The sequence below is a fragment of the Actinoplanes sp. NPDC051475 genome (assembly GCF_040689425.1).
In the GTDB taxonomy this organism is placed as follows: domain Bacteria; phylum Actinomycetota; class Actinomycetes; order Mycobacteriales; family Micromonosporaceae; genus Actinoplanes.
The window spans coordinates 1-115,343 of record NZ_JBFAZZ010000003.1; the positions used below are offsets into that span (position 1 = coordinate 1).

At 71.5% G+C, this 115,343-nt stretch carries 94 protein-coding genes and 3 pseudogenes (1 of these 97 running past the window's edge); 39 read left to right on the plus strand and 58 right to left on the minus strand.

Features of this window, described 5'->3' with window-relative positions:
* The 5 genes from AB0368_RS07340 to AB0368_RS07360 form a co-directional block, all read right to left on the minus strand.
* On the minus strand, window positions 1–480 hold a 480-nt coding region (locus AB0368_RS07340; protein WP_366152933.1), incomplete at its 3' end, for a serine/threonine-protein kinase.
* A gap of 2 nt (window positions 481–482) precedes the next feature.
* Window positions 483–1,340 (minus strand): cytochrome c biogenesis protein CcdA, encoded by an 858-nt coding sequence (locus tag AB0368_RS07345; RefSeq protein WP_366152934.1) that lies wholly within the window; start codon window positions 1,338–1,340, stop codon window positions 483–485.
* A gap of 3 nt (window positions 1,341–1,343) precedes the next feature.
* Entirely contained in the window at window positions 1,344–1,841 is a 498-nt protein-coding gene (locus tag AB0368_RS07350; RefSeq protein ID WP_366152935.1) for a redoxin domain-containing protein, read from the minus strand.
* Window positions 1,838–3,310 carry an NADH-ubiquinone oxidoreductase-F iron-sulfur binding region domain-containing protein gene (locus tag AB0368_RS07355; protein ID WP_366152936.1) on the minus strand — a complete coding sequence of 491 codons (1,473 nt, stop codon included), beginning with the start codon at window positions 3,308–3,310 and terminating at the stop codon, window positions 1,838–1,840. The genes AB0368_RS07350 and AB0368_RS07355 overlap by 4 nt, the downstream gene beginning before the upstream one ends.
* Window positions 3,311–3,383: 73 nt before the next feature.
* Window positions 3,384–5,156 carry a translation initiation factor III gene (locus AB0368_RS07360; RefSeq protein WP_366152937.1) on the minus strand — a complete coding sequence of 591 codons (1,773 nt, stop codon included), beginning with the start codon at window positions 5,154–5,156 and terminating at the stop codon, window positions 3,384–3,386.
* Window positions 5,157–5,598: 442 nt separating this feature from the next.
* Between AB0368_RS07360 and AB0368_RS07365 the strand changes: the two genes are divergently transcribed.
* Both AB0368_RS07365 and AB0368_RS07370 read left to right on the plus strand, forming a co-directional pair.
* Window positions 5,599–6,393, plus strand: coding sequence for a hypothetical protein (locus AB0368_RS07365; RefSeq protein WP_366152938.1), 795 nt, complete (start codon window positions 5,599–5,601; stop codon window positions 6,391–6,393).
* A gap of 42 nt (window positions 6,394–6,435) precedes the next feature.
* The gene (locus AB0368_RS07370) at window positions 6,436–6,996 is read left to right on the plus strand and encodes a DUF305 domain-containing protein (RefSeq protein WP_366152939.1); all 561 of its coding nucleotides are present in this window, start codon (window positions 6,436–6,438) and stop codon (window positions 6,994–6,996) included.
* Window positions 6,997–7,141: 145 nt separating this feature from the next.
* Here the strand turns inward: AB0368_RS07370 and AB0368_RS07375 are convergent, their stop codons facing one another.
* The 4 genes from AB0368_RS07375 to AB0368_RS07390 all read right to left on the minus strand — a co-directional run bounded on the left by AB0368_RS07375 (window position 7,142) and on the right by AB0368_RS07390 (window position 10,024).
* The gene (locus tag AB0368_RS07375; RefSeq protein WP_366152940.1) at window positions 7,142–7,942 is read right to left on the minus strand and encodes an LLM class flavin-dependent oxidoreductase; all 801 of its coding nucleotides are present in this window, start codon (window positions 7,940–7,942) and stop codon (window positions 7,142–7,144) included.
* A 119-nt stretch (window positions 7,943–8,061) separates the two neighbouring features.
* On the minus strand, window positions 8,062–8,802 hold the full coding sequence (locus tag AB0368_RS07380) for an arginase family protein (RefSeq protein ID WP_366152941.1): 741 nt from the start codon (window positions 8,800–8,802) through the stop codon (window positions 8,062–8,064).
* 9 nt (window positions 8,803–8,811) lie between these two features.
* Window positions 8,812–9,297 (minus strand): GNAT family N-acetyltransferase, encoded by a 486-nt coding sequence (locus AB0368_RS07385; protein WP_366152942.1) that lies wholly within the window; start codon window positions 9,295–9,297, stop codon window positions 8,812–8,814.
* Window positions 9,290–10,024 carry a protein phosphatase 2C domain-containing protein gene (locus AB0368_RS07390; protein WP_366152943.1) on the minus strand — a complete coding sequence of 245 codons (735 nt, stop codon included), beginning with the start codon at window positions 10,022–10,024 and terminating at the stop codon, window positions 9,290–9,292. Before AB0368_RS07390 ends, AB0368_RS07385 begins: the two co-directional genes overlap by 8 nt.
* A 272-nt stretch (window positions 10,025–10,296) precedes the next feature.
* On the opposite strand from AB0368_RS07390, the gene AB0368_RS07395 reads away from it, so the two are divergent.
* Window positions 10,297–12,036: a glycoside hydrolase family 6 protein gene (locus AB0368_RS07395; protein WP_366152944.1), complete on the plus strand. Its 1,740-nt coding sequence runs from the start codon at window positions 10,297–10,299 to the stop codon at window positions 12,034–12,036.
* A 150-nt stretch (window positions 12,037–12,186) separates the two neighbouring features.
* Here AB0368_RS07395 and AB0368_RS07400 read toward each other — a convergent pair whose 3' ends face one another.
* Both AB0368_RS07400 and AB0368_RS07405 read right to left on the minus strand, forming a co-directional pair.
* Window positions 12,187–13,575, minus strand: a complete 1,389-nt coding sequence (locus AB0368_RS07400) for an OFA family MFS transporter (protein WP_366152945.1) — start codon at window positions 13,573–13,575, stop codon at window positions 12,187–12,189.
* Window positions 13,576–13,657: 82 nt separating this feature from the next.
* Window positions 13,658–16,162 carry a LamG-like jellyroll fold domain-containing protein gene (locus AB0368_RS07405; RefSeq protein WP_366152946.1) on the minus strand — a complete coding sequence of 835 codons (2,505 nt, stop codon included), beginning with the start codon at window positions 16,160–16,162 and terminating at the stop codon, window positions 13,658–13,660.
* Between the two features lie 236 nt (window positions 16,163–16,398).
* On the opposite strand from AB0368_RS07405, the gene AB0368_RS07410 reads away from it, so the two are divergent.
* Complete coding sequence (locus tag AB0368_RS07410; RefSeq protein ID WP_366152947.1) at window positions 16,399–17,067, plus strand: copper homeostasis protein CutC; 669 nt, start codon at window positions 16,399–16,401, stop codon at window positions 17,065–17,067.
* Here the strand turns inward: AB0368_RS07410 and AB0368_RS07415 are convergent.
* Together AB0368_RS07415 and AB0368_RS07420 are read right to left on the minus strand one after the other, a co-directional pair.
* Entirely contained in the window at window positions 17,059–18,132 is a 1,074-nt protein-coding gene (locus AB0368_RS07415; RefSeq protein WP_366152948.1) for a hypothetical protein, read from the minus strand. The two genes, AB0368_RS07410 and AB0368_RS07415, sit on opposite strands and share 9 nt — an antisense overlap.
* A 43-nt stretch (window positions 18,133–18,175) precedes the next feature.
* Complete coding sequence (locus AB0368_RS07420; protein ID WP_366152949.1) at window positions 18,176–19,543, minus strand: UDP-glucose/GDP-mannose dehydrogenase family protein; 1,368 nt, start codon at window positions 19,541–19,543, stop codon at window positions 18,176–18,178.
* A gap of 127 nt (window positions 19,544–19,670) precedes the next feature.
* Between AB0368_RS07420 and AB0368_RS07425 the strand changes: the two genes are divergently transcribed.
* Both AB0368_RS07425 and AB0368_RS07430 read left to right on the plus strand, forming a co-directional pair.
* Entirely contained in the window at window positions 19,671–21,188 is a 1,518-nt protein-coding gene (locus AB0368_RS07425; protein WP_366152950.1) for a sensor domain-containing diguanylate cyclase, read from the plus strand.
* A gap of 184 nt (window positions 21,189–21,372) precedes the next feature.
* Window positions 21,373–21,810: a lytic transglycosylase domain-containing protein gene (locus tag AB0368_RS07430; RefSeq protein WP_366152951.1), complete on the plus strand. Its 438-nt coding sequence runs from the start codon at window positions 21,373–21,375 to the stop codon at window positions 21,808–21,810.
* 22 nt (window positions 21,811–21,832) lie between these two features.
* On the opposite strand, the gene AB0368_RS07435 is transcribed toward AB0368_RS07430, so the two are convergent.
* Window positions 21,833–22,942: a glycerophosphodiester phosphodiesterase gene (locus AB0368_RS07435; RefSeq protein ID WP_366152952.1), complete on the minus strand. Its 1,110-nt coding sequence runs from the start codon at window positions 22,940–22,942 to the stop codon at window positions 21,833–21,835.
* A gap of 264 nt (window positions 22,943–23,206) precedes the next feature.
* Here AB0368_RS07435 and AB0368_RS07440 point away from each other — a divergent pair, with 264 nt between their 5' ends.
* Window positions 23,207–23,821 carry a hypothetical protein gene (locus AB0368_RS07440; RefSeq protein ID WP_366152953.1) on the plus strand — a complete coding sequence of 205 codons (615 nt, stop codon included), beginning with the start codon at window positions 23,207–23,209 and terminating at the stop codon, window positions 23,819–23,821.
* Here the strand turns inward: AB0368_RS07440 and AB0368_RS07445 are convergent.
* The 4 genes from AB0368_RS07445 to AB0368_RS07460 form a co-directional block, all read right to left on the minus strand.
* Window positions 23,806–24,450 (minus strand): response regulator transcription factor, encoded by a 645-nt coding sequence (locus AB0368_RS07445; protein ID WP_366153346.1) that lies wholly within the window; start codon window positions 24,448–24,450, stop codon window positions 23,806–23,808. The genes AB0368_RS07440 and AB0368_RS07445 overlap by 16 nt on opposite strands.
* A gap of 19 nt (window positions 24,451–24,469) precedes the next feature.
* Window positions 24,470–25,726: a sensor domain-containing protein gene (locus AB0368_RS07450; RefSeq protein WP_366152954.1), complete on the minus strand. Its 1,257-nt coding sequence runs from the start codon at window positions 25,724–25,726 to the stop codon at window positions 24,470–24,472.
* Window positions 25,723–26,616 carry a type II CAAX endopeptidase family protein gene (locus AB0368_RS07455; protein ID WP_366152955.1) on the minus strand — a complete coding sequence of 298 codons (894 nt, stop codon included), beginning with the start codon at window positions 26,614–26,616 and terminating at the stop codon, window positions 25,723–25,725. The genes AB0368_RS07450 and AB0368_RS07455 overlap by 4 nt, the downstream gene beginning before the upstream one ends.
* Before the next feature lie 70 nt (window positions 26,617–26,686).
* Window positions 26,687–26,896, minus strand: coding sequence for a hypothetical protein (locus AB0368_RS07460; RefSeq protein ID WP_366152956.1), 210 nt, complete (start codon window positions 26,894–26,896; stop codon window positions 26,687–26,689).
* Window positions 26,897–27,325: 429 nt separating this feature from the next.
* On the opposite strand from AB0368_RS07460, the gene AB0368_RS07465 reads away from it, so the two are divergent.
* From AB0368_RS07465 to AB0368_RS07475, 3 genes and pseudogenes are all read left to right on the plus strand, one after another.
* Complete coding sequence (locus AB0368_RS07465) at window positions 27,326–28,444, plus strand: helix-turn-helix transcriptional regulator (RefSeq protein WP_366152957.1); 1,119 nt, start codon at window positions 27,326–27,328, stop codon at window positions 28,442–28,444.
* 11 nt (window positions 28,445–28,455) lie between these two features.
* Entirely contained in the window at window positions 28,456–29,016 is a 561-nt protein-coding gene (locus tag AB0368_RS07470; protein ID WP_366152958.1) for an HD domain-containing protein, read from the plus strand.
* Between the two features lie 98 nt (window positions 29,017–29,114).
* A pseudogene (locus tag AB0368_RS07475) lies at window positions 29,115–29,470 on the plus strand (hypothetical protein).
* On the opposite strand, the gene AB0368_RS07480 reads toward AB0368_RS07475, so the two are convergent.
* Window positions 29,467–32,430 carry a glycine--tRNA ligase gene (locus AB0368_RS07480; protein WP_366152959.1) on the minus strand — a complete coding sequence of 988 codons (2,964 nt, stop codon included), beginning with the start codon at window positions 32,428–32,430 and terminating at the stop codon, window positions 29,467–29,469. The pseudogene AB0368_RS07475 and the gene AB0368_RS07480 sit on opposite strands and share 4 nt — an antisense overlap.
* A gap of 17 nt (window positions 32,431–32,447) precedes the next feature.
* Here AB0368_RS07480 and AB0368_RS07485 point away from each other — a divergent pair, with 17 nt between their 5' ends.
* Window positions 32,448–33,599: an acyl-CoA dehydrogenase family protein gene (locus tag AB0368_RS07485; RefSeq protein ID WP_366152960.1), complete on the plus strand. Its 1,152-nt coding sequence runs from the start codon at window positions 32,448–32,450 to the stop codon at window positions 33,597–33,599.
* Here the strand turns inward: AB0368_RS07485 and AB0368_RS07490 are convergent.
* Complete coding sequence (locus AB0368_RS07490) at window positions 33,596–34,204, minus strand: hypothetical protein (RefSeq protein WP_366152961.1); 609 nt, start codon at window positions 34,202–34,204, stop codon at window positions 33,596–33,598. The genes AB0368_RS07485 and AB0368_RS07490 overlap by 4 nt on opposite strands.
* A 228-nt stretch (window positions 34,205–34,432) precedes the next feature.
* Here AB0368_RS07490 and AB0368_RS07495 point away from each other — a divergent pair, with 228 nt between their 5' ends.
* Window positions 34,433–34,840 carry an SSI family serine proteinase inhibitor gene (locus tag AB0368_RS07495; protein WP_366152962.1) on the plus strand — a complete coding sequence of 136 codons (408 nt, stop codon included), beginning with the start codon at window positions 34,433–34,435 and terminating at the stop codon, window positions 34,838–34,840.
* Between the two features lie 54 nt (window positions 34,841–34,894).
* Here AB0368_RS07495 and AB0368_RS07500 read toward each other — a convergent pair whose 3' ends face one another.
* From AB0368_RS07500 to AB0368_RS07515, 4 genes are all read right to left on the minus strand, one after another.
* Entirely contained in the window at window positions 34,895–35,734 is an 840-nt protein-coding gene (locus AB0368_RS07500; RefSeq protein ID WP_366152963.1) for a formate/nitrite transporter family protein, read from the minus strand.
* Window positions 35,735–35,828: 94 nt separating this feature from the next.
* The gene (locus AB0368_RS07505) at window positions 35,829–36,473 is read right to left on the minus strand and encodes an NAD(P)H-dependent oxidoreductase (RefSeq protein WP_366152964.1); all 645 of its coding nucleotides are present in this window, start codon (window positions 36,471–36,473) and stop codon (window positions 35,829–35,831) included.
* Window positions 36,474–36,554: 81 nt separating this feature from the next.
* Entirely contained in the window at window positions 36,555–38,048 is a 1,494-nt protein-coding gene (gene glpK, locus AB0368_RS07510) for a glycerol kinase GlpK (protein ID WP_366152965.1), read from the minus strand.
* Between the two features lie 19 nt (window positions 38,049–38,067).
* Window positions 38,068–38,823, minus strand: coding sequence for an IclR family transcriptional regulator (locus AB0368_RS07515; protein WP_366152966.1), 756 nt, complete (start codon window positions 38,821–38,823; stop codon window positions 38,068–38,070).
* A gap of 138 nt (window positions 38,824–38,961) precedes the next feature.
* Between AB0368_RS07515 and AB0368_RS07520 the strand changes: the two genes are divergently transcribed.
* The 5 genes from AB0368_RS07520 (at window position 38,962) to AB0368_RS07540 (ending at window position 47,273) form a co-directional block, all read left to right on the plus strand.
* Window positions 38,962–39,804 (plus strand): MIP/aquaporin family protein, encoded by an 843-nt coding sequence (locus tag AB0368_RS07520; RefSeq protein WP_366152967.1) that lies wholly within the window; start codon window positions 38,962–38,964, stop codon window positions 39,802–39,804.
* On the plus strand, window positions 39,797–41,314 hold the full coding sequence (glpK, locus tag AB0368_RS07525) for a glycerol kinase GlpK (protein WP_366152968.1): 1,518 nt from the start codon (window positions 39,797–39,799) through the stop codon (window positions 41,312–41,314). The genes AB0368_RS07520 and glpK (AB0368_RS07525) overlap by 8 nt, the downstream gene beginning before the upstream one ends.
* A 46-nt stretch (window positions 41,315–41,360) precedes the next feature.
* A complete protein-coding gene (locus tag AB0368_RS07530; RefSeq protein ID WP_366153347.1) occupies window positions 41,361–43,016 on the plus strand; it encodes a glycerol-3-phosphate dehydrogenase/oxidase in 1,656 nt (551 codons plus the stop codon).
* Window positions 43,017–43,079: 63 nt separating this feature from the next.
* Window positions 43,080–43,679 (plus strand): toll/interleukin-1 receptor domain-containing protein, encoded by a 600-nt coding sequence (locus AB0368_RS07535; RefSeq protein ID WP_366152969.1) that lies wholly within the window; start codon window positions 43,080–43,082, stop codon window positions 43,677–43,679.
* Between the two features lie 477 nt (window positions 43,680–44,156).
* Window positions 44,157–47,273: a COR domain-containing protein gene (locus AB0368_RS07540; protein ID WP_366152970.1), complete on the plus strand. Its 3,117-nt coding sequence runs from the start codon at window positions 44,157–44,159 to the stop codon at window positions 47,271–47,273.
* 86 nt (window positions 47,274–47,359) lie between these two features.
* Here the strand turns inward: AB0368_RS07540 and AB0368_RS07545 are convergent, their stop codons facing one another.
* The 3 genes from AB0368_RS07545 to AB0368_RS07555 form a co-directional block, all read right to left on the minus strand.
* Complete coding sequence (locus AB0368_RS07545; protein WP_366152971.1) at window positions 47,360–48,133, minus strand: hypothetical protein; 774 nt, start codon at window positions 48,131–48,133, stop codon at window positions 47,360–47,362.
* Between the two features lie 64 nt (window positions 48,134–48,197).
* Entirely contained in the window at window positions 48,198–48,617 is a 420-nt protein-coding gene (locus tag AB0368_RS07550) for a DUF1801 domain-containing protein (RefSeq protein WP_366152972.1), read from the minus strand.
* A gap of 3 nt (window positions 48,618–48,620) precedes the next feature.
* The gene (locus AB0368_RS07555) at window positions 48,621–49,790 is read right to left on the minus strand and encodes a hypothetical protein (RefSeq protein WP_366152973.1); all 1,170 of its coding nucleotides are present in this window, start codon (window positions 49,788–49,790) and stop codon (window positions 48,621–48,623) included.
* Window positions 49,791–49,895: 105 nt separating this feature from the next.
* Here AB0368_RS07555 and AB0368_RS07560 point away from each other — a divergent pair, with 105 nt between their 5' ends.
* The gene (locus AB0368_RS07560; RefSeq protein ID WP_366152974.1) at window positions 49,896–51,671 is read left to right on the plus strand and encodes an NAD(P)/FAD-dependent oxidoreductase; all 1,776 of its coding nucleotides are present in this window, start codon (window positions 49,896–49,898) and stop codon (window positions 51,669–51,671) included.
* 1 nt (window position 51,672) lies between these two features.
* On the opposite strand, the gene AB0368_RS07565 is transcribed toward AB0368_RS07560, so the two are convergent.
* A complete protein-coding gene (locus AB0368_RS07565; RefSeq protein WP_366152975.1) occupies window positions 51,673–52,446 on the minus strand; it encodes a phosphodiesterase in 774 nt (257 codons plus the stop codon).
* Between the two features lie 251 nt (window positions 52,447–52,697).
* On the opposite strand from AB0368_RS07565, the gene AB0368_RS07570 reads away from it, so the two are divergent.
* The 3 genes from AB0368_RS07570 to AB0368_RS07580 are packed head-to-tail and all read left to right on the plus strand — an operon-like array spanning window position 52,698 to window position 55,320.
* Window positions 52,698–52,964 carry a hypothetical protein gene (locus AB0368_RS07570; protein ID WP_366152976.1) on the plus strand — a complete coding sequence of 89 codons (267 nt, stop codon included), beginning with the start codon at window positions 52,698–52,700 and terminating at the stop codon, window positions 52,962–52,964.
* A gap of 2 nt (window positions 52,965–52,966) precedes the next feature.
* Entirely contained in the window at window positions 52,967–53,524 is a 558-nt protein-coding gene (locus AB0368_RS07575; RefSeq protein WP_366153348.1) for an RNA polymerase sigma factor, read from the plus strand.
* Entirely contained in the window at window positions 53,521–55,320 is a 1,800-nt protein-coding gene (locus tag AB0368_RS07580) for an EAL domain-containing protein (RefSeq protein WP_366152977.1), read from the plus strand. Before AB0368_RS07575 ends, AB0368_RS07580 begins: the two co-directional genes overlap by 4 nt.
* A gap of 83 nt (window positions 55,321–55,403) precedes the next feature.
* Here AB0368_RS07580 and AB0368_RS07585 read toward each other — a convergent pair whose 3' ends face one another.
* Both AB0368_RS07585 and AB0368_RS07590 read right to left on the minus strand, forming a co-directional pair.
* Window positions 55,404–56,705 (minus strand): aminotransferase class III-fold pyridoxal phosphate-dependent enzyme, encoded by a 1,302-nt coding sequence (locus AB0368_RS07585; protein ID WP_366152978.1) that lies wholly within the window; start codon window positions 56,703–56,705, stop codon window positions 55,404–55,406.
* Between the two features lie 16 nt (window positions 56,706–56,721).
* The gene (locus AB0368_RS07590) at window positions 56,722–58,116 is read right to left on the minus strand and encodes an aminotransferase class I/II-fold pyridoxal phosphate-dependent enzyme (protein WP_366152979.1); all 1,395 of its coding nucleotides are present in this window, start codon (window positions 58,114–58,116) and stop codon (window positions 56,722–56,724) included.
* 174 nt (window positions 58,117–58,290) lie between these two features.
* On the opposite strand from AB0368_RS07590, the gene AB0368_RS07595 reads away from it, so the two are divergent.
* The 8 genes from AB0368_RS07595 to AB0368_RS07630 are packed head-to-tail and all read left to right on the plus strand — an operon-like array spanning window position 58,291 to window position 66,521.
* Window positions 58,291–59,130 (plus strand): nitrilase-related carbon-nitrogen hydrolase, encoded by an 840-nt coding sequence (locus tag AB0368_RS07595; protein ID WP_366152980.1) that lies wholly within the window; start codon window positions 58,291–58,293, stop codon window positions 59,128–59,130.
* Window positions 59,127–60,527 carry a dihydropyrimidinase gene (gene hydA, locus AB0368_RS07600; RefSeq protein WP_366152981.1) on the plus strand — a complete coding sequence of 467 codons (1,401 nt, stop codon included), beginning with the start codon at window positions 59,127–59,129 and terminating at the stop codon, window positions 60,525–60,527. The genes AB0368_RS07595 and hydA overlap by 4 nt, the downstream gene beginning before the upstream one ends.
* Before the next feature lie 8 nt (window positions 60,528–60,535).
* A complete protein-coding gene (locus AB0368_RS07605; RefSeq protein ID WP_366152982.1) occupies window positions 60,536–62,020 on the plus strand; it encodes a CoA-acylating methylmalonate-semialdehyde dehydrogenase in 1,485 nt (494 codons plus the stop codon).
* Between the two features lie 4 nt (window positions 62,021–62,024).
* A complete protein-coding gene (locus AB0368_RS07610) occupies window positions 62,025–63,020 on the plus strand; it encodes a TIGR03842 family LLM class F420-dependent oxidoreductase (RefSeq protein ID WP_366152983.1) in 996 nt (331 codons plus the stop codon).
* A complete protein-coding gene (locus tag AB0368_RS07615; RefSeq protein ID WP_366152984.1) occupies window positions 63,017–63,877 on the plus strand; it encodes an ABC transporter permease subunit in 861 nt (286 codons plus the stop codon). The genes AB0368_RS07610 and AB0368_RS07615 overlap by 4 nt, the downstream gene beginning before the upstream one ends.
* A complete protein-coding gene (locus AB0368_RS07620; RefSeq protein ID WP_366152985.1) occupies window positions 63,874–64,638 on the plus strand; it encodes an ABC transporter ATP-binding protein in 765 nt (254 codons plus the stop codon). Before AB0368_RS07615 ends, AB0368_RS07620 begins: the two co-directional genes overlap by 4 nt.
* A complete protein-coding gene (locus AB0368_RS07625; RefSeq protein ID WP_366152986.1) occupies window positions 64,635–65,384 on the plus strand; it encodes an ABC transporter permease subunit in 750 nt (249 codons plus the stop codon). The genes AB0368_RS07620 and AB0368_RS07625 overlap by 4 nt, the downstream gene beginning before the upstream one ends.
* A gap of 9 nt (window positions 65,385–65,393) precedes the next feature.
* Window positions 65,394–66,521 carry an ABC transporter substrate-binding protein gene (locus AB0368_RS07630; RefSeq protein WP_366152987.1) on the plus strand — a complete coding sequence of 376 codons (1,128 nt, stop codon included), beginning with the start codon at window positions 65,394–65,396 and terminating at the stop codon, window positions 66,519–66,521.
* A gap of 42 nt (window positions 66,522–66,563) precedes the next feature.
* Here AB0368_RS07630 and AB0368_RS07635 read toward each other — a convergent pair whose 3' ends face one another.
* The 5 genes from AB0368_RS07635 to AB0368_RS07655 all read right to left on the minus strand — a co-directional run bounded on the left by AB0368_RS07635 (window position 66,564) and on the right by AB0368_RS07655 (window position 74,904).
* Entirely contained in the window at window positions 66,564–68,348 is a 1,785-nt protein-coding gene (locus AB0368_RS07635) for a toll/interleukin-1 receptor domain-containing protein (protein WP_366152988.1), read from the minus strand.
* A 65-nt stretch (window positions 68,349–68,413) separates the two neighbouring features.
* On the minus strand, window positions 68,414–69,181 hold the full coding sequence (locus AB0368_RS07640; protein ID WP_366152989.1) for a hypothetical protein: 768 nt from the start codon (window positions 69,179–69,181) through the stop codon (window positions 68,414–68,416).
* Window positions 69,182–69,294: 113 nt separating this feature from the next.
* On the minus strand, window positions 69,295–71,376 hold the full coding sequence (locus AB0368_RS07645; protein WP_366152990.1) for a PQQ-dependent sugar dehydrogenase: 2,082 nt from the start codon (window positions 71,374–71,376) through the stop codon (window positions 69,295–69,297).
* 10 nt (window positions 71,377–71,386) lie between these two features.
* A complete protein-coding gene (locus tag AB0368_RS07650) occupies window positions 71,387–72,307 on the minus strand; it encodes a sugar phosphate isomerase/epimerase (RefSeq protein WP_366152991.1) in 921 nt (306 codons plus the stop codon).
* Window positions 72,308–72,600: 293 nt separating this feature from the next.
* Window positions 72,601–74,904 (minus strand): EAL domain-containing protein, encoded by a 2,304-nt coding sequence (locus tag AB0368_RS07655; RefSeq protein WP_366152992.1) that lies wholly within the window; start codon window positions 74,902–74,904, stop codon window positions 72,601–72,603.
* 186 nt (window positions 74,905–75,090) lie between these two features.
* Here AB0368_RS07655 and AB0368_RS07660 point away from each other — a divergent pair, with 186 nt between their 5' ends.
* Window positions 75,091–75,717: a hypothetical protein gene (locus AB0368_RS07660; RefSeq protein WP_366152993.1), complete on the plus strand. Its 627-nt coding sequence runs from the start codon at window positions 75,091–75,093 to the stop codon at window positions 75,715–75,717.
* On the opposite strand, the gene AB0368_RS07665 is transcribed toward AB0368_RS07660, so the two are convergent.
* The 9 genes from AB0368_RS07665 to AB0368_RS07705 form a co-directional block, all read right to left on the minus strand.
* Complete coding sequence (locus tag AB0368_RS07665) at window positions 75,711–76,103, minus strand: hypothetical protein (RefSeq protein ID WP_366152994.1); 393 nt, start codon at window positions 76,101–76,103, stop codon at window positions 75,711–75,713. The two genes, AB0368_RS07660 and AB0368_RS07665, sit on opposite strands and share 7 nt — an antisense overlap.
* Before the next feature lie 36 nt (window positions 76,104–76,139).
* Window positions 76,140–77,258 (minus strand): ROK family protein, encoded by a 1,119-nt coding sequence (locus AB0368_RS07670; RefSeq protein WP_366153349.1) that lies wholly within the window; start codon window positions 77,256–77,258, stop codon window positions 76,140–76,142.
* Between the two features lie 178 nt (window positions 77,259–77,436).
* Complete coding sequence (locus AB0368_RS07675) at window positions 77,437–78,543, minus strand: sugar-binding protein (protein ID WP_366152995.1); 1,107 nt, start codon at window positions 78,541–78,543, stop codon at window positions 77,437–77,439.
* A 57-nt stretch (window positions 78,544–78,600) separates the two neighbouring features.
* A complete protein-coding gene (gene mmsB, locus AB0368_RS07680; RefSeq protein WP_366152996.1) occupies window positions 78,601–79,926 on the minus strand; it encodes a multiple monosaccharide ABC transporter permease in 1,326 nt (441 codons plus the stop codon).
* Window positions 79,923–81,473 carry a multiple monosaccharide ABC transporter ATP-binding protein gene (gene mmsA, locus AB0368_RS07685; protein ID WP_366152997.1) on the minus strand — a complete coding sequence of 517 codons (1,551 nt, stop codon included), beginning with the start codon at window positions 81,471–81,473 and terminating at the stop codon, window positions 79,923–79,925. The genes mmsB and mmsA overlap by 4 nt, the downstream gene beginning before the upstream one ends.
* A 185-nt stretch (window positions 81,474–81,658) precedes the next feature.
* Entirely contained in the window at window positions 81,659–83,833 is a 2,175-nt protein-coding gene (locus AB0368_RS07690) for an MMPL family transporter (protein ID WP_366152998.1), read from the minus strand.
* Window position 83,834: 1 nt separating this feature from the next.
* Window positions 83,835–84,383: a helix-turn-helix domain-containing protein gene (locus AB0368_RS07695; RefSeq protein WP_366152999.1), complete on the minus strand. Its 549-nt coding sequence runs from the start codon at window positions 84,381–84,383 to the stop codon at window positions 83,835–83,837.
* A gap of 57 nt (window positions 84,384–84,440) precedes the next feature.
* On the minus strand, window positions 84,441–85,322 hold the full coding sequence (locus AB0368_RS07700; RefSeq protein WP_366153000.1) for a phosphatase PAP2 family protein: 882 nt from the start codon (window positions 85,320–85,322) through the stop codon (window positions 84,441–84,443).
* A gap of 153 nt (window positions 85,323–85,475) precedes the next feature.
* On the minus strand, window positions 85,476–85,883 hold the full coding sequence (locus tag AB0368_RS07705; protein WP_366153001.1) for a MarR family transcriptional regulator: 408 nt from the start codon (window positions 85,881–85,883) through the stop codon (window positions 85,476–85,478).
* An 81-nt stretch (window positions 85,884–85,964) separates the two neighbouring features.
* Between AB0368_RS07705 and AB0368_RS07710 the strand changes: the two genes are divergently transcribed.
* On the plus strand, window positions 85,965–87,743 hold the full coding sequence (locus AB0368_RS07710; RefSeq protein WP_366153002.1) for an ABC transporter ATP-binding protein: 1,779 nt from the start codon (window positions 85,965–85,967) through the stop codon (window positions 87,741–87,743).
* 18 nt (window positions 87,744–87,761) lie between these two features.
* Here the strand turns inward: AB0368_RS07710 and AB0368_RS07715 are convergent.
* Both AB0368_RS07715 and AB0368_RS07720 read right to left on the minus strand, forming a co-directional pair.
* A pseudogene (locus AB0368_RS07715) lies at window positions 87,762–88,340 on the minus strand (phosphatase PAP2 family protein); the annotation flags it as partial.
* A 301-nt stretch (window positions 88,341–88,641) separates the two neighbouring features.
* A complete protein-coding gene (locus tag AB0368_RS07720) occupies window positions 88,642–90,003 on the minus strand; it encodes an NAD(P)/FAD-dependent oxidoreductase (protein ID WP_366153003.1) in 1,362 nt (453 codons plus the stop codon).
* A gap of 137 nt (window positions 90,004–90,140) precedes the next feature.
* Between AB0368_RS07720 and AB0368_RS07725 the strand changes: the two genes are divergently transcribed.
* Entirely contained in the window at window positions 90,141–91,442 is a 1,302-nt protein-coding gene (locus tag AB0368_RS07725) for a ferredoxin reductase family protein (RefSeq protein ID WP_366153004.1), read from the plus strand.
* Window position 91,443: 1 nt separating this feature from the next.
* Here AB0368_RS07725 and AB0368_RS07730 read toward each other — a convergent pair whose 3' ends face one another.
* Window positions 91,444–92,019 (minus strand): hypothetical protein, encoded by a 576-nt coding sequence (locus tag AB0368_RS07730; RefSeq protein ID WP_366153005.1) that lies wholly within the window; start codon window positions 92,017–92,019, stop codon window positions 91,444–91,446.
* A gap of 122 nt (window positions 92,020–92,141) precedes the next feature.
* Between AB0368_RS07730 and AB0368_RS07735 the strand changes: the two genes are divergently transcribed.
* Window positions 92,142–93,131: an LLM class flavin-dependent oxidoreductase gene (locus AB0368_RS07735; protein ID WP_366153006.1), complete on the plus strand. Its 990-nt coding sequence runs from the start codon at window positions 92,142–92,144 to the stop codon at window positions 93,129–93,131.
* 57 nt (window positions 93,132–93,188) lie between these two features.
* Here the strand turns inward: AB0368_RS07735 and pulA are convergent, their stop codons facing one another.
* From pulA to AB0368_RS07750, 3 genes are all read right to left on the minus strand, one after another.
* Entirely contained in the window at window positions 93,189–98,546 is a 5,358-nt protein-coding gene (pulA, locus tag AB0368_RS07740) for a pullulanase-type alpha-1,6-glucosidase (protein WP_366153007.1), read from the minus strand.
* Between the two features lie 180 nt (window positions 98,547–98,726).
* Window positions 98,727–99,002 (minus strand): hypothetical protein, encoded by a 276-nt coding sequence (locus AB0368_RS07745; RefSeq protein ID WP_366153008.1) that lies wholly within the window; start codon window positions 99,000–99,002, stop codon window positions 98,727–98,729.
* Window positions 98,999–99,193, minus strand: a complete 195-nt coding sequence (locus AB0368_RS07750) for a hypothetical protein (protein ID WP_366153009.1) — start codon at window positions 99,191–99,193, stop codon at window positions 98,999–99,001. The genes AB0368_RS07745 and AB0368_RS07750 overlap by 4 nt, the downstream gene beginning before the upstream one ends.
* Before the next feature lie 270 nt (window positions 99,194–99,463).
* On the opposite strand from AB0368_RS07750, the gene AB0368_RS07755 reads away from it, so the two are divergent.
* On the plus strand, window positions 99,464–99,694 hold the full coding sequence (locus AB0368_RS07755) for a hypothetical protein (protein WP_366153010.1): 231 nt from the start codon (window positions 99,464–99,466) through the stop codon (window positions 99,692–99,694).
* Between the two features lie 33 nt (window positions 99,695–99,727).
* Here the strand turns inward: AB0368_RS07755 and AB0368_RS07760 are convergent, their stop codons facing one another.
* Window positions 99,728–100,543 carry a siderophore-interacting protein gene (locus tag AB0368_RS07760; protein ID WP_366153011.1) on the minus strand — a complete coding sequence of 272 codons (816 nt, stop codon included), beginning with the start codon at window positions 100,541–100,543 and terminating at the stop codon, window positions 99,728–99,730.
* 45 nt (window positions 100,544–100,588) lie between these two features.
* Between AB0368_RS07760 and AB0368_RS07765 the strand changes: the two genes are divergently transcribed.
* Window positions 100,589–101,356 (plus strand): class I SAM-dependent methyltransferase, encoded by a 768-nt coding sequence (locus tag AB0368_RS07765; protein ID WP_366153012.1) that lies wholly within the window; start codon window positions 100,589–100,591, stop codon window positions 101,354–101,356.
* A 75-nt stretch (window positions 101,357–101,431) separates the two neighbouring features.
* Here AB0368_RS07765 and AB0368_RS07770 read toward each other — a convergent pair whose 3' ends face one another.
* The 3 genes from AB0368_RS07770 to AB0368_RS07780 all read right to left on the minus strand — a co-directional run bounded on the left by AB0368_RS07770 (window position 101,432) and on the right by AB0368_RS07780 (window position 104,687).
* Window positions 101,432–101,920: a GNAT family N-acetyltransferase gene (locus AB0368_RS07770; protein ID WP_366153013.1), complete on the minus strand. Its 489-nt coding sequence runs from the start codon at window positions 101,918–101,920 to the stop codon at window positions 101,432–101,434.
* Between the two features lie 68 nt (window positions 101,921–101,988).
* Entirely contained in the window at window positions 101,989–102,573 is a 585-nt protein-coding gene (locus AB0368_RS07775) for a hypothetical protein (protein ID WP_366153014.1), read from the minus strand.
* 44 nt (window positions 102,574–102,617) lie between these two features.
* A complete protein-coding gene (locus AB0368_RS07780; RefSeq protein WP_366153015.1) occupies window positions 102,618–104,687 on the minus strand; it encodes a DUF5127 domain-containing protein in 2,070 nt (689 codons plus the stop codon).
* Window positions 104,688–104,856: 169 nt separating this feature from the next.
* On the opposite strand from AB0368_RS07780, the gene AB0368_RS07785 reads away from it, so the two are divergent.
* Together AB0368_RS07785 and AB0368_RS07790 are read left to right on the plus strand one after the other, a co-directional pair.
* On the plus strand, window positions 104,857–107,994 hold the full coding sequence (locus AB0368_RS07785) for an AAA family ATPase (RefSeq protein WP_366153016.1): 3,138 nt from the start codon (window positions 104,857–104,859) through the stop codon (window positions 107,992–107,994).
* Between the two features lie 90 nt (window positions 107,995–108,084).
* Window positions 108,085–109,227 (plus strand): hypothetical protein, encoded by a 1,143-nt coding sequence (locus AB0368_RS07790; RefSeq protein WP_366153017.1) that lies wholly within the window; start codon window positions 108,085–108,087, stop codon window positions 109,225–109,227.
* Here the strand turns inward: AB0368_RS07790 and AB0368_RS07795 are convergent.
* The 3 genes and pseudogenes from AB0368_RS07795 to AB0368_RS07805 all read right to left on the minus strand — a co-directional run bounded on the left by AB0368_RS07795 (window position 109,183) and on the right by AB0368_RS07805 (window position 113,046).
* Window positions 109,183–110,776: pseudogene (locus tag AB0368_RS07795) on the minus strand (glycoside hydrolase family 13 protein). The gene AB0368_RS07790 and the pseudogene AB0368_RS07795 overlap by 45 nt on opposite strands.
* 5 nt (window positions 110,777–110,781) lie before the next feature.
* Window positions 110,782–111,963 carry an acyl-CoA desaturase gene (locus AB0368_RS07800; protein ID WP_366153018.1) on the minus strand — a complete coding sequence of 394 codons (1,182 nt, stop codon included), beginning with the start codon at window positions 111,961–111,963 and terminating at the stop codon, window positions 110,782–110,784.
* Between the two features lie 9 nt (window positions 111,964–111,972).
* Complete coding sequence (locus AB0368_RS07805) at window positions 111,973–113,046, minus strand: ferredoxin reductase (RefSeq protein ID WP_366153019.1); 1,074 nt, start codon at window positions 113,044–113,046, stop codon at window positions 111,973–111,975.
* A gap of 109 nt (window positions 113,047–113,155) precedes the next feature.
* On the opposite strand from AB0368_RS07805, the gene AB0368_RS07810 reads away from it, so the two are divergent.
* Together AB0368_RS07810 and AB0368_RS07815 are read left to right on the plus strand one after the other, a co-directional pair.
* The gene (locus AB0368_RS07810; protein ID WP_366153020.1) at window positions 113,156–114,376 is read left to right on the plus strand and encodes a helix-turn-helix domain-containing protein; all 1,221 of its coding nucleotides are present in this window, start codon (window positions 113,156–113,158) and stop codon (window positions 114,374–114,376) included.
* Window positions 114,377–114,383: 7 nt separating this feature from the next.
* Window positions 114,384–115,028 (plus strand): nitroreductase family protein, encoded by a 645-nt coding sequence (locus AB0368_RS07815; RefSeq protein WP_366153021.1) that lies wholly within the window; start codon window positions 114,384–114,386, stop codon window positions 115,026–115,028.
* Window positions 115,029–115,034: 6 nt separating this feature from the next.
* On the opposite strand, the gene AB0368_RS07820 is transcribed toward AB0368_RS07815, so the two are convergent.
* A protein-coding gene (locus AB0368_RS07820; RefSeq protein ID WP_366153022.1) for an FAD-binding protein crosses the window boundary here: on the minus strand, window positions 115,035–115,343 show its end. 942 nt of this gene lie beyond the right edge of the window; only the last 309 of its 1,251 coding nucleotides appear in the window; its start codon lies beyond the right edge, outside the window; the stop codon is at window positions 115,035–115,037.

A 115,343-nucleotide genomic window follows, 5' to 3' on the forward strand; every position in this document is an offset into this window, starting at 1 on the left:
ATCGATCACCTTCGGACTCCCCGGCGCCAGCAACACATTGTCCGGCTTCAAATCCCGGTGAATCACCCCCGCACCATGAATCCCCACCAACGCCGCCGCCACCCCCACCGCCAGCGAATGCAACCCCGCCGACCGCAACGGACCCCGCTGCTCCACCACCTCACCCAAACTCGGACCATCCACGAACTCCACCACCAGATACGGCGGACGATGATCCAGATCCGCATCCAACACCTCCGCCGTACAAAACGACGGCACCTGCCGCGCCCGCTCCACCTCAGACCGGAACCGATCCCGAAACTCCGGATCATCCGACAACGACGCATGAATCAACTTCACCGCCACGAACGCGCCGTCACGATCCTCCGCCAGATACACCACACCCATGCCACCCGAGCCGAGCCGGCCCGTCAGCTGGTACTCCCCGAGCCACTCCGGATCCCCCCGGCGCAGTGGACTCACGCGGTACGCGGTGTCCACAATCAACTCCCCACTGAGGTACGGCGGCGGCGGGACAGCAGGAGCGCTGCCAGCACGAGGCCGGCCAGCATCAGCGCGAACCAGCCCGCGCCCAGCCTCCCGACCAGCCCACTCAACTCGTGCTGGATACCGGTGGCAAGATTCACGACGGGATCCTGCCCGGAAGTCCGCAGATTCCTGGTGAGACGGATCTCGTACCAGCCGTACCAGGCCACGTAGGCGCCGGCGACCAGCAGCACCGCGCCGCCGGCCCGCGGGACGTAGGCGGTCACGCGGCGCAACCGGGTGACCGCGGAGACCCGGACCAGCGCGATCGCGATCGCCGTGACGCCGATGACGAGCCCCATCCCCGCCGCGTAGCTGACGAACAGTGCCATTCCCTCACCGATCGACCCGGCCCGCAGGCTCGATGCGACCAGCGCCAGGAAGGGCCCGATCGCGCAGCCGAGCGACGCCACCGCGTACGCCATCCCGAAGAGCACCATCGACGCGGCCGTGCCGGTCAGCCGCGGTGCCCGCAGGGCCCGCCCGGGCGCCGGCAGCGACCGGCCCGCCAGCAGCCACCCGCCGAGCAGCGCCAGCCCGGCGCCGAAGACGACCGTCAGCCACGGCAGCCGGGGCTGCAGCCACCCGGCCAGCGGGGTCAGCAGCAGGCCGAAACCGGCGAAGACCGCGACGTACCCCAGGGTCAGCGCCGCCGTGCAGCGCAGCGCGCGGCCGACCGCCGCGATCCCCGCCCGCGGCCCGCTGTGGTCACCCGCCACCAGCACCGACAGGTACGCCGGCAGCAGCGCGAAGCCGCACGGGTTCACCGCACCGAGCATCCCGGCGGTGAGCGCGAGCAGCAGCGGCGCTTCCACGCCTCAGGCCACCAGCGCCTTGACCTTCGACGTCAGCTGCAGGTCGTCGAGGTAGCTGGACACCACGACGCGGCCGGTGCGGTCGAGGATGACGTACGTGCTCTGCTCCGTGATGCCGAACTTCCGCCAGATCGCCCCGGGCTCGTCGTCGAGGTGCGGTACGGCGCCCACCTCGAGGTCGGAGACGAACTCGTGCATCTCCTTGTTGCCGCCCATCCCGGCGATCCCGAGGATGTTGAGCCGGCCCGCGTACTCCTTCTGGATGTCGGCGATCGACATGGCCTCGCTGGCACAGGTGGCACACCAGGGCGCCCAGAACCACAGGATCGTGGGCTTGCCGGCGAGGGTCGACGCGTCGAACTGCGTACCGTCCAAGGTCTTGCCCGTGAAGGTCAGCGCCGAGGGCACCGCGGCGGCCGGCGGCGTCGCGGTAGCAGTGCCCCCGCACCCGGCCAGGAGGGCGACCGCGGCGACCGTCGCGAGCAGGACCTTGATCCTCATTTCTTGCCCGCCTCCGTCAGTCGCAGGGCCAGCGCCGGGCAGACGTTGACGGCCTTGCGGGCGCCGTTCTCCAGCCACGGCGGCAGCGGGGTCTGGGGGAACGCCGGGAAGCCGTTCGCGTCCAGCCGGATGATCTCCGGGGCGACCGCCGAGCAGAGCCCGTGCCCGTCGCAGCGCGACCAGTCCAGCGCCAGCTTCCGCGCGCCCTGCGCCTGGTGGTACGGCAGCGGCAGTATGCCGCGCACCTGCTTGCCGCAGCCCTCGCCGTTCGCGTGGAGTTCCACGTCGCGGGCGAAGACCTCGAGGGCCGACAGGGCGAACCGGGAAGTGCCGTCCGGGTGGCTGCAGGCGCCGCGGCCCTTCACGACGCCGGCCGCCTGCCGCACGTTCTCCAGGGCGCTGCCGCCGAGCGCGACGAGAGTCACCGCGCGGGCGAGGTCGGGCAGGCCCAGCCGGCACGGCCCGCACTGCCCCGCGGACTCGCCGGCCAGGTACTGCACGACCTGGGCGACCTCGCCGAGCGGGCAGGTCTGCGAGCCGATCGGGATCAGCATGCCGGCGCCGAGCGTGCCGCCGACCTTGGCGAAGCCCTTGCGCGAGATGGTGACCGTCCTGGCCGCCTCCGCGCTGATCCACTTGCCGTGGTAGCCGCCGACGAGCAGGCCCGGCCCGATGTCGGCGCCGCACATCTCGAGCACCTCCATGAGCGGGGTGCCGGTGGGCGCCTCCACCACGGCGGGCGCGGTCGACGAGCCGCCGACGGTCAGCATGACCGTGCCGGGCTCCTCGGGGATGCCGACCGCGTTGTACTCCCAGGGGCCCAGCCGGGCGGCGATCGCCAGCTGCGAGTACGTCTCCGCGTTGGACAGCAGGGTGGGGAGCCCGGCCACGCCGTTGTCGCTGGAGCGCACCTTGCGGCCGGGCGGGATGTGCGCCTCGCCGTTGATGCCGCGGACCAGGGCGCCGCCCTCGCCGGAGATGAAACGGTGCGGCACGGTGACGATCCGGGTCGGCACCGGCATCCGGCGCTCGCCGAGGGCCGCGGCCAGCGACTCCTGGCCGATGCCGTCGTCGGCGATCCCGATGACGATCTCCTCGGCGTCGAGCGCGGCCGCGGCCAGCGCGGCACCGTCGAGGATGAGGTGCGGGCCGCGGGTGAGGATCGACTTGTCCTTCCACGACGGCGGCTCGCCCTCGGTGGCGTTGACCACGATGATCGGCGGCAGGTCCTGGCGGCGGCACGAGTCGAGCACCGCGCGCAGCTTGCGGGCGAACGGGAAACCCGCCCCGCCGCGGCCGCGCAACTCGATCCGGTCGGCGAGGCCGATCAGCTCACCGCTGGAAAGGGCCGCGAACCCGCCGTGCACCTCCTGGTGCGCCAGCAGGTCGAGCCGCCCGTACTCGTCGAAACCCGCGGTGATCCGCGGCGTCCCGATCGACGTCACGGGCGGAACCTTGCTGTCACTCACGCCGATTCCCCGCTTCGCGTGTCATCGCCGCTAGCAAGGTCACTGAGCCTCATGGTGATTCCGCTGCGCTCCATCACTGTGCTTCCCCTCGCAACTGCGCCCAGTACCGGTCGTCAGCTGCCTCATCGACCGCGCGTCCCCGGGATCCTCTGCGGGCCCCCCGGCCCGATCCGGTACGCACGGGTTCCTGCTGTGTCGCCTTGCGGGCGCGACGCTGCGCCATGTCGACGAGCGTCGGCGTGTCGTCGGGTTCCAGGTAGTTCGGGTCGTCGGCGGCGAGATCCACGAACTCACTGCGGCTGTGCCGTCCCGAGTCGGCGCGGTCGATGTCGGCGCCCCGGTCGCGCCGGGCCCGGGGCGCATCCTCGTCCTCCGCGGCGTAACGGGATGCTCGTGACCGTGAGGGGCGCACCGGCTCATCGTCGGCGTACCGGGCGGCCCGGCGGGGCGGCGGTGGGGCCTCCTCGTACCGGTCGTCCTCGGCGTACCGGGAGCGCGGGCGCGGGGCCGGCATGTCGTCGTCGGCGGCGTACCGGCGGGCCCGGGGGCGCGGCGCCGGTTCCTCGTCCATCTCGGTGTCGGCGTAGCGGCGGGAGCGTGGCCGCGGCGCCTCGTCGTACGCGTCGTCGGCACGGCGGCGGCCGCGCGACGCGGGCATCTCGTCGTCGTCGTAGCCGCGGAGGCCGTCCTCCAGGGCGCGGCGGGAGATCGCGCGGGTCGGCTCGTCGAACCGCTCGGCCCCGGCGGCGCGCCGCTGGCGAGGTGCCGGCGCGTCGTCCTCGTAGCGGCGCGAGCGCGGCGCCGGCATGTCGTCCTCGTCCTCGAACTGCCAGCGCTGAGTGGGTGCGTCGGTGAAGTCACGGTGGCGCTGGGCGCGCTCGTCCTCGTCCACGTAGCGGCGCGGACGGCGCTCGTCACGCTCCGCGGCGGAGACGGCGCTGACCGGGGCCGGGGCGGCGCTGACCGGCCGGGCGATCGGCTCGGGCGCGGCGGGCGGCGCCGGGCGGGCCGGGGTCGCGGGGATCCAGCTCTCGACGGCGTTGCCGCGGTCGGAGACGACCGGCTCCTCACGGCGCTTGCGGCTGCCGCGGCCCTTCACGATCGGCCCGGCGGGCGCGAGCTTGCCGACGGGCTTCATGCCGCCGGTGCCGCCGGCCGTGCCGGTCTGCGAGGCGAAGTCCTTGCGCCGGTTGAGGCCGACCGCGATGCGCACCGCGAGCCCGATGAGCACGGCCAGCACGCAGACGACGTAGCTGACGATGACCCAGACGGCGCCGGGGCGGCCGGCGTTCAGGCCGTGCATCAGGGCGATCGGCCACATCAGGTAGGAGACGCTGTGCACGGCGCGCCACATCCACGGCTTGCCGCGGCCGATGAAGCGGGCCCGGGCGATGCCGGTCCACATCACCATCACCATGATCCAGGCGGAGAGCGTGCCGAACCCGACGAACACCCTGTTGAAGCCCGGGTAGAGGAACGGGATGACGATGTCGATCAGCCGGATGTGGCCCTCGGCGAACTTGGTCCAGAGGTGGATACCGAGCGCGGAGATGGCCATGACGCCGGTGGTCCGGTGGGCGGACTGCAGCAGCAGGCGCTGGCGGATCGAGAGCACCAGCCGGTCGGTGGAGACCAGGCCGATCATGATCGTGATCGAGAGCGACACGAGCGTCAGCACGCCCATGTAGAACTCGAGGTAGAAGAAGATGTACACGTAGGCGACGCGTCCCGCGGGGATGAGCATCATCAGGGCCCAGATCGCCGCGAGGATCGACGTGCCGAACAGGGCGACGGTGAGCTTGGAGGGTGGGGTCCGGCCACCCGTGGAACCCATCTCGACGTCCACACGACTGGCGGATCGTTCTTTCGTCTTCGTCCGGGCCATAGCTCCTCGTTTTCCGCAGCGGTGTGGCGTCCGTCGTGGGCGTTCGCAGACGCCGGCATCCGTGGGGGATGCCCCGCGCTCATTACTGTCGGGCGGTCCGGTGGGTCCTTCCTTTCCTTACGGTGCGTTGTCCCCGGTCCCTGCCCTCCCCCATCTACGTGTGTGGGACCGCTTCGGATGAACGTTCGGGCACATCTTTGCCGGGAAGTTTGCACGGCTCTGCTAGCCCACCCCCTGAGACGGGGCCTGACCAGGGAGGACACCGGTTCGAAACCCCCGGCTAAGGCAAAAATAAAACTGCTGGACGAGTGATCCTCCACCGCGGGTGAACCTTTCGCGCCGCAGCGCCGAACTACCTGACGATGCGGGTCCATTCGTGATGTTGCGTAAGGGGATGATTGCTGTGCGGCATCGCGTGGCGCTGGTGACGACCGCTCTGGCCGTCGCCGCCGCGAACCTCGCCCTGCCCGGCCGGGCCACCGCGGTGGAACCCGGCTCCGAGGTGACCATCACCGAGCTGCCGGCCACGTTCGGGGCCGGCTCCGAGGGCCGGACGCTGACCGTCGTGGCGTCCACCGACCGCGTCCGCTGCCGCAAGGTGCGCTGGTCGCTGGTGCTGCGGGTGGACGGCCCCGATGTCGGCCAGGTCGACGTCGGCCGGGTCGAGGACGATGGCGATTTTCCCGTACGCGTGGAGACGGACGGCGACGTCGCCCGGATCACCGACGTGCAGTTCGACCCCGGCGAGCTGTGCCGTGGCCGGACGGTGACCGCCCGCTACCGGATCAGCTTCGACGACGACGCCGAGACCGGCCAGGTCCGCTTCCAGCCCCAGGCGTTCGATGCGGCGGGCAAACTCCTGCAGGAGACTTCGGGGCAGAGTTCCGTGGTGGGTCAGCAGTCACAGGCGACCGAGGCGCCCACCGAGACGCCGTCGCCCACGCCCGGGGAGTCCGACGACCCGGAGTACAGCGACCCCGGCCCGGAGGCGACCGGCGAGCCGGAGCCGGCCGAGTCCCGCGACACCATCGGTGCCGTCCCGGCCGCCTCGAACGGTGGCACCCCGTCGCTGCTGGGCCCGGGCCTGATCGTCGGCGCGGTCCTGGTGTTCCTGGGCGTCGCGCTGCTGCTGCGCCTGCGGATGCGCAGCCGGGAGAGCCGGCGGCCGGCGCCCACCCGCTTCCATCCCATCCGGTAAAGGTTCTTTACCGTAGTGGGTGGACGGTCGTAGATTCATGGCGTGCGAACGCTGCGGGGACTCACGGCCGTCATGACGCTGGTGGCCGCCGCGGCGCTGGCCACGGGCTGCGACCCGCCCGCACCTGGCAGGGCCCCCGCCGGCCTGCCCGCGACCGCTGCGGTCTCGCCGGAGTTCAACGACGCCGACGTCACCTTCGTACGGGCGCTGATCCCGCACCACCGGGCCGGCACGGAGATCGCCCGCATCGGCGCCGAGCGGGCCTCCCGGCCGGAGCTGCGCACGCTGGCCGGCGCCGTCGTGACCACCCAGCAGGACGAGGTCGCCCGGCTCAGCGGCTGGCTGACCGCGTGGGGGCGCCCGGCGCCACCGGCCCCGGCGAAATCACCGGCAGAGGTGGCAACGCTGGCGAAGACGCCGGGCACCGCCTTCGACGCCGCCTTCGCGCGCCTGCTCGCCGACCACCAGCGGGAAGCAGTCCGGCTGGCCGAGGCCGAGACGGCAGCCGGGCGCAACCGGGAGGCGCTCGCCTTCGCCCGGCAGGTGCAGGCGTCGCGTACGGCGCAGATCGACGCTCTTAACCATTCCCTGCGGAAGACTTGAGACGCGGCTAAGGCTCGGTCGCGGACCGTAGCCCTAGGGTGGGTCGGGCGCTACCCCATTGCGGACGCCCGAGACCTTTCCGAGGGGCCGGGTGCCGGTGCCCCGCCGATGCGGTGGGGCGCCGGCATCTTCCGGCGGCGCCCCGTCAGCCCACCAGATCCGCGAGACGGTCCACCTGATCCGGGTCGCTCGCCCAGCAGTAGAGCATGACCTCGTCGGCGCCGAGGCCTTCGCAGGTGCGGATGAAGTCCCGGATCCGGGCGGGCGTGTCGAGCAGTCCGGGATCGTAGCCGCCGCCGTAGTAGCCGGCGAGCGCACTCCGGGCCTGGGCCACCAGCCGGTCCGGGCCCAGCGCGACGTTGCCCTGGGCGACGAGCCGCGGACGGCCGGGTCGTCCGGCTTCGGTCCAGAGGGTCTCCACCGTACGGAACAACGTGCCGAGGTAGCGCGGCGGCGCCGCACCGAGGAAGCCGTCCCCGAAACGCGCGACCCGGTCCAACGCGGGCCGGCGGAATGCCCCGAACAGGATCTCCGGGCGTGCCGGAGGACCCACCGGCCCCTGCGACCACAGCCGCGCCAGCTCCGCCATCTGCTCGTCGAGGCGGCGCCCCCGGCGACGGAATTCCTGACCGGCGACGTGGAAGTCGTCCTCGCGCGCGCCCACTCCGAGGCCGAGCGTGAAGCGGCCGCCGGAGACGACGTCCAGGGTCGCGGCCTGCTTGGCCAGCAGGGAGGTCTGGCGCAGCGGCGCCAGCAGAACCTCGGTCTGGACGCGGATACGGCTGGTGGCTCCCGCCACGGCAGCGAGCGCCACCAGCGGTTCGGGGTTGCCGTACACGAGGCGGTCGAGCAGGCCGAGGGTGCGGAACGGGCCCGCGTCCGCGCGGCGCGCCCAGGTGAGCAGACCGGGAATGTCGCCGATGGGCAGGCCAATGCCGATGGTCATGGGTGGTTCCTTCCAGAGGGTAGGCAGCAGTGCTGCCGCTCCCTCCGGGCACACCTCGTCGGCGGCTCGGCTCCCACGCTGCGGCGTCATTCCGGGGAGCCGATGGATTGCGGGCGACTCTACCCGATCAATGCCTCGAGGAGCGCGGCGCGGGCGGAGGAGTCGGCGGTCCGCTGCCACGGGCAGGCGATGTCGAGGACCGCCACCCGGCCGGTGGCGCGCAGCCGGCGTACCGCCGCGACCACCTCGGACGCCGGCGGGCCGCCGGGTGCCGGGAAGAGCAGGCCGGGCAGCTCGGTGGGGTCCACCACGTCGACGTCCACGTGCACGATCAGCGGCCCGTCCGGCACCTCCGCGGCGGACAGGCCGGTCACCGTGGTCCGGCGGATCCGGCTGGCGGCCAGGAAGGACACCTCGGGCGGGTCGAGGTCGCGGGCGCCGACGAGCACCACGCGCTCCTCGGCGACCGGGCGCAGGCCCAGGTGCTTGCCCACCAGCGACGGGTCGCCGCCGAGGGCCAGCCGCAGCGACAGGCCGCCCGGATACCCGGAGGTGGTCGAGGCGAGGGTGTGCACGTCGCCGTGCGCGTCGAACCACACGAGGGCCGGATCCAGACCCGTGCGCTGCGCCCCGGCCACGGCGGCCACGCCGAGCAGGCAGTCGCCGGACACCATCGTCACCGGCTCGCCGGCGGCCGCCACCGCCTGCGCCACCGCCTCGTCGAGAGCGGCAAGGCGGGTCCACAGGTCGCCCGGCGGCAATTCCGGGTCGACGACCACGGCCGGTCGCCCGGCGGACAGCGGGAGCAGCGCGGCCGGCAGCCGCTCGTCCTGGTGATAGGGCACGACGATCAACGCCATCGGATGAGCCTAGGCCTCGCGGGCGTCCAGACGTAGCACCGTTTCCTCGATGTCGCGCCCGCGCGCCGTCGCGTACGCCACCTCGGTGCCGATCTTCCGGAAGCCGGCCTTGCGCAGCACCCCGAGCGAGCCGGCGTTGTCGCTGGCCGCCCGGGCCGTGATGGGCCGCACCGGGATGGTGGCGAGGAACATCCGTACGGCCGCCGTCGCGACGCCCTGCCCCCACCACTTCCGGTCCAGCCAGTACGTGATCTCGGTGTCCCCGCCCACCACGAAGCAGCCGATCGTCCCCGCGAGCTCGCCGTCCACCGTGACCGCGCGCAGCTTGATGTCCGGTGTGGTCCGGAGCCGGTGCAGGTGCGCGTCGAAGGCGGCCCGGTCGTCGGGGTCCTCGGCGGTGAACGCCGCCATGTGCACCGCCTCGGGGTCGCGCATCTGGTCGTAGATGGTGTCCAGGTCCTCGTCGCGTACGAGGCGCAGAGCGACCTCAGCCATCGCCGCCTCCCGTTCCGGCACGGAGCACCGCGGCCGTCGCATTGTCCTCGCCGCCGGCGGCCAGCGAGTCGGTGAGCAGGGTGTCCACGGCCCTGGCGGGATCCGCGGCGGTGCCGAGCACCCCGGCCAGGCGCTCGTAGCCGACCTGCTCGCTGAGCCCGTCGGTGCACAGCAGATATGTGTCTCCCGGGCGCACGGTCACGCTCAGCACGTCGGGCTCCGGCGAGCCGGGATGGCCCGCGTAGCGGGTGAGCCTGTACCGCGCGGCATGCGCCTCCGCGGAGTCGGCAGGCCACCATCCGTGGACCGCGCCGAGCCAGGCGACCGTGTGATCGGTGGTCAGCAGTTCGAGCAGGCCGCCGCGAAGCCGGTAGACCCGCGAGTCGCCGAGCTGCACGAGCCAGGCGCCCGGCCCCTGCTCGTCGGCGACGAAGGCGGTCAGGGTGCAGCCCGTCAGCTCCCCGAGACCGGCACCCGCGGCGCGGACCCGGGCCTGCACCTCGGCGACCGCGGCGTACAGCCCGGCCGGGTCGGCCACAGCCGTGGCGACGAAGGTGTCGACGGCCGTACGCCCCGCGATCGCGCTCCCCCGGCCGTCACCCATCCCGTCCGCGACGACGACGAGCGGCCGGGCCGGGTCGACATGCAGCACGTCGAAGTTGGCGGGATAGCGGTTGCCGGTGACGCTGCCGGCCGCCACGGACAGCCGCAGTCCCGCGGCCCGCATCCCGGCCCGCCGCACCTCGATCTGCTCGATGACCGCTCCCCCGTCTCCCGGTGGCGGCAGCCTACCGAACCTGCCGCACGTGCCGGGAGCGGCTCGTTGCCGAGCGACGGAAAGAGGTCCGAAAAGTTTCGGTGGTGTGACGTCTTGATGTCATGGGAGCGCTCCCATACGCTGGAGGCGGCGCCGGGTCAGTGACAGGCTTCGATCGGCTCGGCGGCCTCTTCCGGCTGTGCCTGCCCCGGGCACGACCATGTCTCGAGGAGCGCTCGCGCATGAGACCACGTCCCCACAAAGCGGCCCGCGGCCTGACCGCCGCGGCCGCCGTCACCCTCCTCACCGGCGCCGGCATCGCCGTCGCCGCGTCCCAGGCCAGCGCCGCGGCCGGCTGCCGGGTCACTTACTCGGTCAACCAATGGAACACCGGGTTCACCGGCAATCTCGCGGTGACCAACCTCGGCGACCCCATCTCCGGCGGCTGGACGCTCGCCTGGGACTTCGCCGGCGACCAGCGGGTCACCCAGGGCTGGAACGGTACGTTCACCCAGTCCGGCCGGCACGTCAGCGTCGCCGGCCCGTCGTACGCGAACAGCCTCGCCACCAACGCGACGGCCACGCTCGGGTTCAACGCCGACTACTCGAGCACCAACACCGCCCCGGCGAGCTTCGCCCTCAACGGAACCCAGTGCACCGGCTCGGTACCCCCGCCCCCGTCCAGCCCCACCCCGTCGAACCCCCCGCCGTCGGACCCGACCACGCCCCCACCGCCCGGCACGAGGGCCGACAACCCGTACGCGGGAGCCAGGGGCTACGTGAATCCGGAGTGGAAAGCCAAGGCCGACTCGGAGCCGGGCGGCAACCGGGTCTCCGGCAACCCGACCGCCGTGTGGCTCGACCGGATCGCCGCGATCGAGGGCACGTCGGACTCCAGCTCCAACGGCGCGATGGGCCTGCGCGACCACCTGGACGCCGCGATCGCCCAGGGCGCCGGCTACGTACAGTTCGTGATCTACAACCTGCCCGGCCGGGACTGCTCGGCGCTCGCCTCCAACGGCGAGCTGGGGGTCAACGACCTGCCGCGGTACAAGACCGAGTACATCGACCCGATCGCCGCGATCCAGGCCGACCCGAAGTACCGCAACCTGCGGATCATCAACGTGGTCGAGATCGACTCGCTGCCCAACCTGGTGACCAACACCAACGTCGCGACCTGCGCCACGATGAAGCAGAACGGCGGCTACGTGCAGGGTGTCGGGTACGCCCTCAACAAGCTCGGCGCCATCCCCAACGTCTACAACTACGTCGACGCCGCGCACCACGGCTGGATCGGCTGGGACACGAACTTCGGCCCCACCGCGGACATCATGCTCCAGGCGGCCCGGGCGTCCGGCGACGTCCGCAACGTGCACGGGTTCATCACCAACACGGCCAACTACTCGGCGCTGACCGAGCCGTACTTCACCATCGGCACGTCGGTGAACGGCACCTCGGTGCGGCAGTCCAAGTGGGTGGACTGGAACTACTACGTCGATGAGCTGTCGTTCGCCCAGGCGTTCCGGCAGAAGCTGGTCTCCATCGGCTTCGACTCCGGCATCGGCATGCTCATCGACACGTCCCGCAACGGATGGGGCGGCCCGAACCGGCCCTCCGCGGCAAGCACGTCCACCGACGTCAACACCTTCGTCAACCAGTCCCGCATCGACCGCCGGATCCACGCCGGCAACTGGTGCAACCAGGACGGCGCGGGCCTCGGCGAGCGGCCGAAGGCGGCCCCCGCCGCCGGCATCGACGCGTACGTCTGGGTCAAGCCCCCGGGCGAGTCGGACGGTTCCAGCACCCTGATCCCGAACGACGAGGGCAAGGGCTTCGACCGGATGTGCGACCCGGCCTACACCGGCAACGAGCGCAACGGCAACAGCCCGACCGGCGCCCTGGCCAACGCGCCGATCTCCGGCGCCTGGTTCTCGGCGCAGTTCCGCCAGCTGATGGCGAACGCCTACCCGCCGCTCTCCTGACGCCACGCCGAACGCGGCCCGGCACGTGCCGGGCCGCGTTCGGCGCCTACTGGAAGAGCTTCGCGGCGGTGATGGCGGTCTGGACGACGCCGTACCCGAGCAGGATCGCGACCAGCGCCCAGGAGATCACCAGGCGGACCGGCGAGGTCTTCATGCCACTGCCTCCTTCTCCTCGGCGGGCTGTTCATGGAAGCGCGGAGGCACCGGCCGCACGAGCAGGTTGGCGACGAAGCCGACCAGCAGCACCGCGACCATGGTGAACAGCGCCGGCCGGTACGCCGACGCCGTGAGGGTGCCCGGCTTGCCCTGGGCGTCCAGGAAGCCGTTGACGATCAGCGGCCCCGCCACACCGGCGGCCGACCAGGCGGTCAGCAGGCGGCCGTGGATGGCACCCACCTGGTACGTGCCGAACAGGTCACGCAGGTACGCCGGGACCGTGGCGAAGCCGCCGCCGTAGAACGACAGGATGACGCCGGCGAGCAGCACGAACAGCCCCACGGCGGTGTGCCCGACCGAGGCGAGCAGGGCGTACAGGACCATCCCGACGCCGAGGTAGATCATGTAGATGCGCCGGCGGCCGATCACGTCGGAGGTCGACGACCAGGCGAAGCGGCCGCCCATGTTGAACAGCGACAGCACCCCGACGAAGCCGGAGGCGGCCGCGACCGCCACGGTGGACGTGCCGCCGGAGTCGCGGAAGAAGTCCTGGATCATCGGGCTCGCCTGCTCGAGGATGCCGATGCCGGCTGTGACGTTGCAGAACAACACGATCCAGAGCAGCCAGAAGGCCCGCGTACGGATCGCGTTGGCGGCCGACACGCTCGCCGTGGTGACCAGCGGCTTCTCCTTGACCGAGGCCGGGTCGAAGCCGTCGGGCGTCCAGCCGTCGGGCGGGACCCGCACCGTGAACACGCCGAACATCATGATCGCGAAGTAGCCGATGCCGAGCGTCAGGAACAGCGCCACGAGCGCGCCGCCGGAGGCCACCGACGTCGCCACGTTCGGGTCGTAGCCGGCGTCGTAGAAGGACAGCAGCTGCCGCGACAACGGGCTGGCGATCAGCGCGCCGCCGCCGAAACCCATGATCGCCAGGCCGGTGGCGAGGCCGGGACGGTCCGGGAACCACTTGATCAGCGTGGAGACCGGCGAGATGTACCCGATGCCGAGGCCGATGCCGCCGAGCACCCCGTACCCGAGGTAGACGAGCCACAGCTGGCGCGTACCGATGCCCAGTGCGGCGACCAGGAAGCCGGCCGCCCAGAAGCAGGCGGAGACGAACATGGCCTTGCGCGGGCCGTTCGCCTCGACCCACGTCCCGCCGATCGCGGCGGACAGGCCGAGCATCACGATGGCGATGCTGAAGATGATGCCGACCGCGGTCTGGCCGGTGTCGAAGTGCGCGACGAAGGAGTTCTTGTAGACGCTGGTGGCGTACACCTGGCCGATGCACAGGTGCACGGAGAGGGCGGCCGGCGGGATCAGCCAGCGGCTGAAGCCGGGCGCCGCGACGGAATGCCTGCGGTCCAGCATGGAGAACATGGCTCATCATCAGCCCGGTGGAAAGTTGCCGCAACAAATAGCGCCGGGCCCGGAACGTCCGGGCCCGGCACGTGCCCCCAGGTCAGTTGCCGGAGGCGTACAGCTGCTTGATCTCCTGATCGGACAGCGCGCGGTCGTAGAGGTGGACCTGGTCGACCGTGCCGTCGAGGAAGTCGACGGGGTTGCCGTTGTACTTGCCCCGGCCGATCACGGTGTTGCCGGTCGGTGCGGCCTGCGGGAGGCACGCGCCGGTCCGGCCGGCGAGCTCGCCGTCGACGTAGAGCCGCAGCTCGCCCTTCACCGAGTCCCGGACGCCGGTCAGGTGGTACCAGCGGCCGACCTCGGGCTTGGCCGGGCCGAGCGCCCGTACGCCCGCGAAGCTCATCGCGAATCGCTGGTCGGCGCCGGAGTACTGGAGGAAGAAGTCGCTCACGCTCGCGCCGTCCTGGCTGACCACGGTCTGGAAGGCACCGTCGGCCTTGTCGAGCCTGACCCAGGCCGATGCGGTGTAGTCCGACGCCGTGTTCAGGATCGGCGCGCCGGTGTCCACGAACTGCGACGAGCCGTTGAGCTCGAGGCCTTGGCGCTTCTTGCCGTCGACGAAGCCGGGGCCGGCGACCAGCGTGCCGTCGTGGTCGCCGGCCGCGTCCTCGGCCGTGCCGTCCAGCGGGTAGAACGACACACCGGTCAGGCCGGGCGTGCCGGGCGGCGGCTGCGGTACGTTGCCCGCGCTGCCGTCGGCCTTGGCGATGATCTCGCGGTTGACGGCCCGGACCTGCTGGAAGTCCATCTTGCGCACCTGGCGGTCGTACGTCCAGAAGCCGTTGACCTCGCCCTCGACGTCGGTGATCTGGGTGTAGATCGCCGCGCTGATGCCGCAGGAGCGCGCCGAGTCGATCACCGCCCGCTGGTTCTCCACGTACTTGCGGGTGAGCGTCTCGGAGTCGGGCTCCATCTCGTAGGCGTGCCCGTCGCCGAACCACATGTGGTTGGAGACCTTGAGGCCGAAGCCGCCGTGCTCCCCGTCGATCGCGGCGCGGGTCCCGTCGGGCGACGGCGAGGCCGGCCCGAGGTACTGGTGGAAGTCGATGACGTCGCCCCTGCCGGAGTCGCCGTGCGAGTTGCAGCAGTTCACGCCGCTGTGCGCGTTGACCAGCCGGCTCGGGTCCTGCCGCTTGACGTCGTCGGCGATGCGCCCGGTGGCCGCGCGGTCCCACTCACCCCAGCCCTCGTTGAACGGCACCCAGGCGATGATCGAGGTCCAGCTGCGGTGCTCGCGGACCATCTCGTGCAGCTCGGCCTCGAACTGGTCGCGCCACTCGGCGGGGATCGGGCCGGTGTTGGCGGCCGGCATGTCCTGCCACACCAGCAGGCCCAGCTTGTCCGCCCAGTAGTACCAGCGGTCCGGCTCGACCTTGATGTGCTTGCGGACCGCGTTGAAGCCCATCACCTTGTGCTGCTGCAGGTCGAACTTGAGGCCCGCGTCGGTGGGGGCGGTGTTCAGGCCGTCCGGCCAGAAGCCCTGGTCGAGGGTGGCCATGTTGAACAGGATCTTGCCGTTGAGCGCGATCCGCAGCTTGCCGTCGGCGCCCTTGGTGGTGCCGATCTCGCGCATGCCGAAGTAGGACTGCACCGTGTCGACGGCCCGGTTGCCGTCGAGCAGCGTGACCTCGAGGTCGTACAGGAACGGGTCGTCCGGCGTCCACAGGTGCGGCCTCGGGACACCGATGCTGAGCTGCGTACCGGCGGCACCGGAGGCCCGGCCGACCACCCGGCCGTTGCTGCGCGCGACCGCGCGTACCGTCAGGCCCTCGCCGTTCACGACGTTCGCGGTGAGCTTCAGCGACGAGGTCTTCAGGTCCGGGGTGAGGCCGAGGTCCGCGATGCCGGCGGCGGCCACCGGCTCCATCCAGACGGTCCGCCAGATGCCGGAGCTGCCCTGGTAGAAGATGCCGTGGTCGCTCACGCGACGCTGCTTGCCGATCGGCTGGCCGGTGGCGTCGGTGAGGTCCTCGGCCCAGACGATGAGCTCCTGCGGCCCGGTGCCGGTCAGCGCGCCGGTGACGTCGGCGTCGAAGCCGTCGTAGCCGCCGCGGTGGGTGGCGACCTGCCGGCCGTTGACGAAGACCTTCGAGTCGTAGTCGACGGCGCCGAAGTGGAGCAGGAGACGCTGCCCGCTGCCGACCTTCCAGGACGACGGGACGGTGAAGGCGCGCCGGTACCACATCCGGTCCTCGTGACGCTGGATGCCGGAGAGCGCACTTTCGATCGGGTACGGGACCAGCACCCGCTCACCCAGCGCCTGACCGGCGGGCACCGCCTGGCCCACCTCGGCCTTCGCGAACTCCCACACGCCGTTGAGGTTCTGCCACTTGCTGCGGACCAGCTGGGGACGGGGGTATTCGGGGAGGGCGTTGTCCGGGCCGACGGCGGCGGTCCACGGGGTGGCGATCGGCGGGATGCCCTTGTGCCAGGCGGGGCCGGCCGGTGCGGGGGCCGCGCCGGCGGGTACCGCGGCGCCGACGGCTAGGAGAGTGACGGCGGCCACTGTCAGGCCGTACCGCCGGCGGGTCCGGGCTCTGTTCACGCGCGTGGTCCCTTCGGAGCGGAAGTGACGAGGGCAGCGCGGATCGACGCTCCACGGTGGACGACGGGACCACCGGGCACGCTTCAGCGGACCACCCATGAGTTCACACATCTCAACAAGTCTGCTCAGGTAACGTCAAGATTTACGGCGAAGAACTTCGATGGTCAGACACTTTCCAACATGGACGCCCACGCCACGGTGGAGCCCGTTCAGCCTCGTATGGGACGATGCATCCCGTGCCCGATGCGATCTTGGAAGTCATCGCGCTGACCCCCGTCGATGCGGTGGCCGCGCGCGAGGGCGGCGCCGACCGGGTCGAGCTCGTCGCGGACATGCGCCGGCAGGGACTCACCCCGCCCGCCGCGACGTTCGCCGCGGTCCGGGCGGCGGCCGGCCTCCCGGTCCGGGTCATGCTGCGCGCTCAGGACGGGTACGCGCCCGGCGACGCGGCCGCGCTCGCCCGGGCGGCGGCGGACCTGCGCGAGGCCGGCGCCGACGAGTTCGTGCTGGGCTTCCTGGACGCCGCGGGTGCCGTCGACCTCGCCGCGGTCGAGGCGGTCCTCGACGTGATCGACGGCTGTCGCTGGACGTTCCACCGGGCCATCGACCACGCCGCCGACCGCACCGCCGCGTGGCGCGCCCTCGCGGGCCTGCCCGGCCTGGACTTCGTGCTGACCGCCGGGGGCCCGGGTGAGGCCGGGGCCGGGCTCGCCACCCTGGCGGCCGAGGCGGGACGCACGCCGCGGGTCCTCGCCGGCGGGGGGCTGCGCCCGTACCACCTCGCTCCGCTGCTGGCGGCCGGCGTCGACGCCTTCCACACCGGCAGCGCGGTCCGCCCGGACGGCCGCTGGGACGCGCCGGTCGACGCCGGGCTCGTCCGGGCGTGGCGCGACCTCCTACCGTGACGGCGTGACGACCCGCGCCTTGGAGGTCACCCCGGGCAGCGGCGTACGGCCGGTCAGCACCGCGTCGTAGCGCTTGTCGCCGTGCAGGTAGCGCTCGTAGAAGGCGATCGCGTACGCGGCCAGCGCGTCCCGTTGCGCCGCGGGCGTCAGCTCCCGCTCGGGGCAGGTGCTGTCGTCCTCGCCGAACAGCGCGGGCGGCGTCCACCGGGTGTTGAAGTAGTTGTGGTTCGCGGCCGTCACCGACACCGAGTACGCCGGCACCCTCGTACGCCCCTCGGCGTCGTCGAGGTACTCCTGCCCCGCCTCGCCGGTCGCGCCGTCACACGTACCCGTCATGACCGCGACCGGGACCCGGGTGACCAGGGTGTCGCTGAAGTCCCCGGCCGGATCGTCGAACTTCACCGGCGCGAGCGGCAGCACCGCCCGGACCCGCACACCGGCCGGCCACTCCCCGCGGTGCTTGTCGGAGGCCTGCCACATGACGCCCTTGCCGCCGCGGGAATGCCCCATCGTGCCGACGTTGCCGATGTCGACGTGCCGGGCGAGGGGCCGCAGGACGCCGGCCAGCGGGCCACCGCCGTCGGCCAGCTGCCGCCACAGCGCGAGGTGGGCGTTGATCAGCCGGGCCCGGTCGCCGTAGTCGAACGACGTCTGGTTGATCCCGTCCACGCTGATGGACACCACGACGAAGTTGCGGGCGGCCAGCGCGGCGCCGAGGTAGTCGTAGCCGCGGTAGCTGGGGAACGGCCGGGCACCGCCCTCGCACGGCCACTCCGCCGCGTCCTGGGAGTCGCACGCCCACCAGGAGCCGTGCGCCTGGATGATCAGCGGGAGCCGGCCGGTGAACCGGCGCGGGTGGTGCACGACCGCGCGGAGCTCGCTGACCGTACCGCTGACCGGGTCGCGGTAGGCGGTGTCGCCGAGGTCGTATTCCGCGACCGTGACCCCGCCCTGGGCGCCCTCGCCGACCTCGAACGAGACCGGCCGGGGCGTCTCCGGCCCTTGCGCGCAACCGCCGAGCAACACCAGCATCGCCGCCGCGGCGGCAAGAGGAAGAATCCGCATGACCCCGCACGCTGGCAGGCCAATGTCAGGAACCTGTGCGTATTCAGCGACCGGTCGGGGTCAGGTAGCGGTAGCCCAGCTTGGTGAGCCGCTCGCGGTCGAGCGTGTGCCGGCCGTCCAGGATCACCGGGGTACGCATGAGCGAGGCCAGCTTGCCCCAGTCGAGGTCGAGGTACTGCGCCCACTCGGTGACCAGCACGACCGCGTCGCTGTCGTCGAACACGTCCCCGACCTCGTCGGCCAGGTACTCCACGAGGCCGGGCTGCTCACGCCGGAACCGGTCGGCGGCGATCGGGTCGTGCAGCCGGATGCGGGCGCCGCGCTCGAGGAGCATGCGGGCGATGTCCAGCGCCGGGGCGTCGCGCAGGTCGTCGGTGTCCGGCTTGAAGGCGAGGCCGAGCAGGCCGATCCGGCGGCCCTTGAGGATCCGCAGCTCGTCCAGGAGCCGGTCCACCACGAGGCGGCGCTGGAGCTGGTTGACCGTCCGCGCGGCGGAGACGATCGGCATCTCGTGGTGGTACTCGGCCGCGGTGGCGATCAGGGCGGCGGTGTCCTTGCCGAAGCAGGAGCCGCCCCAGCCGAGGCCGGACTGCAGGAACCGTGACCCGATCCGGGTGTCCAGGCCGATGCCCCGGGTCACCTGCTTGATGTCGGCGCCGACCCGGCCGGCCAGCTGCCCGATCTCGTTCGCGAAACTGATCTTGAGGGCGAGGAAGGCGTTGGCCGCGTACTTGATCAGCTCGGCCGAGGCGAGGTCGGTGGAGACCATGGGCACCGCACCCAGGTCGGCCGGGCGGGGCAGGTAGGTCGGCGGGGTGAAGGTCTGGTTGAGGATGGTGCGGTAGAGGCCGTTGAGCACGTCGAGGCTGCGGGGGTTGTCCGAGCCGACGACCACCCGGTCGGGGTAGAGCGTGTCCTGGATCGCAGCGCCCTGGCGCAGGAACTCGGGGTTCGAGGCGACCGAGAACTCGCCGTCGCTGCGCCGCTCGTGGGCGCGCTCGAACGACTCGCGCAGGATCGAGTCGACCCAGTTGCTGCTGCCGATCGGCACGGTCGACTTGTTGACCACCACCGTGAAGTCACCGCCGATGTGTTCCCCGACACTCTCGGCGGCCGATCGCAGATAGGTGAGATCCGGGTTGCCGTCCGGTAGCGAGGGCGTCTGCACGGCGATGAACACCACCTCGGCGTCCGGCACCGCCTTGCTGTAGTCGGTGGTGAACGTCAGCCGCTCCGCGGAGTCGGCCAGCAGGGCGTCCATGTGCGGCTCGTAGATCGGCGACTTGCCCCCGCTGAGCAGGTCGACCTTGGCCTGGTCCAGGTCGACGCAGGTGACGTCGTGGCCGAGAAACGCCAGGCTGACCCCGGTCGTGAGACCCACATAGCCCGTTCCGACGACGCACACCCTCATGTCCGCACTTCCTCTCCTCGCGTCGGGCCGGCGGTACCCCGACGCCCGAAACGGTAATCCGTCGTGTCGCGTGCCACGTCACCCCCGGGATGCTCAGGCGCGTCGTCGCGCTGCCGATCCTTGAGCCGTGACCCTGGGCAGCGTGGTGCGTACGCCGGGTGGCGACCTCGCCACCGGTGCGCTGCTGCCTGTGCTGGACGAGCAGGCCCAGCTTTTGGCGGACCTCGTCGAGGTCATGACCCGCGACATCCCCTCGCTCGAGCACATCCTCTCGATCGTCGACCGGCGGCTGAGCGTGGCCTGCGGCATGACGGGCGCCACCGTGTTCACCCTCGACCCCGACGACGGCAGCCTGCGGCCCGCCGCCACGCGCGGAACCGCCGCGCCCGACGACCTGCGGCTGGCCGGGCGCGTCTTCCGGGTCTCGGCCGGCGCTCCCCCGGTGCGCGTGGGTGACCGCATGGCCGTCCGCCTGCGCATCGGCGGCCAGACCGTCGGCGTCCTGGTGCTGAGCGGCACGGAGCTCGACCGGATGCGCCCGGAGATCGCCGCCGGCACGGCACTGCAGGTGGCGGCGACGCTCCAGGTCCTCGCCGCCGAGGTGCACCGGCAATACACGGCGCACGCCACCGCGACCATCCGCAAGCTGTTCGAGGAGGGCGCCACGGCCACCTCCGTGGAGGCCGCCGGGCAGCTGCTCGCCAAGGCGACCGGCGAGGCGTTCCGCACCGAGCGGGCGGCCGTGCACCTCGTCGGCCCGGACGGCATGATCCGGCACGCCGTCGGCGTCGGCCTCACCGACGAGATGAGCGAGGCGCTGCGCGACAACCTCGTCGGACGCCGGGCCGACGACTCACCGGTCTGGCAGGTCATGCAGAAGGTCGACGGACCGGTGCTGATCTCCGACACCACCACCACCGACGTCCGCACGGGCGGCTTCGTCGAGACGATGCAGCTGCGCTCGTTCCTGGCCATGCCGCTGATGTCGGCGGCCGGACCGGTCGGCGTGGTGATGTGCGGCGACAGCGGCGTCCGCAACTGGAGCGGCCGCGACCACACCCTCGCCCGGCAGGTCGCCATGGAGGGCGCGCTCATCGTCGACGGCGCCCGGATGCGCCAGGCCGAACAGCAGCACATGGCCGAGCTGACCCGCCAGGCCTACCACGACGCGCTGACCGGCCTGCCGAACCGCTCGCACCTGCTCGAGCGGGCGGAGCAGGAGGTCGAGGCCGCCATGGCCACCGGCGGCCGGATCGGGCTGCTCCTGCTCGACCTGGACGGCTTCAAGCGGGTCAACGACACGGTCGGCCACCACGCCGGCGACGCCCTGCTCCAGGCCGTCGGCCGGCGGCTGCAGGGGGCGCTGCGCGACCACGACGTCGTAGCCCGCCTCGGCGGCGACGAGTTCGCCATCCTGCTGACCCGCAACCCCGACGCCGAGTCGGCCGCGACCATCGCCGGGCGCATCCACGCCCGGCTGAGCAGGCCGTACGACATCGAGGGCCGGAAGATCAGCGTGGGCGCGAGCATCGGCATCGCCCTGTTCCCGTCCGACGCCGACGACATGACGACGCTGATGCGCGGCGCTGATGCCGCGATGTACCGCGCCAAGCGCGGCGGCGGCGGGGTGTGCTCGGCCGGCTGAGAAAGCTCGGCAGGTCACTGCGGGGCATCGTGGCCGCCCTTTCGGGCGGCGGGACTTCCAAGAATGGTTCGTCCAGCCTGATGGTTGTCTCATGCATGCCACTGCGAAGCTACTTCTGGCCTTCGTGACAGGAGGCGCTCTGACAGCCACTGGCGCGACACCCTCGTACGCGGGCTCACCAGCGGTGAAGAACGTGCCGAGGCCGTATGTCACATGGATCCGTTCCGCCGCCCGCACCTGCGCCGCCGTGAACGGCCCGCTGCTCGCCGCTCAGATCGAGCAGGAGTCGAACTGGAAACCACGGGCCGTCTCGCCGGCCGGGGCCAAGGGAGTCGCCCAGTTCAAGCCGGCTACCTGGGCGACCTTCGGCAAGGACGCCAACCACAATGGCAAGAAGAGCCCCTTTGAACCACCGGACGCCATCATGGCGCAAGGCACCTACATGTGTTACCTGGCCAGGCAGGTGAGGTCCCTTCCGGGGAACCGCGCCACACTCATGCTGTGGGCATACAACGCCGGGCCGGAGGCGACGAAGGCCGCAAACGGGAATCCACCCACGGCTGAGGCCCGTCACTACGCTCACCGGATCCTCACCGAACTGGTCCCGAAGTATCGCCCATGACGAACGCGATCGCCGTCGCTCGTCAGGCCGGGACGAACGCCAGCTGCCGGGCGAGCACGCCGATGTCCGCCTGGTCGGTGAAGAGCCCGTCGATTCCGGTACGCAGGAACGTCACCTGCTCGTCGATCGCCCGCCCGTACGCGGCGGGATCCGTGCCGATCCGGTAGTCCGCCGGCAGGAACTGGTTCTCCGCGCGGAACGTGTACGGCATGACCTTGAGCCCGGCGGCGTGCGCGTCGCCCACCAGCCCGGTCGGCGTGCCCAGCGTGTCGTCGGCCCGGCGCGGGATGATCTGCACCTTGTCCGGTCCGATGCCGTCGGTGTAGCGGGCGAGCTGCCGCAGCCCGGCCGGCGTCAGATACTCGGCGTAGCTCTTCGGGTCGCCGAACGGCCCGCCGGTCGCCGACGTGAGGAACACCAGCGGCGCCCGCAGCCTGTACTCGTCGTGCAGGCTCTCCAGGTTGCGGGCCTCGAACGACTGCACGAACACCTTGGCGTCGTGCCGGTCCAGGTGGTGCCGGCGCAGCGCCCGCACCAGCGGCGTCTCCAGCCCCAGTCCGAGACCGCGGAAGTACGTCGGGTGCTTGGTCTCCGGGTAGACGCCGATCTCGCGCTCCAGCTCCCGCGACAGCCGCTCCCGCAGCCGCAGGACCTCCTCGAACGTCGGCACCTCGAACAGCCCGTCGTAGAGCGTGTTGTGCTGGCGTACCTGGGGGATCCGCTCGGTGGCCCGCAGCGTCTTGAGCTCGGCCAGGGTGAAGTCGTGGGTGAACCACCCGGTCACCGCCATCCCGTCGAGCACCACCGTGCGCCGCCGCGACGCGAACTCGGGCCGCGAGGCGACGTCGGTGGTCCCGCCGATCTCCGGCTCGTGCCGGGCGACGAGCACGTGGTCCCTGGTCGCCACCAGGTCCGGCTCGATGTAGTCGGCACCCATCCGCGCGGCCAGCTCGTACGAGGCCAGGGTGTGCTCAGGCCGGTAGCCGGACGCGCCCCGATGCCCGATGACCAGCGACGGCGGCCGTCCGGGCCGGTGCGGGGCGGCCTCCGCGGGCGCCCCGGTCGCCCCGAGCACGGCGGGTGCCCCGGCTGCCAGTGCACCGATGCGCAGCACCTGTCGGCGGTCAGCCACGATCTCCTCCGCGCGGGCTCGCCCGGCGACGGTCGCGGGTGCCCTCCCGGGAAGTTCAGGCGATCACCACGACGTCCCGGCGAAGCCGCCGTGACCAGCCGGGAAACGACACCGGAAGGATCACGCGGACGTGTACGGCACCCCGTTCCGGGGAATGACATCGGTCAGACTCACCTGTCCGTTCATCCCTTGAGGCGCCTTCCCGGAGCGGCTTAGGGTGGTGATCCAAACGCTCACAGTGAAAGGCCTTCGTGGAGTGACACCATGGGATTTCCCGAGCGTCGCGCAGATCCGGATCAGCACGCGTACCGCCCCGACGACCGGTACGGCACCAAGCCCGGCCCCCGCAACGCCGGCTCCCACGAGCCCCTGGCTTTCCGTGACCACACCGACCCGGTAGACCCGCCGCCGGCTCCGGCACGCACGGACCTGACTCAGCTGCTGGGCCGCACGGTCCTCGAGGTCCGTGTTCAGCAGATCTGCCAGGAGTACGGCCTCATCCCCCGTACCGGCGCCGCGGTCGGCTCGGGTCTGTCGCGCTCGTACCTGGCCCGCGAATCCGGCGTGGAGCTCGCCGCCGACGCCCACGGCGTGGTGACCGCGATCTTCCTCCACTTCCACGGCGACAACGGATTCTCGTCCTACCGCGGAGAGATCCCCGGCGGTGCCGGCTCGGTGCCGCGCCGGGCCGCCTTGTGGGCGTCGCTGGGCCGCCCCGAAGAGTCGGGCGACCCCTACCGCGACCGCTTCCTGGGCGACTACGGCCCCTGGGACGTGTGGGCGCTGGAAGGCTTCGACCTCCACGCGCAGTACTCCTTGGACGGCGAAGCCGCGACCCGGGTGACCCTGACCCTCCCGGACCCTCAGCCCTTCAGGTAACGCAGCACCGCCAGCACCCGCCGGTGATCGGTGTCCGCCGCGGCCAGGCCGAACTTCCCGAAGATGGCGCTGACGTGCTTCTCCACCGTCCCGTCGCTGATGGCGAGCAGCTGGGCGATCGCGGTGTTCGAGCGGCCCTCCGCCATCAGGCCGAGCACCTCCTGCTCGCGCGCGGTGAGCCGGTCGAGGGTCTCCCGGTGCCGGTTGGCGCCGGCCAGCTGCACGACGACATCGGGGTCCAGCACGGTCTCGCCGGCGGCGACCCGGGTCAGCGCGGACATGAACGACCTGACGTCGGTGACCCGCTCCTTGAGCAGGTAGCCGACTCCCCCGGCGCGAACGGCGAGCAGGTCGGTCGCGTACCGCGCCTCGATGTACTGGGAGAAGACCAGAACACCGAGCCGGGGGTATGTACGCCGCAGCTCGACGGCCGCGCGGAGGCCCTCGTCCGTGTGGGTGGGCGGCATGCGGATGTCCACCACGGTGACGTCCGGGCGGTACTCGGCGACCGCTGCGAGCAGCGCCCCGGCGTCGGCCACCGCGGCGACGACCTCGTGCCCGTAGGAATCGAGCAGCTCGGCCAGCCCGTCGCGGAGCACGACGGCGTCCTCGGCGAGCACGACCCGCAGGCGAGAGGGCTGATGAAGGTCAGGCAAGCTCGGGTACCTCCACGGTGACGGTGCTCGGTCCGCCCGGCCGGCTGTCGACCTCGAGGCGGCCGTCGAACGCGCGGAGGCGCTCGATCAGCCCGTCCAGGCCGGTGCCACCGCCGAGGCGGACGCCGCCGGTCCCGTCGTCGTGAACCCTCAGGCGGACGGCCCCGTACCGTTCGCTCACGTCGACCGTGACCCGCCGCGCGCCACTGTGCTTGGCGGCATTGTTGATCAGTTCGGTGGCGCAGAAATACAGGCAGGTCTCCACCGCCGCCGACGGGCGGCGTGGCAGGGCGACGGACAGCTCGACCGGCAGGGCGCTGCGGGCGGCGACGGTGTGCAGCGCGGCCTCCAGACCCTTGTCGAGGATCGGCGGATGGATGCCCTGCGCGAGATCACGCAGATCACCGATCGCGTCGGTGGCGCCGCGGTGCGCCGCGTCGATCAGCGCGACGACGCGGTCCAGATCCGGTGGCGAACCGTCGTCCCCGAGCATGGTGCGCGCCATGTCCAACCGCATGGCAAGCGCGACGAGCTGAGGCTGGGCGCCGTCGTGCAGGTCACGCTCGATGGCCCGCAGCCGTACGGCCGCGTCCGCGACAGCGTGCGCGCGGGTCTGCTCCAGGTCGCGGATCCGGTCCGCCGGCCCGCCCCCGCGAAGCAGGCCGCGGATGAGCCAGACGTCCGGTACGACCGCCGCGCGGACCGCCCAGGGTGCCACGACGAGCAGAACCACCCCGGCTCCAGCCGTGGCCAGGGCCCTCGGCCAGGTGTCCAGATAGACATCCCCGACAAGACCCATGCCCTGCCGGGCGCGACCATGGCTGTCGGCCTGGGCCGGTACCAACGACCACCACGCCGGATAGGTGAGCGCCACCAGCCCGTACCCCCAGAAGACCACGCTCACCACCGCTGCCAGCAGGGCGAGCGGCGCCTTCACGACGCGGTACAGCAGGGCGCGCCACCCGGCCGGGTCACGCAGCCGTTCCCGGGTCCACCCCACGAGGCCACGCCCCGGCCTGCGCGGACCGGGCGGCTCCACGGTGGCTCCGAGCAGTCTCCGGGCCGCCGCACGGTCCACCCCGGCCGCCGATCGGGCGGTGACAAGCGCCAGGGCCAGCACGGGCAACCCGACAAGCGAGACCGACAAGGCGGTGCCGGCGAACAGCATCGCCGCCACGGTCACCAGGCTCACGGCGGCCCACGGCAAGCCGGTCACCGCGTACAGCAGTTCGGCGCGGATCCGTCTCATGAGCGGACCCCGGTCGGCTTACGAGTACGGGTGTACCAGCAGTAGCTGATGATCAACGCCGCCTCCAGCAGGATCGTGAGCAGATCGGTGTCCACATTGTGGGGCCCGCCGACCAGCAGCGACGGACCGTCGAGCCGGACGTGCAGCAACGCGTTGTGGTAGTCGTCCTCGCCGGCGACCCCCACGCCGAAGACGCAATCCTGGGCCCAGTTCCAGGCGGTATGGAAGCTGATCGCCGTCCAGAGGGCACCGGTCCTGAGCCGGGTGAGGATCATCAAGGAGGAGAAGAGTACAAGATCGACCAGCCCGATCACGGCATGCACCGGACCGGAGGATCCGCCCAGGAAGTGCCCGGACGCGAAGAGCAGGCCGGTGACACCGACCGCCCAGGCCGCGGGCAGCGCCTCACGGAGATTCTGGAAGAGGTACCCGCGGAAGGCCACCTCCTCACTCATCGCGCTCGTCGCGTAGTAAAGAAGCCCCACGGCCAGCACCCCGGCCGTTCCCCCCACACCGCGTTCCGTCAGCTCGACACCGGTGACCTTCGCGGTACCGAGCATGAGCTGTATCGCGAACCAGAGGCCGACCACCGCCATCCCGGCCACGAAACCACCGGCGATCGAGGCCAGCTGCCGGCGGTCCGGCAGGGCCAGACCGATATCGGCCCAGGGCCGCCGGTCCACGAAGCGCCGGAACACCGCGGTCAGGGCGACCCCCGCCCCCACGACCATGAGGTGCCCGGCCACATTGCGGACCGTCGTGGGCTGCGGCCCGGCGATCAGGCGCAGCACAACCCCGTAAAGCGCGAACCAGAGAACGAAGTATCCGAGGATGCGCCACCCGGTTCGGGGCCGGCGCTCAGCATCAACAGCGAGACGCGAGATCGACATGCGCCGAAACTATGGTTTTCGCCCGCGCCCGGGAACGAGGCTGCCCACCACCCCAGCCTGGGGGACAGCCCTACCGCGTACGCGGTGCCAGCGGGGCCGCCGGCGTCCGGTCGAGGAGCACGTCGCGCAGATCGGCCGGAGAGCAGACGAGAGCGACGAAGCCGCCGTCACCCCATGGCACGAGATCGGCTATGTCCACGTGGTCCTCGCCGATGCGAATGCCGATGTCCGTGTCCGGGGGCAGCGCCGCCAACTGTTCCACCAAGTCGTCTCGCATCATGGTGAGCCCTCCTTGCTCTGGCCGCAGCGCCATGCAGCGCCAGGCGTCAGAAGCGGGCGAGTGATCGGTAGCGCTTCGGTGGGTGCAGCCGCCCAACTGTGCGCCGATTCCAAAAGGCGGCGGCGCGCCGCTGTGCGCTCTTCCTCGTCATGGCGTGCGGCAGCTTCCAAGACCGTCTCACGCCCCTGCCTCCGCGGCGTCCACCCCAGATCCTCGAGCAGTTCCCGCCGACGACGTCGCATCCGGCACCGGAAAGACTCGCCGACGTGCTTCGCCTCTTCCATTCGGCCTCCCTACGGAGTATTCGATGTCGACGCCGCCGTGATCGCGATGTCCATCGATTGGTCAAGAGTACGATCGGAAACCGCCGTGCGGAACTGACCGCAAGTACGCGTAAGCGGTCCAGAGCAGAGCGAGAAGAGGACGCGCGTGGCGCACCGACGGAAAACCCTGACTGGTAGTCAGAGTTCGCGTACCTACGCTCCTGTCTCGGGCTTCATATTGCGACTTGCTCGCCAGTCGGCGGCCATGACGCAGGAGAAACTCGCCGAATTCCTAGGCGTCGACGTCAACACGATCCAGGGCTGGGAATCCGGTCGCCGGCCCCTTTCAGCCGTCGGCGCCGGTGACTTCATCCGCTTATGCGGTCAGCTGTGCCGCGCCGGGGCTCCGGCCTCGACCGGGCGTCACCTCCGTGAAGCGATCGAGGCGGATCAGGTGCTGGCGACCGGGATCACCGCTGCTGACAGCTGGGTGGACCCGGACAGTCATCCGCTCGCGGCGAGTGTTCACCGGTGGACGATCACCAACCTGATCCTGTGGCCCATTCTCGGCAAGAAGCCGCAACACCTTCAGCTGTTCGTGCCCCGGGTTGCTCGGCGCGGTCCTACGCCCGAGCATCCCTCGTTGAGCGCGGAGGAACGTGCGCGCTTTCTCGACCATTTGCTCACCGTGGTGGAACGTGCCGATCTCTCGACTGATGCGTTGCTGCGTCGTCAGGCCGTTTACCTTCTCGGCTTCGACGGCCGAGCGGAGGCCGCCAATTGGCTACGGGCCGAGTGGCAACGGGCGCGCAGACGTCGGCCGCGGGAAGGAAACATCACGGAGCTCTTGGAAGCGCGATCCGCGTCGGTTGCGATGGCCGTGGCCGGCGACAGCAGCTCCCTTCGCGACTTCGCCCATCACATGACAGGACAGATCGGCGAAGTGGCGAACCTGAATTACTGGGCTTACTGGATCGGAGAACTCGGCGACGAACAGACGACCGACGACTTCATGGTGGACGCCGACACGCGGGCGTGGGCCGGGGTACGAATGTTGCACCACCTGCTGCGGAGGGTCGATCCCGAATCGCCTCAGCTACCTCTGAACCTTTCCACTTTGCACACCCTCGTAGCGTCGCGCCCATCCCTGCTCAGCGGTCAGCACGCCGCCCGCGACTCACTTACCGAAGTTCTCGATAGGCTCGCGTCCTGCGACGCCCTCGCACGCAGCCAGCGTGATCAACTCGCAGGGCTCCAGTACGCCGTCCGTGCTGCCGACCGGTAGAGGGGAACATCGTGTCAGAGGACGCTGAGGGGCTCGCCGGCTTCGGATACGAGCTGGGGCTGTTGAAGCGCGTCCGGCGTTCCGGCTGGTGGCACGCCGGCGTCGACGATCCCGAGTCGGTCGCCGAGCACACCATGCGCGCTGCGCAGCTTGCCGCACTCATCGCAGCTGAGGAAGGAGCCGACCCGGCCAGGGCCGCGTTCCTGGCGCTGTGGCACGACAGTCAGGAGACTCGTACCGGCGACATCCCGCATACCGCCGGCGCATATCTGACCAAGCCGGACCCGCGGAAGATCACCGCCGATCAGACGGAACGGCTCCCCAATCGGTCGCGACAGCTGGTCCGCGACGCCGTGGCGGAGTACGAGTCGCGCGAAACCCTCGAAGCCCGCTGTGCGAAGGACGCTGACAAGCTGGAGATGCTGCTGCAAGCGATCGAATACCGGGAGGCCGGCGTGTCGCGCACCGAGGGCTGGATCGACTCGGCGCGCCGACACCTGTACACCGGAACCAGCCGCAGACTCGCCGAAGCCGCGATGAAACTCTCGCCGCTGTCGTGGCGGGATCGCTGACAGGGCCACGCTCAGGGTGGTCCACGACGGTTCCGCGGCGCTTGATCACAACGAGCCAGCGCATCTCGCCTTGAGCGACTCGACCGAAAGGCAGCTCAGTGACGACCGACGGCGGCAGGATCTTCCGTGAGGCGTGGATCGCCGGAGTAGTGAAACGTTTCCCCGGTGAGCCGAAGCCCGGCTACGTCGCCCCTTGGGAGGAGACTCCGGACTGGGAGCGGCGGAGTGCCGCCGCCGTCCACGATCTCGTCGTCGACCTCGTGCGCGCGAGCGAGGGCGCCGCCGCCGCCTGACCCGCACCCAGAAGAGCCAGTTCGTCGCGGCTTGCTGGACCGCCCAGATCTACCTGCACATCCCCGACCCGAAACCGTCCTACGTCGCCCCCTGGGAGGAGCTGCCCCTCTGGCAGCAGGAGGTCGACGCGGACATCTTCGAAGCCATCGAGGCCGCTTAGAGCCGCAGCTCCCGCCAGTCGAGCAGGCCCTCCCCCAGATCCCGCACCGTGGCGAGCAATCCCAGCCGCGCCGAGCGCAAGGCCACATCGTCCGCCATCACGAACACCTCGTCGAAGAACCGTGCGACCGGCGCGGTGATCGGCGCCGCCGTCTCGGTGAATCGCGTCAGATCCGGCGTTTCGGGGAGCGAGGAGCGGACCGACGACACCGCCTCGTGCAGCGCCACCTCCGCCGGTTCCTTGAGCTGCGCCGGGTCGTAGCCGGCCGGCGTCCCTGAAGGAACGATCCGGCGGGCCCGCTGCATCGCCTCCGCCACATCTCGGAAGTCCTGCTCGGCGACCAGCCGCCCGAGCTGCGCCAGCAGCCGGTCCACGACCGCCGGGCGCCCCGCGTGCGGCAGCGCGGCCCGGACGCGGTCGACCGGGTGGCCCTCCTCGGTGAGGATCTGCTCGAGGCGCCGTGTGATGAACTCTTGCGCGCCGGCGAGCACGGTCGGGTCCACCTCGACCGGTTGCAGCGACGCCGCCCAGCCCAGGGCGGTGAACAGGTCGATGCCGGACAGGTCCGGGTGCGCCCGGTGGACCGCGAGCAGGCCCAGCACGGCGCGGCGGACCGCGAACGGGTCGCTGCTGCCGGTCGGCAGGCCCACCGTCGCTGCCAGGCCCGCGACCAGGTCCAGGCGGTCGGCCAGGGAAAGCAGTGCTCCGGGTACGGACACCGGCAGCTCGTCGCCGGCGTGGCGGGGCAGCTCAGCCTCGTACACGGCCTGGGCCACGGCCGGGGACTCGCCCGCGTGCAGGGCGTAGTCGCGGGCCATCACGCCGGCGAGGCTGGTCATCTCGGTGACGAGCTGGGAGCCGAGGTCGAACTTGACGAGTTCGCCGGCGCGGTCGGCGATCTCCTCGTCGTCCGCCGTGACGCCGGCGGCCGGAGCGAGCAGGGCGGTGAGTGCGTCGATGCGGCCCGCGCGGTCGGCCATGCTGCCCAGTCTGTCGGTGAAGGTGAGGCGGTGGAGCCGTTCGCGCATCGCCGCTACGGGGGTCGAGCGGTCGGCGCGGTAGAAGAACGCCGCGTCCTCGTAGCGGGCTCGCAGCACCGCCTCGTTGCCCCTGCGGACCAGGTCGACGTCGACCGGGCCGTTGGCGACGGTCACGAACATCGGGAGCAGGGCGCCGTCGTCGTCGCGTACGGGAAGGTAGCGCTGGTGCTTGCGCATGACCGTGGTCAGCACCGGGTCCGGCAGGTCCAGGTGGCGCTCCTCGAAGCGGCCGAGCAGCGGGGTGGGCTGTTCCACGAGGTAGACGAGCTGGTCGACGAGGGTGCCGAAGTCCACGCGGCCCTCGCCGTACACGAGGTCCTGGGCTCCGGTGACGATCAGCTCGCGCCGGTCGTCGGGGTCGGCGAGGATGCCGTTGACCGAGATGGTCTCCATGAAGGTCTCGGCGGACGCGATGCTCAGCAACGGCGTCTGCGCCGTCCGCAGGATGCGGGTCTCGCGGCCCGCCTCGAGCGCGCCGACCGTGACCGGGATGAGGTCGTCGCCCCGGAGGGCGACCAGCCAGCGGATCGGCCGGGTGAAGGCGAGGCGGGGGTCGTTCCAGCGCATGTTCTTCGCCGAGCGCAGCCCGGCGACGGTCTTCGCGAGCACGCCGGCCAGCACGCCGGGTGCGGCGCCGCCCGCCACGTGCCGGCGCACGACGAGGTAGTCGTCCGCGGTCTCCAGCGCCTCCACCGGTACGCCCTGAGAACGCGCGAAGCCCTCCCGGGCCTTCGCCGGCGCGGTGACCTTGGGCCCCTTGACCGTCTGCGTGTGGTCGTCCTCGCGCGCGGCCACGCCCGGCACGACCGCGATCAGGCGGCGTGGGGTCGCGTACACCCGGACGTCGCCGTGGGCGAGGCGGGTCTGGCCGAGCTGCTCGGTGAGCGTGCGCCGCAGTTGGTCGCGGGCGTTGCGGGCCTCGGACGGCGGCATCTCCTCGGTGCCGACCTCGAGGACCAGCGTCCGGGGACCGTCGTCGTGCGCCGGCGCCGCAACCGGGGCGGCGATCTCGGGCAGCGGCCCGGCCACGCCGAGCGGGTGCCCGAGCTCCTCGCGGCGGGCCACCCAGAGCCGGGCGACGTCACCGGCGAGGCGGCGCATGCGGGCGAATTCGGCGGCGCGGTCGGCGGTGGAGACGGCGCCGCGGGCGTCGAGCACGTTGAACGCCTGGGAGCACTTCAGGACGAACGTGTGGGCGGGCACCGGCAGGCCCTCGTCGATCAGGCGCTGCGCCTCGGTCGCGTACAGCTCGAGCAGCTGCCGGGTCGCGGCCACGTCGGCGTCGTCGAGGTAGTAGCGCGACATCTCGTACTCGGACTGGCCGAAGACCTCGCCGTAGTCGATGCCGGGGGCGTACTCGATGTCCTTGAAATGGGTGACGCCTTGCAGCGCCATGATGATGCGCTCGATGCCGTACGTGATCTCCACCGAGACCGGTTCGAGGTCGAGCCCGCCGGCCTGCTGGAAGTAGGTGAACTGGGTGATCTCCAGGCCGTCGAGCCACACCTCCCAGCCCAGCCCCCACGCGCCGAGGGCAGGCGAGGCCCAGTTGTCCTCGACGAACCGCACGTCGTGGGCGGCGATGTCGATGCCGAGCGCGGTGAGGCTGCCCAGGTACAGCTCCTGCGGGTTGCCCGGGTCGGGCTTGAGGATCACCTGGAGCTGGGTATGGGTCTGGAGCCGGTTGGGGTTCTCGCCGTAGCGGGAGTCGTCCGGCCGCACGGACGGCTCGGGATACACCACCCGCCACGGCTCCGGCCCCAGCACCCGGAGGAACGTGGCGGGGTTGAGGGTGCCCGCGCCCACCTCGGTGTTCATCGGCTGGACGACCAGGCAACCCTGATCACTCCAGTACGCGGTGAGCCGGGCGAGCGCCTCCTGCATGGTGAGCATGAGCCCGAAGTCTAGTGAGCCGGTCATCTGGGTATGAGGCCCGCATGTCGGAGCTGCTCACGGGTGACCTCTACCGTTTCCAGGACCTGCTCACGCCGGAGGACGCGGAGATCGTCACCCGCGTCCGGGCCTTCCTCCAGGCCGAGGTGGTCCCCATCGCCAACGATCACTGGGCCCGCGCGGAGTTCCCGTTCCCGCTCGTGAAGGGCTTCGCCGATCTGGGCATCGCCGGCGCGAAGCACTCCAACCTGCTGTCCGGCTGGCTGGCGCTGGAGATGGCGCACGCGGACGCCTCGATGGCCACGTTCTTCGGCGTCCACTCCGGCCTGGCAATGGGCAGCATCGAGACGTGCGGCTCCCCCGAGCAGCAGGAACGCTGGCTTCCGGCGATGCGGACCTTCGAGGCGATCGGCGCCTTCGCGCTGACCGAGCCGACCGGCGGCTCCGACGTGGCCGCCGGCCTGCGCACCACCGCGCGCCGCGAGGGCGACCGGTGGATCCTCAACGGCAAGAAGCGCTGGATCGGCAACGCCACCTTCGCGGACCTCACCGTGGTGTGGGCCCGCGACCTGGAGGACGACCAGGTCAAGGGCTTCGTGGTGCACAAGGACAACCCGGGCTTCGAGGCGACGAAGATCGAGAACAAGATCGCGCTGCGGATCGTGCAGAACGCCGACATCACGCTGACCGACTGCGAGGTCCCGGAGGCCGACCGGCTGCAGAACGCCCGTACGTTCAAGGACACCGCGAAGATCCTGCGCCAGACCCGCAGCGGGGTGGCGTGGGAGGCGGTGGGGGTGATGCTGGCCGCGTACGAGATCGCCCTGGCGTACGCGAAGGAGCGCGAGCAGTTCGGCCGCCCGATCGGCAAGTTCCAGCTGGTCCAGGACCTGCTGGTGCGGATGCTGGGCAACGTGACCGGGTCGCTGGGCCTTTGCGTGCGGCTCGCCCAGCTGCAGGACGCGGGCGAGTTCCGCGACGAGCACTCGGCGCTGGCGAAGGCGTACACGACGACCCGCATGCGCGAGGTGGTCGGCTGGGCCCGCGAGCTGCTGGCCGGCAACGGGATCGTGCTCGACTACGACATCGGCCGCTTCGTCGCGGACGCCGAGGCGCTGTACTCGTACGAGGGCACCCGCGAGATCAACACGATGATCGTGGGCCGCGCGGTGACGGGCCTGAGCGCCTTCGTCTAGAGTCGCTTGGCGCAGGCCACCCGGCGCTCACCGCCGTGCCGGGAGAGGACGAAGGACGCGTCGGTTCCGGCGGCACACGGGCTGACCAGCGCCGCCGCGGGCGAGTCCTTGACGGTCTCGACCGTCACGACCCGGTAGCGGGTCTTCGCCTTGGCGCGGTCGGCGCACCGGATCTCCTGGACGTCGCCGCCGCTCGAGGCGGCCACGCAGTCCCCCACCACGATGGCGGGTCCGCCGCCGTTGCCCGGGTCGCCGGGGTGCGGCGCCTTCAGGTTGCGGATGCAGACGTAGCCGGCCGGGCTGTCGCCGTCCAGCGGCGGCCCCAGCTCGGAGAGCTCGACGACCACGTCCGTCGCGTCGGGACAGGCGATCGACAGGCGGCCCAGCTGGGCCGCCACACCCGGGGTCGACGAGACGGAGCGCGACAGGATCGAACCGGTCGCCGCGGGATCCGCGCAGGCGACCTCGCGATAGTCGCCGACGCCGGGGCCGGTGCGGGGACCGATGCACGAGCCGACCGCGAACTGGGCGGCCGGGGTCGTCCCGGCGACCACCGGTCCGGCGTCGCTCGCGCAGGCGGTCGCACCCATCGCGACGATTCCCATGACAGCTGCTGTGGACCACCGAACCCGCACGTCGCCTCCGCTCCCCCGATGCGTGTCCGGCAGTATAGCGACGGGCCCGGCCGGCCCGGGATTCATCACCACCGATAAATGCAACAAGCTGTTCCCGGAAAGGACCCATTTCTTCCTTAGGCTCTCCCATGGCCCGCGCCACACGAAGGCCGGGCGGAGAAACCCGCACAACGGGTGGAACACAAGGAGGAAGAAACAGTGAAGACAGCGACCCGCAGCGCCGCCGGTCTGCTCGCCCTCTGCGCCGCCGGCGCCGGCATTCTCGGCCTGGCCGCCCCCGCCGCGGCGGCCACCGCGCCCCCGGCCTCCACACTGGCGCTGATGGTGCAGGGCCCCGCCGGCCATCAGCCGAGGGTCACCCTGCTCAGCTGCCGGCCGCCGGCCGGCGACCACCCCCGCTCGGCCGACGCGTGCGCCACCGTCGCCTCCGTCGACGGCGACCTGGCCGCGCTCGACGTCGAGCCGGACGGCTTCTGCACCCGCGAATACATGCCGGTCACGGCCACCGCGGTCGGCTTCTGGGAGGGCCGGCCGGTCCGCTACAGCGAGACCTTCCCGAACCACTGCGAGATGCTGCGCGAGACCGGTGCGCTCTTCGACTTCTGATCGGCCGGAGGCCTGCGAAGGTGGTGTCCGGACGCCACCTTCGCCCCGGCCCGGTCAGGTCAGCTCGCGCGGCGTCTCCTTCGAGGGCTCCTCGCGCAGATACAGGTACCAATAGGACGTGGCCACGAAGACCACCGCGCCGACGAGATTACCGAGAAATGCGAACAACCAATTCCGCAGCGTGGCGTCCCAGCCGATGTCCGGCACTCCGGCGAAAATGGCGGCCGGCAGGAAGAACATGTTCGCGACGACGTGATCGAATCCCATCGCGACGAACGCCATGATGGGGAAGAAAATGGCCAGAATTTTGCCGGATACCGAATCCGCGGCGAGCGAGAGCCACACCGCGAGACACACCAGCCAGTTGCACCCGACCGCCCGCAGGAAGATCTGCCAGTCGGTTTCGTGCAGCCCCTTGGCCCCGGCGATCGCGGCGAGCCGGTCGTAGGTCATCGCCCCCGAGGTCCCGGCGTCGCTGCCGAGATGCCCGATGACCCCGGTCTGCACGGCGAGGAAGTAGGCGACGAACACGGCGCCGGCCAGGTTGCCGATCAGCACGAGGGTGAAGTTCCTGGCCACGTCGCCCCAGCCGAGCCGGCCCTGCATGGCGCTGATCGGCACCAGCAGCATGTTGCCGGTGAGCAGGTGCGAACCCGCGATCAGCACCAGGACCAGCCCGAGGGTGAACGCCGCCCCGGTGAACAACGTGGGCAGAGTCCCCCACGTCTTCGGGTCCAGCCCGGACGACACCGTGATGGCGACGAGCCCGCCGAAGGCGATGTACGCCCCGGCCAGGAACGACCCGACCAGGGTCTTGTCCCACCGCAGCTCGGCCTTCTTGACGCCCGTCGCCACCGCCGCGTGAGCGATCTCCGCCGGTTCCCTGGTCGCCACCGCACGCCTCCCGCCCGCCGCACGGCCCCTGAGCCGCAGCGTCACGCCGGAGATACCCGTGAATGGCCGACCTACTCCCCGGTCGTCCGAAGGCTCAGCCCTGCAGGGCCGGCGCCAGCCGGTCCGCCAGCCGGCGGGCCCTGTCGATGCCGGTCTCGATCGCGGCCGCCCGGCGCGCCTCGTCCATGTCCATCGGCTGCACGTTGACGAACTCGATGTCGGTGATCCCGACGAACCCGAAGATGGTCCGCAGGTACGGCTCCTGCATGTCGAACGGCTGCATCGGGCTGCCGGCCGAGTAGTCGCCGCCGCGCGACGTGACACAGACCAGCTTCTTGCCTCCGCACAGGCCGGCCGGCACGCCGTCGTCGCCGTACGCGAACAGGTAGCCGGGCTGCACGATCGCGTCGATGTAGTACTTCAGCGCGTACGGGATGCTGAAGTTCCACATGGGCGACGAGATCAGGCAGACGTCCGCCCGCTGGAACTGGGTGATGAGCCGTTCGATGCTCCGCCACGGAGCGGCCCGGGACGGTTCGATCGGGTGGCCGCGCATCAGGTCGTACTTGGAGTCGATGTTCTGGCCGGCGAGCGCGGGCATGTCGGCGGAGAACAGGTCCAGCGTCTCGACCTCCGTGGCCGGGCACGCGGTGCGGATCTGCTCCAGGAAGGCGTCGGAGACGCGCAGCGTCGCGGAGACGGTCGAGCGGGGTGTGGCGACGACGTGGAGCAGTTGCATCGGGACTCCTGGCGGAGGGAACGGGAGGACTTGGCCCGATTCTTCCGCCTTGAGGGGGTTTTCGAGGCGAGGGACACTCCGTCAGTCGGGCTGGATCCAGTCGAAGGTGCGTTCCACCGCGCGCCGCCAGTTCTTGTACTCCGAGTCGCGGCGGCCCGGGTCCATCGCCGGGAGCCACTGAGCCGCCCGGTGCCAATTGCGCCGCAGGTCTTCCAGGTCCGGCCAGTAGCCGACCGCCAGGCCGGCCGCGTAAGCCGCGCCCAGCGACACCGTCTCCGAGGCCAGCGGGCGGACCACCGGGACGTCCAGGACGTCCGCGATGTACTGCATGAGGAGGTTGTCGGCCGTCATCCCGCCGTCGACCTTGAGCGTCTTCAGGGTGAGGCCGGAGTCGGCGTTCATCGCGTCGACCACCTCGCGGGTCTGCCAGGCCGTCGCCTCCAGGACCGCGCGGGCCAGGTGGCCCTTGGTGATGTACGAGGTCAGCCCCACGATCACCCCGCGCGCCTCGGAGCGCCAGTGCGGTGCGTACAGGCCGGAGAAGGCCGGGACGATGTAGCAGCCGCCGTTGTCCGCGACCGTCCGCGCCAGCGTCTCGATCTCCGGGGCGCTGGCGATCAGTTCCAGCTGGTCGCGAAACCATTGGACCAGCGAGCCGGTGATCGCGATCGAGCCCTCCAGCGCGTAGTGGGCCGGTTCGTCGCCGATCTGGTACGCGACCGTGCTGAGCAGCCCGTTGTCCGAGCGGACGAGTTCCGTGCCGGTGTTCAGCAGCAGGAAGCTGCCCGTACCGTAGGTGCACTTCGCCTCTCCGGGGGTGAAGCACGTCTGGCCGAACAGGGCGGCCTGCTGATCGCCGAGCGCGGCGCCGATCCGTACCCCCGGGAAACCCGCCGCCGCGGTCCCGAAGACCGCCACCGAGGGTCTGACCTCGGGCAGCATGGCCCGGGGGATGCCGAAGAAGTCGAGCGACTCCGGTGACCAGTCGAGGGTGTGCACGTCGAGCAGGTTGGTGCGGCTGGCGTTGGTCACGTCGGTGACGTGCAGGCCGCCGGTCAGGTTCCAGATCAGCCAGGTCTCCATCGTCCCGAAGAGCACCTCGCCGCGCTCAGCGCGTTTCTGCAGGCCGGGGGTGTGGTCGAGCATCCAGCGCAGCCGCGGCCCGGAGAAGTACGTCGCCAGCGGCAGCGCCGCGCGATCCTGCACCTCGGCGGCGCCCGGCTCGGTGAGCAGGCGATTCACCAGCGAGTCGGTCCGGGTGTCCTGCCAGACCAGGGCGCGGCCGATCGGCACCCCCGTACGCCGGTCCCACACCACCGTCGTCTCCCGCTGGTTGGCGATCCCGACCGCGGCGACCTGGTCCAGGGTGATCCCGGCCCGGTGCAGCGCGTGCGGGGCGAGCCGTTCCACATTGCGCCAGATCTCCGCGGCGTCGTGCTCGACCCAGCCCGGCTTCGGGAAGTACTGCTTGTGCTCCTGCTGGGCGAGGGACACCAGCTGGCCGCGCCGGTCGAACACGATGCACCGCGTCGACGTGGTTCCCTGGTCGATCGCGACCACGTAGCGCTCGGTCATGAGGTCCCTCCCCTGCGGTTCAGTGCCGGGCGGCTCCCAGATCGCGGGAGACCGCACGGGCGGCGTCGCGGACGTAGCCGACCAGCCGCTGGTGCGGCCGGTACCGGCTGTCGCACATGCGCTCGACGAGGCCGGACACGCCGATCGCGCCGACGACGAGGCCGCCGTAGCCGCGGATGGGTGCCGCGACCGCCGCCTGGCCGACGGTGTACTCCTCGATCTCGGCACTCCATCCCACCTCGCGCACCTTCTCGAGATCGGCGGCGAGATCCTTGGCGGCGACGAGCGTACGGTGCGTGAAGCGTTCGGGCGAGGCCTCCGGCCGGGCGGCCCGGTACGCCAGCAGCACCTTGCCCAGTGCGGTCGCGTGCAGCGGCAGGAGCGAGCCGATGTCGAGGGTCTGGAAGGTGTCGTCGGGACGGAACACGTGGTGCACGACCAGCACGCGTCCCTCCAGAACCGTGCCGATCCGGACGGCCTCGCCGGAGCGCGCCGCCAGCGGATCCGCCCAGTTGATCGAGCGGGACCGCAGCTCGTTGATGTCGAGATAGCTCGTGCCCAGGTGCAGCAGGGCGGCGCCGAGCTGGTAATGGCCCGACGCCCGGTCCTGCTCCACGAAGCCGACGTGCTGCAGCGTGCGCAGGATCCCGTGCACCGTCCCCTTCGCCAGATCGAGCGAGCGGGATATCTCGGCGAGCCCGAGCCGCCCCGAGCCGCCGGCGAGCATCCGCAGGATCGCGGCAGCTCGCTCGATCGACTGGACCGTTCCGGGCACGTTACGGACTCTATGCCACGACGTAACCCGAGCCCACCGGTTCGCGTTCGACAATGTCGAACGGCCACCCCCGCATTCGTTCGGCAATGCCGAACGGCGTTCATTGCCCCGCTGTGACGTCGTTCATAGCTTCTCCCCATGGCAGCACGATTGAAGATTCCGGGACTCGCCGGCGAACTCGCCGCCGAGTTCGCCGGAACGATGATCCTCATCCTCTTCGGGGTCGGTGTCGTCGCGCAGGTAGTGGGCGGCGGCATCGGCGACCACGACAGCATCGCCTGGGCCTGGGGCCTGGGCGTGATGCTCGGCGTCTACGTGGCCGGACGCATCAGCGGCGCACACCTCAACCCCGCGGTCACCATCGCGCTCGCGGCCTTCAAGGGCTTCGAGTGGCGCAAGGTGGCTCCCTACTGCACCGCCCAGTTCCTGGGCGCCTTCGTCGCCGCACTGGTGGTGCGGTGGAACTACACCGAGGTCCTCCACCAGGCGGACCCGAACCTGACCATCAAGACGCAGGGCGTCTTTTCCACCCTGCCGGGAAACGGGACACTTCCCGTCGGTGAGTGGGGCGCCTTCCGCGACCAGATCATCGGCACGGCGATCCTGCTGTTCCTGATCCTGGCCATCACCGACGCGGCCGGCACCCCACCGGCCGCCAACCTGGCGCCGTTCATCATCGGCCTGCTCGTGGTCGGCATCGGCATGGCCTGGGGCACCGACGCCGGTTACGCGATCAACCCCGCCCGTGACTTCGGCCCGCGCCTGGCGAGCTACTTCACCGGGTACGGCGGGGCGTTCCGCGATCAGACCGGTTACCTGTACTTCTGGATACCGATCGTGGCACCGATTCTCGGCGGCCTCCTCGGCGCCGGGCTGTACCAGGGTCTGGTCGGGCGCTTCCTGCCCAAGGAGGAACCGCCGGAACCGGGCCGCCTTCCCACCCCAGAAACCCCCGAGACCGTGGAGGCACGACGTGGCTGACTTCGTCGGCGCAGTGGATCAGGGCACCACCAGCACCCGTTTCATGATCTTCGATCATGGCGGCAACGAGGTGGCACGCCACCAGCTCGAGCACGAGCAGATCCTGCCGCAGGCCGGATGGGTCGAGCACAACCCGAACGAGATCTGGGACCGGACGGCCACGGTCATCCGTACCGCGATGCAGAACGCGAACATCCAGGCGAGCGACCTGGCCGCGCTGGGCGTCACCAACCAGCGCGAGACCACGGTGGTGTGGGACCGGCGCACCGGCCGGCCGCTCTACAACGCGATCGTCTGGCAGGACACCCGTACCGACCGGATCGCCTCCGCGCTGGACCGCGACGGGCGCGGCGACGTCATCCGGCGCAAGGCCGGCCTGCCGCCGGCCACGTACTTCTCCGGCGGCAAGATCCAGTGGATCCTGGAGAACGTCGGCGGGGTCCGGGAGGCGGCCGAGCGCGGCGACGCCATCTTCGGCAACACGGACAGCTGGCTGCTCTGGCACCTGACCGGCGGCGTCGACGGCGGCAACCACATCACCGACGTGACCAACGCCAGCCGCACCATGCTGATGAACCTGGAGACCCTCGACTGGGACGACGAGCTGCTCGGGTTCTTCAACATCCCGCGGCAGATGCTGCCGGAGATCCGGCCCTCGTCGGACCCCAACACCTACGGCGTCGCCCGGTTCCCGGGCTCGCTGGGCGGGGAGGTGCCGCTCACCGGCGACCTCGGCGACCAGCAGGCCGCCACGGTCGGCCAGGTCTGCTTCAACGTGGGCGAGGCCAAGAACACCTACGGTACGGGCAACTTCATGCTGCTCAACACCGGCACCGAGCTCGTACGGTCGGAGAACGGCCTGCTCACGACGGTCTGCTACAAGTTCGGTGACGCGGCGCCGGTCTACGCCCTCGAGGGCTCGATCGCCGTCACGGGTTCGGCCGTGCAGTGGCTGCGCGACCAGCTCCACGTCATCAACTCGGCGGCGGAGAGCGAGACGCTGGCCGCCTCGGTCCCGGACACCGGGGGCGTCTACTTCGTACCGGCTTTCTCCGGCCTGTTCGCGCCGTACTGGCGTTCCGACGCGCGCGGCGCGATCGTCGGGCTCTCCCGCTTCAACACCGACGCGCACCTGGCCCGGGCCACCCTCGAGTCGATCTGCTACCAGACCCGCGACGTGGTCGAGGCGATGGCGCAGGACTCCGGCGTGACCCTGGACGTGCTCAAGGTCGACGGCGGCATCACCGTGAACAACCTCTGCATGCAGATCCAGGCCGACGTGCTCGGCGTCGCGGTCAGCCGGCCGGTGGTGGCCGAGACGACCGCGCTCGGCGCCGCGTACGCGGCCGGGCTCGCGGTCGGCTTCTGGAAGTCGACCGACGAGCTCCGCGAGAACTGGAACGAATCGCAGCGCTGGCAGCCGGAGTGGTCCGCCGAGCAACGCGAGAACGGGTACGGCCGCTGGAAGAAGGCCGTCGAGCGCACTCTCGATTGGGTAGACGTTGACTGACAACACAGCTCTTTCACCCGCCGGTCGCGAGGCGGCTCTGACCGCCATGGCCGAGGGCGAGCTGGACGTGCTGGTCGTGGGCGGCGGTGTCGTGGGTGCGGGTAGCGCCCTCGACGCCGTCACCCGCGGCCTGAACGTCGGGCTCGTGGAGGCCCGCGACTTCGCCTCGGGCACCTCCAGCCGGTCCAGCAAGCTGATCCACGGCGGGCTGCGCTACCTGGAGATGCTCGACTTCGCGCTGGTCCGCGAGGCACTGCGGGAACGCGGGCTGATCCTGCAACGGCTCGCGCCCCACCTGACCCGCCCCGTACCGTTCCTCTACCCGCTGCAACACCGGGTCTGGGAACGGCTGTACGCGGGCAGCGGCGTCCAGCTCTACGACCTGATGGCCACCACCCACGGCGGCCTCCCCCGGCACCGCAACCTCTCTCGCCGCGGCGCGCTGCGAGCCTGCCCGGCGCTCAAGAAGGACGCGCTGGTCGGCGCGCTGCAGTACTACGACGCGCAGCTCGACGACGCGCGGCACACCATGTTCCTGGCCCGCACCGCGGCCGCGTACGGCGCCCACGTCGCCTCCCGCGCGGAGGTGGTCGGCTTCCTGCGCGAGGGCGAACGGGTCACCGGCGTCCGCGTCCACGACCTGGAACACGACCGCACCTTCGAGATCCGCGCCCAGCAGGTGGTGAACGCGACGGGCGTGTGGACCGACGACACCCAGGCGCTGGTCGGCGAGCGCGGCCAGTTCCACGTGCGCGCCAGCAAGGGCATCCACCTGGTGGTGCCGCGCGACCGGATCCAGTCGTCCACGGGCCTGATCACCCGTACGCCCAGCAGCGTGCTCTTCGTGATCCCCTGGGGCCGCCACTGGATCATCGGCACCACCGACACCGACTGGGCCCTGGACAAGTCCCACCCGGCGGCGTCCAGCACCGACATCGACTACCTGCTGAACCAGGTCAACCAGGTCCTGGCGAGGCCGCTGGAACGCTCCGACGTCCAGGGCGTCTACGCCGGACTGCGCCCCCTGCTGTCCGGCGAGTCGGAGTCGACGTCGAAGCTGTCCCGCGAGCACACCGTCGCCAGCCCGACGCCGGGCCTGGTGGTCGTGGCGGGCGGCAAGTACACCACGTACCGGGTGATGGCCAAGGACGCGATCGATGCGGCGATCCACGGCCTCGGCCGCTCGGTGCCACGCTCGTGCACGGAACGCGTACCGCTGCTGGGCGCCGAGGGATACACCGCCCTGTGGAACCGCCGGCGCGTCCTCGCCGAGGAGTCGGGCCTGCACGTGGCCCGCGTCGAACACCTCCTCAAGCGGTACGGCTCGCTCGTGCACGAGGTGCTCGACCTGGTCACCGAGGACCCGTCGCTGGGCAAGCCGCTGGACGGAGCCGACGACCACCTGCGGGCGGAGATCACTTACGCGGCCGGCCACGAGGGGGCCCGTCATCTGGAGGACGTGCTGACCCGCCGTACCCGGATCTCCATCGAGACCTTCGACCGCGGGGTGACCGCGGCCCCGATGGCCGCCGACCTGATGGGCGACGTCCTCGGCTGGACGAAGGAACAACGGGCACGCGAGGTGGAGAACTACCGCCTGCGCGTGGAGGCGGAGCGAGCGTCCCAGGAACAACCGGACGACGAGACCGCGGACGCCGCCCGCCTCGGCGCCCCGGACGTCGTACCCCTGCAGTTGCAGTGACCCATACGGCGCGGCGTCCCACTCGATCGAGGGGCGCCGCGCCGGGCGGTGCATTCTGGGCACATGCCCGTCTTCCTGTCCCACAACCACCTGGACAAGGACGTCGTCCGCCAGCTCGCGGCCCAGCTGCATCTGGCCGGCGCGGACGTCTGGTTCGACGAGTGGAGGGTCCAGCCGGGCGATCAATTCCCGACCAGGATCAGCGAGGCCCTGGCAGCCGCCGACACGGTCGTCGTGATCTGGTCGGCCAACGCCGCGGCCAGCAGATGGGTGGAGGCCGAGCTGGCCACGGCGCTCGCCGCCCAGCTCGCGGGCGGCGCCACCCGCATCATCCCCGTTCTCCTGGACGATACGGACCTGCCGGCGATGCTCCGCCCCATCGCCTGCATCGACGGCCGGCACGACGGAACCGTCGCGGTCGCCCGCAGGATCCTCGGCATCGGGTCGGACGCCGAGTACATCAAGGCCGTGCAGGAGCAGATCGAGGAAGCGGGCCTCGAGTATCGGTACTTCCGCGGCTATGGCGTGGCGCTCGGATGCCCGGAATGCGGCCTGCTCGCGCGCGACCTCGAGCCCTACAGCCAGATCGACCGTGAGCGTGACGACCTGTACGCGGGCGTCCGATGTCCCCGGTGCGGCTGGAACGACGGCGGCGAGATCTAGGCGCGCCCCGGGGGAGCCCAGCGCGGCGCAGACCAGACGCGCCGATCAGCGTGGCCCATATCCGCGGCACCCCGATCGGATCGCGGACCACCGCGGTGGCGATGTCGTCGTACGGCGCCGGGTCACGGAGGACCGCCACCGCGCAGAGCGACGCCACCGGCCCGACCCGCGGCAGGCTTCCGGCGACCAGTATGAGGCCGCCTGCGAAGCGATCCGCCCGGCCAGGCCGAGGCGCTCGCCGACCACCACCACGTCGAGCTTGAGGATCTTCCCGCATCCGGCGCAGCACCGGTCTTCGCCCGGCCCTGCGATCCTCGCCGGGATCCGGACGCCGCAGCCGGTGCAGGCGCTCTCCCGGATCAAGCCGCGCAGATCGAGGGTCATGTCCATGGTGGTCGAGGGTAGGTACAGATCATGGCCGGGGGCGAGCGATTAACCACCATGGTCTTCGTGCCGGCGCGCGGATAGTGTCGAGTGGTGGCGGAGGATCTGTCGTGGCCGGTCCGGATGACGCAGGGCGACTTCCACGCCATGGTCGCGGACGGTGCCGAGGAGCTCAACCTCTTCCAGATGGATCCGCAGCGCATCCTCACCCGGCTTCCGCCCGCGGTTCTCCGCCTCACGCGCCTGCGATCGCTGCGGCTCGGCACCAGCCCGATCACCGCCCTGCCGTCGTGGCTGAGCGAGCTTCCCGGCCTCGAGACCATCGACGCGCGCTCTGTCGAGCTGTCGAGCGTTCCCGCGCTGAACGAGGCGTACCTCGCGGTCAACGCCGAGACGCTGTGGCGGTGCCGGGGCGGTTCGCTGCGGGTCGATCGGGTGTACGCCGTGCGGATCACCTCGCGGACCTCGCCCGAGGCGGTGCAGCATCTCACCCGGCTCGCCGACGAGGGGCGGCTCTCGCTGTCCAGTCTCGGCGTCATCTCGACCTTCACCAAGGGTGACGGCATGGCGGCCACGGCCGCTCAGTGGCGCGCCGATCTCGGTGTCGTCATGCGGTGCCTCGAGCGGGTCATCGAGAGCCAGCCCTACCTGCGGGAGCTGCGCATCATCGGGTATCCGCTGCAGGACATCCCCGAGGCGATGCGGCGGCTGACCGCCCTGACGCACCTGTCCCTGATCGGCGTCTGGCCGCCCGCCCTGCCGGAGTGGCTGTTCGAGCTGCCCCGGCTCACCTCGCTCGACCTCGTGCACAACGAGCTTTCGCGGTTGCCGGCGGCGGTCGACCGGGCCCGGGAGCTCACCAGCCTCGATCTCTCGTACAACTTGTTCGGGCAGGTGCCCGACGGGGTGTGGCAGCTGCCCCGGCTCACCCGGCTGGATCTGTCCTGCTGTCCGCTCGAGTGGATTCCCGCCGACATCCTCCATCTCGAGCAGCTGACGGAGCTGAACCTCACGTGGCACGGCGAGCAGCACTGGCTCCAGGCTCCCATCCCGCCGAGCCTCGTCGTGCCGCCGCCGGAGGTGGCCGCCAACGGGCTCGAGGCGATCAAGAGTTACTGGCTGCAGCGGCGGGAGGCCGGGCAGGACTACCTGTCCGAGGCCAAGCTGCTGATCGTCGGGGAGCCCGGCGCGGGGAAGACGTCGCTCGCCAAGAAGGTCCTCAACCCCTCGTACGCGTTGCGGCACACCGAGGAGACCACCGAGGGCATCGACGTCTTCCCGTGGAAGTTCCCCGCCGTGGTCCGCGTCGTCGAGAGCGAGGGCGAGCGCCTGCTCGAGCGCGACTTCCGGGTCAACATCTGGGACTTCGGCGGCCAGGAGATCTACCACGCCACCCACCAGTTCTTCCTGACCAAGCGCTCGGTGTACGTGCTGGTCTCCGACGAGCGCCGCGAGGACACCGACTTCCAGTACTGGCTCGAGGTCGTCAACCTCCTCAGTGGCGGCAGCCCGCTGCTGGTGGTCCAGAACCGCAAGCACGGCCGTACCCAGGCCCTCGACCTCGGTACGCTGCGGCAGGCGTACCCGAATCTGGTCGGCACGCTGAGCCTGGACCTGTCGGACAACAGCGGGCTGGAGGCGGCCGTCGGCCGGATCCGCCGTGAGCTGGAGTCGCTTCCGCACATCGGCACCGCCCTGCCCAAGACGTGGCGCGACGTGCGCACGACCCTGGAGAAGAACACGCGGGACTACATCACCGCGGACGAGTTCTTCGGCATCTGCCGGGCGCACGGCTTCGTCCGGGCGGACGACATGCGCCAGCTCGGCGGCTTCCTGCACGACCTCGGGATCTGCCTCTACTTCCAGGACGACCCACTGCTGCGCAAGACCGTCATCCTCAAGCCGGAGTGGGGCACCGGCGCGGTCTACCGGGTCCTGGACGACGAGGAGATCATCAACGCGCACGGCGTGTTCGGGCGCGAGACGCTGCAGCGGATCTGGCACGAGCCCATGTACCAGGACATGCACGACGAGCTGATCCGGCTGATGGTCAAGTTCGCCCTGTGCTATCCGGTGCCGGGCTCCGACATCTACGTGGCGCCGCAGCTGCTGACCCCGACCAAACCGGAATACGACTGGGAGGACCGGGGCAGCCTGTCGCTGCGCTACGAGTACGCGGTGATGCCGAAGGGGATCGTCCGGCGGGTCATCGTCGAGCTGCACGACCTCATCGAGGGCGACGCGGTCTGGCGTACGGGCGTGGTCCTGGCGTACAGGACGAGCCGCGCGGAGATCGCGGAGGACTACCACCGCCGCCGCCTGCGCCTGCGCGTGACCGGGCCGGACCGGCACACGCTGCTCGCGGTGATCGACCGCGCGCTGGTGCGGATCCACCGCTCCTACCCCGAGATCAGGGTGACCAAGTACCGGCCGTGCGACTGCGAGCTGTGCTCCGCCGCCGAGGAACCGACCATGTTCGCCATCGCCGAGCTGGCCGACTTCGCCCGGACCGACGACAAGATCCAGTGCCGGGCGAGCCGGCGGATGATGGACCCGAAGGCCCTGCTGGCCGACCTGCCGATGGACGAGACCACCGAGTACGCGGGGGAACCGGCGGGCGGCATGCGCGAGGGCAAGGCGGCCGCGCCCAAGGCCCCGCCGGAGGTCTTCGTCTCCTACAAGCGGGGCGGCACCGCCGAACGCCTGGTCGACGAGATCGAGCGTCGGCTGAGCGGCCGGGGGATGCAGGTACGCCGGGACGAGAACGAGGTGCGCTACCGCGACCCGATCCGCGCCTACATGCGCCGGCTGGGCGCCGGGAAGTCGGTGATCGTCGTGATCGACCAGGAGTACCTGAGGTCGAAGTACTGCATGTTCGAGCTGACGGAGATCGCGGCGCGGCCCGAGTTCGCCCGGCGCGTGTTCCCGATCGTGCTGCCGGATGCGAACCTGTTCGACCCGCTGGCCCAGGTGTCGTACGTCAGGTTCTGGGAGCGCAAGGCGGCCGACCTCAACCAGGCGATGCTGACGGTCCGGCAGAACGACCTGCAGGGCATCCGGGAGGATCTCGACCTGTATCACCGGATCCGCACGGTGGTGGCCGGGATCATGGATCTGCTCGCCGACATGGTGGCGCTCGCCCCGGACCATCGCGGGGTCGTCGACTTCGAGCAGCTGATCCGGGCGCTGGACGAGCACAACGGCCGGTGAGCGCCGCCCGTGCGGGCGGCGCTCACCACGCCGGAGCGTCCGGCCGGCTCGCGCCGGAGCCGGTCAGCTGCCTCGCGCGGAGCCGGTCAGCGGGCGAGGGTGCAGGGCGCGAAGCGCTCCAGACCCTCGGGCTTGGCCGCGTGCCGGCCGATCGCCGTCTCGATCCGGTTCAGGGCCGCGACGCGCTTGTCCGCCAGCGGGCCGAGGATGGCGTTCTGGATGAAGTTCGGGCCGCCCTGCCCGACGGTCGTCGCCAGCCGCCGGTTCGCCTCGGCGATCTGGGTGTCGAGCAGCTCGAGGTTGCGCACGACCTCGTCGCGGGCCTGCGCCGGGATCGACGGCAGGCCGCTGACCGCCGGGCAGGCGACGGTCGGCGCGGCACCAGTGCCCCCGCCGGCCGCGGGTGCGGCAGTTGTGACCGCCGTGGGCTCGGGGGCCGCCACGCCGCCGCCCTTCTGGTTCAGCGTGCAGGTCGCCAGCCGCTGCACGTCGAGGTTCGGCTTCGGCGCGGAGCGCCCGATCGCGGTCGCCATCCGGTTGATGGCGGCGACGCGCTTGTCCTTCAGCGGCCCGAGGATCGCGTTCTGGATGAAGTTCGGGCCGCCCTCGCCGGCGCTGGTCACCAGCCGCTTGTTCGCCTCGCCGATCTGCGTGTTGAGCAGCGCGAGGTTGCGCTGGATCTCGGCCTGGGCGCGGGCCGGCACGGCGCCCAGCGCGCCCGCGACGGCGGGACAGCTGACCGTGGGCGCGGCGGTCTCGCCGGCGGAGGCCACACCGAGCCCGGCACCGGTCAGGGCAACGGCGACCGCAGCGACGCCGGCGATCTGCCAGCGGCGGGCGGAACTACGGGAGAATTGCATCTTCGCCTGAGCCTTCCTTGTCAGAGGACCTCGGCGAGGAATACGGGAGCGCTCCCAGAACGGATCAATCCGCGGTGAGGGTCTTTCCGTCGAGTTTGCGGAAGCCGCTGATGATGAGCGCGCGCAGCACGTCCGGGTCGACGTCGGAGAGCCGCCGCAGGTGCAGGCAGGAGCGGCCGGTGCGGTGCGGGCCGAGCCTCGTCAGCAGGTGCTCGTCGTAGCCCGCGGACAGGTACACGGTCAGTGCCGTCTTGCGCGGGGACAGCCCGACCGGTGGCCAATCGCCCTGCTGGCCGGAGGCGTACCGATAGTGATAGCAGCCGAAGCCGACGATGCTGTCGCCCCACATCTCGGGGGCGGTTCCGGTGGCCTCGGCCATCAGGGCGACCAGGGTCTGCGCGTCGGACCGGCGCTTCGGGTCCGGCACTGCGGCCAGGAAGTCACCCACGCTGGCGCCCGTGCGTACCGTCTTGACTCCCGCCACCGCTCAGCCCGCCATCTCGAGGACGACACCGTCCGCCAGACGGTACGGGTTCGTGGCGACCAGGGCACCGATGGCACGCCGCAGCCGGGAGATCTCCGCGCGCACGGTGACCACGTGCTCGCCGTCTCCGTACAGGGCCTTGCTCAGCCGTCCCGCGGTCAGGCCGGAGTGGCCGGCGGCGTGCAGCAGGGTGAGGATCTCGGCGTGCCGGCGCGTCAGCGGTGACCGCCACGCCTCGCCCTCCCCCGTCACCGCAAGCACCGGCGCGCCGGTCAGGTCCAGGGTCGCGCGGATGCCGCCGGGCCGTCCGGCCGGACGGACGAGCCAGCCCTCGGCGAGGCGTTCGGGCAGGCACAATCCCATTCCGGGTACGGCCAGAGCGGTCCCGGCCCGCGGCGCACCGATCCGGTCACGGCCGGCGACGCCGCGGTTGTGCGCCACCCAGCCCTGATCGTCGACGACGAGCAGCGGACCGCCGGCCGCACCGGCCACGTGTTCCGCGGAGCGCCGCAACCGGTCGAGACGGGCCGCGTGGTGCCGCCAGAGTTGCGACTCGGCCAGCCGTACGCCGGTCTCGACCAGCGCCGCGATCGCCGGGTGCAGGGTGAGCGCCGGGCCGCTGACGTCGACGATGCCGAGCAGCTCGCCGGTCCGCGGATCGTGGAGCGGGTGGGCGGCGCAGTACCACGCGTGCTGGGCCTGCTCGAAGTGCTCGGCGGAGAAGAGCTGCACCGGGGCGGCCTCGACCAGCGCGGTGCCGATGGCGTTGGTGCCGACCACCGACTCCGTCCACATCGCACCCTCGCGGAAGCCGAGCCCGTCGGCGCGGCGCAGGGTGGCCGGGGCGCCGGCGCGCCACAGGATCACGCCGTCGGCGTCGGTGACGACCATGAGCGCGACGTCGCGGATCACATGGGCGAGCTCGTCGATGACGCCGTGCAGCGGCGACTCGCGGCGGCGGCGCTCGACCTCGTCGGGGCGGTACGGGTCGCGCGCGTTGGCCCGGTCGGGGTGCAGGCCGGCGCGCAGCACCCGGGCCCAGGAACGCTCCACGACGGCGCGCGGGCGCAAAGGCGTACGGCCGCCGCTGAGCACGGCATGGTGGACGCGCCTCAGGTCGCGGGCATGCCGTGAGAGATCGGTGCCCGGCAGGATGGCGTTGAAAGCGCCCATGTCCAGGCGACTGTAACCCGGCGCTTGTGATCGCCGCCACAGTCGATCCCGTGCAATACGGTGCAACCCTTTCGCGCGTACGGGGGCCGGCCGTGTCCTGAGGGCATGACGCAGACACGAGAGCGGGTGGAGGCGTGGCTCGGGGCTTTCGAGTCCGCGCTGCGTGACCGGGACGGCGAACGGGCTGCGGGCCTCTTCGCCGTCGAGAGCTTCTGGCGCGACCTCGTCGCGTTCACCTGGAACATCACCACGGTCGAGGGCCGGGCCGGCGTGGCCGCCCTGCTCGCGGACCGGCTGGACGACGTGGAACCGTCCGGCTTCGCGCTCACCGAGGAGCCGGCCGAGGCGGACGAGGTGACCGAGGCGTGGCTGCGCTTCGAGACCCGGGCCGGGCGCGGCACCGCCCATCTGCGGTTGCGCGACGGCCGGGCCTGGACGCTGCTCACCACGCTGCGCGAGCTCAAGGGCTTCGAGGAGCGCCGGCCGCAGGGCGTGGAGCACGAGCTGCGCAAGGGCCGCCACTCGTGGAAGGAGGAGCGGGAGCGGGAACAGGACGCCGTCGGGCGCACCGAGCAGCCGTACGTCGTGGTGATCGGCGGCGGTCAGGGCGGGATCGCGCTCGGCGCGCGGCTGCGGCGGCTGGGCGTACCGTCGCTGGTCCTGGACCGGCACGACCGCCCGGGCGACCAGTGGCGCAAGCGCTACAAGAGCCTCTGCCTGCACGACCCGGTCTGGTACGACCACCTGCCCTACCTGCCGTTCCCGGACACCTGGCCGGTCTTCGCGCCGAAGGACAAGATCGGCGACTGGCTGGAGATGTACACCCGGGTGATGGAGGTGCCCTACTGGTCGCGCGCCGAGGTCCGGTCCGCCACCTTCGACGCCGGCAGCCGCACCTGGCGGGTCGTGGTCGACCGCGACGGCGAGTCCGTGGAGCTGCGGCCCGCCCAGCTCGTGTTCGCCACCGGCATGTCCGGCAAGCCCAACCGGCCCCGGCTGCCCGGTCAGGACGTCTTCCGCGGCGAGCAGCACCACTCCAGCGAGCATCCCGGGCCTGAGGCGTACCGGGGCAAACGGGTCGTGGTCGTGGGCTCCAACAACTCGGCCTTCGACATCTGCGGCGCGCTCTGGGAGCACGATGCCGACGTCACCATGGTGCAGCGCTCGTCCACGCACATCGTGAAGTCGGCGTCCCTCATGGACATCGGCCTCGGCGACCTGTACTCGGACCGGGCCGTCGCGAACGGGGTCACGACGGACCGCGCGGACATGATCTTCGCCTCGCTGCCGTACCGGATCATGCACGAGTTTCAGATCCCGCTGTACGAGCGGATGGCCGAGCGCGACGCCGACTTCTACGCCCGCCTCGAGAAGGCCGGGTTCCGCCACGACTGGGGCGACGACGGCTCCGGGCTGTTCATGAAGTACCTGCGGCGCGGCTCCGGCTACTACATCGACGTGGGGGCCGCCGACCTGGTCGCGGACGGCCGGATCAAGCTGGCCCAGGGTCAGGTCGACCACCTCACCGAGGACGCGGTGGTCCTCGACGACGGCACGACCCTGCCGGCCGACCTGATCGTCTACGCCACCGGGTACGGCTCCATGAACGGCTGGGTCGCCGACATCGTGGACCGGGCCACCGCCGACCGGGTCGGCAAGGTCTGGGGCCTCGGCTCGGACACCACGAAGGACCCCGGCCCGTGGGAGGGCGAGCAGCGCAACATGTGGAAGCCCACGCAGCAGGAGAACCTGTGGTTCCACGGCGGCAACCTGCACCAGTCGCGGCACTACTCGCTCTACCTCGCGCTTCAGCTCAAGGCCCGCTACGAGGGCATACCGACCCCGGTCTACCGGCTCCAGGAGGTGCACCACCCGCACTGATTCAGTAGGCGAGCACCGCCCCGGCGTCGCTGACCGGGACGGTGTGCGTCGCGCAGCCGCCGCCGGTCAGGACGTGCAGCAGCAAGCTCGTCGGCTCCAACAGGTATCCGGGCGGCCCGGCGTCGTGCAGCCGCAGGTGACTCTGCCGGTAGGCGGCCGGGGCGATGCTGACGAGCGTCCCGGCGAACGGTACCGCGACGTTGCGGTGCACGTGCCCTGCGAGAATCCGCGTCAGCGTGCCGTGCCGGGCCACGACCTCGCCCAGCGCCGGCCCGTCGAGCAGCCCCATGCCGTCGAGGAACGGGATGCCGACGCCGGCCGGCGGGTGGTGCAGGCAGAGGAACGCCGGTACGCCCGGACGCGCCGCGAGCGCCTCGTCGATCCAGCGCAGCTGCTCCGCGCCGAGCTCACCCTCGGGACGGCCGGGAAGGACGGAGTTCACGACCAGCACGGCCGCCTCCGGATAGTCCACCCGGTAGGTCGTCGAGGAGCCGCCGGCGAGGTAGCGGGTGCCCGCGAACTCGACGGTCAGCTGGTTGCCGTCGTGGTTGCCGGCGACGAGGTGCACGGGGATCGGGCAGCGGTCGAGGATGTCGCGGAGGATCGCGTACTCGGCCGGATCCTCGGTCTCGACCATGTCACCGGTGATGACGACGCAGTCCGGCCGGGGCTCGAGGGCGAGCAGGCGTCCGAAGGCACGGTGCAGGGCCGCCGCCGGGCCGGCGCCGAGCGGCCCGGCGATCAGGTGCGAGTCGCTGAGGTGGGCGATCATCATGCGCCCGACGCTAGGTGCGCCCGGCGACCAGGTCACTCTCCGTACGTGCCGCGTGACCATACTCGCGGGTCATCGAGGTCCGCCGATCGGCCTGTCTGAAGTGGACGAACGTCGGCCCTGCACCAGGTCGGCGCGGTGCCCGCGATCTCAGGTGCAACTTGGCACGATGCCGCTCCCCCACATCCGGGCGACCAACAGAGAGTAGTGACCGGAGGCCCGGAGACGAGGGCCACAGTACGAGCGGAGAACCGGTGGACCACATCAGCGCAGAGCTGCTCAGTGCGGCGGTGGCGGTCGGGGGCGGGCTGGGGATCAGCGGACCGGTACGCGCGTGGATCCGGCACCGTACCCGGGTGCACCTGGAGCGCGAGCGATCGGCACGGACCGCCGCGCGGGCGGCTGGTCTCGCGCGGCTCGCCCGGAGTCGGGGCACGGTCCGCATCGACGAGCAGGACCAGGACGGCCGCCGGGTCGTCGAACTGCACGGTCCGTCGCGGCCGGACGAGGAGGCAGCGTGAGCATGCCCCATCCCCCGGCCGGCGAGGACGACGAGACAGCCCGCGCGCCGCGCCGGGCCGCCTTCGGTGCCTTCTTCCTGCAGCACCACCTGACCGTCGAGCTGTTCCTGCTGCGGCTCGAGCCGGACCGCGGGATGGTGGAGGACGTGACCCAGGAGGCCTTCATGGCTCTCTGCGCCAAGTGGGTCGGCGGCCAGGACTTCACGGACCCGCGGACCTACGTGCTGGCGATCGCCCGCAACATCCTGCGCCGGCACCAGAAGCGGCGGGGCCGCGTGACGACTCTCTTCTTCGACGATCTCACCATGCCGGAGATCGCCGCGCCCGCCACGCCACGGGAGGCCGAGGACCGGCTCGCCGCATGGATCCAGCTGCTTCCGCCGCGGATGGGCGAGGTCATCAGCCTGTCGCAGGAGAACCTGCCCGATCGCGCCATCGCCGAACGCATGGACATCTCGCACAACACCGTCCGGGAGTACAAGGTCCAGGCGCGGCGCAAGCTCAAGGAACTCGCGGAGGCCGACGGCTTCGTCACCCCGACCGGACGGAGACGGCGATGAACCTCGACGACATCATGGAGCTGGCGGCGGCGTACACCCCGTCGGCCCTGGACCGGGCGCGCAGCCGCCGGGCCCTGGAGCGGCTCCTGAGCGAGTACGTCGAGGGCGGCGACCGGCCCGGCGAGGCGGACGTGCCCGATCCCGACGAGGCGGCCCGGATCAAGCGGGCCGCGGAGTCGGCGGGAGCGGGATGGGTGATGTGGGACGCGGAACGTCACGAGCTGACGTGGTCCGCTGCCATGGCACGGATGTTCGGCCACATCCCCGCGACGGCCGTCGACGAGGCCCGGCTCACCGAGGGAGTCCTCGGGCCGGACCGCGCCGGGGTCCGCTCCGAGATCGAGCGGGCCTGGCGCCGCCGTGTCCCGGTCGAGTTCACGTTCCGGTTGCAGCGGCTGGACGGCCGGCTGCACTACGTCCGCTGCCTGGTGGAGCTGCTCACCCCGGACGGCGTGACGCCCACCGGCCTGATCGCCACGGCGCACGACGTCACCCGGCAGGAGCTCGAACGCCAGGAACAGCACCGCACCCGCCGCCGCGCGCGGATCGGCCGGGACCGCCTGCCCGGTCATGACCCGGTGAGTGCCTTCCTCGGCCGGGACCGGTTCGTCGACGAAGTCGACCGCGCGGCCCGCGGCGGGGCCGGCGCGCTGCTGGTCGTCGCCGTCGAGCCGACCCGCGACCTGACCGCCGAGCAGAGCCGGCAGGTGACCCGGGCGGTCGCCGGGACCCTGGAGCACGTGCTGCCCGCCGACGGCCGCCGGGGCGTCATGGGCCCCGCGGAGTTCGGCTTTCTCGTCCCCGACCGGGCGAGGGCCCTGTCGCTGATGGCGGACCTGCAGGACCGGCTCGGCCTGACCACCGTGAGCGGGGTCCGGCTGCGGGCCTGGGCGGGGGTCGTCCCGTTCGCCCCGGGCGACCGGGTGAGCGGGCGGGAGCTGATGCTCGACGCCTCCGCGGCGTGGCGAGAGAGCCGAAGGGGCCGGACGGCCCTCACCGCGACGCCCCGGCCGAGAACGGCGCCAGAACGCCGCACCGCCATCGAGGCCGACGTCGGCGGCGTCCTGCGAGCCGGCCGGTTGCGGCTCTACGCCCAGCCCATCCTCGATCTCGCGCTCAACGCGGTCACCCGGCACGAGATCCTGCTGCGGACGACGGACGGGCGGAACCAGAGCGAGTCGCCCGCCTCCTTCCTCGCGGCGGCGGAGCTCGGCGAGGACATCGTCGCCGTCGATCGGTGGGTGGTAGACCGCAGCCTCGAGCTGATCGCGCAGGCCGGGCCGGGCTCGCATTTCCAGGTCAACGTCTCCGGGCGTACGGTCTCCCGCCCGGGGCTGGCCGCGCACGTGCTGGAGGCGCTGACGCGGCACCGCGTCGACCCGCGGGCCGTCACCTTCGAGATCACCGAGTCCACCGCCGTCGACAACCTGACCGCGGCCGCCGAGTTCGCCGCCGCGGTCCGCCGCCGGGGCTGCGAGCTGGCGCTGGACGACTTCGGCACCGGCTGTTCGACGCTGTCCCTGCTCAAGTACCTGCCGATCGACCTGGTGAAGATCGACGGTGACTTCGTCGGCCGGCTGGGCGACTCGGCGTTCGACCGGATCGCGGTGCAGGCCATCGTGGACATGTGCCGGTCGCTGGGGGTCCGGACCGCCGCCGAGCGCGTCGAGGATCCGGCGACCGTGGACCTGCTGCGGGGCATGGGGGTGGACTTCGCCCAGGGGTACGCCATCGGGCATCCCCATCCGATGACCTCGTCCGCGGCGCCGTCGCGGCTGGACCGGGCGACGGGCTGAGACAGGGGCTCCGGCGCCCTGGCGGCGGGCCGGAGCTCCGCCGGCCCACCCGTTGGAGCGGGGGCGCCGGAGCTCCGCCGCGCTCAGAACGCCTCGGCGTCCGCCTTGCGGATGGCGTCGACCAGGATCGTCAGGCCCTCGCGGGCCTCGTCCTCGGTCAGGGTCAGCGGCGGCCCCATCCGCAGCACGTTGCCGTAGAGGCCGCCCTTGCCGACCAGCAGCCCGCCCCGGCGGCACTCGTCGAACACGCGCAGGGTCGCCGCCGCGTCCGGTTCGGTGGTGCCCGGGCGGACGAACTCCACCGCGAGCATCAGCCCCCGGCCGCGCACCTCGCCGACGATGCCCGCCTCGCCGACCGCCGCGCGCAGGCCGTCGAGCAGGATGGCGCCGACTCGCTTGGCGTGGTGCTGCAGGTCGTGCTCGAGGACGTAGTCCAGGACCGCATTGCCGGCCGCCGTCGAGATCGGGTTGCCGCCGAAGGTCGAGAAGCTCGTCGCCGGGACGGCGTTGACCAGGTCGGCGCGGCCGACCACGCCGGCCAGCGCGAAGCCGTTGCCGATGCCCTTGGCGAAGGTGATGAGGTCGGGCTGCACGTCGTGCGCCTGATAACCCCAGAAGTGCTCGCCGGTACGCCCCCAGCCGGTCTGCACCTCGTCGGCGATGAGCAGGATGCCGTGGTTGTCGAGTTCCTTCTTGAGCGCGCCGAGCAGGCCGTCCGGTGCGTGCACGAAGCCGCCGACGCCCTGGATCGGTTCGGCGATGAGGGCCGCCACGTCGCCGGCGGTGGTCGTGGCGAGCACCTCGCGCAGGTCCTCGACGGCGGCGTCGATGTGGTCGGCGTCGGACAGGCCCGCCATCCGGCCGCGGAGCCGCTCGCCCGAGTGCAGCCAGCTGACCGAGATCGGGCTCAGCCCGCTCGCCGACCAGCTGCGGTGCCCGGTGATCGCCATCGCCGCGAACGAGCGGCCGTGGTAGCTGTTGCGGATCGCCAGGATCTGGTTGGAGCGGCGGTGGTTGGTGGCGAACAGCAGCGCGGCCTCGTTGGCCTCGGTGCCGGAGTTCGCGAAGAAGACCCGGGCGTCCGGGATGCCGGAGACCTTGGCGATCTTCTCCGCCAGCTCGACCTGCTGCCGGATCAGGTACAGCGTGGAGCTGTGCACGATGCCGGTGGCGAGCTGCTTCTCGACCGCCTCGCGCACCTCGGCGATGTCGTAGCCCAGCATGGTGGTGAGCACGCCGCCGAAGAAGTCCAGGTAGGTCTTGCCGGCGCTGTCGGTGACCCGGCGCCCGGAGCCGGAGACCAGCTCGATCGCCTCGTCGCCGTAGTAGGTCGTCACCCAGGAGGGCAGCACAGCCTTGTGCCGGGCGAGCAGGTCATCGGTCACGGGAAGCCTCCATGAGCTAGCGCCAGCCGCGCGGGTGCGGGCGGCTACGGGATCCGCTGCCGCGGGCTCCGGCCCGGGCGGCGGCGGCGAAGAGGTCGGCGAGCTCGGCGTGCCCGTCGCGGATCAGGCCGACGGTGATCCGGACGTGGTCGGCCCCGAGCGGCGTCACGGCGAACGGGGCGCCGGGGGCGACGGCGATGCCGTGTGCGGCCAGCGCGAGCATCGCCATCTGCTGGTCTTCGACGGTCATCCAGAGGTTGATGCCGTCGCCCGCGGTCGCGGTGACGTCCCGCGCCGCCAGCTCGGCCAGCATGGTGGCGCGCCGCCGCGCGTAGACGTCGCGGGCGGCGGCGACGCGCGCCTCAGCCTCGGGTGAGGTGAGCAGGTCCAGCAGGACGGCCTGCAGCACGCGGCTGGACCAGCCGGGGCCGAGCAAGCGCCGGTCCGCCACCGCCGTGATCACCGCGGCGGGGCCGCCGAGCGCGGCCAGCCGCAGATCGGGGCCGTGGCTCTTGGAGAAGCCGGCGACGTGGACGGTCCGGTGCGCCAGCCGGGTGCCGAGGCTGACCGGCGGCGCGGTGGCGATGTCGCCGGCGTGGTCGTCCTCGACGATGGTGACCTGCGGGTACGCGGCCAGCTCGGCGGCCAGCTCGGCGACCCGCCGGGCGGTGAGGCCGGCGCCGGTCGGGTTGTGCGCCCGCGGCTGCAGGAAGACCGCCACCGGGTCGTACGCCTTGAGCGCCGCCCCCAGCGCCTCGGGCCGCATGCCGTGCTCGTCCATCGGCACGCCCACCACCGTGGCGCCGACGGTGTCGAGCAGGTCGAGCACCGGCGGGAAGGCGGGGTTCTCGACCAGTACGTGGTCGCCGAACCGGACGAGCGTGGCCGTCACCCGGTCCAGCGCGTCCAGGGCCCCGTCGACGACGGTCAGCTGCTCGGGCGGGTACGGCCACCGCCGCCGCAGCACGGTCTCGAGCGGCGGCAGCACAGGAGCCTCGAGGTAGCTGGTAGTGAGCCGGGCATCGCCGATCCGCTCGAGGGACCCTGTGAGGCCGGGCAGCAGGTCGTAGTCGGGTATGCCGGTCGAGTAGTCGCGGGCGACCGGGCCGAGTCCGGCGCCGAGCTGCGCGTACCGAAGACGCCGGCGCGGCAGCATGGAGCCGGTGACGTACGAGCCGGACCGGCCGCGGGTCTCGATCGCCCCGGCCCGGGCGAGGCTGCGCCAGGCCTCGCTGACAGTCGTGGGGCTGACGCCGAGTTCCCGGGCGACGTCGCGCACGGTGGGCAGCCGCGCGCCGCTCGCAAGTTCACCGGCCGTGACGAGACGGCTCACGGCAGCCGCGATCCCCCGGGCACTCCGGTCGTCGACGGCATTGGCGATAAGCCCCAACAAGAGAGGTCTCCGAAACAATTGATAACACGGCGGTCATTGTCCGCCCTCGGTTGTGTCATTAGTGTGCTCCATCATCGGCCCTGAATGTCAAGCCGGACGCTGGGGCGATGACACACGGTGGAGAGGCGATCACAATCGACGGGTGACCCGCGCCACCGCCGCCGATACGTCCTACCGAGAGGGGTAGCAGGCATGAACGGTGTTGTCCGTGCCGCCCTCGTCCAGACCACCTGGACGGGCGACAAGGAATCGATGATCAAGGCTCACGAGGACTACGCCCGCGACGCCGCCGCCCAGGGCGCCAAGGTGATCTGCTTCCAGGAGCTCTTCTACGGCCCGTACTTCTGCCAGGTCCAGGACGCCGCCTACTACGAGTACGCGGAGTCGATCCCCGGCCCCACCACCGAGCGCTTCCAGGCCCTCGCCGCCGAGCTGGGCATGGTGATGGTGCTGCCGATGTACGAGCAGGAGCAGCCCGGCGTCCTCTACAACACCGCGGCGGTCGTCGACGCCGACGGCTCGTACCTGGGCAAGTACCGCAAGCACCACATCCCGCAGGTCAACGGCTTCTGGGAGAAGTTCTACTTCCGTCCCGGCAACCTCGGCTACCCGGTGTTCGACACCGCGGTCGGCAAGGTGGGGGTGTACATCTGCTACGACCGGCACTTCCCCGAGGGCTGGCGTGCGCTGGGTCTCAACGGCGCGCAGATCGTCTTCAACCCGTCGGCCACGAGCCGGGGGCTGTCGTCGTACCTGTGGCAGCTGGAGCAGCCGGCCAGCGCGGTCGCCAACGAGTACTTCATCGGCGCGATCAACCGGGTGGGCTTCGAGCCGCTGGGCGACAACGACTTCTACGGCCAGTCGTACTTCGTGGACCCGGAGGGCAAGTTCGTCGGCGACGTCGGCGACACCCACGAGGCGGAGCTGATCGTCCGCGACCTCGACCTGAGCCTGCTCGAGACGGTCCGCAACCGCTGGCAGTTCTACCGCGACCGCCGCCCCGACAGCTACCACGGGCTGGTGCAGCCATGAGCTTCCTGATCAAGGGCGGCACGGTGGTCAGCCCCACCGGCCCGACCCCGGCGGACGTCCTCGTCGACGGCGAGAAGATCGTCGCCCTGTTCGCCCCCGGGACCGGCCCGGCGGAGATCGAGACGATCGACGCCACCGGCAAGTTCGTCATCCCGGGCGGGATCGACGCCCACACGCACATGCAGATGCCGTTCGGCGGCACCGAGGCCAGCGACACCTTCGCCACCGGTACGCGCGCCGCGGCCTTCGGCGGCACCACCACGATCGTCGACTTCGCCATCCAGCGCCTCGGCGAGGTCGTCCAGGACGGGCTCGCCGCCTGGCATGCCAAGACGGCCGGGAACTGCCACATCGACTACGGCTTCCACATGATCCTGGGCGGCGTCGACGACGAGTCGCTCAAGGCCATGGACCAGCTCGTCGCCGACGAGGGCATCACGAGCTTCAAGCTGTTCATGGCGTACCCGGGGGTGTTCTACAGCGACGACGGGCAGATCCTGCGGGCCATGCAGAAGGCGCGGGACAACGGCGCCATGATCATGATGCACGCGGAGAACGGCCCGGCCATCGACGTACTCGTCAAGCAGGCCCTCGAGCGCGGCGAGACCGACCCGTACTACCACGGCGTCACCCGGCCGCAGGAGCTCGAGGCCGAGGCGACCAGCCGGGCGATCTGGCTCGCGAGCGTGGCCGCGGACTGCCCGCTCTACATCGTGCACCTGTCCGCGTCCAAGGCCCTCGAACAGGTCGCGGCGGCCCGCGACGCCGGGCGCAATGTGTTCGCCGAGACCTGCCCGCAGTACCTGTACCTGACGCTGGAGGACCAGCTCGGCGCGCCCGGCTTCGAGGGCGCCAAGTGGGTCTGCTCGACGCCGCTGCGCAGCAAGCACGAGAGCCACCGCGCGGATCTGTGGCGCGGGCTGCGTACCAATGATCTCGCCGTGGTCTCCACCGACCACTGTCCCTTCTGCATGAAGGACCAGAAGGAGATGGGCGTCGGCGACTTCTCCAAGATCCCTAATGGCATCGGCGGGGTGGAGCACCGCGTCGACCTGCTCTACCAGGGCGTGGTCGACGGCAAGCTGTCGCTGGGCCGCTGGGTCGAGACGATCGCGACGACCCCGGCGCGGATGTTCGGCATGTATCCGCGCAAGGGCGTGATCGCACCCGGCTCCGACGCCGACATCGTGCTCTACGACCCGGCCGGGCGCACCCGGATCGGGGTCGAGACCCACCACATGAACATGGACTACTCGGCGTGGGAGGGCTGGGAGATCGCCGGCAAGGTCGACACCGTCATCTCCCGCGGCGCCGTCATCGTGCAAGGCGACGAATACAAGGGGCGCGCGGGCCATGGCCGCTACGTGCCCCGCGGCCTGTCCGAATACCTGGTCTAGGAGCCCGCGTGCGAGAAATCAAACACTGGATCGACGGTACGGCGGTCGACGGCACCAGCGGCCGGCAGCTGCCGGTCTGGGACCCGGCGACCGGCGAGCAGCAGGCGTACGTGGTGGCCGCGACCGCCGCGGAGACCGAGCGTGCGGTGGCGTCGGCGAAACGCGCGTTCCCGGGCTGGCGGGCCGCGTCATTGTCCCGCCGGGCCGAGGTGATGTTCCGCTTCCGCGAGCTGGTCGACGCCAACCGCAAGGAGCTCGCCACCCTGGTCAGCGCCGAGCACGGCAAGACCGTGGCGGACGCGGGCGGCGAGCTGGCCCGCGGGCTGGAGAACATCGAGTTCGCCGCGGGCGCGCCGCACCTGCTCAAGGGCGGCTACAGCGAGCAGGCCTCCACCGGCGTGGACGTCTACTCGATCCGCCAGCCGCTCGGGGTGGTCGCCGGCATCACGCCGTTCAACTTCCCCGCCATGGTCCCGATGTGGATGTTCTGCAACGCCCTGGTCTGCGGCAACACCTTCATCCTCAAGCCCAGCGAGAAGGACCCGTCGGTCTCGCTGATGCTGGCGGACCTGCTGCGCCAGGCGGGCCTGCCGGACGGCGCGTTCAACGTCGTGCAGGGCGACCGCGAGGCGGTGGAGACGCTGCTGCACCATCCGGATGTCGAGGCGGTGTCGTTCGTCGGTTCGACCCCCGTGGCAAAGAGCATCTACCGGACCGCCACCGACAACGGCAAGCGGGTGCAGGCGCTCGGCGGCGCCAAGAACCACATGGTCGTGCTGCCGGACGCCGACATCGGCTCGGCTGCCGACGCGGCGGTCAGCGCCGGGTACGGCTCCGCGGGCGAGCGCTGCATGGCGGTCTCGGTCGTGGTCGCCGTCGGCGCGAGCGCGGACCCGCTGGTCGAGGCGATCAAGGACCGGGTCGCCCGGATCGCGGTCGGCCCGGCCAGCGACCCGAGCGCCGAGATGGGACCGCTGATCAGCCGCGAACACCGCGACAAGGTGGCCGGCTACCTCGCCGAGCCCGGCCAGGCCGAGGTGGTCGTGGACGGCCGGGACGCCCCGATCAGCGACGGCCCCGGCTTCTTCCTCGGGGCGTCGCTGGTGGACAAGGTGCCGACCGACTCGCCGCTCTACACCGACGAGATCTTCGGGCCGGTGCTGTCGGTGGTGCGGGTGGACACGTACGAGGAGGCTCTCGCCCTGGTCAACGACAACGAGTACGGCAACGGCACCGCCATCTTCACCCGCGACGGCGGCGCCGCCCGGCAGTTCCAGTACGACGTCGTGTGCGGGATGGTCGGCGTGAACGTGCCGGTGCCCGTACCGGTCGCCTACTACAGCTTCGGCGGCTGGAAGTCGTCGCTCTTCGGCGACCTGCACATGTACGGGCCGGAGGGGCTCCAGTTCTACACCCGCAGCAAGGTCGTCACCTCGCGCTGGCCCGACCCGGCCACCTCCGAGGTCGACCTCGGATTCCCGAAGGTGCGGTGATCCGATGGACATCGGTGTGGTCCTGCAGTGCGACCCGCCGTCGAGCGAGGTCGTCGAGCTGGCGAAGCGGGCCGAGGACCTGGGCTACAGCCACGTGTGGACGTTCGACTCGCACGTGCTGTGGCAGGAGCCGTTCGTCATCTACAGCAAGATCCTCGGCGTGACCGACCGGGTCGTCGTCGGCCCGATGGTCACCAACCCGGGCACCCGGGACTGGACGGTGATCGCGTCCCAGTTCGCCACCCTCAACGAGATGTACGGCAACCGCACGATCTGCGGCATCGGCCGCGGCGACTCCGCGCTGCGGGTGCTGGGACTGCAGCCGAACACCCTCGGGCAGCTGCGCGAGAGCATCGGCGTCATCCGGGGGCTGGCCAACGGCGAGCCGGTGACGGTGCGCGGCCAGGAGCTCCAGTTCACCTGGGCGCCGCAGAGCCGGCTGGACGTGTGGGTCGCCGCGTACGGCCCGAAGGCGCTGGCCCTGACCGGCGAGGTGGGCGACGGCTACATCCTTCAGCTCGCCGACCCGGACATCGCGGCCTGGATGATCAAGGCGGTCCGGACCGCCGCGGAGAAGGCGGGCCGCGACCCGGCGGCCATCAAGTTCTGCGTGGCCGCCCCCGCCTATGTCGGCGACGACCTCGCCCACCAGCGGGACCAGACCCGGTGGTTCGGCGGGATGGTCGGCAACCACGTCGCGGACATCGTCGCCCGCTACGGCGCGGACGGCGCGGTGCCCCAGGTGCTGACCGACTACATCAAGGACCGCCAGGGGTACGACTACGCCGAGCACGGCCGGGCCGGCAACACACACACGACGTTCGTGCCCGACGAGGTCGTGGACCGCTTCTGCATCCTCGGCCCGGTCGAGAACCACCTCGCCCGGCTCGAGCAGCTGCGGGAACTCGGCGTCGACCAGTTCGCCCTCTACCTGCAGCACGACGACAAGGAGGGCACGCTGGAGGCGTACGGGAAGAGCATCATCCCGGCGCTCCCATGAGACGCGTCCTCAGCGTTCTCGCGGCGGTGGTCGTGGCCGTGGCCGTGTGGGAGGGCTACAAGGCGGTCGGCAACCCGGACGGAACCGTGCTGTTCGGCACCCGCGTCCTGCCCCGCGCCGACGACCTGTCCATGCCGCACGTCTGGGACATGCTGCGCCGGCTCGGCCGCCCGGAGCTCACGGGCGGCCGGCCGGTCTGGCAGGTGGTGCTCGCCGCGGCCGCGTTCACGCTGGGGATCACCGCCGCCGGGTTCGCCGTCGGTGCGGTCGTCGGGCTGCTGCTGGCGGTGGCGATGCAGCGGTTCCGGATCGTCGAGCGGGGGCTGCTGCCGTACGTGATCCTGTCCCAGACCGTGCCCCTGGTCGCGCTCGCGCCGCTGGTGGCGGGCTGGAGCGGCAATTTGTCCCTGGGGCCGTACCCGTGGGCGGATTGGATGACGGTCGCGGTGATCGCCGCCTACCTGAGCTTCTTCCCCGTCGCCGTCGGCATGCTTCGCGGCCTGCAGTCGCCGCAGGCGAGCGGGGTGGAGCTGATGCGCAGCTATGCCGCCGGCTGGTGGCGGACCCTGGTCAAGCTCCGCCTGCCGGCGTCGCTGCCCTACCTGTTCCCGGCGCTCCGGCTCGCGGGTGCGGCCGCCGTCGTGGGCGCGGTGGTCGGCGAGATCTCCACGGGTACGCGCGGAGGCATCGGCCGCCTCGTCATCGAGTACTCGCGGGAGGCCACCAGCGACCCCGCGAAGGTCTACACCGCCATGCTCGGCGCGGCCCTGCTCGGCCTCGTCGTCGCCGGCCTGGTCAGCCTCCTGGAGCTGCCGCTCATGCGGCACCGGCGTCGAGTCTCGGTGGTGACGATGTGACAGCTGTGTCCGTCTCCGGTGTCACCAAAATCTTCAACCAGAGCCGGCCTGACGAGGTCACGGCGCTCTCCGACGTGGACCTCACGGTCGGCACGGGCGAGTTCGTCTCCCTCATCGGGCCGTCCGGCTGCGGCAAGAGCACGCTGCTGCGGCTGGTCGCCGACCTCATCACGCCCACCGCCGGCAGCGTCTCGGTCGCGGGCCGGCCGGCCCGCCAGGCCCGGCTCGACCAGGCCTACGGCATCGCCTTCCAGCAGGCGGGACTCTTCGAGTGGCGGACGGTACGGCGCAACGTCGAGCTGCCCCTGGAGCTGCGCAAGCAGTCGCGGGCCGCCCGCCGGGCCCGCGCCTCGGACATGCTCGCGCTGGTCGGACTCAGCGACTTCGCCGACCACTACCCCGCCCAGCTCTCCGGCGGCATGCAGCAGCGCGTCGCCATCGCCCGGGCGCTGGCCGTCCAACCGCCGCTGCTGCTGATGGACGAGCCGTTCGGCGCCCTCGACGAGATGACCCGCGAGCGCCTCCAGACCGAACTGCTGAGCATCTGCGCGCAGACCGGCACCAGCACCGTCTTCGTCACCCACTCCATTGCGGAAGCTGTCTTCCTGTCCGACCGCGTGGTGGTCATGTCACCGCGCCCCGGCCGGATCACCGGCATCATCGACATCGACCTGCCTTCGCGCGATGAGGCGGTCCGCCAGTCCCCCGATTACTTCTCCTTCGTGACCCTGGTCCGTAAGACTCTGCGCGGCTCGCCGTGAAGCGCATCCTGGCCCCGGTGATCCTCGGCATCGCCGCCCTCCTCGCCTGGGAGCTGACGGTCTCGCTGGGTCACATCGCGCCGTTCATCCTGCCCGCGCCGTCCGCGATCGGCCACGAGCTCGTCGTGCAGCGCGCCAACATCCTGTCCGCGGCGGCGGCCAGCGGGCTCAACGCGCTGATCGGGCTGCTCTGGGGCACGGCGGCCGGCCTGCTGGCCGCCATGGCGGCGAGCCGGTTCCGCCTGCTGTCCGACGTGTCCCTGCCGGTGGCGGCGGTGCTCAACGCGCTGCCGATCATCGCGCTCGCACCCATCCTCAACAACATGTTCGAGTCGACCTCCAGCGTGCCGCGCCGCCTGGTCGCCGGGATCATCGTGTTCTTCCCGGTCTTTGTCAACACCCTGCGCGGGCTGCGCGAGGTGGACCCCACCCACCGCGAGCTGATGACCAGCTACGCGGCCCGGGGCTGGACGTTCACCCGGCTGGTCCGGCTGCCCGGCGCGCTGCCCTTCGTCTTCACCGGCCTGCGACAGGCGTCCTCGCTGGCCGTGATCGCCGCGGTCGTCGCCGAGTACTTCGGCGGCCTGCAGAACGGGCTCGGCTCGCGGATCACCTCCGCCGCCGCGTTCACCGCGTACCCCCGTGCCTGGGCCTTCGTGGTCGGCGCCTGCCTGCTCGGACTCGTCTTCTACCTCACCACGCTCCTGCTGGAGCGTCTCGCGATGCCCTGGAAAACCATTTTTTAAGGAGTCCGCGTGCGACGTCTTCTGCTGGCCTCTATCACCTCCACGGCTCTGCTGCTCACCGCCTGCGGCACGGCCGACACCCCTACCACCCCGGCCGCCCCGGGCGGCGTCACCCCGATCAAGCTCCAGCTCCAGTGGTTCTACCAGGCCCAGTTCGCCGGCTACATCGCCGCGGTGGACCAGGGCTTCTACAAGGAACAGGGCCTCGACGTCCAGTTGCTCGAGGGTGGCGTCGACATCGTCCCGCAGACCGTGCTCGCCCAGGGCAAGGCCGACTACGCCGTCGCCTGGGTCCCCAAGGCCCTGGCCTCCCGCGAACAGGGCGCGAACATCACCGACGTCGGCCAGATCTTCGCCCGCTCCGGCACCTACCAGGTGGCGTGGAAGGACAGCGGCATCACCGGCCCGGCCGACTTCAAGGGCAAGAAGGTCGGCAACTGGGGCTTCGGCAACGAGTTCGAGCTCTTCGCCGGCATGACCAAGGCCGGCCTCGACCCGGGCAAGGACGTCACCCTGGTCCAGCAGCAGTTCGACATGCAGGCGCTGCTGAAGAAGGAGATCGACGCCGCCCAGGCCATGAGCTACAACGAGTACGCCCAGCTGCTCGAGGCGAAGAACCCCGCCACGGGCAAGCTCTACACGGCCGACGACTTCACGGTCATCGATTGGAAGACCAACGGCTCGGCCATGCTCCAGGACGCGGTGTGGGCGAACACCGCCAAGCTGAAGGACTCGACGTACCAGCAGCAGACGGTGAAGTTCCTGGCCGGCACCATCAAGGGCTGGGCCTACTGCCGCGACAACCCGGAATCCTGCCGCGACATGGTGGTGGCCAAGGGCTCGAAGCTCGGCAAGAGTCACCAGCTCTGGCAGATGAACGAGGTCAACAAGCTCGTCTGGCCGTCGGCCGGCGGCATCGGCCTGATCAACGAGGCGGACTGGAAGCAGACGGTCGACCTGTCGATGACGACCAAGAACCAGACCGGGGACACGGTCCTGACCAAGCAGCCGGAGGGTACGGCGTACAGCAACGACTACATCCGGCAGGCGCTGGACCAGGCCAAGGCGGCGGGGGTGGACGTGGCGGGCGCCGGCTACAAGCCGCAGACGGTGACGCTGACAGCCGGGGGCGCCTGAGTCTCGGCGGTGCGGGCCCGGTCGTCTCCCACGGCGGGCCCGCTACCGTCCTCGGGCTCGTTCAGCGGCGTCCAGCGCCCGTTGGACCTCGCCTCCGAACGCACCGGCGCGCAGCAGTGGCCAGCTCGGGCCCGCGCCACGGATCTCCCGTTGGATCACCCTGCCGATCGACGGCGGCATGCGATCCGCGCCGGACGCATACTCCCCCAGCGCCGGCTCGTGGCCGAGGTCCGCCTCGATCATGCTGCGGAGGTACTCGAAGCGTTCGAAGGCCACGGCGAACTCGGCGTCGTCGAGGAGGTCGCCGAACACGGGCCGGATCGTCATCCTGAGATGCTTCGACAGCCCGAAGCGGACCTCGGCTCCGGCCCATTTCGGCATCCGGTCGACGAGGCGGTAATCCAGGACGGCGCGCGGATGGAGGAACTCGCAGAGCTCTTCCGCGCCCCGCGACGGTGCGGGAAAAGGCCCGGCCCGCATCACCACGGTGACGAAACGTTCCCTTGCGGCCGCCACGGCCGCGACGCCCGCGGAGTAGTACAGCCACAGCGCCGGATACCGGCGAGTGGGTCGCAGGGCTCCCGGCAGCATCTCCGAATCGTCGGCCGCCGCCGACCGGCACATCCGCACGATGGGGCGGAGCCAATAGGCGTCGTGCTGGTCCTCCCCGTGGTAGATGCCCGTCGCCAGGACTCGTGCGAGCCCGTCGGCCTCGGCCTCGAACGCGGCGAGGCGGTCCTCGAGGACGCGGGCATCCTCGAGCCGGTGCAACGGCGAGAAGGGGATCCGGCTGAGCCGGCGGAGGCAGTCGTCGGTCAGGGCCCTCAGCGACTCCTCCATCCGGATCCGGTGCGTGCCGTCCGTGACGCCGAGCTTGACCAGGGCGACGGTGGCCGCGACGGTCGTCTGTTCTCCGGTGGCCTCGGCCGCCGTGGTCACCAGTCCGGACTCATGGTCGCCGCCCGGTTCCCCGCCGAGGCCCAGGGCTTGGCGGACGTAGGCGGGCGGCCGCCCGAGCGGCGGCCGGGCCGGAACCTCGAAGACGGCCCGGATGATCCGCTCGAGCGCCGGTGACCAGTCGCCGTCCGGGTCGACGTCCTCGTAGACGAGGTCCCGCAACGCTTCCGGGACGTCGGCGTGGTCGAGGCGCACGACCATGACCCTGGTGGTGCCCTCGATCCGGCCCACGGTCGCCGCGTTGAGCTCCTGCGCGACCCATGGGCTGTCGGCGCTGTGCTTCGACACCACGAAGAGCACGGCGCGAGCGCGGCCGATGCCCTCGGCGAAGATCCGGTCGACGAGGCTGTCGCCGGGCAGCATCTCCCAGCGGTCGAGCCACGCGTTCACGCCGTTGGCCCGCAACCGCGTGGCGAACGGTACGACGAAGCGCGCCTTGTCCTCGCTCGCGTGGCTGATGAAGACAAGGGGCGCCTCGTCCTCGGCGACCACCCGGGGGCCCGCGCCGGCCGGCTCGGTGACCGGCTGGGCGGGCCCGGACGGCAGCTGCTGCTCGATCGCCGCGAGCTGCAGCATGATCCGCTGCCGCTCGCCGTTCACCGCCCGGTACATCTGGTCCGGCGGCACCGTGCCCTCGAGCAACAACCGGTAACGACCCGAGCTCGCCAGGTCGGGCGGGTCCTGGACGTGCCGGAGCAGGAAGGCCTCGACGTCGTCGTGCCACCTCAGGAAGCCCTGCCGCAGGTGCGTGGCGACGTCCGGCTGCGGACCCGCCGACAACCCGTCCAGGTTGCCGGCCTCCGTCCTCAGCCGACGCAGACCCTCGTGGAAGGAGTCCCGGACGTCCTCGGACAGCAGCCGATGTTCCATACGGACGCGCGCCCCCTCCCCGTGTCTCCGCGGCAGGGTGCACTGTAGCCCGTGCCGGGCGGCATCTACATCGAGGTCAGGCGGGCGGCCAGGGCCACGGCGGTGAGGTCGCCCTCGCGGAGGCGGGCCGCGGCCTCCGGCTTACCCAGGCCGGCCAGGCGTTCGGCCGCCGTACTGATCAGGCGGTCGTCGCCGCTGAGAAGCTTGCGGGCCACGTTGGCCTGGATCGGGCTGAGTTCCGCGTACGCGCACTCGTCCAGCGCCGCGATGGTGCCCTCGTCGAGCAGGCCGGCGAGGGCCCGTTCCGTCACGATGCGCAGGAGCCAGGACGGCCACCAGCTGTAGCGGCCGATCAGGTGGCCCGCGCGTACGGCGTCCCGGGGCGCCTGGCCGCCCTGGAGCAGGCGCAGGGTGAGCGGGATGTCGAAGCGTTCCAGGCGCAGCGCCGTGACGAAGAGGCGGTTCAGCTTGCTCGCGCCGACCAGGGGCTCCGCCGCGGCGGCCGCCTCGCCGTACTCGCCGCGAAGGGCCGCCAGGATCATGGCCGCCTCCTCGGTGGAGATCGCCGAGCCGGTCGAGCGTTCCTCGATGCGGGTCAGGCTGTGGGCGAGCCGGTCGACGGCGTCCCGGGCGTACCCCTGCCGGTCCTCGCTGGTGGGCCGCTCCAGGTAGCGGACCACCGAGTCGATCGCGATCTGGACCTCGCGGCGCAGCAGCGGGGCCTTGATGTGCGGGGAGATCAGGTCACCGAGGCCCTCGACCAGGTACGCCTGATCGAAACGGTCTGACTCTTCCAGAAAACCCGCCCACCACGACGCCAGGTGCCGCTCCACCCCTCCAGGGTGGCGGACCGCCGGAGCAGATGAGGGGCAAACGCCCGACGTCACCCGGCCGGGCCCCGATCGACGGGGTCCGGCCGGGCGGCGGTGCCGGGCCGGGCCGGCGGTCAGTCCTCGGACGGCGTCAGGACGACCGTCGCCGAGCCGCTCTGCGGCGGGGTTCCGGAGTCGGTGTACTCGGCCACGAAGACGGCGGTCAGGTTCTCCGCCCCGGTGTGGCCGCCGTCGATGAACGTGGTGATCGAGCCGGTGCAGCCGGACGCCGTGGAGAGCGGGTGCCCGTGCTGGTCGTGGCCCAGGATGTAGGTCACCGTCACCCGCGAGCAGTCGACCGGCTGGTCGTCGGCCACGGCGACCTGGAACGTGACGGTGTCACCGAACTCGAACGGCTGGTCCTCGGTCGGCGTGACGAAGCTGACCTGCGGGGCCAGCGTCCCGACGGGGAGGATCACCTCGGCGGACGCCCAGCGGCCCGTCGGGTCGGTGACCTTCAGCGTGGGCCGATAGTTGCCGTTCTCGGTGAAGGTGTAGACGGCGTTGGGCTGCCGGGAGTCGACGATGCCGTCGGCGTTGAAGTCCCAGGCGTAGCGCAGGCTGTCGCCGTCGGGGTCGGTCGTGCCGGCACTGGAGAAGGTCACCGTCAGGGGTGCCTCACCGCGTGTCGGCGTCGCCGTGATCTTCGGGATCGGGGTGCGGTTGCCGCGGACGTAGTCGATGCGGGCGAGCTGCGCCTCCGGGTTCTCCGAGAAGTAGCCGTCGCCGTACTCGAGGACGTAGAGGGCGCCGTCGGGGCCGAACTCGAGGTCCATCGGGTTGTCGAAGACGATCGACGGCAGCACCGGCGCGATCGAGGTGACCTCGTTCGCCGGCCCGAGCGTGAACTCCTTGACGTAGTCGCGGGTCCACTCGAAGAAGAGCGGCTTGCCGTCGTAGTACTCCGGCCACTTGGTCGCCGAGCCGTTCGCCGCGTCGTAGTCGTACGCCGGGCCGCCCATCGGGCCGATGCCGCCGGTGCCCAGCTCGGGGAACTCGGCGCTGGCGCCGTACGTGTAGATGACCTCGGCCTTCTCCACCGGGGGAAGCTCGCGCTTGCCGGTGTTGTGCGGCGACTCGTTCACCGGCGCCGCGCAGTTGAACGGCGCTCCGGAGGTCTGCGTGGCGAAGTCGTAGTCGACGTAGGGCATGTCCGGTGCGACGCAGTACGGCCACCCGTAGTTGGCGGGCTTGTCGATGGCCGCCCAGCGCCCCTGCCCGGCCGGTCCACGCCGGGGGTTCGGCTGTTGCGCGTCGGGCGAGTAGTCGCCGACGTACACGACGCCGGTCCGCTTGTCGACGGCGAAGCGGAACGGGTTGCGCAGCCCCATCGCGTAGATCTCCGGCCGGGTGTACGCCGTACCCGGCTTGAAGAGGTTGCCCTTCGGGATGCGGTAGCCGCCGTTGGCGTTGACCTTGATGCGCAGGATCTTGCCGCGCAGGTCGTTGGTGTTCCCGGCGGAGCGCTGCGCGTCGTAGGCCGGGTTGCGGTTCGCCCGCTCGTCCAGGGGCGCGTAGCCGTCGGAGGCGAACGGGTTGGTGTCGTCGCCCGTGGACAGGTAGAGGTTGCCGGCGCCGTCGAAGTCGATCTTGCCGCCGACGTGGCAGCAGATGCCGCGGTCGGTGGCCACGTCGAGGATCTTCTGCTCGGTGCTCAGCGCGAGCGTGTTGCCGTTCAGCTTGAAGCGCGACAGGCGCATCACTCCCTTGAACGGCGCGAAGTCCGCCGCGGTCCCCTCCGCCGGCGCGTCACCTTCGTTGACCGTCGGCGTCGCCGGGTTGTCGACGGGGGTGTTCAGCCGCGGCGAGTAGTAGAGGTAGACCCACTTGTTCGCCGCGAAGTTCGGGTCGATCGCGACACCCTGCACGCCCTCCTCGTCGTGCTGGTAGACGGGGATCGTGGCGGCGAGGACGTTGCGGCCGCTCTTCGGGTCGTTGATGCGGACGTCGCCCTTGCGGGCGGTGTGCAGCACGCGCCGGTCCGGCAGGACGGCCAGGGCGATCGGCTCGCCCGGGAAGTCGTCGAGGGTCACCTTCTGGAAGTCGGAGTCGGGCGGCGGCGCGGCCGCCGGGGCGGCCGAGGCCGGATGCGACGGTGCCATCAGCGCGGTCGCCACGAGCGCCAGCGCGGGTACGGCGGCATGGAATCGCTTCACAGGTCTCCCCTCAGAATCGCAGGTCGGCGAGGTAGTCGTAGCCGACCTCGGCGGTGACGAGCGCGTCGGCGGGGGTCCGCGGCGGGCTGCCGGCGTCGTCGCGCTCCACGATGTACTCGACGAGGCCGGCCTCGCGGGAGTGCTCGAAGATGCGGGCGAAGTCGATGAGCCCGGCGCCGGGGTCGGCGAAGCTGCCGGAGGGGGCGAGGTCCTTGACGTGCACCTGGCGGATCCGGCCCCGGTTCTCGTGGATCAGGTCGACCGGGTCGTGGGCGCCGCGGAAGGCCCAGAAGAGGTCCACCTCGAGGTGCACCAGGCCGGGGTCGGTCTCGCCGGTCAGGATGTCGTATCCGGTCCGGGTGCCGCCGTCCTGGCGGGCGAACTCGTTGTGGTGGTTGTGGTAGCCGAAGCTCAGCCCGTGCTCGCGGGCCAGCGCGCCGGCCTTGTTGAGGTCACTGGCGAACGCCTTGTAGACGGCGCCGTCCCGGATGGGCTGGCCGTCGGCTCCGGCGCCGAAGAACGGGTGGACGATGTACCTGTTGCCGACGATCTCCGCCTCTTCGAGGGCCCGTTCCCAGGCCGCGGCGTCGAACGGCTGTGGGATCCCGACGTGCCCGGAGGTGGCACGCAACCCGGCACGGTCCAGCGCGGCGCGGAACTGCGCGGCCGTACGCCCGACGAAGCCGGCGTGCTCGACGCGGGTGTAGCCGATCTCGGCCAGCGCGGCGAGGGTGGCGTCGAGATCGATGGCGAGCTGGTTTCGCAGCGTGTAGAGCTGCACGCTGATCTTGTCGCGCGGGATCCGCGACGGGCGGCCCGCCGAGCTGGCCTCGGCGGGCGAGGCGGCGATCGCGCCGGTGCCCAGTACGGCGGCGCCCGCTGCTGCGGCGCCCAGTAGGTGTCGGCGGCTGACGGTGGACTCGTTCTGCATCGCTTGCACTGCCTCCCGGTCGGTGGTGCGGGATTGACGTGGGCACGCGGAAGCGGCCGATCGGGCAGTGGCCCCCCGGCCACGTGCCACGCCGGAGCACGAAGTTGCATCGAAGTCGTTCGAAGACTGATGTTAATCACACGTTTCGCTGTAGTGGCGAAAAGAATCTTCGAAATATGCAAAAGTGTCGACGGGACAACGAATAAGTCCGTGTCAAAGCCATCGAGCCCGACCATGCGGACATGGCGGGCGATCGGCGGAGAAAGCGCCGCGCGGCCCCGGACGTGAGGGCGTCAGCCCGCGGCGAGCGCCCGGCGCTGGCGGGCCAGGAGCGCGGTCAGGTCCCCGGCGGACATCGGCCGCGCCAAGTGGTACCCCTGCCCCTGCGTGTAGCCGAGGGCGCGGAGCTGTTCCGCCTGCGCCTCGTTCTCGATCCCCTCGGCCACCGCGTCGAGGCGCAGTGCGCCGGCGAGCTGGATCACCGCCCGCGCGACGGCCTGACGCGCGTCGCGAGCCTCCAGCCCGGCGTCGTCGATCTCCAGGCCGTCCACGAACGACTTGTCGAGCTTCACGATCGCCGCCGGGAACGCCCGCAGCAGGCTCAGCGACGACTCACCCGTGCCGAAGTCGTCGAGGGCCAGCCGAACGCCGGCGCGGTGCAGCTCGTGCAGGCTCTGCGAGACCTGGCTGCCGCGCAGGACCGCGGACTCGGTCAGCTCCAGCACCAGGCGGCCGGTGGACAGCCCGGTCTCGCCCACCACGGCGAGCACCTCCGCGGCGAAGTCCGGGTCGTGCAGCTGCCGCGCCGACACGTTGACGGCCGCCTTCTCCGGCGCGTCCCGGCCGAACTCGGCCGTCCACGCGGCCGTCTGCCGGCAGGTCTCGCGCAGCACGAACCGGCCCAGCTCGATGATGAGCCCGGTGCGCTCGGCGACCGGCACGAACGCCCCGGGCATGATGAGCCCGCGCTCGGGGTGGTTCCAGCGCACCAGCGCCTCGACCCCCACCAGCTTGCCGGAGTCCAGGTTCATGATCGGCTGGTAGACGACCTCCAGCTCGTTCTCCTCGATCGCGCGGCGCAGCTCACCACCGAGGCGCATGTTCGCCAGCACCGGCTCGGCCATGCCCGGCAGGTAGCGGACACAGGCGGCCTTGCCCCGCTCCTTGGCGGCGTACATCGCGACGTCCGCCTCGCGCAGCACGGTGTCGACGGAGGCGCCCGGCTCCGCGGTCGCGATGCCGATGCTGGCCTGCACCATCAGCCGGTGCGCGCCGATCGGCTCGCTCAGCGCGTCCAGGATCCGCTGGGCGACGGTCTCGCCCACCGTCGTGCCGCCGAGCAGCAGCACGGCGAACTCGTCGCCGCCGATGCGCACCGGCAGCCCCGCGCCGGCCTGCTCGCGCAGGAGGTCGGCTACCGCCACCAGCAGCTGGTCGCCGACGTCGTGGCCGAGCGAGTCGTTGACGGTCTTGAAGTCGTCGAGGTCCACGAGCAGGACGGTGGCGCTCTCCCCGCCGCCGAGTGCCGCCTGCAGCCGGCCCCGGAACATGGCCCGGTTCGCCAGGCCGGTCAGGCCGTCGTGGCTCGCCTCGTGCTGCAGGCGCTCCTCCTGGGCCCGGATGTTGCGCAGGAGCCGGGCGTTGTCCCGGAACGCCAGGAACTGCCGGACGACCACGAGCACGCTGACCAGCACGGCCGCCGCCAGCACGACCCGGTCGGTCCAGCGCATCTCCCCCACCGCGAGGGCGAGCAGCGGCAGGTCCACCGCGGCGACCGCCAGGTACGGCAGCAGCGGCGAGGACCGGCGCGACACCCGGCCCCGGCCGAGGGTCGCCTTCCACTGCACCCGTACGGCCACCACCAGCAGCAGCGGCGCCAGCGGCAGCACGATCGCCTGCGACGGCGGACCGCCGGCGTCACCGTACGTGGTGGCGAGCACCGCCACGCCGGCCGCCGTGAGGCCCATGGTCGCCACCAGGCGCAGCGCGGTCCGGTCGACCGGCCCGTCGCCGAGGTACGACACCTTCGTCATCCCGCCGACGGACATGAGGAACGCCAGCCCGATGAGGACGAGCGTCTGCGGGCTCCACGGGTCGGCGGCCGTGAGCATCGGAGCGAGCCCGAAGTGCCAGAGCAGCGTCGAGCAGCCGAGGAACGCGATCACGCGGTCGAGGTTCATCCGCCGGCGCTCGCCCGGACCGGTCGCGCCCACCGGCACCCGGGCGACGGCCCACATCGTGAGCCCGAAACCGAGCGCGACGCAGGCGGCCGAGGTGAGCGGCATGTCCGGCGTGTCGTCCCCCACCGAGTAGCGGACCGCGTTGACCGCCATGAGCAGGTAACCGGCGGTCATGAAGAGGGTCCCGACGAAGAGGCCGCGCCAGAACCGGCGGGCCACGGGATCCGGCCGGACGACGCGCCACAGCCCGTACAGCGCCACGGCCGCGACGGTCCCGCCGAGCGGCATGGTCAGGTAAGCGATCCAGACCGGCCCGGCGCCCACGGTCGCCCAGAGCACGAACCACACCGAACTGGCGAGCGCAAGGGCGGCGACGATCACCACGTAGCGCAGGGGTGCGCGCCTGTCCTCGGCCATGACGAGTCGATCGGCTGTCGCTCTCGGCGGGTTAGGAAAAGGGGGTCGCGGGTCCCGCACCCGCCGGGGGTCGGCCGAAAGGCAGAGGGGTGCCGGGCGCAAGGCCGGTCCCCGGTCGGATGTGCCGCCGGTACGGGTACGGCGATGCTGGCTGCACCGTGCCGGCCGAGCTCTCAGGGGGAAACGATGACGTCCGGGCCGTACTCTTCCGAAGCCACACCGCTGGCGCACACGGACGCGCTCGTCCTCGACTACCTGGCGGCGCTGTGGGCCGCCACCGACGACCTCGACGCGGACCTGCGCGACGACCTGATGACCACGGTCGCCGACTACATCGCCCTGCGCCGCTCCGCGGGGGGCACGCCGGCCGAGGATCCCGCTCAGATCCTGCGCCGGCTGGGGTCACCGGAGTCGCTGGCCGCCGCGGCCCGGCGCGGGCGGATGCCCGCCCACCTGCGGCGGCCCGTCCCGGTGCCCGTCGTCCCGCCGGCAGCCTCCGCCGGCGCCGAGTACACCGGGCTGGCCCTGCTGAGCGCCGGGGCCGTCGTGCTGCCGGTGCTCGGCCCGTTCGCCGGGATGCTGCTGATCTCCGGGTCGCCCCGGTGGAGCGCCGCGAACAAGACGGCGGCGTGGGTGCTCGCCGCCGGTCCGGCGCTGCTCGGCTTCGCCCTGGTGGTGCTGGGCGTCATGTTCGGCGGCGGCCCGGACACGCTGGTGGTGTCGTACCTGATGATGATCGCCGGGGGTTTCGTCGCCGCGCTGACGCTGCTGCCGGGTCTCACCGCCCGCCGGCACTACCCGCCGGGTTACTGAGGGCCGCGCAGGGCGGCACGCGCCAGCATGGCGATCGACAGCGCCGCGTGGGCGGTCAGGACACCGAGCAACGGGTACGTCCCCACGAGGAACCCCGCGCCGAGCGCCCCCACGACCCCTGCCGTCACCGCGAGCCCGCCGCCGACGAGGGCCTGGGCCATGCCGTGGACGCCACGGGCCACCGCGGCGAACCCGGCCACCGCGGCCAGGAAGGCGATGAGCAGCGCGCCCTGACTGCCCGGCGTGCCGAAGACCGCCTCCCGGCCGACCTGCGGCAGGCCGGAGCAGAGGGCGGCCACCACGGGAAGCTCGGCCAGCGGGGGCAGCAGCCAGGGCAGCTGGGCCGCCCAGCGCCCGCCCGCCGTGCTCGCCGGGGATTCCACCATGCTCGCCTCCGTCGTCGTCGCGGTGCCAGTGTCCTCCTACCCGGCAACACCGCCGTTGAGCGGATCGGTGAGCAGATTCTCGAACGCGACCTCCGCCGCGCCGATCAGGGGCGCGTCCGGCCCGAGCGCTCCGGGGCGCAGCTGCAGGTGCTCGCGGGAGGCCGGCAGGGCCATCGCGTCGAGGCGGCGGCGTACGGTGGCGGCGCCGGCGGCGTACACCTCGCGCAGGGCTCCCCCGAAGACCACGACGTCGGGGTTGAAGACGTTGACGAGGTTGGCCACGCCGAAGCCCAGCCAGTCCGCGACGCCGCGCAGGGCGTTGCGGGCGACGGTATCACCGAGCGCGGCCGCCCGCAGGATCGCCAGCGGGTCCGTGCCGGCCGGGGCCCCGGCACGGCGCAGCAGGGCCGTCACCCCGGCCTCGGTGTCCCAGCAGCCCCGGGAGCCGCACCCGCACCGGTGGCCGTGCGGGTTGACCACCATGTGGCCCACCTTGCCGCTGCGGCCGCCGTGCCCGGTCACCAGGCGGCCGCCGGTCACGATGCCGGCGCTGATGCCCGGGTCGCCGTGCAGGTAGACGAGGTCGTCGATGCCGGCCGCGACGCCGCGGGTGTGTTCGGCCAGCGCGGCGAGGTCGGCCAGGTCGCCCGCCACGAATCCCGGAGCGGGCAGGCCGAGGGCGGCGCCGAGCGCCGCGGGGACCGTCTCGTCGACGCCGCGGGTGGAGTCCGCGACGGCGACGGCGCTGCCGGCACAGACGGTGTCCGCGCCGGGGTCCTGCCCCATCGCCCGGATGAGGCGGACGAGGTCGCCGACGGTGTCGGGCAGCGCGGTGCCCGACGCGCGGGAGGTCTCGCGCCGGTCGAGGATCTGGCCGCCGAGGCCGACGCGGGCCGCGCGCAGCCGCCCCGGCTCGATGCTCACCGCCTGGGCGTAGACCCGTTCCGAGCGGGGGCTGACCACGAGCGAGGGCCGCCCGGCCCGCCGGGCGGTGGTCGGCACCTCCTCGGTGACCAGGCCGGCGGCGGCGAGGTCGGCGGCCAGCGCGCCGATGGTGCTGCGGTTGAGGCCGAGCCGACCGGTCAGCTCGGCGCGGGAGGTGGGTCCGTGCACGTGGACGTAGCGCAGCACGGCGCCCAGGTTCTGGCGGCGGATCTCCTCCTGCCCGGCGGCCGGGGACGGCGACGCGGGCGGCGGCTGGTCGGGTGGGTCGGCTGGTCCGGCGCGCAGGCCGCGCCGCAACGGTGCGACCACGACAGGGCTCCTCTGGGGATGGGCGCAGACGGCGAAGGGTCCCCGGAAGCTCGCTCCGGGGACCCAAGGCCTTGCGGGACTACTTGGTGAGCGGCGCGAGCTTCGGGTCGTTCGCGTACGCCTCGGCGGCATTGTCCTTGGTCACGGCGACCGGCGGCAGCAGGAACGTCGGGACGACCTTGGTGCCGTTGTTGTAGGACTTGGTGTCGTTGATCTGCGGCTCGTTACCCGCCTGGATGGCCTTGACCATGTTGATGGTCTCCTTCACCAGGTTGCGAGTGTCCTTGTTGATCGTCATGTACTGCTCGCCGGCCATGATCGACTTGATCGACTCGACCTCGGAGTCCTGACCGGTGACGACCGGGACGGGCTTGTTGCGGCTCTTGATCGACTGGATGATCGCGCGGGCCAGGGTGTCGTTCGGCGACAGGACGCCGTCGAGCTCCTTGGAGCCGTAGGTCGAGGTCAGCAGCTGGTCCATGCGGGCCTGCGCACCCTCGGCCTTCCAGCCCTGGATGGCGGTCTGCTTGACGTCGGTCTGCTTCGAGCCGACGACCAGGTTGCCCTTGTCGATCTCCGGCTTGAGCACGTCCATCGCGCCGTTGAAGAACACACCGGCGTTGTTGTCGTCGGGCGAACCCGAGAACAGCTCGATCGTGTACGGGCCCTTCGGCTTCTTCTTCTTCATGCCGTCCAGCAGGGCCTGGCCCTGGAGCTGGCCGACCTTGAAGTTGTCGAAGGCGACGTAGTAGTCGAGGTCCGCGGTGTTCAGGATCAGGCGGTCGTACGCGATGACCTTGGCACCGGCGGCGTGGGCCGCGGCGATCTGGGTCGACAGCTGCGCGGCGTCGGTCGCACCGACGACGATGACCTTGGCGCCCTTGGTGGTCATGGCGGTGATCTGGGCCTGCTGGTCGGCGACCGTGGTCGACGCGCCGGCGTACTGCACGTCGCTCTGGAAGCCGGCCTCCTTCAGGCCGCTGGTGAACAGGTCACCGGCGAGTACCCAGTTCTCCGAGGTCTTCGCGGGCAGCGCCACACCGATGAGGGAGTTGGCGGCGAAGCCCTTGGTCGAGCCGCCGCTCGAACCGCTCTTGCTGTCATCGTCGCGGCCGGAGCCGCAGGCCGTCAGGGCCAGCACCGCGATGGCGCCGACCGCCACCGACTTGCCGAAAAGGTTGCGCATGGGGGGTTGTTGCCCTTCTTTTGGAGGTGTTGCGGGTGAGAGGGGGTCGGTGGGCCGTCAGCCGGCCACCGTCGTCTTGGCGGGCGTGCTGCCCGCTTCCGACGATGAAGCCGGCAGGGCGGTTGCCTCCCGGCGGAACGGGCGGGTGATGCTCCCGATGATCGAGAAGCGGCCCTGGCTCTTGTTGTAGACGTCCAGGGCGACGGCGAGCAGCAGGACCAGGCCCTTGATGATCTGGACCCGGTCGGTGCCGACGCCGAGCAGCTGCAGGCCGTTGTTGAGCACGGCCATGACCAGACCACCGACGATGGAGCCGGAGATCGTGCCGATGCCGCCGGAGACCGCCGCGCCACCGATGAAGACGGCCGCGATCGCGTCCAGCTCCCAGCTGAGGCCGTCCTGCGGGCCGGAGGCCCCGGATCGCGCCACGAAGATCATGCCGGCCAGGGCGGCGAGGATCGACATGTTCATCATGACCAGGAAGTTGACCCGGCGGAGCTTCACACCGGAGAGCTCCGCGGCGCGGGAGTTGCCACCGACCGCGTAGATGTGCCGGCCGCCGGCGGTGTTGCGGGTGTAGAAGCTGTACACGATCACCAGCACCACGAGGATGAGGCCGGAGATCGGGAAGCTGGTGCCGATCCGGCCGCCCGCGAAGCGCAGCGTCACGAAGATCAGGACACCCACCATGATGGCCATCCGGATGACCGAGACCCACATCGGCGCCGGCTCCGCGTTCATCTCCTTGCGGGTGTGCCGGGTCTGCATCTCACGCCACACCACGGCGGCGCAGGCCGCCAGGCCCAGCAGGAGAGTCAGGTTGTTGTAGCCGGTGTCGGGGCCGATCTCCGGCAGGAAGCCCGCCCCGATCTTCTGGAAGCCCTTGGGGACCGGGATCGTGTCGGCGTTGCCCACGAACTGGTTGGCGCCGCGGAACAGCAGCATGCCGGCCAGCGTCACGATGAACGCCGGGACGCCGATGTAGGCGACCCAGAAGCCCTGCCAGGCACCGATGACAGCGCCGATCGCCAGGCCGAACAGGATCGCCAGCGGCCAGGGCAGCGACCAGTCCGCCATCGACTTGGCGACCAGGATGCCGACGAACGCGGCGATCGAGCCGACCGACAGGTCGATGTGGCCGGCCACGATCACCATCAGCATGCCGATGGCCAGGATCAGGATGTAGGAGTTCTGCTGGAACAGCGCGATCAGGTTGTCCGACCGCAGGGTCAGGCCGTCCCCGAAACCCACACCGAGGTCGCGCGCGGTGAGGAACTGGAACAGCAGGACGATCGCCACGAGAGTGAAGATCATCCCGAACTGGCGGGCGTTGGAGGTCGTGCCCCCGAACAGGTTCTTCTGAAGGTCCTTGAATCGGCTCATCGGGTCTGCATCTTCTTCGTCGAGGTCATCTGCTTCATGAGGGTCTCCGGGTCCGCGTCCTGGCGAGCGATGTCGCCCGTGATCTGGCCTTCGAACACGGTGTAGATGCGGTCGCAGAGCCCGATCAGCTCGGGCAGCTCCGAGGAGATGACGATGACGCCCTTACCCTGGTCGGCGAGCCGCTGGATGATGCCGTAGATCTCGTACTTCGCGCCCACGTCGATACCGCGCGTGGGCTCGTCGAGGATCAGCAGGTCGGGGTCCGTGAACATCCACTTCGCCAGGACGACCTTCTGCTGGTTGCCGCCGGAGAGCTTGGAGACGCCCTCGTCCACCGTGGGCGCCTTGGTACGCAGCTCCTTGCGGTACGACTCGGCGGCCTGGTACTCGGCGACCTCGTCGAGCACGCCGCGCTTCGTGATCTTCGACAGCTTGGCGGCGACCGTCGACGTCTTGATGTCGTCGAGCAGGTTGAGGCCGATCGCCTTGCGGTCCTCGCTCACGTACGCCAGGCCGTGGTGGATCGCGTCGGCCACCGACTTGAGCTGGATCTCCCTGCCGTCCTTGAAGATCCGGCCGCCGAGGTAGACCCCGTACGAGCGGCCGAAGATGCTCATGGCCAGCTCCGTGCGCCCGGCACCCATCAAGCCGGCGAAGCCGACGATCTCGCCCCGGCGCACCTGGAAGCTCTCGCCCTTGCAGACCAGCCGCTCGGTGGAGATCGGGTGACGCACCGTCCAGTCGCGCACCTCGAAGAAGACCTCGCCGATCTTCGGGGTGTGGTCGGGGAAGCGGCTGCCCAGCTCGCGACCGACCATGCCGCGCACGATCCGGTCCTCGTCGACGCCGTCCCGCTTGATGTTCAGCGTCTCGACCGTCTTGCCGTCGCGCAGGATGGTGATCTCGTCGGCGATCGCTTCGATCTCGTTCAGCTTGTGCGAGATCATGATCGAGGTGACGCCCCGCTCGCGGAAGCCGCGCAACAGGTCCAGCAGGTGCTGGGAGTCGGCCTCGTTCAGCGCCGCGGTGGGCTCGTCGAGGATGAGCAGCTTGACGTCCTTGGAGAACGCCTTGGCGATCTCGACGAGCTGCTGCTTGCCGACGCCGATGTCCTTGATCAGGGTGTCCGGGTCCTCGCTGAGGCCGACCCGGGCCATCAGGTCCAGCGCCTGGCGCTGCGCCGACTTCCAGTCGATCGCACCCCGCTTGCGCGGCTCGTTGCCGAGGAAGATGTTCTCGGTGATCGACATGTCCGGGATCAGCGCCAGCTCCTGGTGGATGATGACGATGCCCGCGTGCTCGCTCTGCCGGATGTCGGAGAAGCGCACCTCAGAGCCCTGGTAAACGATGTCACCCGAGTAGCTGCCGTACGGGTAGACGCCGCTGAGCACCTTCATCAGCGTGGACTTGCCGGCGCCGTTCTCGCCGCAGATGGCGTGAATCTCACCGGCCCGGACCACCAGGTTGACGTCGGAGAGCGCCTTGACGCCGGGGAACTCCTTGGTGATGGAACGCATCTCCAGGAGGATGGGGGCGGATGTCGTCATCGCACGCACCACCTCGCGAACGTCATGGATGCCTCCGGGAGGGATCGGGTTGATGCGGTGTTTTGTTGCCGACGGCAACCTATTCCTCCGTGAAGAAGGCTCGCAAGTCTCGAGATCCACCGGGAAGGTAACAATCCGGCAATGAAGAAGCGGGCTGCCGTAACGACAGCCCGCTCCTACTCGGTTCAGACAGTGACCGGAACCTTCTCGGATGCCTGGTCAAGCTGCTTTCTGAGCTTTTCTCCCTCGATGTCGACGTTGGGCAGCAGCCGGTCCAGCCATCCCGGCAGCCACCACGCTGAGCGACCGAGCAGGGAGATCACCGCCGGCACGACGGTCATCCGGACGACGAACGCGTCGATGGCGACGCCGACCGCGAGCGCGAAGCCCATCGACTTGATGACGGGGTCGTCCAGCAGCACGAAGCCGGCGAAGACGGACGTCATGATCAGCGCGGCGGCTGTGACCACCCGGGCGCCGTGGCCCATGCCGCTGATCGTCGCCTCCTGCGGACCCTCGCCGTGCACGAAGTCCTCGCGCATCCGCGACACCAGGAACACCTCGTAGTCCATCGCGAGGCCGAACAGGATGCCGATGAGCAGGATCGGCAGGAAGCTGATCAGCGGCCCCGGCGTGGAGAGCCCGACAAGGTTCGCCAGGTGGCCCTCCTGGAACACCAGCACGGTGACGCCGAAGGTGGCCCCGACGGTGAGCAGGAAGCCGAGCGCCGCCTTCAGCGGGACCAGCACCGAGCGGAACACGAGCATCAGCAGGAGCACCGAGAGCCCGACGACCAGCAGAAGATAGACCGGCATGGCGTCGGAGAGCTTCGCGGACACGTCGATGCCGATCGCGGTCTGCCCGGTCAGGGCGATGTCGGCGCCGGGCAGGCCGCGGGTCCGTTCGCGGACCGTCTGGACGAGCGTCTCGGTGGCCTCGTCGGTGGGGCCGGTGGCCGGGATGATGCCGAGCAGGGCGGTGCGCTTGTCCTGGCTCAGGTTAGGCGGGGTGACCGCGAGCAGGTTCGGCGTACCCGCCAGGGCCTGGTTCACCTGGCCGACGGCGGCGGTGGTCTGCTGCGGCGAGTCGCTGGAGACGACCAGGGCGAGGCGGCCGGTGAAGCCGGGCCCGAAGCCCGCGGTGATGAGGTCGGCGGCCTCGCGGGCCGGCGTGCCCTCCGCGGCCGCGCTCGCGTCCGGCAGCGCGACCCGCATGCCGGCGGCGGGCAGCGCCAGCGCGCCCAGGCCGAGGATTCCGACCAGGATCACGGGTACGCGCAGCCGCGTCACGATCCGCGCCCAGCGGAAGCCGAAGCCCTCCTTCTCCGCGACGTGCCCGGTCCGGCCGTTGCGCAGCCGCCGCGGCAGCACCTTGGCGCCGGCGAAGCCGAGCAGCGCGGGCAGCAGGGTCACGGCGACCAGCACCGCGACGGCGACCGTGCCGGCGGCGGCCAGGCCCATGACGGTGAGGAACGGGATGTTGACCACCGCCAGGCCGGCGAGCGCGATGATCACGGTGATGCCGGCGAAGACCACGGCGGAGCCGGCCGTACCGACCGCCCGGCCGGCGGCCTCCTCCGGCTCGATGCCCTCCACCAGGTGCTGGCGGTGGCGGGAGGTGATGAACAGCGAATAGTCGATGCCGACCGCGAGGCCGAGCATGAGCGCCAGCACCGGGGCCGTGCTGGTGAGCGAGACGACGCTGCTGAGGGCGTACAGGCCGGCCATGCCCGCGCCGACGCCGATGAGCGCGTTGACCATCGTCATCCCGGCCGCCACCAGCGAGCCGAAGGTGACGACGAGGACCACGAGCGCGATGATGACGCCGATGGACTCGGTGCCGCCGACCTCCGGCTCGGCGTTCATCACCTCACCGCCGTGCTCGACGCGCAGCCCGGCGGCCTCGGCGGCGGCGCCGCTGTCCTCGTACGCGCTGCGCTGCTCCTTGGTGACCGCGTCCGCGCGCTCGGCGAACTGGACCTGGACCAGGGCGTAGCGGCCGTCCCGGGACAGGGCCTGTACCTGGTACGGGTCGACCGCGCCGATCACGCCGGGCAGGGTGGCGGCCTCCTTCACCAGGCCCTGCACCGCGCCCTTGAGCTGCGGCTCGGCCAGCGCCCGGCCCTGCGGCGCCGCGACCACAATGGTGCCGGTCGCGCCGCTGGCCTCCGGGAACTCGTGCCGCAGGGCGTCGATCGCCCGCTGCGACTCGGTGCCCGGCATGGTGAAGTCGCTCGAGGTCGGCCCCTTGAACGCGAGCGCCGCGCCGCCGAGAGCGGCCAGCAGCACCAGCCACAGGACGACCACCATTTTGCGGCGTCGGAACGAGATCCGGCCGAGCCGGTAGAGCAGGGTTGCCATGTCAGTCCTCAGTGGTCGAGCGGATGATCAGGGCACGACGGGCGACACCCACGAGGGCCGGCCGGAGCTCGGCGGGGTCGCGCTCCTCGTCGATGACGACGGAGACGACGCCGGAGAGCACCACCTCGGCCGCGATGCACGCGGCGGAATCGGTGGAGCGCCCGGCGAACGCGGCGCAGAGGGCGTCGGTGAGCGGCAGCAGGTCCGCGAAGGCCGGTTCCTGGAGGAATTCCGGGATGCCGCCGTAGATGAGCTTGGCCTCCCGCCGGTGCCGCAGGACCAGGTCCACGAACCCGTCGATGGCGGCGGCCCGGGCGGCCTCGTCGTCGAGTGGCGCGAGGCTCGCCACCAGGTCGGCGAGCTCCTGCGCGGCCGGCGCGGTGAGCGTGGCCAGGATCGCGTCCTTGCTGGCGAAGTGGTACAGCAGCGTGGCCTTGGAGCAGCCGACCCCCGCGGCGATGTCCTGCAGGGAGGTGCCCTTGTAGCCGAAGTGGGCGAACTGCTCGGCGGCGACGCGGAGGATCTCGTCGCGGGTACTGACGCGTGCCATGACCCCAGCATGCCTGACCGATCGGTCAGATACTGGCCGATCGGTCAGGAAAGTGGCTCACGTAACACGGAGATCGACTGCTGTTTCCTCGTCCGGGCGGCTCGTCGAGGACAGCAGGTCGACGCCGGACCGCGGCTGTTCCAGCACCCAGGAGGCGCGGGCGCCGCTGCGGGGACGCGGGATCTCGACCACCGGCGGCGCCTTCTCGGTGGCGGGCGCCACGGCGAGCTGCGGGCGAGGCAGGACCATCAGCACCACCGCCAGCAGCGTCACCGCGACGATCGCGTCGAGCCAGTAGTGGTTGCCGGTCGCCACGACGACCAGCAGGGTGATCAGCGGATGAGCCAGCCAGAGCCAGCGCCGCCGCGGGGTGGTGGCGGCGATGAGGGCGATCGCCACCGCGAGGGCCCAGCCGACGTGCAGGGACGGCATGGCCGCGTACTGGTTGCTGACCGTGTCGGTGGCCGGCGCCCCGTAGACCGACGGCCCGTAGACGCGGCCGGTGTCGAGCAGGCCGGCGATCGCCGACATCCGGGGCGGGGCGAGCGGCACGACCAGATGCACGGCGAGGGCGACGGCGGTGAGGCAGGCCAGCGTACGGCGCATCCACCGGTAGACGGCGGGGCGGCGGACGTACAGCCAGACCAGCGCCAGGGCGGTGGCCGGAAAATGGACGTACGCGTAGTAGCAGTTGGCCAGCCGGACCAGGAACCCGTGGTCGATGATCGCGCCCTGCACCGACGACTCGGCCGGCAGGCGCAGCGCCCGCTCGAGGTCCCAGATCCGCACGGCGTTGCTCATCGCCTCGGTCACGTGCCCGGTCGCCAGCATGCGGCCGGCCTCGTACGCCAGGAACAGCCCCGCCACCAGAAGCAGTTCGCGCATCGCGGCGCGCACCGCGGCCCGGCGACCCGCGCCGGTGTGTTCTGCCACCAACACGGTGGCCCCCCGTTCTCGCGCCGGCTCTCCCCTCGACGGCACGACGACGGGCGGCACTGAGGGAGAATCTTGGACCCCCGGCCATCCGTGCGTCACGTCCCGTACGCCCGGATGTGACCAGTCGCTCACCGGCCCGCGGCCGCCGCGGGCGGGTCAGTCGCGCAGTTTGCGCAGGATGCGGGTCAGTTCGGCGCGGTCGGCCGCGCTCAGCGCACCGAAGAACCGTTCGGTCTCCGCCTTCCTCGCGGCCTTGATGCGGTCGCCGCTGGCCCGGCCCGCGTCGGTCAACGCCACCAGGGTCGCCCGGCGGTCGGCCGGGTCCGGTTCGCGCCGCACGAGGCCCCGGTGCTCCAGGTCGTCGACCACCTCGGTCGCCGAGCGGGCCGCGATGCGCAGGTGCTCCGCCAGCGCGCCCGGCCTCAGCGAACCGTGGCGCAGCAGCACCGCGAGCGCTCGGCCGTGGGAAGGCGAGATGTTGAGCGGCTCGAGGGTCTCGCGGTTGAGGTGACGCAGGCGCCGGGCGACGGCCCAGAAGAGCTCCGAGAGGGTGCTGTCCTCCACGGGAATACCGTACCAGCGGTTGCGGTTGTTCCCTCATGTTGAGGTAACCTCAGTAAAACTCCGGAAGAAGAAGGTACGCACTTGGATTCCCCCCGACGCCCCAGAACCGTCAGTGCCGCCGAGAAGGCCCAGGCGAGAGAGGTCTCGCTGCGCCGGATCGGCCGGCTGTTCACCGCCCACCGGGGGCAGCTCGCCCTCGTCGTCGCCATCATCGTGGCCTCGTCCGTGATCTCGATGGCCTCCCCGTTCCTGCTGCGCGAGGTCATCGACGTCGCGCTCCCCCACCAGAACGTCACGCTGCTGGTGTGGCTGGTCGCCGGGATGGTCGCCGTCGCCGCGCTGACCTCCGCGCTCGGCGTGGTCCAGACCTGGATCTCCACCACCGTCGGCCAGCAGGTCATGCACCGGCTGCGTACCGACGTGTTCCGCCACCTGCACCGGCAGTCCGTCGCGTTCTTCACCCGTACGCGCACCGGCGAGGTGCAGTCGCGCATCACCAACGACATCGGCGGCATGCAGTCCGTCGTCACCTCGGCCGCCACCTCGGTCGCCTCGAACCTCACCACCGCGGTCGCGACCGCGGCGGCCATGGCCGCCCTCTCCTGGCAGCTGTCCCTGGTCTCGCTCGTCGTGCTGCCGCCCGCGATCTACCTGACCCGCCGGGTCGCGCGCATGCGCCGGGAGATCACCGCGCAACGCCAGCGGGAGCTCGCCGACCTCAACGTCACCGTCGAGGAGGGACTGTCCATCAGCGGCGTGCAGCTCAGCAAGACCATGGGTACGGGCCCCGCCCTCGTCGAGCGCTTCACCGCCTCCTCCGCGCGGCTGATCGACCTCGAACTGCGCTCCGAGCTCGCCGGCCGGTGGCGGATGGCGTCGATGAGCATCCTGTTCGCCGCGATCCCCGCGGTCATCTACCTCAGCGCCGGCCTGCCGTTCGCCGCGGGCACGCTCAGCATCGGCACCCTGGTCGCGTTCACCGCGCTGCAGACGGGGCTCTTCCGCCCGCTGATGGGCCTGCTCGGCGTCGGCGTCTCGCTGACCAGCTCGCTGGCCCTGTTCGCGCGCATCTTCGAGTACCTCGACCTGCCTGTCGAGGTGGACGACCCGGAGGACCCCGTGGACGTCGACCCGGACCGGATCCGCGGGCATCTGCGCTTCGAGGACGTCACCTACGCGTACGAGGGCAGCGAGACCGCCGCGGTCGCCGGGGTGAGCCTCGACGTCCCGGCCGGAACCTCCCTGGCGCTGGTCGGCGAGACCGGCTCCGGCAAGAGCACCCTGGCCGGGCTCGTCGCCCGGCTGCACGACCCGGACGCCGGGCGCATCACCGTCGACGGCATCGACCTGCGCGACCTGCGCCTCGCCGACCTTGCCCGGATCGTCGGCGTGGTCAGCCAGGAGACCTACCTGCTGCACACCACCGTGCGCGAGAACCTGCGGTACGCCCGCCCCGGCGCCACCGACGAGCAGATCGAGCAGGCCGCCCGCGCCGCGCAGGTGCACGACCTGATCAGCGCCCTGCCGGACGGCTACGACACCGTCGTCGGCTCACGGGGACACCGGTTCTCCGGCGGCGAGAAGCAGCGCATCGCCATCGCCCGGACGCTGCTGCGGGACCCGCGCATCCTGGTGCTCGACGAAGCGACCAGCGCCCTGGACACGGAGACCGAGCGTGCCGTGCAGCGCGCCTTCGACGAGCTGGCGCGGGGGCGTACCACGATCACCATCGCGCACCGGCTGTCGACCGTACGCGGCGCCGACCGGATCGCGGTGGTCGACCACGGCCGGATCCTCGAGTCCGGCACCCACGACGACCTGCTCTCCGAGGGCGGCCGGTACGCGGCGCTGGCGGCGTGAGGTGGCCAGCATCCCGACGGTGACCACGGCGACGCCGGCGACCGCGTCCAGCACCCAGTGGTTGGCGGTGCCGACCACCACGACCGCGGTGATCGCGGCGTAGAGGGCGCCGGCGAGACGCAGCAGCGGGCCCCGCAGCACCCAGGCGACCCAGAAGGCCCAGCCGACGTGCAAGGACGGCATCGCCGCGAGCTCGTTGGTGAGGTGGCCCAGCCCGGCCGGCGCCGAGGCGTGGCCCGACCACCAGCCCAGGTCCGCCGTGCTCGCCAGGGTGTCGACGTACCCGTGGGGCATCAGCCGCGGCGGTGCGGTCGGTATCAGCACGTAGCCGACCAGGCCGATCGCGGAGGCGAGCACCAGCCCGTTGCGCGCCGCCGGGTAGCGGTCCGGGTGGCGCCGGTAGAGCCACAGCAGCACCATTGGCGTCACCAGGTAGTGCAACGCGGCGTACCAGAAGGACATGGCGGCCGCGGCCCAGGGCGCGGCCGCCACCGCGTGGTTGAGGCCCGCCTCCAGGTCGAGACCCAGGAACCGCTCGGCGCCCAGCAGGGCCGCGGCGCGGTCCCGCGCCGCCCCGAGGTGCGGATCGGCGAGCATCCGCGCCGCGCTGTACGCCCCGAAGAGCCCCAGCAGCAGCCCGATCTCGCGCCATCCTCGTCGTGACACGTTTCCTCCCCCGTCGGCGAATCGAGGGAATCCTGGCGTGAACGGGCCCTTGCGCGGATCTGGCGCACGGCTGAATCCGATCTTTCGCGACCTCCGCCTTTCGGCCGGTGCGGTCGTCTGATCGTGACGGGACGGTCACAGCTCACCCATATGAAGCGCTCAGGGTGGTGACAGAGCGTGGCCCGACGATCCCTAGCTGAGCATCGACATCCGGGCGACCGGGGCGGGCCGGCTACTTCCCGCCGTCTGAGCCGGCGGGAACCCTCCGGCGCTCGAACGGGTCGCCGTACTCGCGGACCGCGGCCCGGGCGTACGCCTGCTGGAAGGTCGCCACCCGCTCGGACCGGCCCCGGCCCAGGAAGCTGACGAACCAGTGCAGCACGGCCGTCAGCCGGTTCTTGAAGCCGACCAGGTAGAGCAGGTGCACGGCGAGCCACATCAGCCAGCCGAGGAAGCCCGACACGTGCACGTTGCCGACACTGGCGACCGCGTGGAAGCGCGAGATGGTCGCCATGCTGCCCTTGTCGAAGTACGTGAACTTCTGCCCGGTCTCCTTGCCGGCCAGGCGGCGCTTGATCTGGTCGGCGGCGTGCCGTCCGCTCTGGATCGCGACCTGCGCGACGCCCGGCAGGCCGTCCAGCGCCATCATGTCGCCGACCGCGAAGATCTCCGGGTGCCCTTGCAGCGTGCAGTCGGGCTGCACCTGGATCCGGCCGGCACGGTCGGTCGGCACACCGGTGGCCTCCGCGAGCTTGCGGGCCAGCGGCGGCGCGGCGACGCCGGCCGCCCACATCTTCGTCATCGACCCGATGCGCTCGTGCCCGCGCGGGGTGTCGACCTCGATGCCGGTCGCGTCCACGCCGACCACCTTGGTCTCCAGCTCCACCTCGACGCCGAGCAGGTGCAGCTGGCGCAGAGCCCGGGTGGAGAGCCGGTCCCCGAACGTCTTGAGCACGGCGTCCACGGCGTCGATGAGGATGATCCGGGCCTTGCGCGGATCGATGTGTTTGTACTGGCCCGGCAGGTTGCGGTGGGCGAGCTCGGCGATCTGCCCGGCCATCTCGACGCCGGTCGGGCCCGCGCCGACGACCACGAAGGTCATCCACCGGTCCCGCTCCGCCGGGTCCTCGTGCAGGTCGGCCAGCTCGAAGGCGCCGAAGATGCGGGCGCGCAGCTCGAGCGCGTCGTCGATGCTCTTCATGCCGGGCGCGTAGTCGGCGAACTGGTCGTTGCCGAAGTACGACTGGGACGCGCCGGCGCCGACGATGAGCGTGTCGTAGTCGACGGTGTAGTCGATGCCGGGCGCCTCGACGAAGACCTTCTTCGCCTGGACGTCGACGTCGGTGACCCACCCGAGCTTGACGTCGACGTTGTCCTGGCGCTTGAGGATCTCGCGGATCGGCGGGGCGATCTCGCCCTCGGACAGGATGCCGGTCGCGACCTGGTAGAGCAGCGGCTGGAACAGGTGATAGGCGGTGCCGTTGATGAGCGTGATGTCGACGTCCGCGCGGCGCAGCGCCTTGGCGGCGAAGAGGCCGCCGAAGCCGGCACCGACGATCACCACGCGGTGCCTGCGAGCAGTGCTTCCAGCCATCTTCCGCCGCCTCCGGTGGTCGGTTCGTCCTTCGCGTACGGTATCAACGCTCTGATCCCCGCGTACCTTGCCCGTTTTCCCGGCTCAACGATCGTGTGAGCCGTCACAGGTGGCCCGGCGGGCGCATGATGTTCGGCATGCGGACCGTTCAGCTGTTCTGGGGTGTGGTGCTCCTCAACGTCGCCGTCGTGTGGGCGCTGTTCTTCACGGTGGCGCCCGAGCCGAAGAACGCGGTCCACGGCGTCGGCCTGTTCCTCGGGCTGCACGCGGCGCTGCTGATGATCCTCCAGCTGACGCTCGTGGCCCGGCTGCCGTGGCTGGACCGGCGGATCGGCATGGACCGGCTCACCTCGTGGCACCGATGGACCGGCTTCACCCTCTTCTGGGTCGTGGTGCTGCATGCGGTGTTCGTGATCGCCGGATACGCGGCCGGCCCCCAGTCGACGGCATGGCAGCAGTTCCGCCGCTTCGCCGGCATGCCCGGCCCGCTGGCCGGCATGATCGCGCTGGTCGTCGTCGTGGTCGCCGCCGGGGTGTCGATCCGGTACGCCCGCCGCCGCCTGCAGTACGAGACCTGGCACGCCGTCCACGTGTTCCTGTATGCGGCCGTCGCCCTGGTGCTGATCCATCAGCTGTTCGAGTTCTCGGCGTTCACCGCGTCGCCGGTCGCCAGGGCGTACTGGTGGGCGTTGTGGGTGTTCGCGGTCGGCGCCCTGCTCGTGGGCCGGGTCGCGGTGCCGCTGTGGCGCAACGCCCGGCACCAGTTCCGGGTCGCCGCGGTGGTGCCGGAGTCCGACGACGTCGTCTCCGTCCACGTGCGCGGCCGGGACCTCGACAAGCTGCCGGCCCGCGCCGGGCAGTTCTTCATCTGGCGCTTCCCCGGGTACGCCCGCTGGTGGCAGGCGAACCCGTTCTCGCTGTCGGCTGCCCCGGACGGGCGCTCGCTGCGGCTGACCGCGAAGGCAGTCGGCGGGGCGAGCGCGGCCCTGCGGCACATCCCGGTCGGGTCGCGGGTCTTCGCCGAGGGGCCGTACGGCGCGTTCACGTCGCTGCGCCGTACGCGGGACAAGACCCTGCTGATCGCGGGCGGCGTGGGCGTCACGCCGATCCGGGCACTCCTCGAAGAGCTGTCCGGTGACGTCGTCGTGCTCTATCGGGTGCACCGCCGCGAGGACGCGGTGCTCCTGGCCGAGCTGGAGGCGCTGGCCCGGGCCCGGGGTGCGCGGATCGAGCTGCTGACCGGGCGTACCGGTGCCGGCGACCCGCCGTTCACCCCGTTCGAGCCGCACCACCTCGCGGCGACGGTCCCGGACGTCACCGACCGCGACGTTTTCGTCTGCGGCCCGCCCGCGATGACGACGGCGGTGATCCGGGCGCTGCGAGCCCTGAAGGTGCCCCGCCGCCAGGTGCATGCGGAGCGCTTCAGCCTGGCGGCGTGAGTCAGAAGGAGCAGCTGTGCTCCCAGTGCCAGCCGATGAAGGTGTGGCGCAGCGTCACGCTCTGCCGGCAGGTCGCCGTGCCGTCCGCCGCGATCGTGACGGACGTGTCGTGGGTGTTGTGGTACCAGCGGCCCGTCGGGTCGAAGATGCCGCGATAGCTGAACTCGGCACGGGTGCTCTCCCCTGCGGACCGGCTCACCTTTTCCACCGTCCACCCGGCGTCCCACGGCTCCCGGTTGACGTGCGTGTCGTACGTGGACGAGTGCTCGTCCGTCCGGGTGGTGAGTGAGGTCATGAGGATGTTGCAGCAGTCGTACATGTCGGACGAGGTGCGATAGGTCCCGCCGCCCGCGACCCCGGAGACCCTGGAGACCTGGACGCTCTCGTACGTGAGGCGGCATTGTCCGTCCACCACGACCCTGCGCCGGACCTCCTGGCCCTGGGCCGGCACCGGGAGGGAGTCGGTGATCCGGAGCTGCCCGCACTCGCGCGGGGCGGCCGGGGCCGCCGACGCCGGCGGAGCGGCGACGCCCACCAGCCCTGCCACGGCGAGGGCCGCCACCCCTGCGGCACGCATCGATCGATCCATGATCCCTTTCTAACGGTCGGCCGCGCCGCGGGAGACGTCACCGCACCCGAGGGTGGAATCGATCACATTGTCCGGACTACGGTGCCGGTGCCCGGGTTAGAGTTCCGGGCATGACGCTGCCGCCACTGTCCATCCTGGAGGTCGCTCCGGCGCAGCACGGCCGCACCGCCCCGGAGACGCTGGCCGTCACGGCCGCCACGGTCCGGCGGGCCGACGAGCTCGGGCTGCGCCGCGCCTGGTTCGCCGAGCACCACGGCGCCCCTCTGATCAGCAGCGTGGCGCCTCCGGTGCTCATGGCGCATGCGGCGGCGACGACATCGCGGATCCGGGTCGGTTCCGGTGGGGTCCTCCTGCCGAACCACGCCCCGCGCGCGGTCGCCGAGCAGTTCGCGACGCTGGACGCGCTGCATCCCGGCCGGATCGATCTGGGGATCGGCCGCGGCCCCGGCACCTTCGACGCCGGGGTCGTCGCCGCGCTGCAACGCGGTGCGGCCCCCACCACCGACGACAGTTATCGCGCGGGCATCGTCGAGCTGCTCGGCTACTTGTCCGGGGAGAACGGGCCACCGTTGCTGCCCGGCTACCGTTCCGAGGTCCAGCCGTGGCTGCTGTCGTCCAGCACGGCGGGTGCCTCGCTCGCCGGGGAGCTGGGCCTTCCCGTCGCGTTCGCGCACCACATCCGGCCGCAGAACACCGCCGAGGCGGTGGAGCGCTACCGCGAGGCGTTCCGGCCGTCGCGCTGGGCCGAGCGCCCGTACGTGATGATCGCGGTGGAGACCATCTGCGCGGACACCGATGCAGAGGCGGCCGTGCTGGCCCGCCCCCTGGACCTCGTCAAGGCCGGGCTGTTCGCCGGGCGGGCGGACCAGCCGCTGCTCCCGCCCGCCGAGGCGGTGCAAGTGACCCTCCCGGACGACGTGCAGGAACGGCTGCGGGCCTACCGCGCCCAGCAGGCGCAGGGTTCACCGGCGACCGCGGCCGCGCAGCTGGCGGCCATCGCCGCCGTCACCGGCGCCGATGAGATCATGATGTCGACCACGATCTACGACGCAGCGGCCCGGCAGCGCTCCCTTGAGCTGCTGACGAAGGTGGCCGGCTGACGGCGAGCGCCGCGCACCCCGGAGGGCACGCGGCGCTCGGCTCGCGGTCGGCACCGCTCAACTCTGCACGAACACCGCGACGGATCTGGCCGGGACGGTGAATGTGCCGGTCGCTGCGGCGAAGGACGCCGTGCGCAGCGCCGGGTCCGCCGCCGTCCGCTGCACCGGGTGCAACGCGACCTTCGCTCCGCGCAGTGCGGTGACCGTCTGGGTGGCGGCCGCCGGAGTCGCGTTGAAGACCACCGTCACCGACTTCCACCGCTTGTCCAGGCCGCGGCCGTCCAGCGTCATGGTGATGACGCCGGGGGTCTCGGCCGCGCCGGCGACCGGGAACGACAGCCGCTTCTGCACCGCGGCGGCGTCCGGCAGGCCGAAGACCGGCGACGAGCGGCGGATCGTCAGCAGCTCCCGGTAGGTGGCGTCGGCCAGGCCGATCGCCGCGCAGTCCGGCTTCAGCGCCGGGTCGGCCAGCAGCGGCTTCGCGTACGGCCACTTGGCCTCGTTGTCGGCGGCCGGGGGAAGGCCGCGGCCGAAGCCGTTGCCCTTGGTGCAGTCCCATTCGATGCGGTTGAACCAGTCGCCGGAGTTGAAGGAGTTGCGGTCCAGCGACTTGGAGCGCAGCCGCTCGCTGCCGGCCGTCACGAAGCCGACGCCCTGGCCGAGCGCCGTGGTGGCCAGCGCCAGCGACTGCATGCGGGCGCGGTCGGTGGCCGAGGTGCCCTGCGGCAGCTTGTACGCGAGGGCGTCGTACAGGATCTCGTTGTCGTGCGCGTCCACGTAGGTGATCGCCTCCACCGGCCGGGCGGTGTACCCCGCCGGCGAGCCGTTGTAGTCGATCTGGGCGCCGGTCTTCACCGTGCCGTCGGAGGCGGTGAACGAGTACGTCGCGAGGTTACCGCTGAGCCCCACCTTGATGAGGTCCTGGTAGTGCAGCAGCCGTGCCTTCTGCTCGGCGGCCGTACCGTTCACCGGGTCGCCGTTGGGGTCGGTGAACAGCCCCGAGCCGAAGCCCTGGACGCGGGGGTCGTCGTCGAACGGGCCGCCGCCTCGGACGGCGTCGCGCAGCCGGTCGTTGAAGGTGCCGATGCCCGTACCGGCCATGTTCGCCTGGGTCGCCTGCACGAAGCGCGCGTTGCCGGCCACCTCGCCGAAGTCCCAGCCCTCGCCGTACACGTAGATGTTCTTGCCGTCGACGCCGTCGCGGGCGACGGTGAGCTTGTCCAGGGCGGCCCGGACGGCCAGGATGTTCGCCTTCGGGTGGTGGCCCATCAGATCGAACCGGAACCCGTCGATCTTGTACGCCCGCGCCCACGTGACGACGGAGTCGACGACGAGCTTGCCCATCATCGCGTTCTCCGGCGCGGTGTTGGCGCAGCAGCTGGAGTTGGCGACCGTGCCGTCCTCGAGCAGCCGCTGGTAGTAGCCGGGCACGATCTGGTCGAGCACGGAGTGCGGGTCGGTGCCGGCGGCGGAGGTGTGGTTGTAGACCACGTCCATGACCACGCGCAGGCCGGTGCCGTTGAGCGCGGCGACCATCTGCCGGAACTCCTTGGTGCGAGCGGCACCCTCCGGGTTCGTGGCGTAGCTCCCCTCCGGCGTCGTGTAGTGCAGGGGGTCGTAGCCCCAGTTGTAGCCGTCGGCGTCCGCCACCGCCGCGATGCACTTCTGCTGCTCGGCGGAGTCCGGCGGCAGGGCGGCCAGGTCGCAGGCGGGCTGCTTCTGGTCGGCGCGCTGCTCCGGGACCGTGGCGAAGTCGAACACCGGCAGCAGGTGCACGTGGGTCGTGCCCGCCTGCGCCAGCTGCTTGAGGTGCTTCATCCCGGCCGAGTGCGGCTCGGTGAAGGCGGCGTACCGGCCCTGCTCGGAGAAGTCGCGGACGGACAGCTCCGAGATCTGCAGCTTGCCGGGTGCGGGCTTGCGCAGCCGGTTCCAGCCCGCCGGGGCCAGCGCCGGGTCGCTCAGGTCGGCGATCAGGCTGTGCGTCGAGTTCGCCGACAGGGCGACCGAGTACGGGTCGGTGACGCTCGCCGTGACGACCTTGCGGGCGGCGGGCTGCCAGGCGGTCACCCGGTAGCGGTAGTACTTGCCCTTCCAGTCCTGCGGCCCGGCCGCCGACCAGACGCCGGTGCGCGAGTCCCGCGCCATCGGCACCACCCGGGCGGACGCCGACGGGCTGTCGAAGAGCTCGAGCTGCACCGACTGCGCGGTCGGCGCCCACACCGCCAGCCGGGTACGCCCACCTTCGAACACCGGGCCGAGCCGCGCGCTCGTCGCCGCGGCGTAGACGTCGTCGAGCACGCCCGCGGTCTGCACTCCGGTCGCGTTGAGCAGCTTGCCGTGCGCATCGCGTTCGGTGACCGCGACCTGTCCCTTGAGGATCTCGCGGACGTCGGTGCGGCGGGGCAGCGTGAAGGCGCCGTACTGCCACAGGTGCGGGAACTTGTGCCGCTGCGCCTCGGTGAGGCCGTTGCGCTGCGCGGTCAGCCGGATGCTGTGCTCCGGCGCCGCCGGGTCGAGTCCCCCGCCGGGCGCCCAGATCAGGTCGTAGATGCGGCCGTCGGTGCCCGCGCCGACCGGTTCGAGGGTGCTGCCGGTGCCGGTCTTCCAGGCGATGGTCGAGCGGTCCAGCCACACCGCGGCGGACTTGGTCAGGTCCACGGTTCCGCCACCGCCGGCCTTGCGCACCACGGGCAGCAGCCGATCCGGTACGCCGGCCAGCAGCCACACCTCGCGCCCGGCGGACGCGAAGTCGAGCCGCTGGTCGTCGGGCAGATCCTTGGTGTCGCCGTTGTGGATGATGTAGTTCAGCCCGGTGGCCCCGGCGGTGAGCGGCACCTTGAAGGTCACGCCGAACGCGTCGGTCGCGGCGGGCGCCAGGGGCGAGGACCAGTCGGTCGGGTTCGCGGCGCCGTCCCACACGTGCAGTCCCCAGCCGCTGTAGTCACCGTCGGCGCGGCGGTAGTGAATGATCGCCGTGTTCTGGTCCTGGCTCACCGGCGGCGGTTCGGTGCCGATCGCCGGATCGCCCTGCTTCAGCCAGACCTCCGGATTCGCCGTCGGATCGAGGAAGCGGTCGGCGGCGACGTCCTTGGTGCCGTTCTTGTCGACCACGATGAAGCCCACGTTCTTGGCGCCGGGCTTCAATTTCACCCAGGCGAAGCGCCCGTACGCGTCGACGCCGGCGAACGGCTGCCCCTGCGGCCAGGTGGTCTGCGCGGACTCGTCGATGTCGCCGAAGGCGTACAGCCCCCAGTCGTCGTAGTCGCCGGCGGGACGCTGGTAGTGCACCACCGCGTAGCCGGGCCCGGCGCTGACGACCGGGGTGCCCACCTTGATGCCGCTGGTCGTGGCGGCGGTCCGCCCGCGGCTGTCGCGCACGACGGCCCGGTAGGTCACCGGCGTCGCGCCGGCCAGCCCGGTCAGGTCGTGGTAGATCCGGTACGGCGCGGTGTCGGCGGTGCCCAGGGTCCGCCAGCGGCCCTCGCCCACCTTCGCCTGGAAGGTGACGGTGGCCAGCGGGTCGCCGGTGACCGCGGCCGTCAGCTCCGTGCGCGTGGGCACGAACGCCCCGGCCTCGGGCGCGGTGATCCGCACGGCCGGCGCCGCCGCGGGTGCCGGGATCGTCCTGGCGGCGCGGTAGACGACCGACGACAGGGCCGGGACGGTGACGGACAGCTTGCCGTCGGCGCCGGTGGCGTTCGCACCCGCACCGCCGTAGATGCCCTGGAACGGCGAGTTCGGCGTCCAGGTGTCGACGGTGACCGTCTGCGCGGTGGTCGCGTTGTTGACCGCGATCACGTACTCCTGCCGCTTGGCGCGGTCGATGCGGGACGCGGCGAAGATGCCGGGCCCGTCCGCGGCGTACCGGGTGACCTGAAGGCCGTCCCGCAGGGCCGGGTGGGCCTTGCGCAGGGCGCCCAGAGTCGCGATGGTCTGGTAGATCGGGTGCCCGGTCTCATAGTTGGCCTGCGCGTGGGTGCGGTCGGTGCCGATCAGGTCGTCGTCGAGGTAGTCGGGGGTCCGGCTGGCGAACATGTCCTGGCGGGCGTCCTTGTCGCCGCCGGGGCCGGTGAAGCCCTGCTCGTCGCCGGAGTAGATCACCGGCTGGCCGCGGGTGAGGAACATCAGCTCGTGGGCGAGCTGGTCGCGGCGCAGCTGGGTCGCGGGGTCGGCCTCGCCCGCCGCGATGAACGAGCCGATGCGGCCCATGTCGTGGTTGCCAAGGAAGGTCGGCAGCCGGTCCGCCGTCGTGTCGTCGGTGGTGTAGAGGTCGTCCTTGGCGTACAGGTCGGCCAGCGCCCCGGCGGAGCCACCGTCCGCGGTGAAGGTCTTGGCCGCGGCCTGGAAGGAGAAGTCGAGGGTGGCGGGGAGGCCGCCGCGGCGCACGTACGTCGACTCGACCTCCTGGTCAGCGCTGTAGACCTCGCCGAACATGAAGAACCCGGGCTTGCCGGCGTTCCTCGCGGCGTTCTCGATGCCCGCCGAGAACTGCGGCCAGAAGTCCAGGTCGGAGTGTTTGACGGTGTCGAGACGGTAGCCGTCGATGCCGGTGTCGCGAATCCAGTCCGCGTAGATCTTCGTCATGCCGCGGACCACCTCGGGACGCTCGGTCCACAGGTCATCGAGGCCGAAGAAGTCGCCGTACTCGCTGTTCTCGCCCACGAAGGTGGTGTCGCCGCGGTTGTGGTACATCGCCGGGTCGTTGAGCCAGCCCGGCACCTTGACGTTCTTGTCCTTGGCCGCGATCACCGGCGTGTACGGGTACGACTTCGCGTTCACGGCCGGGAAGGCGCGGGTCCCGTCGGCGTAGTTGCGGTCCTCGAAGGTGCGCCCCTGCGCGTCCTTGTACGGCTTCGTGGCCTTGTCGACGTACGCGTACGTGTTCTCCGCGTACTTGATGACGTCCGCGGTGTGGTTGACGATGATGTCGAGGTAGATCTTCATGCCCCGCCGGTGCGCGAGCCGCACCAGGCGCTGGAGGTCGGCGTTGCTGCCGAAATGCGGGTCGACCTGGGTGAAATCGGTGATCCAGTACCCGTGGTAGCCGGCCGAGACGTCGGTGCCGCTGCCCTGCACGGGCCGATTCTTGAAGACGGGCGCCAGCCAGATCGCCGTCGTGCCGAGACCCTGGATGTAGTCGAGGCGGTTGATCACGCCCTGCAGGTCGCCGCCGTGGTAGAAGCCCTTGTCGGTAGGGTCGTAGCCGGTGGCGAGGCGGTCGCCGGAGAGGCCGCCGCGGTCGTTGCGGGTGTCGCCGTTGGCGAAGCGGTCCGGCAGGACGAAGTAGAACTGCTCGTTGGCGGTGGCGCTGCCGGGCCGGTCGAAACCCCAGTCGGCCGCGGGCGGTGCGGCCTGGGCGGGCGCGGGAACCCACACGCCGAGAACGAGACAGACGGCGAGCAGGAGCCTGCTCACCCGCGAGATCTCCACATCGAGGCCTTCCTATCGGCGGGGACGACGCACGCTAACCTCCGGCCGATCGTCCATGCAAGACCTTGCAAGGGCCGTCATGCCATTACATCGAATCGCGCAAGAAACGCTGCGGACATCTCCGGGCCAACGGGGAAGGATCCGGCACGGTCGATGGCGCTCGGCTCAGCGGCGGGCGAAGTAGAACGCGACCACGCCGCCGAGCAGCGTGCCCAGCGTCGCGATGACCGTCCCGAAGAATCCGGTCACGTCCTCGAGCGATTCCGGTCGCCAGAATGCGACACAGGTGGCCAGGCCGATGATGAGAACCACGCAGACAGCGAAGATCCACAACAGCATGCCGGCAACTTCCCGGACATGCGCGGGGGGCGGCGGTTTCGGCGGGGGGTTCGAGTCGCAGGACGGTTCACCCTCGTCCTCGGCGAGATCCATCGTCGTCATGGCAGAAGCCCCTTCTGCGTCGGCTCGCCCTCGCACGCGCTCAGATCGACCTCGGTGTGACCATCGGCATGGAAGTACAGCGACGATGCCAGAATCAGCGGGCCGCAGGGCAGATCCGCGGCGGGCGAAGGTTCATCGTCGAGATCGAGGCACCGATTCGCCTCATTCGGAAGTTCTGCACCACCGATCACATCATTACCATTCGTAGCATGGCGCGAGAAGCGTGATATATGGCCGTGATCGTAGCCATTCGGCAATTCCGCGCGTGCAACTTTCCGCTGCTACGGTTGCGTCGGCCCAGAGCCAGCCCTGAACCATCTCGTGAGATGTCCTCAGGCTGGCCACAAACCAGCCGAACAGGGGATCATGACGCGGCGCTGCGTCATGTTTGCTGAAAGAGCGGCACGTCAGAGGGGGACGGAACCGTGGCCACATATGGAACAGAAGAAGACACCGGAGCGATGACCATGCCCCCGCATACACCCCCCGCGACGCCGCCCTCGACCAAGGTCACGGTGAAGCTCAACGCGCGCTCGATGGCGGCGCTGGAACGCGCCAGCGAGCTCGTCGACCTCAACAAGACCGACACGATCAACCGGGCGATCCAGTTCTACGCCACGATGCTGGCCCGTTCCGACGAAGGGATCGTCACCGTGCTGAACAACGGTCAGTACGAACGCTTCCACATGTAGGCGCCCGGGCGGTGGACCGGCCGCGCGGCCGGTCTACCGCCCCTGCTCCGCCTCTACCTGCTGGTTCCACTCCCGCTTGCTCGTCTGCCAGCCGTCCTCGTTCAGGCCCCGGCGCCAGTAGCCGGAGATCGACAGCCGGGCCATCGGGATCTGCTTCTCCACCCGCAGCAGGCGGCGCAGCTCCTTGACGAAGGCAGCCTCGCCGTGGACGAACGCCTGCACGTCGCCCGCGGGCCACTGCAGGTCCCGGACGGCCGCGACCAGGACCTCGCCGACCGGCCGCCCGCCGCGATGCAGCCAGGTGACCTCGGCGTCCAGCTTCTGCTCCTCGGCCGCGTCGGCCACCTCGATGAAGGCGTGCACGCGCGCGCCCACCGGCATCCGCTCGAGCGCCGCGGCGATGGCGGGCAGGGCACTCTCGTCCCCGGCGAGCAGGTGCCAGCCGGCGGCCGGGTCGGGGGCGTAACCACCACCGGGGCCCGAGAACCGCACCACGTCACCCGGCCGCGCCGAGGCCGCCCACGGCCCGGCGATGCCCTCGTCGCCGTGCACCACGAAATCGAGCCAGAGCTCGGGGATCTCCGGATCCCAGCGCCGCACCGTGTACGTCCGCACGACCGGCCACGCCTCCCGCGGCAGCGTCTCGCGGATCTTCTCCAGATCGAACGGCTCCGGATAGGCGACGCCCGGCTGCGGGAAGAGCACCTTGACGTAGTGGTCGGTGAACTCTCCGGCCTGCATCTCCCGCAGGCCTTCGCCGCCCACCACGATGCGCACCATGTGCGGGGTGAGCCGCTCGACCCGGGTCACGACACCGGTCCGCGCGGGCCTGGCTGGTCTGTTCGGCATGCCGGTAAGGCTACCCTTATCGATCCAGTGCCTATCCTGAGCGGCATGGTGCGCGATGTCTGGGACCTCGGGGACGCCTACGAGGCGTACGTGGGCCGCTGGAGCCGCCGGGTCGCCCGCGAGTTCATGGCGTGGCTGGCCCTGCCGCCAGGCGGCCGCTGGCTCGACGCGGGCTGCGGCACCGGCGCGCTGAGTGCCGCCGCGCACGACGCCGGAGCCGGGCAGGTGATCGGCGCCGACCCCTCGCACGGCTTCCTGCGCGCCGGCTCCGGCCCGAGGATCGCCGGGGACGCCCGCGCACTGCCGCTGCGCGACGCCGCGTGCGACGCCGTGGTCAGCGGGCTCGCCCTCAATTTCGTCCCCGATCCGGCCCGGGCGGCCGCGGAGTTCGTACGGGTCACCACCCCGGGCGGCACGGTCGCCGCGTACGTCTGGGACTACGCCGAGGGCATGCAGCTGATGCGCCGCTTCTGGGACGCGGCCACCGAGGAGGACCCGGGCCACGGCCTCGACGAGGGCGCCCGCTTCCCGCTGTGCCACCCGCAGCCGCTGACCGACCTGTGGCGCGACGCCGGCCTGGCCGGGACGGTCGTCCGGCCGATCGAGATCCCGACGGTCTTCGCCGACTTCGCCGACTACTGGGAGCCGTTCCTGGGCGGGCAGGGCGCGGCACCGGCATACCTGATGTCGCTGCCACCCGAACGCCGCGACGCCATCCGCGACGTGCTGCGTGGCCGCCTGCCCACAGCCCCCGACGGCACGATCCACCTCACCGCCCGCGCCTGGGCGATTCGCGGAACGGTCACGGCCTGACCTGCCACAGCGCGCTGACCGGCACGGCACGCGGTCTGTCGCCGAACGGCCGCGGGGCGGCATAGCCCGCTCGGGTCACGGTGGGTTTCCATCCGCGGCAGCCCCATCGGGCGCGAGGTTGAGGTTGAGGCGTTCCAGGCCAGTGACGGGCTGAAAGCCGACTGCGGTGTAGAGCGTGAGAGCCGGAACGTTGTCGGTCTCGGTCTGTAGCGACAGGCGCTGCGCACCGGCGGCACGGGCGTCGCTGATGACCTGCTGAAGCAGAGCGTTCGCGATACCGCTACGGCGATACTCAGGAACAACGTAGAGGTCGCGGATCATCCACGCGGTGCCCAGTACCAGGGACGCGGGCATGATCGCGGTCGTGATGAAGCCGCAGACCTGGTCGGCCCGGACAGCGGCGGCGACCGAGAGTCGGTGGTGTGCGAGCTGGTCGTGCAGCCAGGCACGGGTGACGTCAGGCGACGGCCGTTGGCCGTAGTGCTTTCGATAGTCGTCGAACAAAGCGACCACCCGATCGAACGCGTGATGGACGGGGGTTATCGGCGCCACTGTCGGTGTCACGCCGCCCAGTCTGGCTGACGATCACCCGGGCCGGATGTCGTCCCTGCCCGAGATCCGGGACACACGCCCTAGCGGCCGGGCGGGTGGTCCGGCAGGACCGTGAGTTCGAGGTGGTCGTCGGCGAATGTCGGCGGCTGGGGGCGCGTCCGCTTGCGCACCGCGCGGCGCAGCCGGTCGCTCCGCCTGTACAGCAGGAATGCTTCGATCGACAGCCACGCCACGGCGAAGCCGATCGTCACCTGGCCGAACGTGCCCGAGGTGTCGGTACACATCATGGCGGCCGTGCCCAGCACCAGCACAACCCGGGCCGCCCGGGCCCATAGCGCGCCGGTGAAACCCACGATCAGGATCGCGACCGCGGCGATCCGCCAGGCCTGCCACAGGTGGTCACCGCTCACCGGCAGGCCGGCGGTGTGATCGGTGAGGAATGCCCGGACGGGCTCCGTCACCAGGGGCAGCAGGTACACGGCGATGGGCCACGGGATCTCGACGAGGTTCCATGTCATGTCGCCCCTGAGGACCAGCACCACAGCGAGCAGGGCGACCAGCAACGGCAGCACGACGAACAGCAGCACCGCCGTACCCGCGAGGCCCCGGACGATCCTGAGCCAGACGGGGCGGTCCTCCGACCTGCCGAGAAATCGCTTGATCATGCCCACGGCCGGTCATCCTGGCAGAGGGGCGCAACCAGCCGGCGTCAGACGGTGAGGAGGGCGTAGAAGCCGCCGACCACCGGCCGCGCCTGGAAGCCCTGCTGGCGGTCGGTCACGACGTCGTACCAGTCGGTCATCGGCACCCGCTGGCCGGTGGTGGTCGCGAACCGGTGCAGGCCGTCGATGAGCAGGTCCCGGATCTCGTCGTGGTCCTTCAGCCAGGCCGCCGTCCACATCTCCCAGTCCGCCTTCGTGTATGAGTGCCGCGGGTCGAGCGGCACCCCGTCGGTCGCCGCGCGGGTCAGATACCAGGCCGCCTCCTTCGCCGCCACGGCCTGCGGGACGAGGCCGAGGCCGAGCACCGCGTCGGCGTAGCCGTTGTACTTGAGGCTCCACGTGCCGTCCTGGTCGTACGCCAGCTTCAGGTGCCGCCCCGACGGGTCCGTGGCCATCCGCTCCCATTCGGCGATGTACTGCCGGGCCGTGGCCAGATAGGTGGTGGCGCGGCCGGCGTACCCGGCGATCCTGCTCATCGCTGCGAGCCCGACGATGCCCTTCAGGGCGAGGTTGACGCTGTGCGCGATGAAGCCGGTGAAGTCGTCCGTCTGGTTCTGCAGGTCCGGGTCCAGCGCGTGCTCCACCAGGTAGTCGGCCCACCGCTGGAAGGTCGGACAGTGCCGGGCCGCGTACGCCCGCCGCTCCGCCGCCGGGATCCGGGCCAGGTACGCCGCCGCCATGATGAGCATGTTGGCGGACTCCTCCACGGGCATGTCCTCCTCCCCGGTGCCGGAGAGGTGCCCGTCGGCGTTCGGGTAATGGGTGCCCAGGTCGTGCGGCGCGAACTCGTGCGGGTAGCCGCGCTTCTCCACGTAGTCCAGCAGGGGCGCCAGCAGCAGCCCCAGGTACTGCGGGTCGGCGTACAGGAAGACCGGCATGGCGGGGTAGGTCACGTCGACCGTCTGCATGTTGCCGTTGCTGGAGATCTCCTTGAGGAACGCCCACGGCTCGCCGTCCTTGACGGCCAGGTCGGTGGCCGCGTACGCCTGCCTAAAGGCGAGCGCGCACAGCGCCGCGTACTTCGCTCCCCCGGCCCGGGTCGCGTCCCGCTCGATCTTCGCGTCGAGCCGGGCGCAGCGGGCGACGGCCGCGGTGAAGTCGGCGTGGAAAGCGGCGACCATCTCGGGCCAGCCCGGCCAGTAGCTCGTCCACAGCGGACGCAGCCGCTCGCCGAGATAGCTGACCACCGGCTCCCGCACGTGCCCGATGCTGAGCACGAACGGCTCCGTCCGGGACCCCCCGACGGTCCCCAGGTCCATGTTGTACGCGAAGACGGGCCACCGGTCGTTGATCGGACGCGGCTTCTGCGGGTCGACGGTGTTGAGAAGCGCGCCGGCGTGCGCCCGCACTTCCCCGTCGGGACCGATCTGCCAGGTCAGCCCGGGCCGCGCGGGGCTGGAGAGCACGACGGTCCCCCACTCGGCGCTGTCGCCGGTCTCTCCCAGCACCCGCGGCTCGCTCTGCCCGAAGCTGAGGCTGACCACACCCCCGTGCTCGCGCTGCTCCCAGGTGATCGGCCGGCCCGCGTCCCCGGACGCCCACTCCCCCGACACGTCGACGTAGACGGCGACCCGGTGCCGCGCGCCATCGATGCTGCGGGCCGTCACGCTCAGGTAGCTCAGCGGCTGGGACTGCCGCCGCAGATCGCCCGGGGTCACCGGGGACAGGAAGCTCACGGTGAGCTCCACGCCGCCCTGCTCGAGGACGAACTCCGATGTCGTCGCGGTGACCGTCAGCGAGGTCTGCCGCATGCTGGGAAACGGATACGGCGCCGGCGACGCGGGCGCGCCCAGGAACAGCACCGGTGCGCCGTCGATGACGGCGAGCCCGGTCATGGCGGTCACCCGGCCGGTCCAGAAGGTGGGCCAGCTGCCGGGCAGGTTGTCGGCGGCCAGCCAGGTGCTCAGGTACGGCGACCGCACGGCCAGCGGCACGGCGGGCGGGCGGAACCGCTCGGCCGATGTCCGCGCGGGCACGGCACCGGCCGGCGTCTCGGGCATCAGGGCACCGGCGGCGAGGCCGGCCGCACCCACCTGGAACAACCGTCGACGCTCCATGAAGCTCCCGTCTCCGCACACAAGTCAACGGGATCAAACTAGACCGGACACACGCGACGCGCTAGTGACAGATGTCAATGCGTGGGCGCCGGGGGGAGAGCCCTTCTCCGGCACTCGGCTGTCATGTAAGCGCTAGACGCGATCGGAGGGTGCCGGAAAGGTGGCCGGGGTGTGGGGAAACCTGGTGCGGGGGCACCGTCATCGGCTCGGCCTGTCGCAGGAGGAGCTCGCGCTGCGGGCCGGAATCAGCGTCCGCGGCCTGCGCAAGATCGAGCGTCATCAGACAACCCGGGTACGCCCGGCCACCGTCCGCCTGGTGGCGGCCGCGCTGGGGCTGACCGGCACCGAACGCGACAGCTTCTGCGCGGCGGCCTGGGAGGAGGAGGCTTCGGGCAGTTCCGGTCCCGGGGAGCCGGAGGCCGGGCGGGCGCAGGGAATCCGGCTCGGTTCCGCGCCGATGGTGGGCCGCGACCCCGAGTACGCCCTGCTGCGCGGCGCCGTCGAGGCCACCGCCCGGAGGAGGGGCGGAACCGTCTTCATCGTCGGAGAGCCCGGCATCGGCAAGTCACGGCTCGCCGCCGAGATCGGCGGGTTCGCCGAGCAGCGCGGCCTGATCGTGCTCCGGGGGCGCGCCGGGCAACCGCCCGGTCAGTTCCGCCCGCTCACCGAGGCCCTGCTGTCCGTGCTGCGGTGGTCCGGGCCGCCCGAGGTGGCGGGCCTGCGGCCGTACCGGTCGGCGCTCGCCCGGCTGGTTCCGGAGTGGCCGGCCGGCGATGCGGCCGAGGAGCCCGGCATGGTGGTGCTGGCGGAGGCGGTGCTCCGGCTGATCGCGTTCGTCGGTCGCGAGCGGGGCTGCGTGCTGGTGCTCGAGGACCTGCACGATGCCGACCCTGACACCCTGGCCGTGCTGGACTATCTCATCGACAATGCCACCGCCGCGCCGGTGCTGATCGTCGCGACGACGCGGCCCGGCCCGGTGCCGGCGGCACGCCTGTGCGACGCGGCGCAGCGGCGGCGGGCGGCAGCCGTTCTCGCGCTGCACCGCCTCGACGCCGCGGCTGTCCGGCAGCTCGCGGCCGGGTGCCTGAACGTCGCGCGGGACGGCGTACCCGCCGCTGCTGTGGAGCGGCTGCTGGAGAGTGCGGACGGCGTTCCGCTGCACGTCGAGGAGCTCCTGGCCGAGATGGCCGCCACGGGCGCGCTGACGTGGGCGGACGGACGGTGGACCGCGTCGCGCCGGATGGCGTGCCGGATCCCGCCCGGCCTCACGGCGACGTTGCTCGGCCGGGTCGACCGGCTGAGCGCCGGCACCGTCGAGCTGCTGACCTCGGCCGCCCTGTTCGGACGACGGTTTCCCGCAGCTGCCGCCGGCGCCGCGGCCGGAATCGACGGCACCCCGCTGGTGACCTGCCTGCGGGAGGCCGTGTCGAGCCGGCTGGTTGAAGCGGAGGACGATCCACAGTGGTACGCCTTCCGGCACGTCCTGACCGCCGAGGCGCTCCGGGCCCGCCTCCTGCCGCTGGAACGGTCCCTGTACGCCCGCCGCGCCGCCGAGGCCGTCGAACAGGCGCGGGTGGGCCGCTTCGCCGAGATGGATCAGCTCGCCGGTGAGCTGTGGTGCGTCGCGGGTGAGCCGGAGCGCGGCGCACGGCGGCTCCTCGCAGCGGGGCGTACGGCGGCGGCGCACGGTGCCGCCCTCACGGCGATCGTGGTGCTGGAGCGAGCCCTGGGCCTGGCCACCGGCGAACTCGCCGCCGACGTCGCCACCAGCCTGATCAAGGCCTATGCGATCGCCGGGCGCATCGATGACGCGTACGCCGTCGGCGCTCAGGCCCGGGACGGCTCGCGACCCGGTCAGCGCGCCGGCCTGCATGTGCAACTGGCTCGGGTAGCCGTCACGGCGGGCGACTGGGCACGGGGGCGCCAGGAGCTGGCACGGGCGCGTACGCATGCCGGAGCGGACCCGGACCCCGCGGCGGCGGCCGGCATGGATGCGGTCGAGGCGCAGCTCATCTTCGGTGATCCGCTGTCGCCGCACCGGCTGCGGGAGTCACGGCGGCTGGCGGAGCGCGCTCTGCACGGCGCCGGCACGACGGATCAGTACGAGGTGACGTGCAGCGCGCTCAACACGCTCGGCCGGGTGGCGCGCCTGCACGACCTCGCCGAGGCGGACGCGTTCTACGAGCGGGCGCTGGCCGTCGCCGAGGAGCATGGCCTCCTCGCCTGGAGGCTGCGGCTGCTCTACCACCTCGGCGCCGACCTGGCGATCCGGGAGGCCGACGAGGACCGGCTGGTGCAGGCACTCGCCCTCGCCGACAAGGCCGGTGCCGTCGTGACCGCGTTCGACATCGAGCAGGAGCTGTCCGTCGTACGCCTGTGCCGTGGCCGGTTCGACGCCGCCGAGGAGTCCGCCCGGCGCTGTGAGGAACGGGCGCAGCGCCTGCGGCTGACGCACACCCGGCTGCTGGCGCTCGGCACCCGGGTGATGATCGCCGGGCACCGGGGCCGCCGGTCTGAGATGACGGCGCTCGCCACCCGCTTCGCCGAGCTGGGCGGGGAGGACGACTTCTCGTCGGCGGTGCACGGCCTCGGTGTCGCCTTCTGCCATCTGCTGCACGAGGAGGGTGAGCAGGCGCTGGCGGAACTCGCCGGGGCGCACGACCGCGAGCTCCGGCGCCCCGCCTCGTACCTGTCCTTCAACCCTGGTCCGTACCTTTTCCTGCGGGTTCTCGCGGGGCGGGCGGGAGCGGCCGACTGCGCGGAGTTCGCCCGCTCGGCGGAGGTCCAGGCCCGCTGGAACCGCCAGTTCCTGGCGCTGGCGGAAGCGGTCGTCCTGGGCCGGGACGGGCGGCGTAGGGATGCGGCGCACGCCGCCCGCCGCTTCGTCGACCTCGCCGAGCCGTTCCCGCTCGCGCGGCATCTCGGCCTGCGGCTGGTGGCACCGGACGCCCTGGACGGCGGGTGGGGTGAGCCGATCCCCTGGCTGCGGGCGGCGGAGGCCCATTTCCATTCGGCGGCGCCCGCGGTCGCGGGTGCCTGCCGGGCCCTGCTGCGCGGGACCGGCGAGCGCGCGCCGCAGCATCGGCGCGGCAGCGAGGCGATCCCGCCCGGCCTGCGGCGCTGCGGGGTCACCGTCCGCGAGTTCGAGGTCTGCCGGCTGGTGGCCCAGGGGCTGAGCGATCCCCAGATCAGCCACCGCCTGTACCTGTCACCGCGGACGGTGGAGAAGCACGTCGCCCACCTTCTGGCGAAGACCGGCACCGGCACCCGCCACGGCCTGGCGGCACTCCTCCAGGAATCCGGGTAGGCGGGCGGCGGAATGGTCGTACCCGGCGGGGTGCCGCCGCCGGACGGGGACGGAAACCATGGCGGGAGCATTCACGGGAGAGGAAGTACGATGCGCAGCTTTCGATTCAGCCGGTGCGGCCCGCTCGTCGTCGTGGTGATCCTGGCCGCGGCGACGACCGGCGCCGGTACGCCCGGGAACCCGGCCGCGATCTCCAAGTGGTCCGAGGTCTCGCCGGTTCCGCTGCCCTCCGGGTTCACGAACAGTGTGCTGGAGGACGTCGCCGCGAGCGGGCCCGGCGAGGTGTGGGCCGTCGGTTCCGCGTGGACCGCCGACCGGCAGCCGTTCGTCCTGCACGGCACCGGCACCTCTTGGGAGGTCGGCACGCTGCCGCGGACGGCGGCGGGAAGCTATCTCACGGCGGTCGACGCCGTCGCGATCGACGACGTCTGGGCGGCGGGCGCCGGGGTGACTCTGCTGCATTTCGACGGTACGGCGTGGAGCACGGCGCCTGCCCCGGCGGCGGCGCCCGGGACCGAGGACGATCTCGAAGGACTGGACCTGCGCACGGCGGACGACGGCTGGGCGGTCGGTGACACCGTCGGCGGCAGCGCGCCGGTCCCGCTCGTGCTGCGCCTGCAGCACGGCCGGTGGGTCCGGTCGGCCGCCCCCAAGATCGTCGACGCCCGGCTCACCTCGGTGGAGTCGTTCTCGGCCACCGACGCCTGGGCCGCGGGAACCCGGATGGTCGGCGGTGTCCAGCTGCCGCTGGTCCTGCACTGGGACGGCGTGGCATGGACCGAGGTGACGGTTCCGGCGCCGGCGGGGACCGTGCTGAACAGTGTGGCCGGCATCGGACCCTCGGACCTGTGGGCCGCGGGGACCAGTTGCCGGACCGCCTGCTCCGCCGTCGTCCTGCATCTCCTGCGCGGACGCTGGGAATCCGTCCCGGTGTCGGGAGGCACCGAGGTGACCGAGGTCCTGCCCGTCTCCGCGACGGCCGTGTGGACCGTCGGATTCGATCGCTCCGCCACCGGCGTCCAGTCGCGCCGCGTCGAATTCTGGAACGGGACCGGGTTCACCCGGGAACAGACACCGCTCGAACCGACGTCCACCGGGGGCGGCAGCAACGGTGAGCCGGCCTCGGCCGCGCCGCTCGCCGGGGCCACGGCCGACCCGGTCTCGGGGTCGCTGTGGGCCGTCGGCTGGTCACAAGGCGTACCGCGACTGCCCCGGATCATCCGGCGGGACTGAGGCCGGCACGCGGCGCAGCCAGGCCGCGGTGTCCGGCGGCAGCAGGCCCGTCCTCCGTGAGGGGCCCGCTGGTCAGCACCACGGTCCCGGCCGGGAGCGGCACGGCCCGGTCGCCCATGGCTACGGCCAGGACCAGACCCTTTCCGTGTACGGCGACCAGCAGGCCACCGTCGTGCACGGCCCACTCGACGGGATCGCCCGCGCCGAGGATCCCATCGGCATGCCACCGCCTGCGCAGGGCCAGCGCCGCCCGACAGAGGACGAGCGTCTCCGGTTCGGCCTCGACCGCGTGATCGCCCCACCCCGTCGGCACGGGCAGCCACGGCGGCCCGGACCCGTCCGGCGAGAAACCGAAGGCGCCGGCCGGGTCGCGGCGCCACGGCAGGGGGACGCGGCAGCCGTCGCGGCTGATCCCCGACCGGGCCCAGGCCGGGTCCTGCCGCGCCGCCGGCGGGACGTCCACCTCGGGCAGTCCCAGTTCCTGCCCCTGGTAGAGGTACGCGGCCCCGGGCAGCGCGAGGATTGTCAGCAGGGCCGCGCGGGCGCGGGCCGCGGTCCCGTAGCGGGTGGGCATACGGACGACGTCGTGGTTCTCCACCACCCACGTGACGTCGCCGTGCGCGAGCAACCGGCTGCCGATCTCGCGCCACCACCCGGCGTCCCACGGTGCGGTGACGAAGGCGAAGGCGAACGCCTGATGCAGCTCGCCGGGGCGTACGTAACGCGCGGCCCGCTCGGGCTCCAGATTCACCTCGCCGATCAGCGCCCGCGGCGGGTGGTACGAGTCGGCGATCGTCCGCCACCGGCGGTAGACGTCGTGCACCTCGTCCCGGTCGCAGGCGAGCGGATTGCCCCGCAGGCGCATGGGCGGCACGGCGGCCGGGTCGGGCAGGTCCGGCAGGCCGGCGGCCTTGTAGAGCCCGTGGGCGACGTCGATGCGCAGCCCGTCCACGCCCCGGTCGAGCCAGAAGCGCAGCACGCCGTCGAAGAACTCGGCCGTGCGCGGATCGCGCCAGTTCCAGTCGGGCTGCTCCGGCGCGTACAGGTGGAGATACCACTGGCCGGGCCGGCCGCCGGGTTCGGTGATCCGGGTCCAGGCCGGGCCGCCGAAGACGCTCGGCCAGTTGTTCGGCGGTTCGTCCCCGCCCGGACCGCGGCCGTCGGCGAAGTGGAACCGCGCCCGCTCGGCGCTGCCCGGCCCGGCCGCGAGCGCGGCGCGGAACAGCGGGTGCCCGGCGGAGCAGTGGTTGGGCACCAGGTCGGCGACGACCCGCAGGCCCCGGGCATGCGCCTCGGCGAGCAACGCGTCGAACGCGGCGAGGTCGCCGAACAACGGGTCGACGTCGCAGTAGTCGCTGACGTCGTACCCGTGGTCGGCCTGGGGTGAGCGCTGGAAGGGCGTCAGCCAGACGGCGTCGGCACCCAGGCCGGCGACGTATCCGAGCCGGGCGGTGACGCCCGCGAGGTCGCCGACCCCGTCAGCGTCGGAGTCGGCGAACGACCGCGGGTAGATCTGGTAGACGACGGCGGTGCGCCACCAGCCGTCCACCGTTCTCAGCTCGCCGGCTTGGGCTCCGCGCGCTGCCAGCGGGCGGCCGGCGTGACCGTCGGGTCGAGCTTCTTGCGCGGCGGGCGCACCGAGGCCGGGCCGCGGTTGGGCAGCGACAGCCGGAAGACCTTCGCCCATGCGGAGGCGACCTGCTTCGGCATCGGGCCGGTGACGTACTTCAGGTCGTACTTCTCGAACAGGGCCCGCACCTTCGGGGCGATCTCCGCGTAGCGGTTGCTGGGCAGGTCGGGGAAGAGGTGGTGCTCGATCTGGTGCGACAGGTTGCCGGTCATGATGTGCAGCAGCTTGCTGCCGCTGATGTTCGCCGAGCCCAGCATCTGACGCAGGTACCACTCGCCGCGGGTCTCGCCCTCGATGGAGGTGCGCTCGAAGGTCTCCACGCCGTTCGGGAAGTGGCCGCACATGATGACCGAGTGGGTCCACAGGTTGCGGATCAGGTTGGCAGTGGCGTTGGCCGCCATCGTGTGCAGGAACGACGGGCCGGACAACGCCGGGTGCACGACGTAGTCCTTGAGCATCTGCTTGCCGACCTTGCGGCGGACCTGCTTGAGAGCGGCCCGGAACTCCGGCGAGCGGCGGCGCTTCTTCGTCTTGAGGTTGCGGCCCAGCTCCAGGTCGTACGCGGCGATGCCGTACTGGAAGAAGCAGGCGTTGACGAAGTTCCACAGCGGCTGGCCGAGGTAGACCGGGTGCCAGGGCTGGTCCTCGTCGACGCGCATGATGCCGTAGCCGAGGTCGTTGTCCTTGCCGACCACGTTGGTGTACGTGTGGTGCAGCTCGTTGTGGGAGTGCTTCCACTGCTCGGCCGGCGTGGCGCTGTCCCACTCCCAGGTCGAGGAGTGGATCTTCGGGTCGCGCATCCAGTCCCACTGGCCGTGCAGGATGTTGTGCCCGACCTCCATGTTGTCCAGGATCTTCGCGACCGACAGGCCGGCGGTCCCCACCAGCCAGGCCGGCGGGAACAGCGAGAACAGCAGGACCACGCGGCTGCCGAGCTCCAGGCGGCGCTGCACCGCGATCATCCGCCGGATGTACGCGGCGTCGCTCGCCCCGCGGCTCTCCACGATCTCGTCACGGATGGCGTCGAGCTCGATGCCGAGCTGCTCGATGTCCTCGGGCGTGAGGTGCGCGATCGGGCTGACTTTCTTGCGCTGCAGAATGGTCACGGTGGTTCCTCAGTGATCGATGCGGCAGGGGCCGGCGGCGGCGTTGATGCAGGTCTGGACGAGGATCGAGTCGCCCGGCTCGGCGACGGTGAGCGAGCCGTCGCGCAGGTCGCGGACGGCGCCCTCGCGCAGCGGCAGCACGCACTTGAAGCAGATGCCCATGCGGCAGCCGGAGGGCATGAGCATCCCGGCGGCCTCGCCGGCCTCCAGCAGGGGCTCGCCCCCGGGGGACGCCACGGTCTTTCCGGTGCGGGTGAAGGTCACGTCCCCGCCCCCGGCGCCGTCCACGACGACCGTGGGCCGGAACCGCTCGGTGCGCAGGCGTTCCCGGGCGCCGGCCTGCTCCCAGTGCTCCTCGAGGTCGTCGAGCAGCTCGTTGGGGCCGCACGCCCAGGCCTCGCGCTCGAACAGGTCGGGCACCAGCTCGTCGAGGTCGGCCGGCTTGATCCGGCCGTCGGTCCGGGTGTGCCGCTCGATCAGGCGGATCCGCCCCTGCCCGGCCAGCGCCCGCAGGTCCGCGCCGAAGACCGCGTCCTCAGCGCTGCGCGCGGAGTGCACGACGACCACGTCGCTGATTTGGTGCAGGTGGCTGCGCAGCATGCCCATGACGGGCGTGATGCCGCTGCCGGCCGTCACGAACAGCACCTTCGCCGGGACGGCGGGCGGCAGCGTGAACTCACCCGCCGGCACGTCGAGGTGCAGGATCTGACCCCGCTTCGCGCGGCGGACGAGGTGGGTGCTGACGGCGCCGCCGGGGATCGCATTGACGGTGACGGTGAACCGATCGTCGCCGCGCCGGGGCGCGCTGGTGATCGAGTACGAGCGCCAGAGCCGTACGCCGTCGACGTCGACGCCGAGCCGGACGTACTGTCCCGGGGTGTGCGGCCGCCAGCCACGGCCCGCGCGCAGCGTCAGCGTGACGCTGTTCGCGGTCTCGGGCCGGACGGCGAGGACCTTGGCGCGCAGCACCGAGGCGTTGCGGAGCGGAGCAACCTGGTCGAGATAATCGGCCGGGACGAGCGGTGTCGTGATCATCTCGACGACCCGCCAGGCCCCGGACCGCAGGGTCTGCGTGACGGCCATGACTCAAGAATGCTGTGTTCCGGGAACGAATGCCTGACCTGCCGAAGTGAATCCCGCGGGAGTTATTGTTCGTGGAAGACAAGATTCTGCCGTCAAACCTGGAGCCGGCATGGACGAGACACTGCCCGACGTACGCGACTTCCGCCTCTCGGCGGACCTGGTGGCACCCCTGCGGAAGGGGCTGCCGGGCGTCGCCGTGCAGACGATCACGGCCATCACCGCGGAGGTCCCGGCGTACAAGAAGGCCTTCACCGGGGTGATGGGCGCCACGATCGAGAAGGCGGTCCAGGCGGCCCTCAACACGTTCCTGAACCTGGTCTCCCGGGCGCCGGGCTCCGACGCACGCTCCCCGCTGGCCCCGGCGCTGCAGGCGGCGTACGCCCTGGGCCGCGGCGAGGCCCGCTCCGGCCGCAGCCTCGACGCGCTGCTCGCGGCGTACCGGGTCGGCGCCCGCGTCTCCTGGCGCGAGCTCGCCGCGATCAGCGTCGCCGCCGGTCAGCCGGCGCCCACCATCGCCCACTTCGCCGAGCTGGTCTTCGCCTACATCGACGAGCTGTCCGCGGCGAGCGTGGCCGGCCACGCCGACGAGCTGGCCAAGTCGGGCCGGGCCCGCCGGCGCCACCTCGAGCTGCTGGCCCAGACGCTCGCCGCCGGGGAGCCCTCGCACGTGGCGACCGCCGCGGCGGAACGCGCGGAGTGGACCCCGCCGCAGACCTTGACCGCGGTGCTGGTGCCCGAGCGCGCCGCGCGGCCGGTGGCCGACCTGCTCGACCCCCGCACCCTCCAGGTCGCCGAGGCCGGCCCCGACCTGCCGGAAACCTCACTGCTGCTGGTCCCGGACGCGCACGGCCCGTCCCGGGCCCACCTCCTGCGCCTGCTGGCCGGCCGCGGCGCAATCGCCGGCCCGGCCCGCCCGTGGCTGCGCGTCCGCGAGTCGCTCACCCGGGCCGTCCGGGTGTCGCGCCTGGGGCTGGGGGCGTCCGGCACGGCCGCCGTCGACACCGAGGACCACCTGCTGACCCTGGTCGTGACCGCGGACTGCCAAGCGCTGGCGGACCTGCGCGAGCGGGTCCTGGCGCCGCTGGCCGAAGAGCGCGAGGCGACCGCTGCCAAGCTGGTGGAGACGCTGCGCAGCTGGCTGCTGCACCAGGGCCGGCGCGAGGACGTGGCCGCGGAGCTGTTCGTGCACCCGCAGACCGTCCGCTACCGCATGTCCCGCCTGCGCGAGCTGTACGGCGACCGCCTCCGCGACCCCCAGTGGCTGCTCCTGCTCACCGTCGCCCTCGCCACCGGGGAACGCGCGGCCGGCGCCCCGCGTGGCGAGGCATAATGCCCGCATGCCCGAGCTGACCGCCGATCAGGTGCTGACCACGACCCGCTCCGTCCGCAAGCGTCTGGACCTCACCCGGGACGTGCCCCTCTCGCTGGTCAGGGAATGCCTCGAGATCGCCCTCCAGGCGCCGAGCGGGTCCAACCGGCAGGCGTGGCACTGGGTCGTCGTGACCGATGCACAGCGGCGCGCCGCCCTGGGAGAGCTGTACCGCAAGGCGGTCCAGGACTACCTGGCGTCCGAGGGCGCCGCCGGCAAATTGTTCGCCGGCGACGACTCCCGCGCCCCGGTGCAGCAACGTGTGGGCGACAGCGTCGCCTACCTCGGCGACCGTCTGGGCGACGTTCCCGTGCACGTGATCCCGTGCCTGCGCACCGGGCGCGAACAGCTTCCCCAGGGAAACCAGGCCGGGCTGTGGGGCTCGCTGCTCCCCGCCGCCTGGAGCTTCATGCTGGCGGCCCGCACCCGCGGCCTCGGCACCGCGTGGACCACCCTGCACCTGGCCTACGAGCGCGAGGCCGCCGACATCCTCGGCCTGCCCGCCGGCGTGCACCAGGGAGCGCTGATCCCCACCGCCTACTACACGGGTGACACCTTCCGCCCGGCAGCGCGGCAGCCGCTCGACGAAGTCCTGCACATCGACGGCTGGTAGGCCCGCCTAGTCGAGCAGGGTGTCGAGCCACGGATTGCGGAAGATCCGATTCGGGTCGTACTCGCGGGCCAGGGCCACGAAGTCGGCGAAGCGGGGGTACTGGGCGCGTACCGCTTCCGGGGTCGTGGTGTAGACCTTGCCCCAATGCGGGCGGGGGTCGAGGGGTGCCAGGGCCTCCTCCAGTTTCGCCACCGCCGGCAGGACCGCGTCGGCGTCGGCGATCCAGGTGAAGTGCAGGGCGAACGTGTCGCGGTGGTAGTTGGGGCTCAGCCAGAGGTCGTCGGCGGCGATAGTCCGCAGTTCGCAGGTCTGCAG

What these genes read in the sequence shown, in the direction of transcription:
- glpK (WP_366152965.1), bottom strand. Translation starts at nt 38,048, where the DNA reads ATGACCGAGCGCTACGTGGTCGCGATCGACCAGGGAACCACGTCGACG.
- AB0368_RS07400 (WP_366152945.1), bottom strand. Translation starts at nt 13,575, where the DNA reads ATGTTCTCCATGCTGGACCGCAGGCATTCCGTCGCGGCGCCCGGCTTC.
- AB0368_RS07735 (WP_366153006.1), top strand. Translation starts at nt 92,142, where the DNA reads ATGACGCTGCCGCCACTGTCCATCCTGGAGGTCGCTCCGGCGCAGCAC.
- AB0368_RS07810 (WP_366153020.1), top strand. Translation starts at nt 113,156, where the DNA reads ATGGACGAGACACTGCCCGACGTACGCGACTTCCGCCTCTCGGCGGAC.
- AB0368_RS07775 (WP_366153014.1), bottom strand. Translation starts at nt 102,573, where the DNA reads ATGATCAAGCGATTTCTCGGCAGGTCGGAGGACCGCCCCGTCTGGCTC.
- AB0368_RS07390 (WP_366152943.1), bottom strand. Translation starts at nt 10,024, where the DNA reads ATGCGGGCCGCGGGACTGCGGCTGTCCGTGGCGGCCGGCAGCGTCACC.
- AB0368_RS07380 (WP_366152941.1), bottom strand. Translation starts at nt 8,802, where the DNA reads ATGGCGTTGATCGTCGTGCCCTATCACCAGGACGAGCGGCTGCCGGCC.
- AB0368_RS07460 (WP_366152956.1), bottom strand. Translation starts at nt 26,896, where the DNA reads ATGATGCGAGACGACTTGGTGGAACAGTTGGCGGCGCTGCCCCCGGAC.
- AB0368_RS07805 (WP_366153019.1), bottom strand. Translation starts at nt 113,046, where the DNA reads ATGGCCGTCACGCAGACCCTGCGGTCCGGGGCCTGGCGGGTCGTCGAG.
- AB0368_RS07655 (WP_366152992.1), bottom strand. Translation starts at nt 74,904, where the DNA reads ATGGCCGAGGACAGGCGCGCACCCCTGCGCTACGTGGTGATCGTCGCC.
- AB0368_RS07505 (WP_366152964.1), bottom strand. Translation starts at nt 36,473, where the DNA reads ATGCAACTGCTCCACGTCGTCGCCACACCCCGCTCGACCGTCTCCGCG.
- AB0368_RS07575 (WP_366153348.1), top strand. Translation starts at nt 52,967, where the DNA reads ATGCCCCATCCCCCGGCCGGCGAGGACGACGAGACAGCCCGCGCGCCG.
- AB0368_RS07420 (WP_366152949.1), bottom strand. Translation starts at nt 19,543, where the DNA reads ATGAGGGTGTGCGTCGTCGGAACGGGCTATGTGGGTCTCACGACCGGG.
- AB0368_RS07660 (WP_366152993.1), top strand. Translation starts at nt 75,091, where the DNA reads ATGACGTCCGGGCCGTACTCTTCCGAAGCCACACCGCTGGCGCACACG.
- mmsA (WP_366152997.1), bottom strand. Translation starts at nt 81,473, where the DNA reads ATGACGACATCCGCCCCCATCCTCCTGGAGATGCGTTCCATCACCAAG.
- AB0368_RS07615 (WP_366152984.1), top strand. Translation starts at nt 63,017, where the DNA reads ATGAGACGCGTCCTCAGCGTTCTCGCGGCGGTGGTCGTGGCCGTGGCC.
- AB0368_RS07595 (WP_366152980.1), top strand. Translation starts at nt 58,291, where the DNA reads ATGAACGGTGTTGTCCGTGCCGCCCTCGTCCAGACCACCTGGACGGGC.
- AB0368_RS07760 (WP_366153011.1), bottom strand. Translation starts at nt 100,543, where the DNA reads ATGCCGAACAGACCAGCCAGGCCCGCGCGGACCGGTGTCGTGACCCGG.
- AB0368_RS07455 (WP_366152955.1), bottom strand. Translation starts at nt 26,616, where the DNA reads ATGTCGATCTCGCGTCTCGCTGTTGATGCTGAGCGCCGGCCCCGAACC.
- AB0368_RS07635 (WP_366152988.1), bottom strand. Translation starts at nt 68,348, where the DNA reads ATGGAACATCGGCTGCTGTCCGAGGACGTCCGGGACTCCTTCCACGAG.
- AB0368_RS07745 (WP_366153008.1), bottom strand. Translation starts at nt 99,002, where the DNA reads ATGACGACGATGGATCTCGCCGAGGACGAGGGTGAACCGTCCTGCGAC.
- AB0368_RS07675 (WP_366152995.1), bottom strand. Translation starts at nt 78,543, where the DNA reads ATGCGCAACCTTTTCGGCAAGTCGGTGGCGGTCGGCGCCATCGCGGTG.
- AB0368_RS07350 (WP_366152935.1), bottom strand. Translation starts at nt 1,841, where the DNA reads ATGAGGATCAAGGTCCTGCTCGCGACGGTCGCCGCGGTCGCCCTCCTG.
- AB0368_RS07780 (WP_366153015.1), bottom strand. Translation starts at nt 104,687, where the DNA reads ATGGAGCGTCGACGGTTGTTCCAGGTGGGTGCGGCCGGCCTCGCCGCC.
- AB0368_RS07530 (WP_366153347.1), top strand. Translation starts at nt 41,361, where the DNA reads ATGGCCGAGGGCGAGCTGGACGTGCTGGTCGTGGGCGGCGGTGTCGTG.
- AB0368_RS07720 (WP_366153003.1), bottom strand. Translation starts at nt 90,003, where the DNA reads ATGGCTGGAAGCACTGCTCGCAGGCACCGCGTGGTGATCGTCGGTGCC.
- AB0368_RS07440 (WP_366152953.1), top strand. Translation starts at nt 23,207, where the DNA reads ATGGGATTTCCCGAGCGTCGCGCAGATCCGGATCAGCACGCGTACCGC.
- hydA (WP_366152981.1), top strand. Translation starts at nt 59,127, where the DNA reads ATGAGCTTCCTGATCAAGGGCGGCACGGTGGTCAGCCCCACCGGCCCG.
- AB0368_RS07480 (WP_366152959.1), bottom strand. Translation starts at nt 32,430, where the DNA reads ATGACCGGCTCACTAGACTTCGGGCTCATGCTCACCATGCAGGAGGCG.
- AB0368_RS07725 (WP_366153004.1), top strand. Translation starts at nt 90,141, where the DNA reads ATGCGGACCGTTCAGCTGTTCTGGGGTGTGGTGCTCCTCAACGTCGCC.
- AB0368_RS07765 (WP_366153012.1), top strand. Translation starts at nt 100,589, where the DNA reads ATGGTGCGCGATGTCTGGGACCTCGGGGACGCCTACGAGGCGTACGTG.
- AB0368_RS07650 (WP_366152991.1), bottom strand. Translation starts at nt 72,307, where the DNA reads ATGCAGAACGAGTCCACCGTCAGCCGCCGACACCTACTGGGCGCCGCA.
- AB0368_RS07695 (WP_366152999.1), bottom strand. Translation starts at nt 84,383, where the DNA reads ATGGCACGCGTCAGTACCCGCGACGAGATCCTCCGCGTCGCCGCCGAG.
- AB0368_RS07490 (WP_366152961.1), bottom strand. Translation starts at nt 34,204, where the DNA reads ATGGGAATCGTCGCGATGGGTGCGACCGCCTGCGCGAGCGACGCCGGA.
- mmsB (WP_366152996.1), bottom strand. Translation starts at nt 79,926, where the DNA reads ATGAGCCGATTCAAGGACCTTCAGAAGAACCTGTTCGGGGGCACGACC.
- AB0368_RS07560 (WP_366152974.1), top strand. Translation starts at nt 49,896, where the DNA reads ATGACGCAGACACGAGAGCGGGTGGAGGCGTGGCTCGGGGCTTTCGAG.
- AB0368_RS07375 (WP_366152940.1), bottom strand. Translation starts at nt 7,942, where the DNA reads ATGACCATCGGCATTGGCCTGCCCATCGGCGACATTCCCGGTCTGCTC.
- AB0368_RS07565 (WP_366152975.1), bottom strand. Translation starts at nt 52,446, where the DNA reads ATGATGATCGCCCACCTCAGCGACTCGCACCTGATCGCCGGGCCGCTC.
- AB0368_RS07545 (WP_366152971.1), bottom strand. Translation starts at nt 48,133, where the DNA reads ATGCAATTCTCCCGTAGTTCCGCCCGCCGCTGGCAGATCGCCGGCGTC.
- AB0368_RS07690 (WP_366152998.1), bottom strand. Translation starts at nt 83,833, where the DNA reads ATGGCAACCCTGCTCTACCGGCTCGGCCGGATCTCGTTCCGACGCCGC.
- AB0368_RS07385 (WP_366152942.1), bottom strand. Translation starts at nt 9,297, where the DNA reads ATGGCTGAGGTCGCTCTGCGCCTCGTACGCGACGAGGACCTGGACACC.
- AB0368_RS07450 (WP_366152954.1), bottom strand. Translation starts at nt 25,726, where the DNA reads ATGAGACGGATCCGCGCCGAACTGCTGTACGCGGTGACCGGCTTGCCG.
- AB0368_RS07610 (WP_366152983.1), top strand. Translation starts at nt 62,025, where the DNA reads ATGGACATCGGTGTGGTCCTGCAGTGCGACCCGCCGTCGAGCGAGGTC.
- AB0368_RS07485 (WP_366152960.1), top strand. Translation starts at nt 32,448, where the DNA reads ATGTCGGAGCTGCTCACGGGTGACCTCTACCGTTTCCAGGACCTGCTC.
- AB0368_RS07790 (WP_366153017.1), top strand. Translation starts at nt 108,085, where the DNA reads ATGCGCAGCTTTCGATTCAGCCGGTGCGGCCCGCTCGTCGTCGTGGTG.
- AB0368_RS07535 (WP_366152969.1), top strand. Translation starts at nt 43,080, where the DNA reads ATGCCCGTCTTCCTGTCCCACAACCACCTGGACAAGGACGTCGTCCGC.
- AB0368_RS07580 (WP_366152977.1), top strand. Translation starts at nt 53,521, where the DNA reads ATGAACCTCGACGACATCATGGAGCTGGCGGCGGCGTACACCCCGTCG.
- AB0368_RS07415 (WP_366152948.1), bottom strand. Translation starts at nt 18,132, where the DNA reads ATGCGGATTCTTCCTCTTGCCGCCGCGGCGGCGATGCTGGTGTTGCTC.
- AB0368_RS07730 (WP_366153005.1), bottom strand. Translation starts at nt 92,019, where the DNA reads ATGCGTGCCGCAGGGGTGGCGGCCCTCGCCGTGGCAGGGCTGGTGGGC.
- AB0368_RS07815 (WP_366153021.1), top strand. Translation starts at nt 114,384, where the DNA reads ATGCCCGAGCTGACCGCCGATCAGGTGCTGACCACGACCCGCTCCGTC.
- AB0368_RS07755 (WP_366153010.1), top strand. Translation starts at nt 99,464, where the DNA reads ATGACCATGCCCCCGCATACACCCCCCGCGACGCCGCCCTCGACCAAG.
- AB0368_RS07395 (WP_366152944.1), top strand. Translation starts at nt 10,297, where the DNA reads ATGAGACCACGTCCCCACAAAGCGGCCCGCGGCCTGACCGCCGCGGCC.
- AB0368_RS07520 (WP_366152967.1), top strand. Translation starts at nt 38,962, where the DNA reads ATGGCAGCACGATTGAAGATTCCGGGACTCGCCGGCGAACTCGCCGCC.
- AB0368_RS07665 (WP_366152994.1), bottom strand. Translation starts at nt 76,103, where the DNA reads ATGGTGGAATCCCCGGCGAGCACGGCGGGCGGGCGCTGGGCGGCCCAG.
- AB0368_RS07555 (WP_366152973.1), bottom strand. Translation starts at nt 49,790, where the DNA reads ATGGGCGCTTTCAACGCCATCCTGCCGGGCACCGATCTCTCACGGCAT.